Genomic DNA, 111,309 nt, shown 5'->3' with positions numbered 1-111,309 from the left:
GGGTGAGTCGGGTGACTGAAAACGAGGTGAAAATGGAAGAGGTGCTAGCGGATTACATGGCTCGGTTCGGGATTTCCGAAAAGGCGAGGAGATTGCTCCTGTACCCCAAGTGCCAGGAGCAATCTTATGACAAAGCCAGACCTCACGACCCCGACAACAATCGCTGACTTGCCGGCGCGTCAGGCGCCCTATTGGATTGTTCTTGAGTACTCCAGGCACCTGGGCGTCCATAGAAAAGCCAATGGCCATGCATTCTGGGTCGCGCGCGTCAGGACGACTTATGGGGGCTACCGACAGCGACGCTTGGCGCCGTGTGCTCCATCTCGAGACGGAGTGGGCTATGCGGAAGCTGTTGCCTTGGCCGATGCGTGGTTTGCAGATCCTGCCATTCAACGCATCGCATCCAAACCGACGCCAGTCGGCGTGAACCGAACTCTCAGGTACAAGAAGTGCGTTGAAGCCTTCACGATAGGCGACGCGATGAAGGACTATGTTGAGTGGAAGCGAATTGCGGCGACGCGGTCGCACTTCGAAACCAACCTGTCATTGATCAATTTCCATATCATTCCCCGCCTGGGCCATGTGCCGCTCAACGGGTTCACGGGCCGCCAATTCGCTGAGTTTTGCCGAGACATCCTCGAGACACCCCCGAAGCGCGGGAACCAGCCAGTCGGCCCTCGGATCAGCTTGGAGGACTTGGATGCAGAGGCGCTAAGAAAGCGCAAAAAGACGTTGAACACCCTGATTGGAATCCTTCGACTGGCTTTCCGAATGGCTTGGGAAAATGGTGATACGGACTCAGAACGAGCGTGGCGATGCCTGCGCCGCATCCCGAGCGCGGATGTGCCACGTCAGGTCTTCCTGACGCGCGACCAGTGCCGCAGTCTCATCTCGAACTGTCGAGGGGACCTGAGGGATCTCGTTCGAGGCGCGCTCTATTCAGGTTGCCGGGTGTCCGAACTACAGCGAATGCGCGTCCAGGATGTCGGCTCTCATGTATTCGGTATCTACATCCGCCCATCGAAAAATGGCCGGGGCAGGTACGTCATCCTGCCCGAAGAAGGTATGGATTTCTATCTCAGTCTGATCGCTGGGAAATCGGAGGATGAGTTCGTTTTCAGAATGGAAAACGGCGCGGCTTGGCGTGGCGGACACAAACACCTATTCCGTGAGGCCTGCAAGAAAGCGGATTTGCCATCGGGGCTGGTGTTTCATGGCCTCAGGCACACCTACGCAAGCCAGCTCGTGCAGGCGGGCACGCCGCTGGCAATCGTGGCCAAACAGCTGGGCCATGCGAATACGGACACCGTTAGCAGAACCTACGGGCATCTCTCCTCTAGAAGCATCGAAACGGAAATTCACAAAAGATTCGCTCCGATCGAACGCGAAGCTTCTCAGGGCAGGATTGGAGTAGACCGCCTGCAGCGATCTCTGCAAGGATCTCCGTCGCCCGTCGAAGAGACGCTGCATTGGCCGATTAGCAACTTCTCTATGTCTCGGGTCAGCCGCTATCAGGGCGTCTGATTTCCGAAGGCTCAAAAGGTAGCACGACGGGGGGCTGCTTCCTCCATGCAATTCAATAATTGGGGTCGCGCTGTGGGTTGCATAAAGACTCCGTGGTGCAGCTCAGACGTCTCCGAGGCTGATGGGCTTATGCTTCGTTCCTTGTTGGAATGGATGAGATTGGTCGAAGCGGGGTGCTCGGTGGCGCGCAGGCCCGCCAGTCTGATTGCCCGAGCGTCACGGCGGCGTTGTGGATGCGGTAACTGGTCCCGTTTCGGTCCGGTTATTGGTGGCGAGGACAACAAAAAACCAGCCTAAATCGGGAATATTTCGCGAATATACGGCGAACATTTCGCGCAGAGCAGCCTTCGGGAGGCAGGGGTCGTAGGTTCGAATCCTGCCACTCCGACCAATTAGATCAAGGGCCCCTTGCGGGCCCTTCGTCGTTTTCGGGTAAGCCTGTAATTTCGTGCCGATCGGACCGTGTGTCAGAAGGCCAAGTTCGGCGCCTCCACGCCGGTTGCGCATGGGCGAAGACCGCGACGTAGGCCGATTTGGCGGCCGCCTTGCTCGTCCAGCCCGGCCTTCACATTGACGTTGTGATGATATGACATAACATGCGCCGGGAATTCGAGAAGGGAATCGACATGAAAACCACCAGCCTGGCTCTTATGGCCTCTGTCGCCGCGACGCCGCTTATGGCGCAGGAACACCGCGAGCTTAGCGCGCATGTACACGGCGTAAGCACGCTGGAGATCGCGATCGAGGGCGGCACGGTCGAGATGCGGCTGGAGGCTCCGGGTATGGATATCGTCGGCTTCGAATATGCGCCGTCTAACGAGACAGACTCGATGGCGGTGGACACATCGGTGATGCGTCTGTCGGACCCGGCGACGGTCGTGACTTTGCCCGAAGCCGCGGGATGCGAGGTGGTCGAAGCGGAAGCCGAATACGAACTCGAGGAACATGACCACGACCACGAAGAGCACGCCGACGGAGAGGACCACGACCACGAGCATGAAGAGCACGCCGAGGGCGAGGATCACGACCACGAGCATGAAGAGCATGCCGAGGGCGAGGATCACGACCACGAGCATGAAGAGCATGCCGAGGGCGAGGACCACGACCACGAGCACGAGGAACACGCCGAGGGCGAGGACCACGACCATGAGGAAGGCGCAACCCACAGCGCGTTCCACGCGCATTACACTTTCGAATGCGCCAACCCCGAAGCACTGACCACGATCGAATTCCCGTTCTTCGCGCAATTCGAGAATGCGCAGGAGATCGAAGCGCAGTATGTCACTGATGCGGGGGCCGGTTCTGCCGAGGTCTCGCGCGACGCACCAGAGATGACGCTTAACTGATCATGCCCGACCCAGCGCTTGCTCTGACCGACGTCAGCTTTGGCTGGCCCGGCCGGGGCGGGTTCCGACTGTCCTGCCCGGCCTTTTCGCTTGCGCCAAGAGAAAGCGTGCTGCTTCTCGGCGCCAGCGGGTCGGGCAAATCCACGCTGTTGTCGCTTGTTTGCGGCATCGTCACTGCGGACAGCGGTGTCGTTTCAGTCGGGGGGACTGACCTGAAGTCGCTTAGCGCCGGGCGCCGTGACAGGTTCAGGGCCGAACAAATCGGGGTGATCTTCCAGCAGTTCAACCTGCTGCCCTACGCGCGCGTTTCCGACAACATCATGCTGCCTTTGCGGTTCGCTCCGAACCGCCGTCGGCGTGCCGGTGGCGTTGCAGAGGCAGAGCGTCTGTGCGCGGCGCTTGGGCTGCCGGATGGTGCGGCGCACCTGCCCGCCGGACGGTTGAGCGTCGGACAGCAGCAGCGGGTCGCTGTGGCGCGTGCGCTGATCGGTGCGCCGCCGCTGATCGTCGCGGATGAACCCACCTCGGCCTTGGACGCGGCGACGCAGGACACGTTCCTGCGGCTGCTGTTCGACCGTACGGCAGAGGCCGGATCGTCGCTGCTGATGGTCAGCCATGACGAACGGCTGGGCGACCGGTTCGACAGGGTGATCCGGCTAGAGGATATCGTGACCACGCAAAGGGCCGCCGCATGATCCTGCGCCTTGCCATCGGTTCGCTACTGGCGCGGGCGCTGACCGTCGGGATGACGGTGCTGGCCATCGCGCTTTCGGTGGCGCTGTTTCTTGGCGTCGAAAAGGTGCGCACCGGCGCGCGGGCAAGCTTCGCCGATACGATTTCGGGCACCGACCTGATCGTTGGCGCGCGGTCCGGGTCGGTGCAACTGCTGCTGTACTCGGTGTTCCGGATCGGCAATGCGACCAACAACGTGACGTGGCAAAGCTATCAGGACATCGCGGCCCGGCCCGAGGTCGACTGGATCGTGCCGATCTCGCTGGGCGACAGTCACCGTCAGTTCCGCGTGATGGGGACGACGGACGAGTTCTTCACCCGCTACCGGTTTCGCGGCGGGCGGTCTCTGGAATTCTCCGACGGGCAGGGGCTGGGGGATCTCTACGACGCCGTGATCGGTGCGGATGTCGCGGCGACGCTTGGGTATTCGGTGGGGGATCCGATTGTCGTGGCGCACGGGCTGGCTTCGTTCACGGAACACGACGACCAACCGTTCCGCGTGGCGGGCATCATCGGCAAGACCGGCACGCCTGTGGACCGCACGGTGATCGTCAGCATGGAGGCAATCGAGGCGATCCATGTCGACTGGCAGAGCGGCGCGCAGATCCCGGGCCAGACCACGCCGGTCGAGGTCATCCGCCAGATGAACCTGACCCCGACCGCGATCACAGCGGCCTTGGTGGGAGTCGAGTCGCGGTTGCAGATCTTCGGGCTTCAGCGCTGGATCAACGAATATCCGGAAGAACCATTGCTGGCGATCCTGCCCGGCGTCGCGTTGCAGGAACTTTGGCAGATCGTGGGGATCGCCGAGACGGCCTTGATCGGGGTGTCCGGCATGGTCGTCGTGACCGCGCTTCTGGGCATGATGGCGATGATCTTCTCAAGCCTCAACGAGCGGCGGCGCGAGATGGCGATCTGGCGCGCGATGGGAGCGCGTCCAGCCACGATCCTTGGCCTTCTGGTGCTGGAAGCGGTGCTGATGGCGCTGGTGGGCGCCGTGCTTGGAATTGTGTTGCTGTACGGCGGTCTGGTCCTGCTGCGTCCGTGGGTCGATGCGGCTTTCGGCCTTTGGCTGCCGATTGAGACGCCGTCGCTGCGGGAAGCCGTGGTGCTGGCTTGCGTCGTCGCGGCGGCGGGACTGGCAAGCCTTTTGCCGGCGCTGCGGGCCTATCGGCTTTCGCTGGCGGATGGCATGATGGTGAGAACCTGAGCGGATGCGGGATCGCCGCGCCGCTTTGACTTGAAAGGACTTCAGGGATGCAAACGACTGACCTGCGCCGGCCGGGCGTCTCGCGACGGGCGATGCTTGCCGGCCTTGCCGCGCTGGGCTTTGTGCCTGGACAGCTTCGGGCGGAAGACGTGGTCGAACTGGAATGGAAGGACCTGCTGCCCGAAGGGGACGCCACGCTTACAAGCGAACTCAGCGGGGTCGTCCAGCATGATTCCGCGGATCTTGCCGCCCAGCAGCCTCCGGCTACGGGCGTGCGGACCGACTGGAACGGCATGACCGTCAGGTTGTCAGGCTTCATCGTGCCGCTGGACTACGACGGCACAGGCGTGACCGTGTTCATGCTGGTGCCCTATGTCGGGGCCTGCATCCACGTGCCGCCGCCCCCCGCGAACCAGCTTGTTCTCGTGACCACGACCGACCGGCCATATGACTCCGACGGACTGTTCGAGCCGGTGACGGTGACGGGCATGTTCGGCGCCGCAGCGACCTCGACCCAGCTGGCAGAAGTTGGCTATGCGATCTCGGCCGACAGGGTCGAGCCCTACGCCGGATAAGAAAGGGCGGCCCCGAAGGACCGCCCGATCTCCGCAAGTGTTCGTGTGCCGGTGTTATTTCGGCTTGTAGCTCGCGTAGGCGTGCTTGTCGTGCGACGCGGCGTAGACAATCGCCCCCACAGTGACGGCCAGCGCGCCGATCAGCGCAATCGCCATCATCGTCGGGCTGTCGGCCCAGGTGAAGATCGCCTCGGCCCCGTCCCAGCTGGTGATCGGAGAGGTGTTCATGCGTTTGCTCCTTTACTCTGCCGGCGCTGCGCCGGGGTCGATGGTGGTGACGGGGCCGGGAATGTAGCCCTCGGGGTAAGCTTCGACCGGCACCTTGACCACGTCGAGACCGATTTCCTGGATGTGATCCGGCACGCGCAGCAGGCCGAACATCTTCAGGATCAACGACGCGACATAACCCGGGATGAAGCCCAGAAGCGCCATCGTGACCGCGCCGACGATCTGACCGATCAGCGTGACCGGCGGATAGCCTTCGCCCACGTTCGGGTAACCTGCCGCGAAGATGCCGCAGGCGACCACACCGATCAGGCCGCCGATGCCGTGCACCGGGAAGGCGCCGACAGCGTCGTCGATCCCCATCTTCTCAAGACGGACAGCGACCATCGGCACGACGAAGCCGCCGAAGGTGCCCAGCAGGAACGCGACCGGCGGGTAGTAGACGTCGAGGCCAGAGGCCGCGGCGAAGATACCGATCAGCGCGCCCGACATCATCCAGAACGGATCGCGGGTTTTCATCCACGCGCCGATGATGCCGCCAGCCATGCCCATCAGGGTGTTGAAGGCGAAGGCCGAAAGGGTGGTCGGCTGACCGTAGATGTTCTGCCACTGCTCGCCGGGGATGTAGATGATACAGCCGCCGAGGAAGCCGAAGAAGCCCACGATGATCAGCATCAGGCCGGTGATGGTGAACGGAATGTTGTGCGCCTTGATCACGTTGGCCGAGCCGTCGGCGTTGAACTTGCCGACACGCGGTCCGAGGTTGATCAGCACGCCAAGCGCGAAGAAGCCCGCGACCATGTGTACGACGCCTGCGGCGCCCACGTCATGATAGCCCCACTTCACCGTCAGCCAGCCCGTCGGGTGCCAGCCCCATGCACCGCCAAGGATCCAGACCACCGAACCCAGAAGGATCGCGAGGATCAGGAAGCCGGCGGTCTGGATGCGCTCGATCACCGCGCCCGAGAAGATCGAGGCGGTCGTAGCGGCGAACAGCGTGAAGGCTGCCCAGAAGATGCCGGTGGCGTTGTCGGCAAGGTTCGGACCCATCGACAGGTCCCACGGCAGGCCAGCGGCGCCGTCGGCGGCCGGGATGAACCCGTTGTAGAACGCAAGATAGATGTACCAGCCGAAGAAGTAGAAGGTCGGCACCATGAACGCGAAGGCGAGGATGTTCTTGATCCCCGATGCCAGCACGTTCTTCACGCGGCTTGCCCCCATTTCGTAGGCAAGAAAACCCGCGTGGATGGTGATCATCAGCGCGGTACACCACCAATAGAAGATTTCCGAGTTGACCGTACCGGCCCAACCGGCGCCGCCCTCAAGGGCGGTCACCCGTTCGACCAGCTGGGCGAGTTCCTGTTCCATGTCTCTGACTCCCTGTCAGCACCTTGTTTGTGAAAGGGGCAGGCGCCCCTCTGGCCCTGAGAGTGAAGAAAGTTTCCTGTCAGCCAAAATGCGCAATCACGGAATCGTGGGTTTTCGCGGGTTTTGCCCGGTTTCAGGCGAAGCAAGGGAAGCCCAGCCCGGTTTTTGAGCGAAGTGCGAAACGCGGCGTGCAATTTGTCGCCCTATTCTCGTGCAGAGAATAAATGTTTCCTGTGGGTGTTAGTTTTTCGTGGACAAGGCCGATTCCCTTGGCTCTGTCTTGAGCAACGAACATCACAACAGGGACCACGGCCAGATGGATATCGAAAGCTTCGTCGAGGAAGAGGGACGCGCGGAAAAGATCAAGGCGGTGCGCGAGAAGATCGACGCGCTGGGGATCGAGTATCTCTATCTTCAGTTCGTGTCGGTTACCGGCAAGATCATGGGTAAGGGCATTCCGGCGGACCATTGGGAGAGCGTTGCGAAGAAGGGCTTCCAGCTTGTTTACGGCTCGACCGTCAACCTGTTCACCAACCGCGCCGGCGATTACCTTGGCTACGGTCCCGAAGCGGCGGAACTGGTCGGTATCCCCGAACCCGAGACCTTCATGCAGCTTCCGTGGGCGCCCGAGATTGGCCGGATGTTCTGCACCCTGTTCCGCAACCGCGAGGAAAAGGTCGATCCCGGCGCGTTCCTGACCGCCGACTGTCGCGGTAACCTGCGGCGGATGCATAAAGAGTTCACCGAGAAACACGGGCTTCAGCTGCGCATGGGCACCGAGCCCGAGATGATGTGGCTGAAGTACGACGAGAACGGCAAGCCGTCGGAAGGCTATTCCAAGCCCTACTGCTATCACATCCACCAATTCGAGGCGCTGCGCCCGGTGTCGATGCAGGTGATCCGCTACGCGCGGAAGATGGGCCTCGACATGATCCAGGGCGACCACGAGGACGCACCGGGCCAGCTGGAGCTGAACTGGACCTTCGACGACGTGCTGCGCAATGCCGACCGTCTGACGACCTACCGGCAGCTGTGCGCGCAGGTGGCGCGCGAGAACGATATTTTCGCCTGTTTCATGACGAAGCCGTTCATGGGCGTGTCGGCCTCTGGCTGCCACCACAACATGTCGCTGTGGACGGCGGGCGAGGATGTGTTCCGCAAGACCGGCAACGACCCGGACAACCTGCCGGGCATGGCCGAGAACTACATGTACGTCTCGGGCGGCGACAACACGTTCATGCCCGACACCGACGACCCGCAAATGCCGGGCAAGACCGGCCTGAAGGCGATCGGCGGCGTCGTGGCGCACCTTCAGGCGCTGACCGCAATCGGCGCGTCGACCGTGAACAGCTATCGCCGTCTTTGGGACACGGGCTTCTGGGCGCCGGTGTTCAGCGACTGGGGCTTCCAGAACCGCACCACCGGCCTTCGCGTTTCGGCTCCGGGCCGGTTCGAATACCGCTCGGTCGACTCGATGGTGAACCCGTACCTGATGGGCTCGGCCCTGCTGGCCGCGATGGACGACGGTCTGGACAACGATCTCGACCCCGGCAAGCCCGAGGAACGGAACATCTACGAGGCGATGGCGCAGGGCAAGAAGGTCAAGAAACTGCCGATGTCGCTGGGCGAGGCGCTGGTGCATCTCGACAACGACGAGGTGGTTCAGAAAGGCCTGCCGGGCGAGATGTATCGCCTGTACCATGAGTACAAGTCGGACGAGTGGGCGCGGTTTATGTCCACAGTCACCGATTGGGACAAGGACACCTACATGGAGTGCCTGCCGTGACACTTGCGCTGGAAGACGCCCCCTTCCTCGACGTGGCAAACCCCGCCTTTTCGCTCCGGTCCGAACCGGTGCGGAAGGCGCGGGATGCCTCGTGGTACGCCAAGACGCCCTATGGGCTTGCCGTGCTGCGCCACAAGGAGATGGGCGAACTGCTGACCCACAAGTCGCTGATCCAGGGCAGCCACAACTGGCCGGCGCTGAACGGCGTGCCCAGCGGGTACTTCGCGGACTGGTGGAACAGCTCGATCCTCGTGACCGAGGGCGACGATCACTGGCGGCTGCGGCGGCTGGTGAATCCGGCGTTCTCTCCCAAGGTCGTGAAGACGATGATGCCCGAGTTCGAGCGCATCGCCACCGACCTGACCGACGCGTTCATCGACAAGGGCCGTTGCGATTTCATGGCCGAGTTCGCCGACCCTTATGCGGCGCGGGTGCTGTGCCTGATCCTTGGCCTGCCCGAAACCGAGGCCGCGTTCATCCTGCGCACCTCGGCGACGATGGGTCTGGCGCTGGGGGTGAACTACAAGGCCGAGATCGACGCGATCGAGGCGGCGACGAAGGAACTTGGCGACTACATGAACGCGGTGCTGGCCGAGCGTCAGGCCAATCCCGGCGACGACATCCTGTCGGCCATGGTACAGGCGACCGCGGACGGCGACCGGCTGTCGGATGCCGAACTGAAGAACCTCGCGCTTATGCTGGCCTTCGCGGGTGTCGACACCACGCGCAACCAGCTTGGGCTTGGCATGTCGATGTTCATGGACCACCCGGCGCAGTGGGACGCATTGGCCGCCGATCCGTCGCTGGACATGGCCGCGGCGACCGAGGTGATGCGGATGCGCCCGACGATCACGTGGGTGACGCGGGAAGCCATCGAAGACTTCGACTATGGCGGGATCACAGTCGCCAAGGGGACAGTGCTGCATCTTTATTCCGAAAGCGCGGGGACCGATCCCGCCGCGATGGAAGACGCATCCTTCGACATCACGGCGAAACGCGCGCGCAACTACGGCTTCGGCGGCGGCATCCATCACTGCCTTGGCAACATCGTGGCGCGCAACGATATGGCGGTGGCCTATCGCCTGCTGTCGCAACGCCTGAAGACGCCGGTTGCGGACGGTCCGGCCACGTGGCTGGCCGACAGCGGCAACACCGGCCCGGTGACCTTGCCAATCGCGTTCGACTTGCGCTGATCCGGGGGCGGGGACGGGAACATGCGGCTTCGGCCACCGGCCGCCGCAACCCGGCCTTGCGCACGCGGCATCTTGACCGCGGACCATGAACGGGCGACCCCACAGCTATGCGGCCGGATCGTTCCGGCCGTTCCCTTTTCCCGTGACCGAGTCCCCCGATGCAGCCCGATTTGTCCTCTGCCCCGTCCACCGGCGCCGCTTCGGCCCCGGAACACGCGGCGCGCAACCGGCTGGTGATCACGCTTCTGCTGGTCTCTGCCTTCACCGTGATCCTGAACGAGACGATCATGTCGGTCGCGCTGCCGCGTCTGATGGTCGACCTCGACGTGACCGCCAACGCCGCACAGTGGCTGACCACCGCGTTTCTCCTGACGATGGCGGTGGTGATCCCGATCACCGGCTTCCTGCTGCAACGGTTCCACACGCGGTTCGTGTTCACCCTCGCGATGAGCCTGTTCAGCGCGGGCACGCTGGTCTGCGCCGTGGCGCCCGGACTTGGCCTGCTGATCCTTGGCCGCGTGGTTCAGGCGATGGGCACCGCGATCATGATGCCGCTTCTGATGACCACGGTCATGAACCTTGTGCCGCCGGAAAGCCGGGGCCGCACGATGGGCAACATCTCTATCGTGATCTCGGTCGCCCCGGCCATCGGGCCGACGATCTCGGGCATCATTCTGCACTACCTGCACTGGCGCTGGATGTTCATCCTCGTGCTGCCAATCGGACTGGGCGCGCTGGCGCTGGGCTGGGCGCGGCTGGTCAACGTGACCGAGCCGAAGAAGGCGCCGCTCGACGCGATCTCGGTGCCGCTGTCGGCCCTCGGGTTCGGCGGGCTGGTCTATGGCCTGTCCACCATCGGCGAAAGCCACGGCGGCGGCGGACCGGTTCCGGTCTGGCTGCCGCTGCTCGTCGGCGGGGCGGTGCTGGTCGTGTTCATCTTGCGGCAGTTGAAGCTGCGGGACCGGGCGCTGCTGAACCTGCACACCTTCGCGGTGAAGGTCTTCACCGTTTCGGTGATCATGATGGGCTTCGCGATGATGGCGCTGTTCGGGATGATCATCCTGCTGCCGATCTACATGCAGAACGTATTGGGGATGGAGCCTTTGACGGCGGGCCTTCTTTTGCTGCCGGGCGGCCTGATCATGGGACTTCTGGCGCCGGGTGTCGGCCGCGCCTTCGACCGGGTCGGTGCGCGCAAGCTGGTGATTCCGGGCGCGACGCTGGTCAGCGCGGGCCTTTGGATCATGGCAAGCTTTGGCGTCGACACGGCAATGGTCTGGGTCCTTGCCGCGCATGTGGTGCTAAGCGTCGGGCTGGCGCTGCTGTTCACGCCGCTGTTCACCTCGTCGCTGGGCTCGCTTCCGCAGGACCTTTACTCGCACGGCAGCGCGGTGATCGGCACCGTGCAGCAGGTTGCGGGCGCGGCGGGCATCGCGCTGTTCGTGTCGATCATGTCGGTACGGATCGGAACAGAAATGGCTGCCGGAGCCGAGACGGTCGCCGCCACCGCAGCCGGCCTGCGCGCGGGCTTCGTGACCGGCGCGGCGATCTCGCTTCTGATGATCGTGGCTGCGTTCTTCGTGCGCCGCCCACCGGACCAGATGCCGGACTGACCGCTTCGGGTCAGACCGCAGACAGCCGGATCTCGGTGCCCCAGTCGTCGCTGAACACCGCAGCCTCGACCGGGGCGCGGCTTTGCAGGTCGACATAGGCGAGGCCGGTGAAACCCTCGGGCCGCATCGGTGCGCCCGCACTTTGCCATTGGTTCACCGCGATGTGGTGGTGGTAGCCGCCGGTGGACAGGAACACGGCGCCTTGCCGCGCACGCACCGCATCGAAGCCCATCTGCGTCTGCCACCAGTCCCCGGCCAGCGTGGCGTCGCCGACTTTCAGGTGGACGTGGCCAACCACGGTGCCGGCGGGTGCGGTCTCCCACGGGATCGGCGCGGGGCCTGCTTCGGCCAGAAGCGAGTCGAAGTCGATCGCCTTGCTTGCCATCTCGACGCTGCCGTCGGTCCAGACCCAATCCGAGGCGGGACGGTCGGCGTAGATCTCGACGCCATTGCCTTCGGGGTCGGTCAGATAGATCGCCTCGCTGACGAGGTGATCGGCGACGCCATCGACGGGAAACTGCTCGCGCATCGCGAACAGCACCCAACGGGCGAGGTCGCGGCGGGACGGCAGAAGGAACGCGGTGTGATAGAGACCGGCCTGCGTCGGGGGCGCGATGGTCAGTGCGGAGTCTTCCGTGATGTCCAGCAGGACGTCGCGGCCGTTGCCCATCGCGATCACGTTGCCCTCGCCGCCCATGCGCTGAAGGCCCACGCGCGCGGCGTACCAGTCGGCCATCGTCTCGGCGTCCTTTGCCCAAAGCCCGACCTTGCGGACACTGACCGGAGCGGACAGCGGCAGCATGTCTTCGGCGGCGGAAAGGCTGCCGGGCAGGGCGGTGGCGGTGGCGGCGGCAGAGGCGAGAAGGGTACGGCGGGTCATCGGCATCGGTACTTCTTTCCGGGGTCCAGTCTGCCCGCAGGATTGCCCGTCTTGCCCGCCAACGCCACACGCACCGGCGCACATCCGGGTTCCGGCGTGCGCACCAATGGTTGCTGGATCAGCCGGCCCCCAGCGCGGTGGCGATCTTCTCTCCCCCCATCGCGCCGATCAGGACCGAAGGCGCATTGGTGTTGCCGCTGACGATCCGCGGCATGACCGAAGCGTCGGCGACCGACAGGCCCTCGACCCCGTGCACGGCCATCGTGGCCGGGTTCACCACCGCCATTCCATCGGTGCCCATCTTGGCGGTGCCGACGGGATGATAGATCGAATCCGCCGTGGCGCGCACCACCGCGTCCAGATCGGCGTCCGACGTCTTGGCCGGTCCGGGCCGCAGTTCCTCGCCCGCGATGGTGGCCAGCGCAGGCTGCTGGCAAAGCTCGCGCAGAAATCGAAGCCCCTCGCGCAGCGCGTTCACATCCGCCTCGGCGGCAAGATAGTTCGGGTCGATCAGCGGTTTCGCCGCCGGATCCGCCGAAGCAAGCCGCAGCCGCCCCCGGCTTTCGGGCTGAAGCTGGGTCAAGTCGATCGCGAAGCCGTGCCCCCGGTCGTCGGCGGTGGCGCCGTCGAAGGCCAGCGCGTTGATGAAATGCAACTGCGTATCGGGCGGGCCGTCCGTTCCGTCCAGCCGCAGAAACGCACCGGCCTCCAGCCCTTGCTGCCGCCCGACGCCCTGTTTCGTCAGCAGCCATTGCGCGCCGACCATCAGGTTGTTCGGGAACTTCGCGTGGTCCCACAGCGACAGAGGGCGGGTCATACGGTGTTTGACCTTCACCTCGAGGTGATCGTGAAGGTTCTCGCCCACGCCGGGCAGGTCGGCCCGGACCGCGATGCCCAGCTCGGCAAGATGGTGGGCGGGACCGATCCCGGACAGCATCAGGATCTGCGGCGTACCGATCGCGCCCGCGGCCAGCACGACGTGTCCGGCCTGAAGCGTTTCCTCATCGCGACCGTTTGCAACGCGGACGCCGCGCACCCGGCCGACGCCCGCGAGGCCAAGCACCAGCGCGCCGGTCCGTATGGTCAGGTTAGCGCGGCCCTTGGCCAGCGCCAGATAAGCCGCCGCAGCGCTGCGCCGTTTGCCGTCTTTCACGTTCAGGCGGAACATGCCGAAGCCCGACTGGCGGCCCTCGACGTCGTCGAAAATGGGGAACCCCATCTCTCCGCCCGCCGCGACGAAGGCCGCATAGGCTTCGGACCCGCTGTCGGGCATCGACGGGTCCAGCGTTGCCTTCACCTGCGCCAGCGCCGGTTCGACCGCGTTCCATCCCCAGCCGGTACAGCCTGCGGCCTCCCATGCGTCGTAGTCCGAGGGGTGCCCCTCGACATAGACCATCGCGTTGATGCCGGACGAGCCGCCCAGCACCTTGCCACGCGGGACATACAGGCGGCGGCCGTCCATGTGGTGTTGCGGGACCGTCTCGTAGTGCCAGTTGAACCGGGGGTGGGCGATGGCCTTTGCGACGCCCGCGGGCATTTGCAGGAACGGGTGGCGGTCCGTCGGGCCCGCTTCGAGCAGCAGAACCTTGCAGGCGGGGTTGCGCGACAGCCGCTCGGCCAGCGCGCACCCGGCGCTGCCTGCACCGATGACGATGATGTCGTGGGTCACGCCAGAAGCTCTTTCAGCGCGGCGTTGACAAAGGCCGTATCCTCGGCTGCGCGCCCGCCGCCTGCATAGTGGCCCCAAACCGACTCGATCACGCGCAGTTCCGCGTTGGGCATCTGCGCGACCTCGGCGGCGTTGTCTTCGGGCGGGAAGTAGAAGTCGGTGCGCCCCGGCATGATGATCGCTTTCGCGGTGATCGACCCCAGCGCGGCGGCGCGGTCGCCTTCATAGATCGGGTTGTCCGAGATATCGCAGGCCTGCCACGTCGCGATCAGCGACAGCATGTCGTTGGCGTCTCGGGGGAAGTAGGCTCCGTCCCACGCGCGTTTCAGATAGTCCTCCAGCGACGAGAACCCCAACTCGCGCCACATCTCCCGGCGATACCATTCCTGCGACAGCGCCCAGCCTGCCCAGACCCGGCCCTGCGCCGTGAACCCGCGCCACGGCTGTTCCCTGTAATAGCCGTTCATCCACGCGGGGTCGGTGATCAGCGCGTATTTCACGCCTTCAAGGAAGACGTGGGTGTGCGGCGCGGTGATCGCCTGACCGCAGAAGCACGACATGGCGCGCACCCGGTCCGGGAAGATCGCCGCCCAGTGATAGGACTGCTGGCCGCCCATCGACCAGCCGCAGACCAGACGGATTTCCTCGATCCCCCACAGGTCCTTCAACATGCGTTCCTGCAGGATGACATTGTCGTAGTGCGTCACCAGCGGAAAGTCCGGGCCGCCCAGCGGGGCGGGGGTGTTCGAGGGCGAAGACGACGCGCCGTTGCCCAGCGTGTTCGGCACGATGATGAAGTACTTGGTCGGGTCCAGCGCCTTGCCCTCGCCGATCAGCGGCGGCTGTTCGTTATGGGTCCCGGCATAGCGGGTGGGGTAGACGATGACGTTGTCCTTCGCGGCGTTCAGTTCGCCATAGGTGACATAGGCGATTTTCGCGTCGGGCAGGGTCAGGCCGGATTGCAGGACGAAGGCGCCCGCGTCGTAGATCTTCGCTTCGGTCATGCGGGCACCTCGCTGGCGATGCCGACCTGCCGGCACCAGTTGTCGAACAGGGTTCTGGCGTTGCGTTCCAACTCGGGCATCCGGTCGGCGACATCGGCTGTCAGGCGCTCGGCTCCGCCCGGTCCCAGTTTCTCGGCCAGCACGATGGCGGCGGCGGGGATCGCGGCCCAGTCGGCGACGACGTCGGGGCCGACCTCGGGATGGCTTTGCATCGAGAACGCGCGGGGGCCGTATTGGATGGCGTGCACGGCGCAATCATCGGACTTCGCCACGCAGGTCGCGCCGGGCGGCAGGGACGTTACCTCGACCCCGTGCCAGATCAGGACCGGAAACGCGGGCGGCAGGTCAGTGAGGAACGGCGAGGGCGCGGTGACCTTCACGTCCAGCACGCCGATCTCGGCGCCGCCAAGCGCACAGCTTCCACCAAGTGCTTCTGCCATCAGTTGATGGCCAAGACAGATCCCGAAGGCGGGCAACGCGCGGTCCCGAACAGCCTCGCGGATGAAGCGTTTCTCGTCGATCAGCCACGGATGGATGTCTTCCTGAAACACGTCCATCGCGCCGCCGAGGATCCACAGGGCATCGACGTCGTCCAGCGGCGGCAGTTCGTCCTGGCCCAGCATCACCACCGTCATCCGGTGCCCGGCATCGGCGATCATTGGCGCGAACAGCGCCAGATGCGCGGTCGGCTCGTGTTGAAGGATAACGAAATGTGCCAAGCTGCCCCTCGACTGTGCGGCTGCCCGCCAAATGGGCAGCAATCCCGTGTTGGGCTTGAAAGTCCCACTCAAAACTGGCCGCCGCAAGAATTTTTGTTGCCTGAGAGTGAAAATTTTCGACCATGAGGAAAACGTGGGCCAACAGGGATATTTTGCCATGCGGATATGCGTGATCGGAGCGGGGCCGTCCGGGCTTGCACAGCTAAGAGCCTTCCAGTCGGCGAAGATGAAGGGCGAGGAGATCCCCGAGATCGTCTGCTATGAAAAGCAGGCAGATTGGGGCGGTCTGTGGCGGTACGACTGGCGCACCGGCGTCGACGAGTACGGCAATCCCTGCCACGGCTCGATGTACCGCTATCTGTGGTCGAACGGTCCGAAAGAGGGTCTGGAATTCGCCGACTATTCCTTCGACGAGCATTTCGGCAAGCCGATCGCCAGCTATCCGCCGCGCGCCGTGCTGTTCGACTATATCGAGGGGCGGGTGAAGGCCGCCGGGGTCCGCGACTGGATCAAGTTCTCGACCGTCGTGCGCGACGTGACCTTTGACGAGACGACCGGCCTGTTTACGGTCGTTGCGCGGGACGGCGAAACCGACACCGAGACCCGTGAGACCTTCGACCACGTGATCGTCGCGACCGGCCACTTCTCGGTTCCGAACGTGCCGTATTATCCGGGCTTCGAGACTTTCAACGGTCGTGTCCTGCACGCCCACGACTTTCGCGACGCGCGCGAGTTCGCCGGTAAGGACATCCTGATCCTCGGCACCTCCTACTCGGCCGAGGACATCGGGTCCCAGTGCTGGAAATACGGCGCGAACTCGATCACCGTCGCGCACCGGACGGCGCCGATGGGATACGACTGGCCGGAGAACTGGCAAGAGGTCCCGGCGCTGGTGAAGGTCGAAGGCAGGACCGCGTATTTCAAGGACGGCACCAGCAAGGACGTCGACGCGATCATCCTGTGTACCGGGTACAAGCACCACTTCCCGTTCCTGCCCGACTCGCTGCGTCTGAAGACGGCGAACCGGCTGGCGGCAAGCGATCTTTACAAGGGCGTCGTCTGGGTCAAGAATCCCAAGCTGTTCTACCTCGGCATGCAGGACCAGTGGTTCACCTTCAACATGTTCGACGCGCAGGCATGGTGGGTGCGGGACTGCGTCATGGGCAAGATCGCCCTGCCTGACGCCGCCGCGATGGAAGCGGATTGGAAGAAACGGCAGGATGACGAGGACGCGGTGCCCGACGACTACGGTGCGATCGTCTATCAGGGCGACTACGTGAAGGAACTGATCGCCGAGACCGATTACCCCTCGTTCAACGTGGACGGCGCGAACGAGGCGTTCTTCCAGTGGAAGAAGCACAAGAAGAAGGGGATCATGAACTTCCGCAACTACGGCTACGTCTCGCCGCTGACCGGCACGATGGCGCCGCCGCATCACACGCCGTGGAAGGACGCGCTCGACGACTCGCTGGAAAGCTATCTGGCCGAGCCGGAAACGGTCCCGGGCGAGTAGCATGGGGCTGGAAGCGCCTTTCGCGCGGTCGGGCGTCGTCGCGCCCGGCCTGCCGGTTCTTCCGCCGGGGGTCGAGCGGCTTCCGGTACCGGGTGGCGGCAGCCGCGCGGTCGAGATCCGGGCAGGCGACGAGATCACGTTGGTCGACCGCGAGGGCGGGCAACGGGCTGAGGTCGTGGCCTTTCGCCCTGACGGTCGCTGCGATGCCGGGCTGATCGGCAAGGCGGCGGACTGGGTGCCGGACGGGCTGCGCCTGTCGCTGGACAGCCAGTCGGGTCGCTTGGTGCGTCGTGCGCTGGAGCGGGCGGGTTTCGATCTGGGCGCGGCGCTGGGCGTGGCGGCGTTCGGGCCGGAAAGCCGGCCGAACGACAGCGTGACATGGATCGCGGCGGGCGATGGTCTGCTGATCGTCGCCGCGCCGGGCGGTCCGATGTCGCCAGCAGAAAATGACACGCCGACCGATATCCTGCTGTACCTGCGCCGCGCCGATGCGGGCGAGGCGCGGACCCGCCACGCGCCCCCCGATCCGCTGGCGGACCCGGTGCTGGACGTCAACATCCAGCCCGGCGATGCCTATGTCTACGAGGTGCCGGCGGGGACGTGGATCCAGATCCTCGACGTGCAGGGGCGCGAGTGCTCGGACTTTCAGGCGTTCTCGAAACGTGCGCTGGACGCCGGCATCGACCGCGAGATCGACCCGACCGCGACCCGGACGATGACCGGCACGGCCTATCCCATGCCGGGACTGCACTCGAAATTCTGGAACGTCGATTTCGAGCCTCTGGTCGAGGTCGTGCAGGACACCGTCGGTCGGCACGATACCTTCGGTCTGGCCTGCACCTCGCGCTACTACGAGGACATGGGCTATTTCGGGCACCGCAACTGCACCGACAACATCAATACGGGCCTTGCATCCTACGGTGTCCGGCCCCGCGCGGGATGGCCTGCGATCAACTTCTTCTTCAACACGATGATCGACGCGGATCACGGGATTGTCGGCGACGAACCGTGGTCGCGGCCCGGCGACTACGTGATGGTGCGGGCGCTGACTGACCTCGTCTGCGTGTCAACCGCCTGTCCCGACGACATAGATCCGGCCAACGGCTGGAACCCGACCGATATCCAGCTGCGCACCTACCGGCCCGAAGAGAATTTCCAGCGGGCCATCGGGTGGCGCAAGCGACCGGAGGACGATGTGGAAATGACCAAGGAAACCGGGTTCCACGACTGTTTCGCCCAGCACACCCGGGATATTGGCGAGTACCAAGGCTATTGGCTGGCGAATACCACGCGCGCGGGCTGGCAGGAGGAATACTGGGCCTGCCGCGAGAAAGCGGCGATCATGGATCTTTCGCCCCTGCGCAAGTACGAAGTGACGGGCCCCGATGCAGAAGCCCTGCTTCAGGCCTGCGTGACGCGGAACATAGCCAAGCTTGCGGTGGGGCAGGTGGTCTATACCGCCGTCTGTGCGCAGCATGGCGGGATGATCGACGACGGCACGGTGTTCCGCATGTCCGACCACGCCTTCCGCTGGATTGGCGGCACCGACGACAGCGGTCTGTTCCTGCGCGAACAGGCCGAGGCGCTGGGACTGAATGCGCATGTCCGGAACTCCACCGACCAGCTGTGCAACGTCGCGGTGCAGGGACGGCTCAGCCGCGAGATTCTGGCCGAGGTGTTCTGGACGCCGCCGGACCGGCCGACGGTCGAGGAACTGGGCTGGTTCCGCTTCACCATCGCCCGGATCGGCGGATTTGACGGGGTGCCGGTGATGATCAGCCGGACGGGCTATACCGGCGAGCTGGGCTATGAGGTCTTTTGCCACCCGAAGGACGCGCCCGCCGTGTGGGATGCGATCTGGGCTGCGGGCGCTCCGAAGGGAATGGTGCCGCTGGGCCTGACGGCGCTGGACGTTTTGCGCGTCGAGGCGGGGCTGGCCTTTGCGGGCCACGAGTTCGACGACCAGACCGATCCGTTCGAGGCCGGCATCGGCTTCACCGTGCCGCTCAAGTCCAAGGAGGACGACTTCGTCGGTCGCGCCGCGCTGGAGGCGCGCAAGTCCAGCCCGCAACGGCGGCTGGTCGGGCTGGAACTGGAGGGGCGCGAGGTTCCGTCGCACGGCGATTGCGTGCGGGTGGGCCGGGTTCAGGTCGGGGTGGTCACCTCGGCAGTGTGGTCTCCGATCCTGAAGAAGGTCATTGCGCTGGCGCGGGTGAACACGCCGCACGGCACAGAGGGAGAGGTGCTGGAGATCGGCCGGCTCGACGGGCATCAGAAGCGTCTGCCCGCAAGGGTTGTCCCGTTCCCGCATTTCGACCCGAGCAAGAGCCGGGCGAAGGGTGAGTACTGATATCGGCTCGGGCGGTCTAAAGCGACCACATTGCCTGCGCCGAGCGAGGGGTTACTGTATGACGTGCGGCAACCTACGGGCGGTCATCGAGACGCCCGGTGCGATGTGGGCGGAGACAAAGGCCTGTCCTGCGGATCTTACCAGATCGCCAGGTACCACTGGATCATCACCGCGTTCGCGAGGTCGACGAGGAAGGCCGACACCAGCGGCAGCAGGATGAAGGCCAGTGGCGCGGGGCCATAGCGCTGGGTGACGGCGGTCATGTTCGCGATGGCGGTCGGCGTCGCGCCAAGCGCGAAACCGGTAAAGCCCGACGACAGCACCGCTGCGACATAGTCCCTGCCCATCAGGCGGAACACGACAAGCGCCACGAAGACCGTCGTGGTCACCGCCTGAAGCGCCATAGTGACCGTCAGCACGCCCGCGCTGGTGGCGAGGGTCCAAAGCTGCATGCTCATCAGCGACATCGACAGGAACACGGACAGGCTGAATTCCGAGATCAGGTCGGTCGCGGGGCCGCGCAGGCGGATGTTCCGGTCTGGCATCAGAAGCGGAAGAAGGTTCGACAGAAGGATCCCGCTTAGCAGACAGGGCACGAACAGGGGCAGTTTCAGCGAGGTCGCCTCGAGTGCTTCGTGAAGGACGTAACCAAGGGCGATTGCGCCGTGAATCCACAGAAGGCTGCGCATGATCGAGACATGGGTGATCCCTGTCTCGGCTCCCGGCTCTGGTGTCGCGGCGGTGGCCGTGTGTTCCTCGGGATGCAGGGGGGCGACAAGCTGGTTGCGCGAGATCAGCATTTTCGCGATCGGGCCGCCAAGCAGGCTGGCCATGATCAGGCCAAGCGTCGCTGCGGCGATGCCAAGCTCGGCCGCGCCGTCGATCCCGTATTCCGTCTGCAGCGTCGGCCCCCATGCGATCGCGGTACCATGTCCACCGATGAGCGAGGCAGTGCCCAGCAGCACCCCCGCCTGCGGTGGCAAACCGAACGCCAGCGCCCCGACTGCGCCGACGAGGTTTTGCAACACCATCGCCAGAACGGTCAGTCCGACGAGGATGCCCAGCAGGCGACCCCCGCTGATCAGTTGCGAGAAGCGTGCGTTCAGGCCGACGGTCGTGAAGAAATAGACCAGCAGCAGGTCGCGGGCTTCGAGGTCGAACTCGATCTCGCGTCCGGTCGTGATGGCAATGGCCAGTGTCGCCAGCGCAAAGAGCAACCCGCCGCTGACCGGCTCGGGGATGCTGTAGCGTTGCAGGACGGGAAATCGAAGCGTCAGGCGCGCGCCGATGAAATACACGATGATGCCAAGCGTGAAGGCCGCGAAGCTTTCGACCAGGATCGGCTGCGAACCCGTTTCCATGCCTGTTCCCGCGTCGGTGTTGCGTCTGCCGGTATCTTTGCGAGGTCAGGCACGGATGTACAGGGATCGAAGCCGCGACATGATCGCAGCGGCGTCAGCCCCACGGGGCGCGCGGCAGCCGCCAGCCGTAGCGAACGCTTGCCAGCCGCAGAAGCACCGCCAGCAGGACGGCACCGGCCGCAGCGATAATGCCGGGGACGCCGAGATGCACCGCGACGGCATAGGCGAGGGCGCCGGCCAGCGCGGCGGCGGCATAGACCTCTTCGTGCAGGACGCGCGGGACTTCGGCCGCCATCATGTCGCGCAGCATGCCGCCGCCGATGGCGGTCATGACGCCCAGCAAGGCGGCGCCGGGGATGGTCAGGCCAAACTCCAACGCCTTGTGGCATCCGGCGACGCAGAAGACGCCTAGCCCGATCGCGTCCAGCACCATCACGGGCCGGGTCAGGCGGTTGATCCACGGGCCGAAGAAGAACACGCACAGCCCCGCCGCACCCGCGATACCAAGTGGCGTCAGTGTCCGCAGCGCGGCAGGGGGCGTATCGCCCAGAAGCACGTCGCGGATCATCCCGCCCGCCACCCCGGTCGCGACCGCCAGAACGAGGATGCCGAACAGGTCCAGTTTCCGGCGAACGGCAACCATTGCGCCGCTTAGCCCGAAGGCGAACGTGCCCAGCATATCGAGCATGGCGATCAGCGTTGTGGCGGTCATTGGCGGCTCCGGTGTGGTGCCGGTCAGCCTAGCAAGCCGTGCAGTTGGACAACAGCCACCCCGGACAAGGGCGGGCGCCTGTGACAATCTCCCCCTTTCGCTTCGCCTGTGCTCTGCTGTAGAGATTGCGGCATGTCGAGACGCCGTCTTTTCCCCCTGTTCGGGCTTCTGCTTGCCGTCGCGCTTGTCGTGTCGGGCGCGCTGTCCGCACGGCAGATGGGCCCGGACCGCGAGACGATGATGGCCGAGGCGGCGCTGCTCTCGATGGGCGCGACGCTTGCGGATCTCTGCGAGGGCGGCGGCGACGACGGCCATGCGCACGGTCACGACTGTCCGTTCTGCCACAAGCTGCCCGAGGCGCAGGCGGCCGGCTTCGCTGCCGCCGAGACGCGTGTCGTGCATGACAGCTTCGTCTTTCGCGCCCGGGATCTTGTCCACGGTCCGCAGACGTTCGGTGCAGACCGCACCGCACGCGCTCCACCGCACTTCGCCTGACTTTCCTCAGCGAGGCCCGCGCTTTGGCGGGCGGTGATTTTCGGCGGCGTGGCAGATGCGCGACCGCTATCCATGGAGCGAAGAATGACCAAGTTTCACTTTTTTTCCGGCCGTACCGCACAAGCGGCGGCTATCGCGGTTTCGGTAGCCATGGGGCTGTCGACGGCGGCCACGGGGCAATCGCACGGCGATATGGAAGCCGTTCTTGCCGGTGATCTAATGCTGTCGGGCGGTTTCTCGCGCGCGACGCTTCCCAACGCGCCGGTCGGCGGCGGATTTCTGACCATCGCCAATCAGGGCGGTGACGACCGGCTGGTCTCGGCCAGCGCCGACGTCTCGGAGCGGGTCGAGATTCACGAGATGGCGATGGAAGGCGATGTGATGAAGATGCGGGAACTGCCCGACGGTCTGCCGATTCCGGCGGGCGAGACGGTGGAACTGAAGCCCGGCAGCTATCATCTGATGTTCATGGGTCTGAAGGACGCTTTGGTCGAGGGCGAGACCGTCGAGGTGACGCTGGAATTCGAACAGGCCGGAGAGGTCATTGTGCCGCTGCTGGTCGGCGCGCCGAATGCGAAGGGTGCGGGCCACGGGCACATGGACCACGGCAAGATGAACCATGGTGACATGCAGAAGGACTCCAACTGATGAGCCGAAACCGGATTTTCATCGGTGTGCTCTGGGGGCTGGCAGCGATCGCGCTGCTGGCCTTCCTCTACTTTCGCGTTGTGGCGCCGCAGATTACCGCAACCGTCAGCGACGGGCTGGGGATTGGCGACTACGAACTGGTCACGACCGAAGGCGAGCCGTTTACCGAAGACAGCCTGAAGGGCGGGCCGACCGCCGTGTTCTTCGGCTTCACCCATTGCCCCGAGGTCTGCCCGACGACGCTGGGCGAGGTGGCCGGCTGGCAGGACGAACTGGCTGCGGACGGCGAGGAACTTCGGGTGTTCTTCGTGACCGTAGACCCGGAGCGCGATACCGCCGAGGTTCTGGGCGACTATGTCGGCTGGGTGCCGGGAACGGTTGGCGTGACCGGATCACCGGAAGAGGTGAAGAAGGCCGAGAAAGCGTTCCGGATCTATTCCGCGAAAGTACCGCTTGAAGGCGGCGATTATACGATGGACCACTCGGCCATGGTGCTGCTGTTCGACGAGAACGGGCGCTTTTTCGAGCCGGTGGGCTATGGCGAGGACTTCGACCGCGCGGTCGCGAAGATCCGGCGGATGATCGGGGCTTGATCTTCCGCGTCTGACTTTCGCCTGCGGCCTGTAATCCACCCTCCTGCAATCCCCCCACTTCCTGCGATCCCCCCTCCTTGCCTCCCCCCTGAAGGGGGGAGGAATGGGGAGTCGGCTGGGGTTGGGTGTCGTGTTTCGTCAGATTTCCTCGATCGCTTCCAGCGACTCCGGAAGGATCTGGCCGCCGTCGACCACGATGGTCTGGCCCGTGATGTAGCCCGCTTCCTTCGACGCGAAGAACAGCGCGGCGTTGCCGATGTCTTCGGGGTCGCCCAGCCGTTTCAGCGGGATCGAGGCGGCCATGGTATCAAGATAGTCCTGCCCCAGATCCGCCAGCCCCTCGGTCGCGATGTTGCCGGGCAGCACCGCGTTGATCGTCACGTTGTAGCGCGACAGTTCCATCGCCGCCGTCTTCAGGAACCCAAGCTGGCCCGACTTCGACGCGCCATAGTGGGTCCAGCCGGGAAAACCGGTGAAGGGTCCCGTGATCGACGAGGTCAGGATGATCCGGCCGCCGCCCTTGGCCTCGAACGCCGGGATGCAGGCCTTGGTGCACAGGAAGGACGACCGCAGGTTGGTCGCCATCACCGAATCCCACTCGTCGACCTCCATGTCGATCATCTTCGACTGCGGAAAGGCGCCCGCGTTGGCGCACAGGATATCGACGCCGCCGAACGCCTCGGTCGCGGCCGCGACCATGCCCTGAACCGCCGCCCAGTCCGATACGTCCGCCGAGTGCGCCAGCGCGGTGCCGCCGGCCTCGGTCATCTCGGCGGCGGCGTCCTCGGCGGCGGACAGGTCGCGCCCAACGATAAGGACCTTTGCGCCCGCTCTGGCGAAAACCCGTGCAATCCCGCGCCCGATGCCTTTCGAGCCGCCTGTGACGATTGCGGTCTGTCCCGTGATCGGTGTCAGCATTTTCCTGTCCCTCGTTATGATCTGCCCGGATGCTTGCGTCCGGCGCTCCGGCGGGGAAGAGAGAGGTAGGAACGGTCCCAGCTATTGATGCAAGGGGCCGGGGGAACTGCACGGAAGTTGGGCGAATGGGCGGAGTTTACAGCGAAACGGTGCTGGCGGAGTTGGCGGCTGGGGTCGAGGGTCTGCTGCCCGAATGGGGGCTTTCGGGCGATCTGCGGCTGCTGACGATCTCGGAAAACGCGACCTATCTGCTGGAGGGACTGGCGGGAAGGACGATTTTCCGGGTCCACCGTCCGGGGTATCACACCGAGGACGAGATCCGATCCGAACTGTCGTGGATCGAGGCGCTGCGAACCGCCGGTGTGGTCGAGACGCCCGCCATCCTGCCCACGCGCGACGGCGCGCGGGTGCTGGCGTTCGACCACGGTGACGAGGTGCGAAACGTTGTTGCATTCGCCTTCGCGGACGGGATCGAGCCCCGGCCCGAGGATGACCTTGTCCCCGGTTTCCGCACGCTGGGCGGTATCAGCGCGCGTCTGCACGGGCATGTGAAAGGCTGGGAAAAGCCTGCCGGGTTCGTGCGCAAGACGTGGACCTTCGATACGGTCGCAGGGGATCGGCCGCACTGGGGGCCGTGGCAGGCGGCACTGGGGCTGACGACCGAGGGGCGTGCGGTTCTGGACCGTCTGGCCGCTGCGCTGGACGCGCGGCTGACGGACTGGGGCACCGGGCCCGAACGGTTCGGCCTGATCCACGCCGACCTGCGGCTTGCGAACCTGCTGGTCCGCGACGGCGGGCTGACGGTCATCGACTTCGACGACTGTGGCTTCGGCTGGTTCGGCTTCGATTTCGCCGCCGCCGTCAGCTTCATGGAAGATGCGCCGGCGATCCCGGACCTGATGGCCGCGTGGGCGGAGGGCTATCGCGAAGTGGCGCCGCTGGGCGCGGCGGACGAGGCCATGCTGCCGACCTTCGTCATGCTGCGCCGCCTGCAACTGACCGCGTGGATCGCAAGCCACGCCGAGACGCCGACGGCGCAGGAGTTCGGCGACGGGTTCACTGACGGGACGGTCATGCTGGCAGAGCGATACCTTTCGGCATGAGCATCAAGGCGCGCGACATCCTTGACATGAACGCCTTCCACGGCGCGGTGGAAGACCCGCTGGTGGCGCGGCGCATGGCAAACATGGGAGCCGCGTCGACGCTGTTTTTCGAACGGCCCATCGAGATGGTCAGCGCGCAAGGCGCCGAGATGACGGCGGCGGACGGGACCGTGTATCTCGACCTCTACAACAATGTGCCTTCGGTCGGACATTCGCACCCTCACGTGGTCGCCGCCGTGCAGGAACAGGTGGCGAAACTGAACACCAACTCGCGTTACCTCAGCGAAGTGACCGAGGCTTATTCCGAGCGGTTGCTGGCGACAGTGCCGGTGGCGGATGCGCGGATCGCCTACACCTGCTCGGGCAGCGAGGCGAACGATCTGGCGCTGCGGATCGCGCGGCTTGAGACGGGCAAGCGCGGTGTCGTGGTGACCGAGGCCGCCTATCACGGCAACACCGCCGCCGTGACCGAGGTGTCGCCGGTATCCTACCGGCGCGGCACGGTGCCGGAGTTCGTAAAGCTGATCCCGCCGCCGGGGCCCGCCTATGGCGAGGACATCGCGGGCGGTTTCGCGGCAGCTTTGCGTGCGGCCATCGACGCGCTGGAGGCCGAGGGTCACGGGTTCGCGGCCTTCCTGTGCGACTCGATCTTCTCGTCCGACGGTGTCTTCGCTTACGACTGGTCCGCGTTGGCGGCGGCGGAAGAGGTCACGCACTCGGCGGGCGGGCTGTACATCGCGGACGAGGTGCAGCCGGGGTTCGGGCGGACCGGGCGGGGCTTGTGGGCCGTGGGCGCGGCGCGGGTCGCGCCTGATATCCTGACCATGGGCAAGCCGATGGGGAACGGGTTCCCGATGGCAGCGATGGTGGCGCAGGCGGACCTGCTTCGGCGGTTTGCCGATGCCTTCGGCTATTTCAACACCTTCGCCGGAAACCCGGTGGCCGCTGCTGCCGGGTCCGCGGTTCTGGACGTGATCGAGGACGAAGACCTGATCACTCATGCAGCCGGGATCGGTGGGCTTTTGATCGAGGGGCTGTCCAAGATGGAGAGCCCTGTCATCGGCGCGGTGCGGGGTTGTGGTCTGTATCTTGGCGTCGATATCGTCGCCGGTGACACACCGGACCCGGAGCGCGCGGCGCAGCTGATCAACGACCTTCGCGACCGGGGCATCATGGTGGGTGCGGCGGGCAAGTATGGCCACACGCTGAAGATCCGTCCTCCCTTGTGCCTGAGCGCCGAACAGGCGGGCCGGTTCCTTGACGTCTTCGGCGGGCTGGTATCCGGACCTGCCTGAATTATCGGCAGAAAACTCTGGCTCAATGTGATCCAGCCGAAAACTATTTGCATCCCACGCAAGTCGCCCTGACAGTCGCAGGAAAGGAAGACCGGCTGTGCAGGGAGGCCCATGACCGCTACTGACCCGATGCCCGAAGCGCTTGAGGCACGCATCCGCGCGCTGTCCTTCTGGTCCGATCCCGGAGAGATCGCGGCGCTGGGCGGGGGCATCACCAACGTGAACGCGGTGGTCGAGGACGCGGGGCGGAAATACGTCGTGCGGCTGGGCGAAGACATCCCCGAGCACCTTGTGATGCGGTGGAACGAACGGCACATCGCCGAGGCCGCCGCCGCCGCCGGTGTGTCGCCTCCGCTGCGGCATTTCGAGCCCGGCGTGATGGTGTTCGACCACGTGGAGTCGGTGGCTCTGGAAGAAGCCGACCTGCACGATGCGCAGACGCTGGCCGAGGCGGTGGCGCTGGTCGGACGGGTTCACCGCGAGGTCACGAAACAGATCACCGGGCCGGTCCTGACCTTCTGGGTGTTCCACGTCATCCGCACCTACGCGGCCTTCCTGAAAGCGAATGGATCGACCCATGCGCCGAGGCTGGACGCCCTGCTGGCGCAGGCCGAGATGCTGGAAGACGGCGTCGGGCCGGTCCAACTGGTGCTGGGTCACAACGACCTGCTGCCCGCAAATATCCTGCGCGGGGCGGACCGGTTGTGGCTGGTGGATTGGGAATACGGCGGCTTCAACTCGCCATTGTTCGACCTTGGCGGGCTGGCCAGCAACGCGGGGCTGCCGGAAGAGGCCGAGGTTGGGATGCTGGCCGCCTATTTCGGTGCGCCGCCGGACGCCGCGCTGATGCGCAGTTACCGCGCGATGAAATGCGCCTCGCTTCTGCGGGAAGCGACGTGGAGCATGGTGTCCGAAATCTCGTCCGACATTGAATTCGACTATGCCGCCTACACGGAGGAAAACATGACCCGTTACGAGGCCGCGCTGGCCGACTGGAGCCGCGGATGAGCCTTCCCGACAGTGCCGAGGTCGTCATTGTCGGCGGCGGGATCATCGGGTGCTCTACCGCCTACCACCTTGCGAAGATGGGGGTGGAGGTCGTGCTGCTGGAACGGGCCAAGCTGACCAGCGGGTCGACCTTTCACGCAGCGGGATTGGTGGGGCAGTTGCGGTCCTCGGCCAACATCACGCAGCTTCTGGGGTACTCGGTCGAATTGTACGACCGGCTGGAGGAAGAGACGGGTCTTGCTACCGGCTGGAAGCGGAACGGCGGGCTGCGGCTGGCGTGCAACGCCGAACGCTGGACCGAGGTAAAGCGGCAGGCGACCACGGCGCATTCCTTCGGGTTGGAGATGGAACTGCTGACCGCGAAAGAGGCGCAGGACCTGTGGCCGCTGATGGATGTCTCGGACGTGGTCGGTGCGGCCTTCCTTCCGACCGACGGACAGGCCAACCCGTCCGACATCACCGCTGCGCTTGCCAAGGGCGCGCGCATGGCGGGCGCGCTGATCGTCGAGGATTGCGCGGTGCAGTCGGTCGAGATCGAGAACGGCGTCGTGACCGGCGTCGTCAGCGAAAAGGGCCGCATCGCTTGCCCCAAAGTCGTCGCCTGCTGCGGTCAGTGGACCCGCGCCTTCGCGGCGACGGTGGGCGTGAACGTGCCTTTGGTCTCGATGGAGCACCAGTACATGGTGACCGAGCGGATCGAGGGCGTCACCCCGAACCTGCCGACGCTCCGCGATCCCGACCGGCTGACCTACTGGAAGGAAGAGGTCGGCGGGCTGGTGATGGGAGGCTACGAGCCGAACCCGAAGCCTTGGGCGGTGAACGGCATTCCCGAGGGGTTCCACTTCAGCCTGCTCGATTCCGATTTCGATCACTTCGAGCAGATCATGGAACTGGCGCTGGGGCGCGTTCCCGCGATGGAGACGGCGGGGATCAAGACCCTGACCAACGGGCCCGAGAGTTTCACGCCCGACGGCAACTTCATCCTGGGCGAAGCGCCGGAGCAGCCGGGGTTCTTCGTGGGCGCCGGGTTCAACGCTTTCGGCATCGCCTCGGGCGGCGGGGCCGGCATGGCACTGGCGGAATGGGTGGCGAAGGGCGAGGCGCCGTTCGATCTTTGGCCCGTCGACATCCGCCGCTTCGGCCGGCCGCATTTCGACACAGACTGGATCCGCACCCGCACGGTCGAGGCCTACGGCAAGCACTACACGATGGCGTGGCCGTCCGAGGAACACGATAGCGGCCGCCCCTGCCGCCGCTCGCCCCTGTATGCAACGCTCAAGTCGCGGGGCGCGGTATTCGGAGAGAAGCTGGGGTGGGAGCGCCCCAACTGGTACGGCCCCGAGGGCGCCAAGGACGAGTACACCTATGGCCGCCCCAACTGGTTTGCTACGGTTGGGGCCGAGCACAAGGCCTGCCGCGAGAGCGTGGTGCTGATCGACCAGTCGTCCTTCGCGAAATACGTGCTGAAGGGGCCGGACGCAGAGGTGGCGCTGGGCTGGATTGCGGCCAACGACGTCAGCGGCCCGCCGGGCGGTCTGACCTATACCCAGATGCTGAACGACAAGGGCGGGATCGAGGCAGACCTGACCTGCGCCCGGATGGCTTTGGACGAATACTACATCGTCACCGGCACCGGCTTTGCCACGCGGGATTTCGACTGGATCTCGAAAGGCATCCCTCGGGGAATGAACGCCCAGCTGGTCGACGTGACCTCTGCCTACGCGGTGCTGTCGCTGATGGGACCCAGGGCGCGCGACGTGCTGCAAGCGGTGACGCGGGCGGATGTTTCGAAAGACGCCTTCCCCTTTGGTACCGTGCAGACCATCGGCATCGCGGGCGCCCCGGTCCGGGCGCTGCGGGTCTCTTACGTCGGCGAACTGGGGTGGGAGCTGCACATCCCGACCGAATACGCGCTGTCGGTCTATGACGCTCTGCATGCCGCGGGCGAAGTCACCGACGCCGGCTATCGCGCAATCGAGACCTTGCGGCTGGAGAAGGGCTATCGTGCGTGGGGGTCGGATATCGGGCCGGATCACACGCCGCTGGAGGCCGGGCTGGGCTGGGCCGCGCGTAAGTCCACCGAGTATCGCGGAAAGGCGGCGGTCGAGGCGCAGCGGGCGGGCGGCGTGAAGAAGATGCTCGCCACCTTCACCGCCGATCCGGAGGTGATCCTGCTGGGCCGCGAAACGATCTATCGCGACGGCGAGCGCGTCGGCTATCTGTCCTCAGGCGGATTCGGGCACACCGTGGGGAAAGCCATCGGGATGGGCTATGTCCGGCATCCCGACGGCGTTACCCGCGACTGGGTGCTGGGCGGAACCTACGAACTGGAAGTGGCGACCAAGCGTGTGCCCTGCGCGGTCACCCTGTCGCCATTGTACGATCCGCAGAACATCAGAGTAAAATCCTGAGGGGTAAATTTTCGTGAGAGGAAAATCGACTGCTTGAGGGGACGGGGTGAACACCATACAACTCGGTCAGTTTGCCGAGTGCGAGTCAGGGAGAGCACGGCCAGATGAACAAGCCGACCAAGAGATCCGAGACGAAGCTGACGCAGGATCCGCATGCCACGCGGGAAGTGCGGGAGAAGAACCTCGAGGTCGCGATCGGGCGGCAGGTGCGCGAGCTTCGGAAACGCCAGCGGATGACCGGCTCGGACCTTGCGGCGGCGTCCGGACTGTCTGTCGGCACCTTGTCGAAGATCGAGAACGGCCACATCTCTCCGTCGCTGAACACGCTTCAGGTGCTGGCCAATGCCCTGCGCGTCCCCTTCGTGCAGCTGTTCTCTGGCTTCGACGAGGTGCGCGGCGCGATGCACGTGAAAGCGGGGCAGGGCGTCGAGATCGAGAGGGCCGGCACGCGGGCCGGGCACCAGTACAATCTGTTGGGCCACATCGGATCGAACAACTCGGGCGTGGTGGTCGAGCCCTACCTGATCACGCTGGACAGCGAAGCCGACCGGTTTCCGGCGTTCCAGCACGAAGGCATCGAATTTCTCTACATGCTGGAAGGCAAGATCGACTATCGCCACGGCGACCAACTGTATCTGCTGGAGCCCGGCGACGCGCTGCTGTTCGATTCGGACGCGCCGCACGGCCCGGAGGTTCTGCTGGAGCTTCCGTCTCGGTACCTGTCGATCATCACCTACCCGCAGGCAACCTGAAGCGACGTCCGGAAAACGCCCAAAAACTTGGCTTGGCTCACCGGCGGCGCGGCTTTTGCGCTGTCGGCAAAGGCGCTTTTCATCTCGGTGTCGATCTTTCTAAGAGAGAAAGAAAGTTTCTTGCAAAGAAATTCTCCGGTGGCTAGAAGAAAATCCGAAGGGCGCATTGCCCGCGTAACGAAGTGGAGAGGACCATGTGTGGCATCGTTGGCCTTTTTCTGAAGTCCGAGGCGCTGCGTCCCAAGCTGGGCGAGATGCTGACCGACATGCTGATCACCATGACCGACCGTGGTCCGGATTCCGCCGGCATCGCGATTTACGGTGACCCCGGTGACGGGCTGAAGGTGACGGTTCAGTCCGACACGCCGGCCGAGGCGTTCGACGGGCTTGAAATCGCCTTGGGCGAACTCCTCGGCACGGCTGTCCCGGTGAAGGTGTCCGACACCCATGCGGTTCTGACGATCCCTGCCGGGTCCGAGGACAAGGCTGTCGCCTTTCTTGAAGAGCGCGGGCTGCGCGTGATGGGCGTCGGCGAGGCGATGGAGATCTACAAGGAGATCGGCCTGCCCAAGGACGTCGCGGCGCGGTTCGACCTGCGCGCGATGGGTGGCAGCCACGGCATCGGCCACACCCGGATGGCGACCGAAAGCGCGGTGACGACGCTGGGCGCGCACCCGTTCTCGACCGCGGCGGACGAATGCCTTGTGCACAACGGCTCGTTGTCGAACCACAACCGCCTGCGCCGCGAGCTGGCGCGCGCGGGCTTCGTGACCAAGACCGAAAACGATACCGAGGTCGGCGCAGCCTACATCTCTTCCCGCATCGCGGGCGGCGCCAGCCTTGGCGAGGCGCTGGAAGGCACGCTGCAGGATCTCGACGGGTTCTTTACCTTCGTGATGGGCACCAAGAACGGCTTCGGCGTTGTCCGTGACCCGATCGCCTGCAAACCTGCGGTGATGGCCGAGACCGACGATTACGTGGCCTTCGGGTCCGAATACCGCGCCTTCGCGGACCTGCCGGGCATCGAGACCGCGCGCGTCTGGGAACCCGAACCCGCAACCGTCTATTTCTGGGAGCGTTGATCATGGAGGCTGCTGCAATGGCGAAACCCGCAACCGACGCACTGGTGCTGGACATGGCCGAGATGGAACTGCGCGAGGTCAACTCTGCGCTGCAGGGCGCATCCGGCAACGAGACGGCCTTCCAACTGGTCAACCCGCGTGGCAGCCACGCCGTCGCGGTCGGGCTGGACGCGCCGATCGAGGTCACCGTCAAAGGCTCGACCGGCTATTACTGCGCCGGGATGAACAAGCAGGCGACTGTTCATGTCGAGGGCTCGGTGGGCCCCGGCGTGGCCGAGAACATGATGTCGGGCACGGTGGTCATTGACGGCGACGCCTCGCAATATGCCGGCGCCACGGGGCACGGCGGGCTTCTGGTGGTGAAGGGCAACGCGTCCTCGCGCTGCGGCATCTCGATGAAGGGCATCGACATCGTGGTGCACGGCAACATCGGCCACATGTCCGCCTTCATGGCGCAGAAGGGCAACCTTGTCGTGCTGGGCAACGCGGGCGACGCGTTGGGCGACAGCCTGTACGAGGCGCGGCTGTTCGTGCGCGGCGAGGTCAAAAGCCTTGGCGCGGACTGCATCGAGAAAGAGATGCGCCCCGAACATCTGGAAATCCTCGCCGACCTGCTGGACCGCGCGGGCGCCGACGCGAAGCCCGAAGAGTTCAAACGCTACGGCTCGGCCCGCAAGCTGTATAACTTCAACATCGACCACGCAGACGAATACTGAGGACGGCCCGATGAAAGACATTCCGCAGACCGAACCGCGCCAGTCCTGGACCTTCTCGAACGAGACCAACTCCGAGATCCGCCGCGCCGCGCAAACCGGCATCTACGACATTCGCGGTGGTGGCGCGAAACGGCGGGTTCCGCATTTCGACGACCTTCTGTTTCTTGGCGCGTCGATGTCGCGCTATCCGCTCGAAGGCTACCGCGAGAAATGCGAGACCGGCGTGACGCTGGGCACCCGCTTCGCGAAGAAGCCCATCGAACTGAAGATCCCGATCACCATCGCGGGCATGTCCTTCGGTTCGCTGTCCGGCCCCGCCAAGGAAGCGCTGGGCCGTGGCGCGACGATGGCGGGCACCTCGACCACCACCGGCGACGGCGGCATGACCGAGGAAGAGCGCGGGCATTCCGAAAAGCTCGTCTACCAGTATCTCCCCAGCCGCTACGGTATGAACCCCGACGATCTGCGCCGCGCCGACGCCATCGAAGTCGTGGTCGGTCAGGGCGCCAAGCCCGGCGGCGGCGGCATGCTGCTGGGCCAGAAGATCACCGAACGCGTCGCGGGCATGCGCGACCTGCCGGTGGGCATCGACCAGCGGTCCGCCTGCCGTCACCCGGACTGGACCGGGCCGGACGATCTGGAGATCAAGATCCTCGAACTGCGCGAGATCACGGGCTGGGAAAAGCCGATCTACATCAAGGTCGGCGGTGCGCGGCCCTACTACGACGTGGCGCTGTCGGTGAAGGCCGGGGCCGACGTCATCGTACTGGACGGCATGCAGGGCGGCACCGCCGCGACGCAGGACGTGTTCATCGAACACGTGGGCCAGCCGACGCTCGCATGCATCCGCCCGGCTGTGAAGGCGCTGCAGGACCTTGGCATGCACCGCAAGGTGCAGCTTGTCGTGTCGGGCGGTATCCGTACCGGGGCCGACGTGGCCAAGGCGCTGGCGCTGGGCGCCGACGCCGTCTCGATCGGAACGGCAGCGCTTGTGGCGCTGGGCGACAACGACCCGAAGTGGGAAGACGAGTATCGCAAGCTCGGCACCACCACTGGCGCATACGACGACTGGCACGAGGGCCGCGATCCGGCGGGGATCACGACGCAGGACCCCGAACTGATGGCGCGGCTTAACCCGGTCGAGGCTGGCCGCCGCCTGCGCAACTATCTCAACGTGCTGACGCTGGAGTGCCAGACGCTCGCCCGCGCCTGTGGCAAAAGCCATGTCCACAACCTTGAACCCGAGGATCTTTGCGCCCTGACGATGGAAGCCGCCGCCATGGCGCAGGTGCCGCTCGCGGGGACTGACTGGTATCCGGGCAAGCCCGGGTTCTGACCGCAGCCAGATATCACCGGGAACCGGCCCCTTCTTTGGTCCGAAAATATCCCGGGGGTCCGGGGGCAGCGCCCCCGGCCGGCCGGGCCGGGAACCACGGCCCGATGCAAAAGAAAGAAAACGAACAGGGACCGACCACGATGACCGACCTCGCCGCCTTCGCAAAGAAGAACAACGTCAAGTACTTCATGATCTCCTACACCGACCTGTTCGGTGGCCAGCGCGCCAAGCTGGTGCCGGCGGCGGCGATCTCGGACATGCAGGCGGACGGCGCGGGGTTCGCGGGCTTCGCGACGTGGCTCGACATGACCCCGGCCTATCCGGACATGCTGGCGGTGCCGGACCCCGACACCGTGATCCAGCTGCCGTGGAAGCCCGAGGTCGCGTGGGTCGCCGCCAACTGCGTGATGGAAGGGCAGGAGGTCGCGCAGGCACCGCGCAACGTTTTGCGCCGGCTGGTGGCCGAGGCCGCCGAGATGGGTCTGCGCGTGAAGACCGGGGTCGAGGCAGAGTTCTTCCTGCTGACGCCCGAGGGCGACAAGATCTGCGATCCCGCCGACACCGCCGCGAAGCCCTGTTACGATCAGCAGGCGGTGATGCGGCGCTATGACGTCATCTCCGAGATCTGCGACTACATGCTGGATCTCGGCTGGGGCCCCTATCAGAACGACCACGAAGACGCGAACGGCCAGTTCGAGATGAACTGGGAGTTCGACGACGCGCTGGTCACGGCCGACCGGCATTCCTTCTTCAAGTTCATGGTCAAATCGGTGGCCGAGAAGCACGGGCTGCGCGCCACCTTCATGCCGAAGCCGATCGAGGGGCTGACGGGCAACGGCTGTCACGCCCACATCTCGGTCTGGTCGACCGACGGCAAGACCAATGCGTTCGCCGGCGATGCGGGCGGGCAGGTCGGCGAGGTGGGGCTGTCGGCGGAGGGCGGCAATTTCCTCGGCGGGATCATGGCCCATGCCACCGGGATGGCGGCGATCACCAATCCGACCGTGAACAGCTACAAGCGCCTGAACGCGCCCGTGACCCTGTCGGGCGCGACCTGGGCTCCGAACACGGTGACCTGGACCGGCAACAACCGCACCCACATGGTGCGCGTGCCGGGGCCGGGCCGGTTCGAGCTTCGCCTGCCGGACGGCGCGGCGAACCCGTATCTGCTGCAGGCCGCGATCATCGCCGCCGGTCTGTCTGGCCTGAAGACGAAGGCCGATCCGGGCAAGCGGTACGACATCGACATGTACGCCGAGGGCCATACGGTGAAAGACGCGGTGAAGCTGCCGCTGAACCTGCTGGACGCGATCCGCGCCTTTGAGGCGGATGAGGGCTTTACCTCGGCGATGGGGTCCGAGTTCTCGGCGGCCTATGCCAAGATGAAGCACAAGGAATGGGACAGCTTCGTGTCGCATTTCTCGGCCTGGGAACGGGAGCACACGCTGGACATCTGACGGTACATCATCGCCTGCGGCCGGGAATGTCCTGAACGTGACTTCCCATCGCGGGGCGGTCTGTCAGGGTCGGCGCGAGATCAGCGGAGAGTCGGATGCGGTATTCGGGATTGCGTTTGTTCGCCGAGGCTCTGCGGGGCCACCGTGGCTGGAAGCCGCTGTGGCGCGACCCGGAGCCTCAGAAAGAGTATGACTTCGTCATCGTCGGCGGCGGGCATGGGATGGCCACGGCGTATTACCTTGCCAAGACCTTCGGCAAGGCGCGGATCGCGGTACTGGACAAGGGCTGGATCGGCGGCGGCAACATCGGGCGGAATACGACGATCATCCGGTCGAACTATCTGCTGCCCGGCAACGAGCCGTTCTACGAGCTTTCGATGAAGCTGTGGGAAGGGCTTGAGCAAGAGTTCAACTTCAACGCCATGGTCAGCCAGCGGGGGATCATCAACCTGATCCATACGGACGGCCAGCGCGACACGTACCGCCGCCGTGGCAACGCGATGTTGCTGGCGGGCGCGGACGCGCAGTTGCTGACGGCGGACGAGGTCCGCGAACGCGCGCCATTCCTGAACTTCGACAACCCCCGTTTTCCGATCAAGGGCGGTCTGATGCAGGAACGCGCAGGCACCGCTCGGCACGACGCGGTGGTCTGGGGCTACGCGCGCGGGGCCGACATGGCCGGCGTCGACATCATCCAGAACTGCGAGGTTACGGGGTTCGAAATCGAGAACGGCCGCGTTACCGGCGTCGAGACCACGCGCGGCCGCATCGGCGCGAAGACGGTCGGCGTCGCGGTGGCGGGCAACTCGGGCCGGGTGATGGCGATGGCCGGGATGCGGCTGCCGATCGAAAGCCACGTGCTGCAGGCCTTCGTGTCCGAGGGTCTGAAGCCGACGATCCCGGGGGTCATCACCTTCGGTGCCGGGCACTTTTATATCAGTCAGTCGGACAAGGGCAGTCTGGTCTTTGGTGGCGACATCGACGGCTACAACTCGTACGCGCAGCGCGGCAACCTGCCGACGGTCGAGGACGTGGCCGAGGGCGGCATGGCCCTGATGCCGATGATCGGGCGCGCACGGCTTCTGCGGTCGTGGGGCGGGATCATGGATATGTCGATGGACGGCTCGCCGATCATCGACGCCACCGGGATCGAGGGGCTCTATCTGAACGCGGGCTGGTGTTACGGCGGCTTCAAGGCGACGCCCGCGTCCGGGTACTGTTTTGCTCATCTGCTGGCCACCGGTCGCCCGCACGAGACGGCGAAAGCGATGCGGCTGGACCGCTTCGCGCGCGGCTACGTGATCGACGAGCGCGGCGCCGGCGCGCAGCCGAACCTGCATTGAGGAAGGTGTTGAGGATGCAGAATTTTCCAGAAAATTCTGAAACGCACGATCTTCCAGAAGATCGTACCGCGTCGCGTGTGCGGGAGGCGTCGGAATGCTGATCCCCCATCCGCTGCTGGGCCTGCGAGACGCGCAGGAGTTCACCTATCTCGGCGACGCTTCTCTGCTGAACCGCCCCGACCCCGCCGAGGGCGAGGCGGCGTTCTGTGACTACGTCTTCCTGCGGGACAACCCCGCCGGCGTTCACCGCGAGCTTTGGTATCACGAGCAGGGCGACCGCTCGTGGCTGGTCGTCACGCGCGACACCGTCACCCACGAAATCCTCGGCGCCGAGCTGGCGCGCGACGTGAAGGGAGCCGGCGCATGAGCCGTCTCGACGGAGGTCTGGTCGACCGCGACCGCGTGCTGAGTTTCTCGTTCGACGGGCGGCGCTATGTCGGGCATCCGGGCGATACGCTTGCCTCGGCGCTGCTGGCGAATGGCGTGAAACTGATGGGACGCAGTTTCAAGTACCACCGGCCGCGCGGTGTCTTGTCCGCCGGGTCGGAAGAGCCGAACGCGTTGGTCGAGTTGCGCACCGGACCGCGGCAGGAACCGAACACGCGGGCGACCGTGGCCGAGCTGTTTGACGGGCTTGAGGCGCGCAGCCAGAACCGGTTCCCGTCGCTGGGCTTCGACCTTCTGGGCGTCAACGACCTGTTCGCGCCGTTCCTGACCGCGGGGTTCTACTACAAGACCTTCATGTGGCCGAAAGCCTTCTGGGAGAAGCTCTACGAACCCGCGATCCGTCGGGCTGCGGGGCTGGGGCGGCTGTCGATGGAGCCCGACCCGGATGCCTATGACAAGGGCTTCCTTCACTGTGACCTCTTGGTGATCGGCGGTGGTGCGGCGGGCCTTTCGGCGGCGCTGACGGCGGGCCACGCCGGTGCGCGGGTGGTGCTTGCGGACGAGGATTTCAGGCTGGGTGGGCGGCTGCTGGCCGAAAGCCATCTGCTGGACGACGCGCCCGCACCGGACTGGGTGCGCATGGTCGAGGCGGAACTGGCCAGCCTGCCCAACGTGCGGGTGCTGACGCGGACGACCGTGTTCGGTGCTTACGATCATGGAATCTACGGCGCGGTGGAACGGGTGTCGGATCACCTTGCCGATCCCGCTGGCCGGGTGCGGCAGACGCTGTGGCGGATCACGGCGAAGCGTACCGTGCTGGCCGGCGGCGCGACCGAGCGGCACGTCCCGTTCCGCAACAACGACCGGCCCGGCATCATGCTGGCTGGCGCGATGCGGGCCTATGCGAACCGCTGGGCGGTCAGCCCGGTCGCGCGCGGCGAGCGGGTCGCGATCTTCACTAACAACGACGACGGGCACCGGACGGCGGTGGACCTGCTTGCAAAGGGCGTTCCGGTTCTGGCCGTCATAGACCCGCGCGAGGATGCGCCGCGGCTGGGCGGCTATCAGGTGATGGCAGGTGCAACAGTGACCGGCGCACGCGGACGGCTTGGTCTGCGGTCCATCGAAGTGACCCGCAATGGCCAGCCGGAGTGGCTGGAATGCTCGGCGTTGGGCGTCTCGGGCGGGTGGAACCCGAACGTGAACCTCGCCTCGCATCATCGCGGTCGCCCGGTCTGGTCGGAGGATCATCTTGCCTTCCTGCCCGGTGGCGATCTGCCTTCGGGCATGACGGTCGCGGGGGCCGCTGCCGGTCAAGGATCGACGCATGCGGCCCTTCACGATGGCGTGGCGCAGGCGCGTGCGGCGCTGGATGCGCTGGGCATCGCCGCGTCCGAAACCGCTGTGCCGGTTGCCGAGGACGCGCCCCTGAGGCAGACGGCCTTCTGGCACGTTCCGGGCCGGGGGCGCGCCTGGGTGGATTTCCAGAACGACGTCACGGTCAAGGACATCGCGCTGGCCCACAAGGAAAACATGCGCCCGGTCGAGCACCTGAAGCGGTGGACGACGCTGGGCATGGCGACGGATCAGGGCAAGACGGCGAACGTCACGGCGCTGGCCGTGATGGCGGAACTGACCGGCAAGGGCATCCCGCAGACGGGCACGACGATCTTCCGTCCGCCCTATACGCCGGTCGCGCTTTCGGTGCTGGGGGGTGGCAACACCGGGCCGGGTTTCCGACCGACGCGGCTGACCCCGACCCACGAATGGGCCAAGGCCGAAGGCGCCACGTTCGTAGAGGTCGGCCAGTGGATGCGGGCGCAGTATTTCCCGAAGGACGGAGAGTCGCACTGGCGCCAGTCGGTCGACCGCGAGGCGCGGGCGGTGCGGTCCGGCGTCGGGCTGTGCGACGTCACCACGCTGGGCAAGATCGACGTGCAGGGCGCGGACGCGGGCGAGTTCCTGAACCGGGTCTATTCCAACATGATGGGCACGCTGAAGGTGGGGCGCGTGCGCTATGGCCTGATGCTGCGGGAAGACGGTTTCGTCTATGACGACGGCACCTGCGCTCGGCTGGCCGAGGATCATTTCGTCGTCACCACCACGACCGCCAACGCGGGGCTTGTGTTCCGCAACATGGAATTCGCCCGGCAATGCCTATGGGCGGAACTGGACGTGCAGGTCATCTCGACCACCGATGCGTGGGCGCAGATCGCGGTGGCGGGGCCGCACGCGCGGACATTGCTGTCGCGGCTGGTGGACGACTTCGATCTGTCGAACGAGGCGTTTCCCTTCATGGCCTGCGGTGACCTAACCGTTTGCGGCGGGCTGCGCGCGCGGCTGTTCCGGATCTCGTTCTCGGGCGAGTTGGCCTATGAGATCGCGGTGCCTGCGCGCTATGGCAACGCGCTGATGGCCCGGCTGATGGAGCGCGGGCAGGATCTTGGCGCGACGCCCTACGGGACAGAGGCGCTGGCCGTGCTGCGGATTGAGAAAGGGCACGCGGTGGCGGCCGAGATCAACGGGCAGACCACCGCAGCGATGCTGGGACTGGGGCGGATGGTGTCCGAGAAGAAGGACTCGATCGGCGCGGTCATGTCGCGGCGCGAAGGAATGGTTGCCGACCGACGGCGGCTTGTGGGGCTGATGCCCGTCGATCCCAGTCAGCAGGTCGTAGCGGGCGCGCACCTGTTCGATCCGGGCGCCGAGCAAGGCACCGCGACCGATCAGGGCTGGGTCACGTCCAGCTGTTTCTCGCCGCACCTTGGCAGCTACATCTCGCTTGGCTTGCTGGAAGACGGCGACGCGCGGGTGGGCGATGTGGTCATTGCGGCGAACCCGCTGGCCGGGGTGAATATCGAGACGAAGGTGGTCAGCCCGCATTTCGTCGATCCGGACGGGGAGCGGCTGCGTGACTGACCTTCAACCCATCACAGCCTTGGGCGGGACGACCGCGAAACAGGCCAGCTTCGGCGCGTTGACCCTGACCGAGAACGACCGGCTGGCGCTGGCGTCGCTGGCGCTGCGGCGTGGAGCGGACCGGCCAGAGCCGATGGGACTGGTGCTGCCGGGGCCCGGCGAGTGGGTCGAGGGCGTCGGCGTCGCAGCCTTCTGGACCGGGCCGGACCAGTGGATGATCGAGGGGCCGATCCCCGAAGACCTGGGCGAGGATTTCGCAGCCGAAGTCCTGCGAAACGCGCCGGGATGTTCGGTAACCGAGCAGACGGACGGCTGGGTTGCGGTCGAGATCGCCTCGGACACCGGCGACGCACCGATCCTCGCGTTGCTGGAACGGCTCGTGAATCTGGACCCGGTGACGCTTCGGCCCGGCAAGGCGTCGCGAACCGTGCTTGAACATCTGGGCGTTTTCGTTATCCGACGGGGCGAGGACCGGCTTGCGGTCATCGGCATGCGCTCGGCGGCGGGATCGCTTTGGCACGCGCTGGCCACCGCAGCCCAGAGACTGGAGGGTGCGGCGTGACCGCGACGATCATCGACGGCAAGGCCTTTGCGGCCACGGTACGGGAAAAGGTGGCGGCGGGAGTCGCCGCGCTGAAGGCGGACCACGGCATTACGCCGGGTCTGGCGGTCGTACTGGTGGGCGAAGACCCGGCGAGCCAGGTTTACGTGCGGAACAAGGGCAAGCAGACCATCGAGGTCGGCATGAACTCGTTCGAGCACAAGCTGCCCGCCGACGTGTCCGAGGCCGAGCTGTACGCGCTGATCGACAAGCTGAACGCCGACCCGGCGGTTCAGGGTATTCTTGTGCAGTTCCCGGTGCCGGATCACCTGAGCGAAACCGATATCGTGGCGCGCATCGACCCGGCGAAGGACGTGGACGGGCTGCATGTGGTCAACGCCGGACTGCTGGCGAGCGGTCAGAAGGCGATGGTGTCCTGCACGCCGCTGGGCTGTCTGATGCTGCTGCGCGACCAGCTTGGCAGCCTGTCGGGACTGAACGCCGTCGTGGTTGGCCGCTCGAACCTTGTGGGCAAGCCGCTGGCGCAGCTTCTGCTGCGCGACAGCTGCACCGTGACCATCGCGCATTCGCGGACCAAAAACCTTCCCGAGGTCTGCCGCGGGGCGGACATCCTTGTGGCCGCCGTGGGGCGTCCGCAGATGGTGAAGGGCGACTGGATCAAGCCGGGCGCCGCCGTCATCGACGTGGGCATCAACCGGATCGACGCGCCGGAACGCGGCGAGGGCAAGACCCGGCTGGTGGGCGACGTGGATTTCGCAAGCGCCGTGGACGTCGCGGGCGCGATCACGCCGGTGCCCGGCGGTGTCGGTCCGATGACCATCGCCTGCCTTCTGGCCAACACGCTGACCGCCTGCTGCCGTGCGAACGGTCTGCCGGAGCCCGACGGCCTGACGGCCTGAGACCCCATCCAAATACAAGAATGGCCCGCGAGGCCCGACCCGACAGGAGAGCCGGAATGTCGAAATTCACTCTGACCGTCACCTGCCCGACGACCCGTGGCATCGTCGCGGCGATCTCTGCCTATCTGTCCGAGAAGGGCTGCAACATCACCGACAGCTCGCAGTTCGACGATTTCGAGACGGGCAACTTCTTCATGCGCGTCAGCATGGTGTCCGAAACCGGTACCGAACTGGAAGACCTGGAAGCGGGCTTCGCCGAGACCGCCAAGGCATTCGACATGGACTTCGCGTTCCATGACGAGGGCGCGAAGATGAAGGTCGTCATCATGGTTTCGCGCTTCGGGCATTGCCTGAACGACCTGCTGTACCGCTGGCGGATCGGTGCGTTGCCGATCGAGATCGTGGCGGTGATCTCGAACCACATGGACTATCAGAAACTGGTGGTGAACCACGACATCCCGTTCCACTGCATCAAGGTCACGAAAGAGAACAAGCCCGAGGCCGAAAAGCGGATCATGGACGTGGTCGAGGACACCGGCGCCGAGCTGGTCGTGCTGGCGCGTTACATGCAGATCCTGTCGGACGAAATGTGCCAGAAGATGTCGGGCCGGATCATCAACATCCACCACTCGTTCCTGCCGTCGTTCAAGGGCGCCAACCCCTACAAGCAGGCGTTCGAGCGGGGCGTCAAGCTGATCGGGGCAACGTCGCACTATGTGACCGCCGATCTCGACGAGGGGCCGATCATCGAGCAGGACACGGTACGCGTGACCCACGCGCAGTCGCCGTCGGACTATGTCTCGCTGGGCCGCGACGTGGAAAGCCAGGTGCTGGCCCGCGCGATCCACGCGCATATCCATCGCCGGGTGTTCCTGAACGGAAACAAGACGGTGGTCTTCCCGGCTTCCCCGGGCTCTTACGCGTCGGAGCGGATGGGCTGAGGGCCGATGGTCTGACGCCCGCGCGGACCGCCGGCATCACCTTTCGGAAATAGCGTCGCCGGGGGCTCTGCCCCCGTCGCGTGCCGCGACTCCCCCGAGGTATTTCGAAAGAGAAGAAGCCGGGTTCGGTGTCAGAGCTGCATGTGCCGGGCGCGGGCGCCGCGTTCTATGGCGGCGGCGTGCAGGCGGTCGATGCGCAGTTCGTAGCGGATCTCGGCGAGGAAGCGGAGTTCGGACTCGCCCAGAAGGCCGTCCGAGGCCGCGACGTCGCAGGCCAGCGCATAGGCGGTTTCCCACAGCTTCTCGGGCAGGTTCTCGCGGATTAGGCCGAACAGCGCGTCGAGCCCGTCCTCTTCGCTGAACAGGTCGAACACGGTGGTCGAGACGCGTTTCAGCCGGTCCTTGTCGTAATCCGCGAAGACCGGCATGTGGTCGAGGATCGACTCGATCGAGACGAGTTCCGCGGTGCGGATGTTCTGGTCGGATGCGGAGATCGCGATCATCACCGCGACGAGGCTGTCTTGCGGCGACAGGGTGGGCTGATTGTCGGGCACCGGGCAATCCTTCGATAACGGACTTCAACCGCGTAAATATTGACGCGGAACGGTCCGGGCAATAGGGAGTGGCGTCCCTGGGGCAGGATGCCCCGCATCATCGAATCGAGAGAAAGACATGTCCGATCTGCGCGAAGCCGCGATGACGTCCAAGGCCTGGCCCTTCGAAGAAGCGCGCCGGGTGCTGAAACGTTACGAGAAGGCACCGCCGGAGAAGGGCTATGTGCTGTTCGAAACTGGCTATGGTCCGTCGGGCCTGCCGCATATCGGGACCTTCGGCGAGGTGCTGCGCACCACGATGATCCGGCGGGCGTTCGAGCTGATCTCGGACATCCCGACGCGGCTGATCTGTTTTTCGGACGACATGGACGGGATGCGGAAGGTGCCGGGCAACGTCCCGAACCAGGACCGGCTGCGGGAAGACCTGCAGCGGCCGCTGACCAGCGTCTATGATCCGTTCGAAGAATTCGAAAGCTTCGGGCACCACAACAACGCGATGCTGCGCCGGTTCCTCGATACCTTCGGGTTCGAGTACGAATTCTATTCGGCGACCGAGTTCTACAAGTCGGGCCAGTTCGACGAGACGCTGCTGCGGGCCTGCGAGAAGTACGACGACATCATGAAAGTGATGCTGAAGTCGCTTCGCGAAGAGCGGCAGCAGACCTATTCGATCTTCCTGCCGATCCACCCCGAGACCGGCCGCGTCATGTACGTGCCGCTGAAGAACGTGGATGCGAAAGAGGGCACGATCACCTTCGACGACGACACGGGCCGCGAATGGACGCTGCCGGTGACCGGCGGTCAGGTGAAGTTGCAGTGGAAGCCGGACTTCGGCGCGCGCTGGGCCGCGCTGGGCGTCGATTTCGAGATGTACGGCAAGGACCACTCGACCAACACGCCGATCTATGACTCGATCTGCCGCATCCTTGGCGCGCCGGCGCCGGAGCACTTCACGTACGAGCTGTTCCTGGACGACAAGGGTCAGAAGATCTCGAAGTCGTCGGGCAACGGTATCTCGATCGACGAATGGCTGACCTATGCTTCGACCGAGAGCCTGTCGTACTTCATGTACCAGAAGCCGAAGACGGCGAAGCGGCTGTTCTTCGACGTGATCCCGCGCGCCGTGGACGAATATCACCAGCAACTGCGGGCCTATCCGGAACAGGATGCGACGCAGAAACTGGCGAACCCGGTCTACCACATCCACAACGGCGTTGTGCCGGAGTCGAAGATGGTGGTGCCGTTCGGGATGCTGCTGAACCTTGCCAGCGTGAGCCACGCCGAGGACAAGGACCAGATGTGGGGCTTCATCCGCCGCTACGCGCCGGACGCGTCGCCCCAGACGCATCCGGACCTCGACGCGGCGGCGGGGCATGCGGTGCGGTACTACAACGACTTCGTGAAACCGACGAAGGTGTTCCGCGCTCCGACCGACCAGGAGCGGGCCGCGCTGGAGGATCTGCGCGACCGGCTGAAGGCATGGGATGGCGGGCTGGACCCGGAAGAGCTTCAGTCGATGGTCTTCGCCGTCGGCAAGGCGCATGACTTCGAGCCGCTGCGCGACTGGTTCAAGGCGCTGTACGAGGTTCTTCTGGGCGCCAGCCAGGGGCCGCGCTTCGGCGGCTTCATCGCGCTGTACGGCGTCGAAGAGAGCATCGCGCTGATCGATGCCGGGCTGAACGGCGAGCTACAGGCGGGTTAAGCGCCAACCACAGGCGCCGGGCGTTGCATTGACGCCCGGTGCGCTGCGAATTTCTGCATTATTCGCGCTGCTTTCATGAGCGAGGGCCTTCAGGCCTTTCGCCAGAGCGCCCACCACGCCTGCCAGCGCTTGGACAGCGCCTTCGGCTTTTCCGCCAAGAGCAACGCGCCGAGGTCGAGGGCTTCCTTCTCCAGCCGTTGCATCTCGTCCCGTGCGGGCGGGTAGAGCGCGTGGCGTGCCGCGCCGGGCATGTCGGGGTCCTGAAGAAGGATGTGGAAGTTCGACAGGTCGTGGTGCTGGCCAAGCAGGTCGCCAAGGTCCTTCGCGGCCTCGATGTGCGCCTCGAACTTCCTTGGCCAGACGTTGTGCAGCAGGGTCGCGTGGTACCAGTGGTATTTCACGAACTTGCGCCAGATGTGAAAGTCCTCGACCGTCCGGGTCTTTCGCGCGGTTCTCATCGCTTTTCGGGCCCGTTTGACGTTGTCCGTCAGGCCGTCGTCGAAGGCGGCAAAGCCGTCCTTGCCCAGTTTCCACTTTTCGGCCCGGTCTCGGATGTCAGACAGCGCCTTGCGGAAGGCCTTCAGCTTGTCCTGAACCGTTTCGTCTTCTTCCTCGGCCGCGCGACGGGCTTCCAACTCTTCACGCAGCGCGGTCGCAACGTCTCGATCGTGGTCGTGGTGCGGGCTTGCGTCGAGCCTGTCGTAGGTCTCGATCATCGCGGTACTGTCCCGGAAACCCGACACCAGCCGGGCGGCGTCGCGCAGGGCGGCGTTTTCCTTCGCGTATTCGGGGAAGACGGGGCGGACCAGCCGGATCAGGCCGCGCAGTTTCTTGCAGACCTTGCGTGCGTCGTGGATCGCAAGGTGCAGGTCATCGGCATGGTCGAGACCGTTCAGGGCGCTGGTCAGCTGGGTTCGGGCGATCCGGCGCAAACCTTGCTGGACCGTGTCGTCGAAGGAGGTGAAGGCATAGGGCATGGCGAATGAACGTAGAGAATGCGGACAGGGTTCCGGCCCGAGATGAAACCGAACGGCTAACAGGTTCGTATCTTCAGATATGAAGGAGGTTCGACCATGAAATACATAGTTGCGGCCATTTTTCTTGCATTTGCCGCCACGGCACACGCACAGGACGCCGAGATACGGGGCGTCATCGACCAGCAGTTCGAGGCGTTCAAGGCGGATGATGTGGACGAGGCGTTCAGCTTCGCGTCGCCCAACATTCAACGCATCTTCCGCACACCCGAGATGTTCGGGATGATGGTGCAGCAGGGCTATCCGATGGTCTGGCGGCCCGGCGACGTGCGCTACCTTCCGCTGGAAGACCGCGACGGGCAACTGGTGCAGCGCGTCCTGATCACCGACGCGCAAGGCGCGGTCCACGCTTTGGAATACCACATGATCGAGGGCGCCGAGGGGTGGCTTATCGACGGTGTGTTCCTGCTGCCCGCCCCGGACGTGGCGGCCTAGGGCCACGTCCCATCCGCTCGGATGCTTAACACGCCCTTCAGCAGGCGCGTGATACCTCCCCTTCCGCTTCGGGCGCATCGGCCCGGATCTTCCCGACAGAGCGATATGTCGCGGGCCCTGCGGCCCGTTCGCGGTTTGGCGTGCGCGTCGGGGTGCGAGCCGGATGGACTTGGAAAGGGGTACTTGATGAACAAGGTGATTACCGACGGTCTGGTGCTGATGCCCACACCCTTCATCGACGGGCTGGATGTCTGGTCGAGCGGGAATGGCACGGCCGGGTCGGCGACTTATGACGGAGCGGCCAATGCCGCCTTCGTTCCGGCTGACGCGGATTTTGGCGGCTGCCTTGAACTGGTGAAGACCGAGACGACACAAAAGCTGCGCTTCATGGGCCAGACGCCGATCCTGCCCGGCTGTTACCTGCGGATCTCCGCGCGGGTGAAGGCGGTCAGCGGCAACCTGCCTTCGGTACGGATCGCGGGCTGGGCCGGTGACGGAAGCGACACGCATGTCGGCGGACTGGACGAGACCGGCGCGTCGGTGGCGCTGACCGGTTATGGCGACGTGGTCGAGGTTTCTGCCATCGTGGGCACCGGTAGCCGGGGCGGCGTCGACATGGCGTGGGGTGTGCAGCCGGTCTACGGGCATTTCGGGCTGGACCTGACGGGCGCCAATGGCGGCGTGGTGCGGATCGACGACATCGTCATCGAGGACGTCACGGGCGCCTTCCTGCGCGCAATGATCGGCGTAGTCGATGTGCGCGACTTCGGGGCGGTGGGCGATGGCGTGGCCGACGACAGCGCGGCCTTCGCGGCGGCCGACGACGCGGCGGCCGGGCGCACGGTGCTGGTGCCCAAGGGAACCTACCGCTTGGCGTCGAATGTGACCTTCGACCACTTCGTGAAATTCGAAGGCACGGTGACCTGCGCGACGGAGGTGATGCTGATCCTCCGTCGCGGTTTCGACTATGACGCCTATCTGTCGGCCTTCGGGGACGAAGTGCTGGCGTTCAAGAAGGCATGGCAGGCGCTGCTGAACGCGGGCCATCACGAGTCGCTGGACCTGTGCGGGCGCCGCATCGAACTGGACGCGCCCATCGACATGCATGCGGCCGTTCCGAACCGCGACACGTGGGAAAGCCGCCGCGTGATCCGCAATGGGCAGTTCGACTGCCTGTCCTCCTCAGACTGGGACGCGGATGTCGTGACCTCTTCGGCGACCTATTCCACCGCGAACCCAACCCGGCTGACCGCGGTCGCGAATATTGCCGGCATCGAGGTCGGGTCGCTGGTGCAGGGCAACGGCGTCGGGCGCGAGGTCTACGTGCGGTCCACGGATGTGGGCGCGCAGCAGATCGAGCTTAGCCAGCCGCTGTACAACGCAGCGGGAAGCCAGACCTTCACCTTTACCCGGTTCCGGTACGTGCTGGATTTCTCGGGTTTCACCAAGCTGTCGCGGCTGACACTGACCGATGTCGAGTTCCAGTGCGGCGGCCACGCCAGTGCGGTGATGATCGCCCCCTTGGGCGAGGTGATGCACTTCAAGGACGTGCATTTCACGCGGCCTAAACACCGTGGCATCACGTCGATCGGGTCGGGCTGTCAGGACCTTCAGATCGACCGGTGCTCGTTCTATTCGGACGAGCAGTCGCTGGCCGCGACGGCGCGCGTGTCCATCGGGTTCAACGTGAACGCCAACGACGCCAAGATCCGCGACAACCGCTTTCAGCGTCTGCGCAGTATGGCGGTCCTGCATGGCACCGGGCACCTGATCGTCGGCAACCACACCTTCGGCGGTGACGGCTTGCCGGAAGCGCCGCGCACGGCGGCCATCGTCTTTACCTATCCGAACGTGAACTCGGTCATCACCGGGAACTACATCGACAACTCGTGGATCGAGATGACGAACGAGCACGACGCCAACCCGGATTTCGCGTCAGAGTTCTCGTTCGGTGGCCTGACCGTGACCGGCAATATCTTCGTGGCCAGCGACTGTTCATTCGACACGTCCTTCCTGCTGATCCGCCCGCATGGCGCGGACCATTTCGTGCAAGGGCTGTCGATGATCGGAAACACGTTCCGCGTCTTCAATGGCGAGATCGAGCGTGTCGACCGCGTCGACAACTCGATTGCGGATCTCGACTATTTCCGGACCCGGAACGTGATTTTCGAAGGCAACACCTTTAACGCGGTGGACAAGCAGACGCTGAATCCGGTGACGCTGGAATTCGATCAAGCGTCGAACGCGGCGACGTGGACGCTGAACGTCGGTGACTTCCTGCCGTTCGAGGGGAACTCGCGCACGGTGTCGTCGGTGATCCTGAAGGGAGACATCCTGAACGGGTCCGACACGAAGATCTATGCGATGCCTACCGTCGACATCAACGCGGGGGCGGACAACAACCTGATCAACCTGAAATGGCCAGAGCCGTGCCGCGGGTCGGTCTTTGTCACCGTGCGGGCGGATCGGCCGATCTAGATCCGCCCCCTTCGGGCAGGTGCGCATGCCTTGGGCGCGATAGCGCAACTGGGCGATCTCTGGGGCCTGTGCATCGCCTTCATCACCGACCAGCATCCGCAGCGATCGCCTTTCAAAGGCTCGGGCTTTCCGATGCCTTTGAAGGGCATCCGGCGGATGTCATCCTAGGGCAAGGTCCTCTGCCGTCAGCCGGAACGCCTTTCCGAAGCCGCCGTTCAGAAAGCCCTCCTGCACAACCAGCCGAACCAAGGTGAAGTCCCCGAAGTCGATATACAGCTTCGCCTTCGGGATCTGTTCAAGATACAGCGCGCGGAGGCGGTCGTGGGCCGCTCCGGGACGGGGGAGGAAATCGGCGGTGCATTGCAGCGTCAAGCGCGGGTGGGTCAGGGGATCGCCGCGCTCGCCCGGTTCGCCGACAAGAAGCGAGCACGCAGGCGACGCCCGAAGCGCTGCGGTGTGTTGCGACAGCGACGAGATCAGCGTCATCGGGCCGCCTTGTTCGTCGCGGGCTAGCGCGATGCGGGTCACCATCGGGGTGCCAGTGTCCGGCAGCGACACGGCGAGGGCTGCGAAACGTGCGTCGTCAAGAAGGCGGCGGGCAAGGGCGCGGGCTTCGTCGTCGGTGGGGCGGATGGGATCGGTCATGTCCCGGAGTTTGCGTCTGTCGCTGCGGCGGGCGCAAGCGGCGAAGTGGCTGACATGGATCAAGGTTCCCGGGCCGGCGCGGCAGTATTCTTGACCCCGGACCTGATCGGAGGAGTTCCATGTACAAGCACATCCTGATCCCCGTGGCGCTGGACCACGAACACACGCCCGACGAGGCGCTTGCGGTCGCCGCGGCGCTGATGGACGACGGCGGCAAGATCACCGCGCTTCACGTCAACGAACCGCTGCCGGGTTTCGCCGCACAGTACCTGCCGGAAGACCACGTGCAGACACGGGCCGAGAACCTTGTGACCCGGATGAAGGCTGAACTGAAGGAAGACGCCCGCGTCTCGACCGAGGTGATCGAAGGGCATGCCGGTCGCAGCATCGTCGACTTCGCCGACAGTCACGGCGTCGATCTCATCGTGATCGCGTCGCACCGTCCCGGCCTGCAGGACTTCTTCCTTGGCTCGACCGCCGCGCGTGTCGTGCGCCATGCGCAGTGCTGCGTTCATGTGCTAAGGTGATCCCGTAGCTAGGTAAAACGGGAGGAACCGAGCCATGGTGAAGATCGCCAAAAGCCAGGCACTGCAGACCGTCATCACCACGTTCGAAGTCAATCCCGGCAGTTGCCAGGACCTGTTGGAAGCACTCACCGAGGCCTATGACAGCTTCATCTCGAAACAGCCCGGCTTCATCGCCGCCGGGCTGCACGTGAACGACGCACAGACCCGGATTGCGAACTACAGCCAGTGGAGCCGGCGCGAGGATTTTCAGGCGATGCTGCGCAGCGAAGAGATGCGCGAACGCAACCGCCGGTTCGGATCCCTGTCCAAGAGTTTCGAGCCGGTGATGTACGAGGTGGCGGCCGATTTCGGCTGAGCCTTCAGAACGACAGCCACGCCCCAAGCTTCAGTCCGACACCATCGTCGCCGACAAGGCCCAGTGGCGTGCCGATCTCGAGATCGCGCCCCTCGCCTATGTTGTAGGCCATTGACGGGACAACGCGCAGGTAGGCGTCCGCGTCGGGGTATTGGCCCGCCTGAAGCTGGATGAAGACCTTCGCCTTGTCTGTCGGAGAGACCCCGACGGTCACGTCCGCCTTCACGATCACGTCGCCGGACTGTGTGCGGTAGTACAGCATCGGGTCCGCCGCGGCCCAGCCGTTGCCCCAGCGTGTCTCGATCCCGCGGCCCCATGACGCCCCAAGATACGCCAGCGCCTCGGACATGCCGTCATGGCGCGAGGCGCCGCCGCCCGCGTGCAGGGCAAACCGGTTGGGTCCGTCATCCGGCCCCACGGTGCGCGAGACATAAGCGATGGCCGTGGCGTCGCCGCTGTCGTCAATCCCGGCATCAAGGCCGAACGTCAGGCGCGGACCAAGCCCGCGTTCCACCAGAAGCGACGTGTAGCCGGATGTCTCGAAATCGGGCGTGCCCAGCGTTTCCGGATCGCCTTCGAGTTTGTAGCTCAGGGCCACGAAGGTCTGACCTTCGCCGCGCGCCCAAGCGCCTGCCTCGGCGCATTGGGGGGTCAGCACCAGCAATACCGGTGCAAATCGCAGGATACCCATCCCACCTCCGATCTGTCCCCCGCGCGCATGGTCCGTTCAAATTGGTTAACAAAAGGTTAACGACCGCGGTGCGCCGGGGAGGTTGATCTTGGGTGAGGCATCAGGGAGACAGGGGGCAGCCAGGGAGCCTGTCGATGTCGGAACTTGATCTGAATACCCGCGCTGGGCTTCCCGAGGCTTTGCGCGTGCTGCTGGAAGCCTATCCGCGCGAGGTGTGGGAGGGGCACGAGAACTTCGGCCAGCTTGTCCGCTTCTGGCTGGACCGGCACATGATGTTCCGTGAAATGACCCGCCGCATGACCGCCGATACCGAGGGTTTCATCGACGGGAAGGCCGAGTTCGACCAATACGCGCGCCGGCTGTCCCGGCTGGGCGGCAGTTTCCTGAACCAGCTGCACGGTCATCACCAGATCGAGGACATGCACTATTTTCCGCAGCTTGTCGGTATCGACGCGCGGATCGAGCGCGGGTTCGATATGCTGGAGACGGACCACCAGTTGATCGACCCGATGCTGAACCGCTTCGCCGACAAGGCGAACGCCCTGCTGACGGCCGAGACGGGCGACGCGCGGCGCGATGCGGCGGGTGCGTTCCATACCGAACTGGGCGGTTTCGCACAGCTGCTGGAGCGGCATCTGACGGACGAGGAAGACATCATCGTGCCGGTGATCCTCAAGTCCGGGTTCGACGGGTAGGAGGCGGACATGGGCGATCTTCCGGTGGTCGGGGCGCAGCTGACGGCGCTGTTGCTGGACAGTCATCGCGAATGGCTGATCGAAAAGGACCGCGATCTGGAACTGCCGGAATACGCGATGACCGACATCCTGCGCGCGCCGGATACGCTGATTGCCAAGACCAAGGCCAAGCTGGACGGCTGGAATGGCCGGCTGGGGGTGCATGGACCGTTCAAGGGGTTCGAGATCGATGTCTCGGACAAGGAATTTCGGCCCGTGGTGCAGGCGCGGCTGCTGGCCTGTCTCGACGCCTGCGAGAAACTTGGGGCGGGGCAGATGGTGATCCATTCTCCCTACGACCCGTGGGACCACGCCAATCTCGGCCACAAACCGAAGGACCGCGAGCGGCGGGTGGACGCGATCCTTGCTACGCTTGCGCCGGCGCTAGAGCGGGCCGAAGGGATCGGCGTGACGATGGTGCTGGAAAACATCAAAGACGTCGACCCGGCGGAACGCGCGGCGGTGATCGCGGTGGCGGACAGCCCGGCGCTGCGGCTGTCGGTCGATACCGGCCATGCCAACTGGGCGCACCACGCCTGCGACGCGCCGGACCCCGCCGGGTTCATTGACGCCGCGGGCGAGCGGCTTGCCCACGTGCACCTGCAGGACACGGACGGCAGCCGCGACTGCCACTGGGCGCTGGGCGAGGGGACCATCGACTTCGCCGCCGTCTTCGCGGCGCTGGGCCGGCTGGACGCGCGGCCGCATCTTATCGTCGAGATCAACGATTTCTCGAAGGTAAAGGCCAGCGTCGCGCATCTTCAAGCGCTGGGCCTCGCGCAGTAGCGCCATCGATGGCCGTCGCGGGGCGGCGGTTTCTGTGTTATGTTGCGTTCAGATGGCCCGCCGATGCAAGGATGCTCCGGCGGGGGGCATGACCCGACGGGCAATCGAACCTTTCAGGGGAGGATAGCCTATGTTCGTCAGCGAGATCATCGACCGCAAGGAAAGCCACATCCGCACTGTCGGCCCCGACGAGCCGCTGGAATTCTGCGCCGCACACATGAAGCTGCAGGGCGTCGGCGCGCTTGTCGTATGCGAGCATGGCCGGCACCTGTGCGGGCTTCTGTCCGAGCGGCACATCCTGGGCGCTGTGGTGGATCACGGGCCGCGTGCGCTGCAGATGACGGCGGGCGAGGTGATGGACCCGCTGCCGGTCACCTGCGCGCGGGACGACACCGTCGCCGCGGTCGCCCGGCGGATGACGCAGGCGCGCGTGCGCCATGTGCCGGTGATCGAAGAGGGCGCCATCGTCGGCATCGTGTCGATCGGCGACATCGTGAAAGAGCGCTTCGAGGAGATGGAACTGGAACGCGGCGTGCTGCGCGACATGGCGGGGGCGCATATCTCGGCGATGTAGGGGGCTCTGCCCCCGCGCCTTCGGCGCTCCCCCGAGGTATTTCGGAAAAGAAGAAGCCGGGGTCAGAAGAGGCCGCGGATCGCGGCGGGAAGGTCTGCGGGCGCGTGGCAGAGGGTGTCGGCATCGTCGAGTTCGTTCGCCGCGCCGTATCCCCAAGTGACACCGATCGCGGGCATCGCGTTGGCCCTTGCCGCGGCGATGTCCTGTCTGCGGTCGCCGATCATGACAGCGTCGGACGGGGAGATGTTCTGCCGGGCCAGCGCGTGCGCCAGAAGATCCGCCTTGTCGTTCATCGTGCCGTCGAGTTCGGGGCCGTATTGCGCCTCGAGGTAGGTGTCGAGGCCGAAGTGGGCGGTGATCCGGCGGGCGTAGACATGCGGTTTCGCGGTGGCGAGGAACAGGCGGTGGCCCTCGGCGCGCATGGCGTCGAGCGCATCGGGAATGCCGTCGTAGACCGTGTTCTCGAACAGGCCCCGATCCGAGAAGTACCCGCGGTAAAGCGCCAGTGCCTGTGCCGGGTCGGGCACGCCCATTCTTGCGAAGCTGTCGATAAGCGGCGGGCCGATGACCCATGTCAGTTCGTCCGCCGGGGGTGCCGGGCGGTCGAGCAGAGTCAGGGCGTGGATCACGGCGGCGGTGATGCCGGGCTTGGGGTCGGTAAGCGTTCCGTCCAGGTCGAGGAAGACCGCGGTCACGCGTCGTCCCCGAAGAACGGTGTCATCTGCGCGACGATCACGGAGTTCTCGGCCAGCGCGCGCGCCATCAACTCGCGTTCCTCGTCCGAGATGTCGTGGCCGTCCTCGAGCCGTTCTTCAAGCGTGCCGTAGCCGGTCACGTCGAGCGGGTTCAGGTCGGCCTGTTTCAGGATCGCCACCGTCTCGCGCACCGCTTCGGCTTCGTCGACGCCGGAGGCATAGCACATCAGAGCCGCGCCCGTCGCGCCGTCGGGCAGGCCGTCTTCGGCCTTGCGGCCGACCTCGACAAGCAGCGTGTAGACCTGCTGGGGTTTCTTTTCTTTTGCCATGGCCGCGGTCGTAGCACCGGGTGAAGATCGCCGCCAGTGCCGCCGTGCGGGCCAATGCAAAACGGCCCGCCGCGATATGCGGGCGGGCCGTGCGAACTCGTTACTCTACGGGAAGCTTCGGGGGGAAGCTACTGGGGTCAGGCGGTCCGGCGGACCATCCGTGCCACCCAGATCAGCAGGCAGGCGCCGATGAAGCCGACGACGAGCTGGCCGATCCAGCCGCCAAACGTGCCGCCCATCACAGCCATCAGGATCGCGTTCAGCACGACGGCGCCGACGATCCCGAGGATGATGTTCATCAGGATGCCCATATTGGATTTCATGAATTGTTCCGCGAGCCATCCCGCGATGCCGCCGATGATGATGGCAGCAAGCCAGCCGATGCCGGTCATGGTCGTCTCCCTTGTTTGAAAGGCCCGCCGCGGCGGGCTGTTGCAAGGGCAACGACGCCCGGCCGGGATTTGTTCCCGGCCAGGTGAAAGATATTCAGTTTCAGTCGCGCAGAAGTTCGTTGATGCCGACTTTGGACCGCGTTTTTTCGTCCACCCGCTTCACAATGACGGCGCAGTACAGGTTGACGCCGTTCTTCGATGGCATCGAACCGGCGACGACGACCGAGTAGGGCGGCACTTCGCCGTACATCACTTCGCCAGTTTCGCGGTCGACGATCTTGGTCGACTGGCCAAGGAACACGCCCATGCCCAGCACCGCGCCCTCGCGGACGCGCACGCCCTCGACCACCTCGGAGCGGGCGCCGATGAAGCAGTTGTCCTCGATGATCACCGGGTCGGCCTGCAGCGGCTCCAGCACGCCGCCGATGCCGACGCCGCCGGACAGGTGGACGCCCTTGCCGATCTGGGCGCAGCTGCCGACCGTGGCCCAGGTGTCGACCATGGTGCCGCTGTCGACATAGGCGCCGAGGTTCACGAAAGAGGGCATCAGCACAACACCCGGCGCGATGTAGGCGGACTTGCGGACCACGCAGTTCGGCACGGCGCGGAAGCCCGCGGCCTTCCACTGGTTGTCGCCCCAGCCTTTGAACTTGCTGTCGACCTTGTCCCACCAGCCGCCGGACTGCGGACCGCCGTCCTGCATTTCCATGTCCTTGATGCGGAAGCCCAGCAGTACCGCCTTCTTGGCCCACTGGTTCACGACCCAGTCGCCGCCCTCGGCCTTCTCGGCCACGCGCAGCGTGCCGGAGTCGAGCGCGTTCAGCGTATCCTCGATCGCTTCGCGGGTTTCGCCGGTGGTGGCGGGAGTAATCGTGTCGCGCGCCTCCCAGGCGGCTTCGATGGCGGTTTCAAGCTGGGCGTTGGACATCGGGCGCTCCGTTGAGGGGTCTCGTGTTTGGTCTATGTCGCGCAGAGGCTATAGAGGCAGGACGAAGGCGGTGCAATGACACGAGGAAACATGGCCGAGATGCTGGATCAGAAGAAACGCAGATTCCCCGACGCGCACGAGGACATCGTCCGGTCGCGAAATACACCGGACACCCCGCAGACCCGTTCGCCCGCGTACCAGCTGGCCTTTACCGACGACGACTTCATGTGCCGCGACGAGTTGCGGCCGGTGCGGTTGCAGCTGGAGCTTCTGAAGCCCGAATTGATGCTGACCGAGTACGGGGTGGAATCGACCATCGTGCTGTTCGGCGGTGCCCGCGTGCCCGAGCCGTCGAAGAAAGATCAGGCCGCGACCGAGACGCTGGCCGGGCTGTCGAAATACTACGAAGAGGCGCGGCGGTTCGCGCATATCGTCACCGAACGCGGGCAGCGCGACGGCAACCACTTGCAGAACGTGATCGTCACCGGGGGCGGCCCCGGCGTGATGGAGGCCGGCAGTCGCGGCGCGGCCGAGGCGGGCGGCGTGTCCATCGGGCTGAACATCGTGCTGCCGCACGAGCAGGCGCCGAACGAATACGTCACGCCCGAGCTGTGCTTCAACTTCCACTATTTCGCGATCCGCAAGATGCATTTCCTGCTGCGCGCCCGCGCGGTCTGCATCTTCCCCGGCGGGTTCGGCACGCTCGACGAGTTGTTCGAGACGCTGTGCCTGATCCAGACCCAGCGGATGGATCCGGTGCCGATCCTGCTGTTCGGCCGCGAGTTCTGGGAGAAGATCGTGAACTGGGACGCCCTGGCCGACGCCGGGACGATTTCGCCCGAGGATCTGAAGCTGTTCCGCTATGTGGAAAGCGCCGAGGACGCGGTCGAGGCGATGGACACCTGGGAGGCCTAAAGCGGCGCGCCCAGAACCATCGCCCAGTACAGCCGCCTGCCGCCCGCGGCGACGCCAAGGCCAAGGTCGCGCGCCTGCTGGGCCAGCATGTTGTCGCGGTGGCCGGGCGACGTTCGCCAGCCTTCGAAGACCGCGTGGGCGTCCGGATAGCCCTCGGCCACGTTCTCGGCGATGAAACGCCAGCGATAGCCTGCGGCGGTGGCGCGGTCGCCGACGCCCGAGCCGCCGGTGCCGGTGTGCGACATGCGGCCCGTCGCGGCCATGTGGCAGGCTTGGTTCTGTGCGGCTTCGAACAGGTGTGACGACAGTTCGAGAGACGGCAGGCCGCGCTGGCTGCGGAAGGCGTTTGTCAGGTTGGTGACATCGGCCAGCGCCTGCTCGCCGCCAGTGGGAAGCGCGCAGGTCGCGGACAGCGCCGACCGTGGGACCAGAAGAAAGCCGCCCACCAGCGACAGGGCGTGGCGGCGATCCATCCGGGTCAGCCCGCGCGGGTTTCGGCCTCGATCTGCGCCCGGCTTTTGCGCGCGCGCTCGGTCGCCGACTTCAGCTGGCCGCAGGCGGCCATGATGTCTTCGCCGCGCGGGGTCCGGATCGGGCTGGCGTAACCGGCCTTGTAAATGATGTCGGCGAAAGCCTTGATCCGCTTCCAGTCCGAGCGCTGGTAGGGCGAGCCGGGCCATTCGTTGAACGGGATCAGGTTGATCTTCGCGGGGATGCCGCGGATCAGCTTGACCAGCCGCCGGGCGTCTTCATCCGTGTCGTTCACGTCCTTCAGCATCACGTATTCAAAGGTGATGCGTTCAGAGTTCGACAGTTTCGGATAGGCCTTCAGCGCCTCTAGAAGTTCGGCGATGTTCCAGCGCTTGTTGATCGGAACCAGACGGTCGCGGACCTCGTCGGTGGTGGCGTGGAAGCTGACCGCCAGCATGCAGCCGATCTCTTCGGCGGTGCGGGCGATCTCGGGGACGACGCCGCTGGTCGACAGGGTGATGCGGCGGCGCGACAACGAGATGCCTTCGCCGTCCATCGCGATCTTCATCGCGTCGCGGACCGCTTCGAAATTGTACAGCGGCTCGCCCATGCCCATCAGCACGATGTTCGACAGCAGGCGCGTTTCGTCCTTCGGCGCGCGGCCGATTTCGGGCCATTCGCCAAGGTCGTCGCGTGCGATCATGATCTGACCGACGATTTCGGCCGGAGTCAGGTTGCGCACCAGCTTCTGCGTCCCGGTGTGGCAGAACGAGCAGGTCAGCGTACAGCCGACCTGACTGGAAATGCACAGAGTGCCGCGGCCGTCCTCGGGGATATACACCGTCTCGACCTCGTGGCCGCCGGCGATGCGAACAAGGTACTTGCGGGTGCCGTCTTCGGAGACATGGCGCTGCACGACCTCGGGCACGGCGATGACGAAGTGTTCCTCCAGCTGGGCGCGGTACGCCTTCGCGAGGTTGGTCATCGCGTCGAAGTCGCGGACGCCCTTCTGGTAGATCCACTGCCAGATCTGGCCGACGCGCATTTTCGCCTGCTTCTCGGGCGTGCCGGTCTCGATCAGCACGTCGCGCAACTGGTCGCGCGTCAGGCCGACAAGGTTCCGCTTGCCGTCACCCTCGGGGGTGCGGCGCGGAATCGTGAGGACATCCTGCGTAATCGGGGCAGAAGGCGCGGTCATGGATCGTCTCCGGAAAAGGTTCCGGACTGATATAGGATTGGCGCTGCAAAATAAAGGAGTGCAACCGGTTCAAACATGCCGCAGACGGGGCGTGACCGGCGAATTCGGTTCAAAAACCGCGTTACCAAGGCAGGGCAGAGGGGCCGATTGCGGTTTGCCGGACTTAGGCGATTCGCATGGGGCGGGGCGGTTCGGGGGCAGAAATGCCTACGTGCGTGTGCGCTATCAGGCGCCGGCCGAGGCGCGTTTGGCGGGCGCTTTGCGACCAACGGCGCGCGGTTGCAGCGACTGCCCCGGCGGGTCGCTGAAGCCCGCCATCGTGCCGCCGCCGGGCAGGGGTTCGAACCGGCAGACCAGTGGCCGCCCGTCCGCCAGCCGCACCTCGGCGTGCCATGTCGACCGCCCCGACATTTCGGCCGCGAAGTCCCGTGCGTCGCCCCAGACCGGACTGGGCGCGCATTGCTGCTGCCATTGCCGCGAAGCTTCCAGGAACGGGACGCCGCGCCGCGCCGCGGTCTCGCCCGCCCACAAACGGCGGTAGGCCCTGTTCGCAAAGCCTAGCCGACCGTCCGCCGAGAAGACGGCGATCGCTTCGTCCAGCGTGTCGATCACGGCGTGGCCGGTCTCAAGCTCGGTCCGGTATTCGCGGCTCAGGCGGATTTCCGAGCTGATATCCTCGAACAGGAAGGCCACGGCGCCGTCCGGGTGCGGGCGCCCGGTGATCCGCAGCGTGCGCCCGTCCGGCAGGGTCCAGGTCTCTGACTTGCCGCTGTCTGTGGCAGCGCTTTCCAGATCGGTCATGCGCTGCCGCCAGCTTTTGTAATCCTTCGGTTCAGGCATCATGTTGCGTTCGCGCAGGTGGTCGAGGAACCGCATCAGGGGCGGACGGGCGACGAGAAATTCGACCTCCAGCCCCAAAAGGTCGCCAAGTGCGGGGTTGAACAGCGTCAGTTCGCGCCGCCGGTCGAAGATGGCCAGCCCGACGCTGAGATGCGCGAAGGTCTGGGTCAGTGTCTGAATGAATTCTCTCAGGTTGCGTTCCGCCCCGACAACGGCGTCGGCGGGGATCGCGGTCAGCAGGCGTTCGCGCCCGACCAGCGCGACCGAAGCGTCGAAATACAGCGGATCCACGCAATCGGGCACGACCAGTTGCAGCCGGTGGGTGGCGCCCGCGGGCAGCGTCACCTCTGACACGCCGGGAAACAGCACCGGAAAGCCGCCGGGGGCAACCGCGTCGGACAGCCCCGCGCGTTCGGCCAGCGCCCAGTAGGCACCGTTCGCCCATGTCACATGCCCGCCGGCGTCAAGGCGCCAGATCGGGATCGGCGTATTCTCGGACACGGCGCGATGTGCATCGAGTTCGGCGGACAGAACCGCCTGGCTGTGCCGGTCCATCGTTTCGGACTGGTCGTCCTGCACGTCTTCCAACACGATTCGCAGGCGGCCCGATCGGGATTCCAGCCGCAGCCGCGCACGGTTGTCCGAGGACAAAAGCAGCATCCGGTCGTTTTCACCGCACGACTGAACGCGGGCGTGAAGGTCGGGAAACCGCGGCGCGAGAAAGGCGACCAGCCGCGCCATGTCCGTTCCGCGCGACGTCGCATATTGAAGCAGCCGTCGCCCGGCAGCCGTGGCATCGACCAACGCCCCGCCGTCGAACAGGAACGCGACCTCTGCCACGGCGCGCCGGTCACGACCGGACTTGCGGGAAAATAAGCTTCCTGATGCAAGCAACGCCGCCAAGGCCGTCACGAACGCTATGAATACCAGTACACCAGCCTGAGCAAGACTCGCCATTTCCATTGGCGCATTCCAGAAGTTACCCGTCCCGCTGTCCGGATTACCCAGCCATTGGTTAATATGACGTTAAGCGCGATAAGCCCTCGTGGATGCAAAGGGCGCTAATCCGCGTCAGGCCTGAATAGGCTGGTTCTCTCCCAGCCCGCGTTCGTCGCGCTCGGGCGCGATCCGCGCCCGGGGCCACGTGACCTCGACAATCGCGCCCGACCGCGTTCCCGGATCGCCGGGCGGCGTCAGGGGATCGCGACCGTTCGAGAAATTCAGCTCGGCGCCAGAACGTTCCAGAAGCGTCTTCGCGATGAACAGCCCCAACCCCATGCCTTCGTAACCCGGGCGCTCGTCGCTTTCTTCCGCCGCCCTGCGCTTACGGACGAAAGGGTCGCCGATCCGGCCCAGAAGGTGCGGCGGGAACCCGCGGCCGTCGTCGATGATGCGCAATTCGACCATCCGGTCGGTCCACACAGCGTCGATCCAGACGGTCGACGCGGCAAAGTCCACCGCGTTCTGGATCAGGTTCCGCAGGCCGTGGATCACCTCGGGCCGCCGCGCGACCTGTGGCTGCGCCAGATCGCCGCCTTCGCCGGGCGCCAGGTCGATCACAAGCGTCTTGCCCCGCTCGCGGTGCGGCTCGGCAGCCTCGCGGATCACCTCGCCCAGCGGTGCGTGGCGCATGTGCAGATCGTCCTTCCCGGCCCGCCCCATCGAGCGCAGGATGTCGCGGCACCGGTCCGCCTGACTGCCGATCAGCTCTGCATCCTCGCGCAGTTCCGGATGCTCTTCCAGCTCTTCCATCAGTTCGCGGCTCACCAGCTTGATCGTCGCCAGAGGCGTGCCGAGTTCATGCGCGGCCGCCGCCACGACGCCACCCAGATCGGTCAGCTTCTGCTCGCGCGCCAGCGCCATCTGGGTCGCAAGCAGAGCCTCGGACATCGAATGGATCTCGCTGGTCACCCGGCGCGCGTAGACGGCCATGAAGACGATGCCGATGGTGACCGCGATCCACGTGCCGAACTGCAGGGTCTGCGGCATCTGGATCAAGTCACCCGCCGCGGTGCGCAGCGGGATATGCACCAGACCCACCAGCGTCACGATGACGATGGCCACCGCCCCCAGCGCGGTTGTCGCGCCCAGCGACAACGCGGTCGCCGAGATCGTCACCGGCGCAAGAACCAGCAGCGAGAACGGGTTGTTCAGACCACCGGTCAGAAACAGCAGGAACGCCAATTGGCCCAGATCGAACAGCAGCATCGCCAGCACTTCGCGTTCGGTCAGGCGCTTGTTTTCGGGATAGGCGAAATTCATCACCAGGTTGGCGATCACCGACGCGCCGATGGCGACGAAACACCAGCCTATCTCAAGGTGCAGGTCGAAGAAGGCCAGACCGACGGTCAGCGCCGTAAACTGGCCGGCGATGGCGAACCAACGCAGCATGACCAGCGTCCGCAGGCGGACCCAGCGGTTGCGGATTTCATTCGCCAACAGGCCGCGGTGTGTTTCGGGCATGGCTGCCTCTGGATGACGGTTGCGATCCTTGTTAAGCCCGCCGCGAGCGCAGATCAACGCAGCCGGGAGCGCGACGGATGGCATCGACCGGGACATATGCCCTCGTGGCTGCGACGGCGGCGGCGGCGCTGACCGGCGGCACGCTTTATGCCACATGGGGCGGGGCGGACGACATCTTCGCGGATTGCCGCACCGGGTCCGGGCCGGGGCTGGCCGATGCGCTGGGTGGGCCCTTCACCCTTGTCGACGGCACCGGCGCGACGGTGACGGATGCCGATCTCATCGACCGGCCCAGCCTGTTGTACTTTGGCTTTACCAACTGCCCCGACGTATGCCCCACCGACAACGCCCGAAATGCGGATGTGACGGACATCGTGCAGGCCGAAGGGCACGCGTTCCAGCCGGTGTTCATCACCGTGGACCCCGGACGCGATACGCCAGAGGTCATGCAGCAATACGCAGAGTGGATGCATCCCGACATGATCGGCCTGTCCGGATCGACCGCGCAGGTGAAGGCGGCGGCCGACGCGTTTCGCGTCTATTTCCGGCTTCACGACACCGAAGACGAGTTCTACCTCGTCGATCATTCCGCGTTCAGTTATCTCGTGCTGCCCGGTCATGGAACCGTCGCATACTTCCGCCACGAGGCGACATCGGACGAGATCGCCGAGCAGAGCATCTGCTTCATTGAAACATCAGCGACAAATTGACCATTTCGACAGAGTTAATTAAATTCGTCTGACGGAATTCGAGGGAAGGGAGCCGACATGCCAGACCGGGACGCGACAGAGCTTGGGGAAGACCGTTCGCTCCTTCTGGTTGACGACGACGAACCGTTTCTGCGCCGCCTTGCCCGCGCGATGGAAAAACGCGGCTTCGAGGTCGAGATGGCCGGTTCCGTCGCGGCGGGACGCGCCATCGCCACGGCCCGTCCCCCGGCCTACGCGGTGGTGGATCTGCGGCTGGAGGATGGCAACGGGCTGGATGTGGTCGAGGTGCTGCGCGAACGCCGCCCTGACAGCCGCATCGTGGTCCTGACCGGGTACGGCGCCATCGCCACGGCCGTTGCCGCGGTCAAGATCGGTGCGACAGACTACCTGTCCAAGCCTGCCGACGCGAACGACATCACCAACGCGCTTCTGGCGCGCGGAGACGAGCTTCCGCCGCCGCCGGAAAACCCGATGAGCGCCGACCGTGTGCGCTGGGAGCATATCCAGCGGGTCTACGAGCTGTGCGACCGCAACGTCTCGGAAACCGCGCGTCGGCTGAACATGCACCGCCGGACCTTGCAGCGCATCCTTGCGAAGCGGAGCCCAAAGTAGATGATCCGCGCCCTTGCCGCCGCCGCGCTCCTTGTGCTGGCTGCCTGCGGTGGGGCCGAGGTCACGACACGCGGCGGCACCGCTCAGCTTCGGCCCGATGCGAACGGGCTGGCCATCGCGGACAATCCCCTGCGAATAGATTTCGGCCGGGCGCAGGAGGGCGTGCTGACCGCCGTGACCCGCGTGCTGGGCGCGCCGCCTGCAAACAGCGTGACCAATTCTGAATGCGGCGCGGGCCCATTGCAGATCGTGCAGTACGCCGAGATCACGTTGCTGTTTCAGAACGGCAATTTCGTTGGCTGGACCACCGACGATCCGCGCATCTCCTTGGCGAACGGTCTTTCGGCAGGCGTAACGCGGGCGCAGTTGGAAAACGGCGGATACGGTCCGTTCCGCCCCACCACTCTGGGCGTAGAGTTCGAGGCGGACGGCATCTTCGGCCTGTTGCCCGACAACGACGCAGCCACGCCGATCGACACGCTTTGGGCCGGGACGACCTGCTTCTTCCGCTAGGCGGGTCGCGTCAGTAGGAAAACTCGCCGTAGATCTTCGACAGGTCGCCGCCCCAGTCGCCTTCGTATCTTTCCAGCAGTTCGTCCGCAGGCACCTTGCCGTTCTCGATGCTGTCTTCCAGCGCATGCAGGAAGTGGCGTTCGTCCTGCACCATGCCGCCCAGACCGGGGCGCGCACGGGACTTCAGGCCGCTGCGGGCGATGTCCACCACCTCGCGGGCAAGGTCCTGCATCTTCCGGCCGCCCACGACGGCGTCGAGCCCATGATCGGCAGCGCCGACGCGCCACGCTTCCCGGGTTTCGGCATCCCAGCCTTTGACAAGATCCCACGCCGCATCCAGCGCCGACTGGTCATAGGTCAGGCCGACCCACAGGGCGGGCAGGGCGCACAGGCGACGCCACGGGCCGCCGTCGGCGCCGCGCATCTCGATGAATTTCTTCACTCGCGCTTCGGGGAACAGGGTCGTCAGGTGGTCGGCCCAGTCCGACAGCGTGGGCTTCTCGCCCGGCAGCGCCGGCAGTTCGCCCTTCAGGAAATCGCGGAACGACATGCCCAGCGCGTCGATGTATTTCCCGTCGCGGTAGACGAAGTACATCGGCACATCCAACGCGTATTGCACCCAGCGTTCGAAGCCGAAGCCGTCCTCGAACACAAAGGGCACCATGCCGGTGCGCGCGGCGTCCATGTTGCGCCAGACCCAGCTGCGATAGGATTTCATGCCGTTCGGCTTGCCCTCGAAGAAGGGCGAGTTCGCGAACAGGGCGGTGGCAACGGGCTGCAAGGCGATGGCCACGCGCATCTTCTGGACCATGTCCGCCTCGGACCCGAAGTCGAGGTTCACCTGCACCGTGCAGGTCCGCCGCATCATCGTCGTGCCGGTGGTGCCCACGGTGCTTTGGTAGGCGTCCATCAGCTTGTACCGCCCCTTGGGCATCAGCGGCATCTCGTCGTGCATCCACTCGGGCGCCGCACCCAGACCGATGAAGCCCACGCCGATTTCGTCGGCGATGGATTTCACCTCGCGCAGGTGTTCGTTCACCTCGTCGCAGGTCTGGTGGATCGTCTCGAGCGGCGCGCCCGACAATTCCAGCGCCCCGCCGGGTTCAAGGCTGACGTTCGCGCCTTCCTTGGTCAGGCCGATCAGGTTGCCGCCCTCGTTGACCTCGGCCCAGCCGTAGCGGTCGCGCAAGCCTTCGAGGATCGCCCGGATCGAGCGCTCACCCTCGTAGGGCAGGGGCTTGTGGGTGTCCTTGCAATAGCCGAACTTCTCGTGCTCGGTCCCGATGCGCCAGTCGTCCTTGGGTTTGCACCCGTCGGCGAGGTACTCGGCCATTTGCTCGTGACGTTCGATGGGGCCGCCGCCCGACTGGGGAATGGACATGGGCGCGCGCCTTTGTCTTGCCTTCGATACGCAGGCAGACCTGCGGCGTTTTCAACGCGAAGTCAATGCAGCCGCCGACGTCCCGCGTCCCATATGCGAACCCGCTCGGTCGGGTTGCTGCGCAGTTGCGACAGCATGTTCTCTGTCCGGATGCCCTCTAGCGACGAGAACACGTCGAACAGCATCTCGGCATTCCGTGCCTGTGTCGGGATGGCGATCGTCAGTCCGGTGGCATCGGTCAGGACCCAGACAGCATGGGGTTTCGCCGCCGGGTCAAGCTCGACCCGCACCAGCGAGTCGATGGACACCGAGCCGCCGTCGTATGGGCCGTAGTAAGTTACCTGCCGCTCGTCGACGGTGACGACGCCGGGCCCGTCGCTGCCCACGCGGAAACGTGTGCGCTGAAATCCCGCGAAAGTGATCAACGCCCCGACGATGGCAAGCGAGGTCCCGATGGCGGCCAGAACGCCGCTTTCGGTCACCGCCCAAAGCGTGCCGCAGCAGGCGATGAAGACGCCGACGAGCACTTCGCGCCAGCGCCAGAATTTCTGCTTCAGTTCGGGCCGGATGAACGACATGTTCACCTTCAAGCTACCAACGGGTGCGGCAAAGCATATCCTGCAATCCCGGCGCGAATTTGGCGGAAAACGCGTGCAAAGTCCATTCCGGCCTTATTTCGCACGCTCTGCGCCGCTTGTTCACCAGTCACCCAGCACCTGCTGCCAGACCGTGATCGCCGCGACCGCGGCGGTATCGGCGCGCAGGATGCGGGGGCCAAGGCTGATGGTGTGAACGAACGGCAGCGCCTTCAGCCGGTCGCGCTCGCGTTCCGAGAACCCGCCTTCCGGACCGATCAGGATCGCCCATTTCCCGGCGCCGCCGGACAGCGCTTCGCGCAGACCCACGGTGGCCTCGTCGCAGAACACCAGCTGCCGGTCTTCGGGCCATCCGTCCAGCACGGCGTCGAGCTTTTGCAGGTCGGTGACCTCGGGCACGTAGGTGCCGCCGCACTGTTCGGCCGCCTCGACCGCGTGGGCCTGCAGACGGTCCTGCCGGATGCGCTCGGAATTGGTGTGGTCGGTCTGCACCGGCATGATCCGGGCGGCGCCCATCTCGGCGGCCTTCTCGACGATGAAATCGGTGCGCTGTTTCTTGATCGGCGCGAACAGCAGCCACAGGTCCGGCGGCATCTGCAACGGGCGGGTCTGTTCGACGGCTGTCAGGATTCCTTCCTTCTTGTGAACGGCAGACACCGTGCAGCGGAACTCGCCGTCGTGGCCGTTGAACACGAGAAGATCGTCACCCTCCTTCATCCGCATCACCCCGAACAGGTAGTGCGACTGGTCACGAGACAGAGGGACCGGTTGTCCCGGGTTAAGCGGGTGATCTACATAGAGCCTGACCATGACCGCACAGATAGGCGAGCGATGAGCGAAGCACCAGACACCACGACCGGCACCGTCGCGGACGCGGTGAAGGGAAACTGGGTCGACCGGCACGCCCCGGCGTGGACGCGGCCCTACCTGCGGCTGTCGCGGGCGGACCGGCCCATCGGGACATGGCTGCTGCTGCTGCCCTGCTGGTGGTCGGCGCTGCTGGCCACGCTGTGGCAGGGCGGATTCTCGTGGCACGCGGCATGGGTAATGGCGGGCTGCGGCATCGGGGCGGTGCTGATGCGCGGAGCGGGCTGCACGTGGAACGACATCACCGACCGGAACTTCGACGGCAAGGTCGCGCGCACCGCCTCGCGCCCGATCCCATCCGGGCAGGTCACCGTCAAGCAGGCCGTCGCGTGGATGGCGATCCAGTCGCTGATCGCCTTCGCCATTCTTCTGACCTTCCCGGTCGAGGCGGTCGTGATGGGCGTCGCGTCTTTGGCGCTGGTCTGCATCTACCCCTTCGCAAAGCGCTTCACATGGTGGCCGCAGGTTTTCCTTGGCCTTGCGTTCAACTGGGGTGCGCTTCTGGCGTGGACGGCGGTAACCGGCGGTTTCCACTGGGCGCAGGTCCCGCTGTACCTTGGCGGCATCGCGTGGACGCTGTTTTACGACACGATCTATGCCCATCAGGACAAGGAGGACGACGCCCTGATCGGTGTGAAATCCACCGCGCGCCTGTTCGGCACCCGAACCTCTGCGTACCTTCAGGTCTTCCTTGTCCTGACCGTCGCGCTGTTCGCGGTCGCCGTTATCCTTGCGCTGGTGCCCGATGCCAACCTGCTGGCGGTGGTGATCGCGCTGGGCGGGCCATGGGCGATGGGCTGGCACATGGTCCGGCAGCTTCGGAAGCTGGACATCGACGACGGCGACACCTGCCTGATGCTGTTCCGCTCTAACCGCGACGCAGGGCTGATCCCTGCGCTGTTTCTCGCCGCCGCCCTGCTGGCATGATTGCAGCTTTTCGCCTATCTGCCTATTAGACCCGGCAGACCAACGGAACGGACACCCGAACAGTCCATGCGCCAGTCATCACTGATCGCCACCATTGCAGCCTTCGCCCTCGCCGGAGCCGCTGCCGTAAGCGCCGCCGCCCTGATGGTGGGCCGCATCGAACGAACCTCTCAGCGCGAGATCGACACCCTCTTCCTTGAGGGCGGGCTCGACTGGGCGTCCGTTTCGGTCGACGGCCTGCAGGTCATGCTGTCCGGCACCGCGCCGGACGAGGCGACGCGGTTTCAGGCGCTGTCGCTGGCCGGAAACGTGGTCGACGCGACGCGCGTGATCGACGGCATGGAAGTGACCTCGCCGGAACCGATCCGACCGCCCGAGTTTTCGATCGAGATCCTGCGAAACGACGAGGGCGTGTCGCTGATCGGTCTGGTGCCTGACGGAATGGACCGCGAGGCCGTATCGGACCTGCTGCAGGAAATCGCGGGCCGCGGAGAGGTGACGGACCTGCTGGAAAGCGCCGACTATCCGGTGCCGGATGGCTGGGGGCCCGCGCTGACCTATTCGCTGGATGCGCTGGCGCGTCTGCCGCGCTCGAAGATCTCGGTGTCGCCCGGTTCGGTCGAGATTACCGCGATCTCCGACAGCGCCGAGCAGAAGCGCGCGCTGCAGGATGCGCTGAACGCGGATCTTCCGGCGGGCGTGACGCTGGCGCTGGACATCAGCGCGCCGCGCCCGGTCATCACACCCTTTACCCTTCGGTTCCTGATGGACGAAGAAGGCGGCCGTTTCGATGCGTGCTCGGCCCATACCGAGGACGGTCGCGCCCGTATCCTTGCCGCCGCGGCGGCGGCGGGTCTGCAGGGCAAGGCCACCTGTACGCTGGGACTTGGTGTGCCGTCGCCCCGGTGGCCCGACGCCGTGACCGCCGGCATCGACGCCGTTGCGCGGCTTGGTGGCGGAACGCTGTCGTTCTCGGATGCGGATGTCAGCCTGACCGCCCCTGTAGGCACCGACCAGACAACCTTCGACACCGTCGTCGGCGAACTTGAAGCGGCGCTGCCCGAGGTGTTCAGCCTGAACGCCGTGCTGCCCGCCCCGCTGCAAATCGACGGCGCGGGGGCGGACGCGGGCGAGCTTGCCCCCGAATTCGTCGCGACGCTGTCGCCCGAGGGTCTGCTGCAATTGCGTGGCCGCGTGAATGATGCCCGCCTGCGCGAAGCGGTCGAAAGCTTCGCTCGCGCCCGGTTCTCGACCGCCGAGGTCCGGGGCACCATGCGCACGGCCGAGGATCTGCCGGTGGGCTGGTCCGGTCGCGTGTTCTCGGGGCTCGAGGCGCTCTCGAACCTGACGAATGGCGCGCTGGTCGTGCAGCCCGAGAATATCACCATCCGTGGCGACACCGACGATCCCGATGCCCGTGCCGAAATCGCCCGCATCCTTGGCGATCAGCTTGGCGCGGCAGCGAACATCACGATCAACGTGACCTATCACGAGGTCGAGGAACCCGAGGTCACGCTGCCCACGCCCGAGGAATGCGTCGACGCGATCAACGCCATTCTCGCCGCACGCAAGATCACCTTCGCCCCCGGCTCTGCCGAGATCGACAGTTCCGCCCGCGTCTCTGTCGACCGCATCGCCGAGGTGATGGAGGACTGCACCGCCGTTCCGATGGAAATCGGCGGCCACACGGACAGTCAGGGCCGCGAGGCGATGAACCTTGGCCTGTCCCAACGCCGCGCAGAGGCGGTGCTGGAAGCGCTGATGGCCCGCCGAGTGCTGACCGCGAACTTGACCGCACGCGGTTATGGCGAGGAACAGCCAATCGCCGACAACGACTCGGAAGAAGGCCGCGAAGAAAACCGCCGTATCGAATTCACGCTGCGCCTGCGCGAGGACGAAGTTGCCGAGGCGACGGCGGAGGAAGATCCCGAAGCCGAGGCTGCGGATGCGGAGACGGAAGAGACGCCGGACGCCGAGACAGCAGAAGCCGAAACGCCGGACGAAGAGACGCCGGCAGACGAGGCCGCCGTGGACGAGACCGAAACCGACGAAGCGGTGGCGGATGACGTCGAAGGCGACGACGCCGCGTCCGACGAGACCGCGTCTGACGCGGACACCACGACAGAAGAACCCGAGTCCGACGTGGACGCCGAGGCTACGACCGACGAGCCTGCGACCGACGAGCCTGCGGAAGAGGCGGCTGCCGAAGAAACGGACGCCGAAGCGGACGCCGAAGCCGCGTCGGATGACGCAGAGATCGAAATCGTGCCCTCTCCCGTGGACCCCGACATGCCTACGACCCCGCCCGTGCGGCGGCCCGAGGACATCTCCGAATAGGAAGACACTGAATGAACCGCACCGAATTCATCGCTCTTACGGCCGTCATCCTGTTCGTGGCCTTCGTGCTGGGCTGGTTCGCGCACTGGCTGATCCACCGCTTCGTGCGGGTGAAGGGCTCGGAGATGGGTGAACTCGACAAGCTTGCCCAGCAGCTTCACGAGGCCGAGGAACAGCGGGATCAGGCGGTGGCCTACTACCAGCAGCGCGAGCAGGAGCTCACGAACACGCTGCACCAGACCGAGGCGGAACTGTCTGCCGCGATGGACGGCCTGCGCGACGCCCGCACCGAGGCCGAGGAACTGCGGTCGCAGATCGAGAAATCGGGCCAGACAAGCTGATCGCCCGGCGCGATTGGGGCCGGACGATCAGGAAGCGGGTCGCGTCAGCCGCGCCCGATGAAGGGCATTTCGCGCGCCATGACGGTCATGAACTGCACGTTGGCCTCTAGGTCGCGCGTTGCCATGAACCACAGCGCCTCGGTCACGTTGGACACATCCATCGACGCATCGGGCTTGGTCCCCGCCGCCCGGGCGCGTTCGTGCTGTGCCGCCACCATCGGGGTCCGCGCGTTGCCGATGTCGATCTGCCCGCAACCAATGTCGAGGTCACGACCGTCGAGGCTAAGCGCCTTGGTCATGCCGGTGATCGCGTGCTTGGTGGTGGTGTAGCAGACCGAGTTCGGGCGCGGCACATGGGCCGAGATCGAGCCGTTGTTGATGATCCGTCCGCCGCGCGGGTCCTGCTTGCGCATCTGGCCGAACGCGGCGCGGGCGCACAGGAACATGCCGTGAAGGTTCACGTTCACCACGTTGTTCCAGACATCCAGCGGCACGTCGTCGATCAGTTCCGCGACCCCGAACATGCCCGCGTTGTTGAACAGCACATCCAGCCGCCCGGCCTTGTCGACGAAGGTGGCGAACGCCTTTTCGACCGCCTCCGGGTCGCCGACGTCAGCGGGCAGCGGCACGATCAGATCGTTCTTCGCCGCCATTTCCTCTAGCGGTTCGGCGCGGCGCGCCAGCGCGCCGACGGTCCAGCCCTTGTCGGCGAAGAATTCCGCCGTTGCCTGTCCGATGCCGGAACTCGCGCCGGTGATCAGGATCGTTCCCGTCATGTCTCTTCCTCCCTTTCCAGTTCAAGCGCCGCCGCGGGCGCCCTGAGATCCTCGGTCGACAGCGGCTCGGTCGGCCGTGCCAGCCGATAGCGTGTGACCCAGTACAACCGTTCTTGCGCGCGGGTGATCGCGACATAGGCCAGCCGCTTCCACAGCGGGATGCCGGCCTCGATCCGCCCCGCCTGCGCTGCGGCCCAGAGATCGGGTGCAAAGACCTGCACCTCGGGCCACTGGCTGCCCTGCGCCTTGTGGATCGTCACCGCCGCCCCGTGCAGGAACGCCGCGCCCATTCGTGCGGCCGAAGGGATGAACGGCTCTTCCTCGTCCGGCATTTCGATCTTGATGATCGAGGCGGCAGAGATCTGCGGATCCTCCGCGCCCATGACGTGCAGTCGGGAAAAGCCCGGCTTGCGCCCCGGCCCAAGGAACACAACCTGCGCGCCCTTGATCAGGCCGCGCGCTTCGAGGTCGATGCGTTTCTTGCGGTGCTTCAGCGGCAGTTCGATCCCGTCGCAGATCAGCGGCTCGCCCGGCAGCAGGGCATCGCCCGGCGCGTCGTAGGCTGCGCGAAACGCGGTGATCAGCCGGACGCGTGTCTTGTTGCGCCAGACCAGCACCGGCGAGCGCGCCATAAGGCTGGATTCGACGCGCGGCGTGACCACGACGCGGTCGTCCTTCCGCGCGGCGTCTTCGACCATCCGCTCGAAATCCTGAAAGCCAAGGCTGTCGTCCGCAAGCGCATGGGCAAGGTCGAGGATCGGGTTGCCCTCGGCCTGCCGGTGGATGCGGCTGAGTTCCAGCCGGCGTTTGCCCTCGAAGCGGTCGAACACCATCTCGCCCGACTGACCCACCGGAGCAAGCTGCGCCGGGTCGCCGAACAGCAGAAGCGTCGGGAAGATCTCTTTCAGGTCGTCATACAGCCGGTCGTCCAACATCGAGGCTTCGTCGACGAAGCCCACGTCCAGCGGATCGTCGCGCCGCTTCCAGCCACGGATGAAGTCCGAGCCGCGCAGCCCCGCCGCCGCCAGTGCGCCGGGGATCGACTTGTTGGTCTCGAAAAACGCCCGCGCCCGGTCCAGCGCGATGTCGGTCAGCCCCTCGATCACCGGCCGGTCGCCGGACCCTGCCAGCCACTCGGCGATCTTCTCGTACTCGGGGTCGTAGACCGGGGTGTAAAGGATGCGGTGGATCGTCGTCGCCGGAACGCCGCGATTGCGCAGAACGCTTGCCGCCTTGTTCGTCGGCGCAAGGATCGCCAGCGTCCGCCGGTCCTTGCGGCGCTTGCCTTCCCAGTCGCCGGAAACGATCTCGACGCCCGCTTCCTGCAAGGCGTCGGTCAGTTGCGCCAGCAACATGGTCTTGCCGGAGCCGGCCTTGCCGATCACCGCCGCGATGCTTTCGCGACCTTCGGCCATCGGCGTGAGTGTTCCCTCCACGAGATCCACACCCGCGCCCCGAAGCATTTCGGTGACGCTGTCGAAGGCCTCGGCCTGATCGTCGGAGAACTGAACTGCGGGCAGCGCCATGCGCAGACCCTATGCCAACCCGCGGGGGGAGGGAATCGGATTTCGCTGCCTCGGCGGGAAAGAGTTTTCCGCCTCCGGCGGGGATATTTCCGGACCAAAGAAGCGGGCGCCGCGATGATCCGGATGCCGTGTCGAGGAGGGGTCGGTTCAGCCGGTCGCCGCCAGTGGAGCCGTCTTCAAACCGAACGACTGATCGAACCAGGCCTGGCTGAACGCGGCGGAAATTCCGGCCTTTTCCAGCAGAACCTGCCGCACGTCGCGGGTGCAGGCCCAAAGCCCGACGCTGATCGCGCCGCGCCCGGCGCCTTCGGACCCGAGGACGGTGGGTTCCCAGCCAAGCCGCCGGTAGACCCGGATCATGCGCGCGTCGAACACGCCGACAAGATCGGTCAGGTGAAAGTTCAGCCCCACCTCCAGCGCCGCCAGCATCAGAGCGGACGAGATGCGCGGCTCGGCGTCGGGCGCAAGGCAGAAGCGGGTGCATTCCCAGATCAGCGGCGTCCGTATCTCGGCGCCGGACAGGTGGCGGAAGTGGTCGTTGACCATCGTTTCGGCCACCGTCGGAAGAAACCGCATCGACCCGCCATGGCTGCCGTCTGGCCGCTCCCAGATCGCGTAGATCGGGTTCATCGCGTCGTACCCGTCGCGCTCCTGCCCGTCGGAACCGACCTCGACCGACCAGCCCAGCCGGTCGCGGAATTGCGTCGCGCGATCCTTGAACATGCTGTCGCGCAGCAGGGGGAAACGGGACAGGTCCTCGCCATAGATGTAACGGAGCATGGATTGCCTCTGAGCAGGAAAACTGCCCGTCAGGCTGCTTTTGCGCCGTTAACCCCTCGCTAACCGAGGGTGCGCATGTCGGAGGATCAGATCACCAGCAGTCCCATCGACAGCGCCTTGGCGACCGCGTGGATCGTGTTCGACGCGCCCAGCTTGAAGCGGGCGCTTTCGACGTAGACCCGCAGCGTGTGTTCGCTGATCCCCAGCTGTTCGGCGGCCTGCGCGCGGCTTTGACCCATGGCCAGAAGGGTGCAGACGTCGATCTCGCGCGGGCTGAGGTTTTGCACCTTCGTCTCGTCCGAGCCGCGTTCCAGCTCCAGCGCTTTCTGGTTCACGTAATGCGCCGCAAGGATCAGGTCGCGGGTGTGTTCGGCGGTATAGCGTTCCCACTCTGCATCCCGGCGCGCGTCGGAAATGGTAAACAGGGCGAACTGCCCAGAGGGCCCTCGAATCGGGACGGAAAAGCCGTGGGTCCCCACCCCGGCGGCCCGCGCTTCGCCCATGAAGTCGCGCGCGGGTTTGCCGGACCAGTCCAGTTGCCGCCAGTCGACCGGATGGAAGCGGCGGAAGCAGCCCTGCACGACAGGATCGATACGGGCGTAGTCCTCGCCGAAATACTGATGCGACCAGTCGGTCGAATAGGTGGTGGAGGCGTATTGGTGGCCGGTGCTGTTTACCGAATGATATGTGACGTGTTCGATGTCGAAGGTGTCACGCAATCCCTTCAGGTGCCGCTGCAACTCGTCGAAGTCGCGGGTGCCCTGCAGGCGATCAATAAACGAGTCCAGCCGTCCTTTCATGATGCGCCGGCTTCTCCGGCTGCCTCCCCTGCGACGACGCAAGCTCTACGGCGGCAACGAGCGTTGCATCGCTCAGCTGTTCGGCCGTTTTCGAGAGCCCGTTCTTGTCGGCAAAGGCCCTCAGGTCCGCGAGTACGTCGAGTATCCAGTCATTTGCCACAGCAAACTCTCCACAGGAAAGGTTAACGGAAGCTTAAGAAGAAGCCTGAGACTGAGCATACATGGCTTAGCATAGGTCCATCCATTCGCGTTTTGGTACTCCCCGAAAATGGGGAGGAGGCGGGCCGCAAGTCCTTGAACCGCCGCGATGCGGGAACCGAAAAGACAAACGCCGGCGGAACTCGGGGTTCCGCCGGCGCTTTGGTCAGAGTGGCGCGGGACCTAGCTCGGGGTGCCGGCGTCCAGCACATCCTCCAGCGTCCGCAGACCCGTCGTCGGGGCCTGCACCAGAACCGCCATATTGCCGGGCAGGTGCTGGTTGCGCCGCATCTTGGTGTGGGCGGCCGGGATCTCCGCCCACGGGAAGACTTCGGACATGCACGGGTCGATGCGCCGCTCGACCATCAGCTTGTTCGCCGCCGCGGCCTGCTTGAGATGCGCGAAGTGCGAACCCTGAATGCGCTTCTGGTGCATCCAGATGTAACGGGCGTCCATCGTCAGGTTATAGCCGGTGGTGCCGGCGCAGATGACGACCATGCCGCCTTTCTTCACGACGAAGGTCGAGACGGGGAAGGTCGCCTGTCCGGGATGTTCGAACACCATGTCGACGTTCACACCCTTGCCGGTGATGTCCCAGATCGCCTTGCCGAACTTGCGGACTTCGCCGAACCAGCGCTTGTACTCTTCGGTGTTCACCTCGGGCAGTTGGCCCCAGCAGTCGAAATCGTTGCGGTTGATGACCCCTTTGGCCCCCAGCCCCATGACGAACTCGCGCTTGTCCTCGTCCGAGATGACGCCGATCGCGTTCGCGCCGGCCGTGTTGATCAGCTGGATCGCGAAGCTGCCAAGACCGCCCGACGCGCCCCAGACCAGAACGTTCTGGCCCGGCTTAAGCTCGTGCGGGTGGTGGCCGAACAGCATCCGGTAGGCCGTGGCCAGCGTCAGCGTATAGCAGGCGCTTTCCTCCCAGGTCAGGTGCTTCGGACGCGGCATCAGCTGCTGCGCCTGAACCCGGGTGAACTGGGCAAAGCTGCCGTCCGGCGTCTCGTAGCCCCAGATCCGCTGCGACGCAGAGAACATCGGATCGCCGCCGTTGCACTCTTCATCGTCGCCGTCGTCCTGGTTGCAGTGGATGACGACCTCGTCCCCGACCTTCCAGCGCTTCACCTTGTCGCCGACGGCCCAGACGATGCCCGAGGCATCCGAGCCCGCGATATGATACTCGGCGCCGTGAACGTCGAAGGGCGAAATCGGAATGCCCAGCCCGGCCCAGACGCCGTTGTAGTTGACGCCGGCGGCCATCACCAGAACCAGCACCTCGTGGCTGTCGAGCGTGGGTGTATCCACCACCTCGACCTGCATCGACTGTTCGGGTTCGCCATGCCGCTCGCGGCGGATTGCCCACGCATACATCTGCTTGGGCACGTGGCCCATCGGGGGCATCTCGCCGACCTCGTAGAGGTCTTTCTGCGGCGCGTCGTATCCGGCTGGGGCCGGGGTGCTGTCCAGGGCCATCGTCGGGTCTCCTTGCCGATCCATGCGGCAGCGCAGAATCGCGCTGCCTCCCTATCGGATAGAGGCGAGAAAGTAACTTTGCAATCCCTGAATGCTATATTTTGTAATTTTATGTCTCAGAGGATTCCGCGTGGGAGGAGGCCAAAACATCGCTCCGGTCGAAAACGCAGGCCACCGAATTGGCGTAATAGTCTAGAAGTGCTGTGTTTTCCGCGACAGAAAGCACGAATTCCCCGGACTCTCGCAGGATGCGGCGCGAACAAAGGCCGGCAAGGCCGGTCGAAACCACCGCATCGGCGTCGCGGTCCATCAACGGGTTCGGAAGCTGCGCCAGCAGCATGGCCGTCTGCGACGTCAGATCCTTCCGGCTGATCGTGCCGCCCGCGCGGGACACGACATAGGCGACAAGCGGGACGCACAGCACCGGAAGCACCGCGCGCACGCGGGCGCGCAGCTCGCGGCCCACCGCGTCCACGCGCGCGCCGGGGTGCGCCTGCATGTAGCGCCGCATCGACATCGGCGCGCCGAACCGGACGCCGACCTGCCCGAACCGCACAGCGCGCCCGCGCCAGCGACGCCACGCATAGCGGATGGGGAACCACAAAGACTGCGCGATAGAGGCCCGGAACCGCCGCTGTCCCAGCGCCGCCGCCTCGGTCAGCACGCGGTCCTCGATCACGCGGTCATAGTTCAGCGCCACCGGCACGAAGACCACGTCGCGCCCCTGTTCCGGGTCGAAATCCGCCAGCACGTAACTCAAGAGGCCCAGCTTCGGCGGCCCGATCCGGCCATCCAACGACAGCCCGCCCTCGGGAAAGAACGCCTGCGTCACGCCTGCCTCGGTCGCCATCTGGACGTAGCGCGCCAGCACCCGCCGATACAGCGCGTTGCGCGACTTGCGACGGATGAAGTAGGCGCCCATCGACTTGATCAGCCACGATAGCGGCCAGACCCGTGCCCATTCGCCCACCGCATAGGACAGGGCAGAGTTCTCGGCGACGAGGTAGGTGATCAGCACATAGTCCATGTTGGACCGGTGATTCATCACGAAGATCACCGTCGCGTCCGGATCGACCCGCTCCAGTGCGGCGCGGCTGCGTTTGTCGACGCGCACATCGTACAGCTTGCGGCTCAGCCAACGGGCGGCGCGGGTGGCGAAGCGATAGTAAACAGCCGCCGAGAAGGACGGCACGATCTCGCGCGCATAGCGCCGCGCCCGCTCCATCGCGACGTTCTCGGGAATGCCTTCCTCGGCCGCGTGTTCGGTGACGGCGGCCAGCACCTCGCGGTCGTAGATCAGCCGCTGGATGGTGTCGTGCCGCCGCGCCAGCTTGAACGGCTGGATCGGCCGCTCGAGCCGTTTGTTCAGTTCCGCCACAGCCCGCTCCATCCGCCGCCGGAAGAACCAGCGGACCGAGGGGAACAGGAAGTGGCTGAGAAACGTCACCGCCGCGAACAGCAGGATCAGGATCAGCAGCCACAGCGGGATTTCGACGGATCGGAACATCCCGCCCCTCTACATCGATTCGCGCCCTGCGACATCCTTTCCCGACGACCGCCGGAACGATGGACGGACGCGCGCGTTGTCAGACCGAGTGGAATACAAGAGCAAGAGGGGAACCCCGACATGAAAGGCCAGAAAGTATCGCTGAAGCACCTCCAGCGCGCGCTGACGATGGAGCTTACGACGGTCAACACCTACATCTACCAGGAACGTGCGCTTGACGACTGGGGCATCGACCGCCTCGCCAAGCGGATGCGCGAGGAAATCGACGAAGAGCGTGGCCATGCCAACGCCTTCCTCACGCGGATCCTGTTTCTCGAGGGCAAGGCCGACGTCCATACGCTCGACAAGATCGAACAGCCGAAGAACGTGCGCCACATCTTCGAGACGCAGCAGAAGATGGAACTGGAAGCGCGCGAGTACTACGACAAGGCCGCCCGCGAATGCCAGGAGGCCGGCGACCTCGGCAGCTTCGAACTGTTCATGCGGATCCTGAAGGACGAGGAAGAGCACATCGACTTCGTCGAGGAACAGTTCGACCTGATGGAGCTGATGGGCGACCAGTTGTATATCGCGCGGCAGGTCTCTTCGGTGAGCGAAGAGGAAGAAGAAAGCGTGCCATAGGCGCCTGGCGCCGACGCGCAATCCATGTACAGCGCCCGTTCCGCATCGCCGGGGCGGGCGTTTCTATTCGGCTACGGTGTGCCGAAAGCTGCCCGAGGGATGTGCGCGGTCGGCGTGATTGCCCGGAATTGCCGCATTGCAGCGGATTGACAAGGTGTGATTGTTCCACATATCAACTCTGGAAAGCAATTTTATTGCGTCGTAGATTCGAGTGAGGCCGTGATGACCGAACCGCAGAAAGACCGCCCCTGGCTGTTCCGCACCTATGCGGGGCATTCCACGGCTGTCGCGTCGAACGCGCTGTACCGCGCGAACCTCGAACGCGGGCAGACCGGGCTTTCGGTGGCCTTCGACCTGCCGACGCAGACGGGTTACGACAGTGACCACGTGCTTGCCCGCGGCGAAGTCGGCAAGGTCGGCGTGCCGGTCTCGCATCTGGGAGACATGCGCGCGCTGTTCGACCAGATCCCGCTGGAACGCATGAACACCTCGATGACGATCAACGCCACCGCTCCGTGGCTGCTGGCGCTGCATATCGCCGTGGCGGAGGAGCAGGGCGCGGATATCTCTGCGCTGCAGGGGACGGTGCAGAACGATCTCGTCAAGGAATACCTGAGCCGCGGTACCTATATCTGCCCGCCGAAGCCGAGCCTGCGGATGATCACCGACGTCGCCGCGTGGACACGCGAGCATCTGCCCAAGTGGAACCCGATGAACGTCTGTTCCTATCACCTGCAAGAGGCCGGCGCGACGCCGGAACAGGAACTGGCCTTCGCGCTGGCCACCGCCATCGCGGTTCTCGACGACCTGCAGGGCAAGGTCGCACCCGAGGACTTCCCCGAGATGGTCGGACGTATCTCGTTCTTCGTGAACGCCGGCATCCGCTTCGTGACCGAGATGTGCAAGATGCGCGCCTTCGTCGAGTTGTGGGACGAGATCACCGCCGACCGCTACGGCGTCGAGGACCCGAAATACCGACGCTTCCGTTATGGCGTGCAGGTCAACTCGCTAGGCCTGACCGAGCAGCAGCCGGAGAACAACGTTTACCGCATCCTGCTGGAAATGCTTGCGGTGACCCTGTCGAAGAACGCCCGCGCCCGCGCCGTGCAGCTTCCGGCGTGGAACGAGGCGCTGGGTTTGCCGCGCCCGTGGGACCAGCAGTGGTCGCTGCGGATGCAGCAGATCCTTGCCTTTGAAACGGACCTTCTGGAATACGGCGACCTGTTCGACGGCAACCCCGCCGTGACCGCCAAGGTCGAAGCGCTGAAGGACGGCGCCCGCGCCGAGCTTGCGCAGATCGACGGCATGGGCGGCGCGATGGAAGCCATCGACCACATGAAACGCCAGTTGGTCGAAGCGAACGCCGCCCGCATCGCGCGGATCGAAAGCGGTGAAACCGCCGTGATCGGCGTGAACCGCTACACGACCGCCGAACCCTCGCCGCTGACGGCGGGCGAAGCGATCCTGACCGCCGACCCCAAGGCCGAGGCCGACCAGATCGCCCGTCTCGCCGACTGGCGCGACGCCCGCGACGAGGACGCCGTCCAAGCCGCCCTCGCCGATCTGCGCCGCGCCGCCGCCGAAGGCGCCAACATCATGCCGCCGTCCATCGCCGCCGCAAAGGCGGGCGCGACAACCGGCGAATGGGGAGAGGTCATCCGTCACGCCTTTGGCCATTATCGCGGCCCCACCGGCGTGTCCGCCGCGCCCTCGAACCGGACCGAGGGACTGGACGACATTCGCGCCGCCGTCGACGCCGTCTCGACCCGCCTCGGGCGCCGCCTGAAACTGCTGGTCGCCAAGCCGGGTCTCGACGGCCACTCGAACGGCGCCGAGCAGATCGCCGCCCGCGCCCGCGACTGTGGCATGGAGTTCCGCTACGAAGGCATCCGCCTTACGCCTGCCGAGATCGTCGATGCCGTCGCGGACGAGACGCCGCACGTTCTGGGCCTGTCGATCCTGTCGGGCAGCCACCTGCCGCTGATCGAAGACGTCACCGACCGCCTGCGCGCCGCCGGTCTCGGCCATGTGCCCGTCGTCGTCGGGGGCATCATTCCCGAGGACGACGCCGAGCGCTTGCGCGCAATGGGTGTGGCCCGCGTCTACACGCCGAAGGACTTCGAACTCACCCGCATCATGTTCGACATCGTCGAGCTTGCCGAACCCCGCGAGGTCGCTGCGGAGTAGTCCCGTCGGGGCTTCTTCTCTTCCGAAATACCTCGGGGGAGCGCCGCAGGCGCGGGGGCAGCGCCCCCATCGTCCGGGCCGTCAGGCGCAGAGGTTCGACACCAGCACCATCGCCTCGTAGGGCTTCAGCAACGGGCCGGCGATTTCGGGATGCACCGGCAGGCGATCCGGCGCGACGCCGGCCAGCACCGAACTCGCCAGCCGTGCGGGGCGGCGGGCAAGGCGGCCGATATACAGGCTCTCGGACCATGCGCCGCCGGTGTACAGGCAATCGTGCATGTCCAACACCAGCTGGTGATACCGCACCACCGGCGCGCGGGCGGTCTCGTGCGCGGCGGCAGCCATCGGTTGCAGGTGGCGCGCCTCGACCAGCACGACATCCGTGCCGAACAGGTACTCGGCGTCCGAGCCGTCGATCATCACCCGGTGATGCGGCGCAACGCAAAGGTCGGTGCGCAGCCCAAGGAACGGCGCGCGCAGGCGGACGGGGCGGTACTGTCCCAGTGCCGGGACCTCGCGCGAGACGATGTGGCGAACCGGTTGCAGCCCCCGGCCTGCGGTCACGACAAGATCGCCGGGCCGGATCGTCTCGATCGGGCGGGTGCCTGCGGCGGTCTCGACGAAAGTACCGGCGGCGAAGCCGGGCATGGGGCCGATGGGTTCGACCCGGTTCGAGGCGGCAAGCATCGACACGCGCGGGTCAAGGCGGCGGTCGGCGCCGGTCTCGGCCAACAGGCGAAGGTCGCTCGTGGGCATCGGGTTGGGGCGCGCGACCCGGGTCTGCTGCGCGGCGGCGCTGTCGACGTTCTCGGCGGTCAGCGTGCCGGTCCGGTCCGGGGCGTCCCAGCTGTAGATCAGCCGCAACGTGTCGTTCGCCATCAGGCGCGGCGCGTGAACGCTGGCGGATATCGCGGTCTGTCCCTGCCTGTGCTCAAGCGTGACCTTGCCCTCGGACGACAGCGACACGCGCAGCCTCCTGTGCCAGCCGTCGCTGCGCTCCATCTTCAGCAGGTTCACCGGGTCGTCGCGGTCGCCATGGGTCTGCGCCTCTAGCACCAGCGTCCCTTTCGCCACCAGTTCCGGCGCGGCGTTCGAGGGGCGGCGCAGGCACGAGCGGCCGTCGCTGATCGCCAGCCAGCTCATCGGCGGGGCATCCTGAACAGAGGCGCAGATGTCATGCGGCAAGCTTGCCCGAGGCCAACACGCCTCTGGCCAGCACACGGCCCTCGTATTCCTTCAGGGTCCGCCGCGCCGCCGGGCCATAGCCGTCGCCGGTGCGGGGGTCGAGTTCGGGGAACAGCGTGCAGATCTCGTCAAGGATCTCGGCCTCGAACAGCGCTGTCGTCTGCGGGCCGGGCAGGAAGCTTTCGGTCGGCAGCCCCTCGGAGAAAACCACTTCGTGCGCGTCGAACAGCAGGTGGACGTATTCCACCGTGCCGCCTACGACCTGCCGGACCGAGCGGCCGTTCACAAGGTGCTTGGCGGCGACCAGCACTTCGGGCTCTCCGAACAGGAGTTCCGACAGCACGTCCCGGATCAGGACGCGGTGCTGCGGCGACACCCGCAGCGGTCGGTGATCGCCGAAGGTGTTGGCGTCAATGTGGATCGGGGCGAAATCGCCCGCGGCCTCTGTCACGCGACGGCCGATCCAGCGCAGCGGTTGCGGGCCGTTGTCCTGTGTCTCGACCAGATCGCCGACGCGCAGACGTTCGACCGGGACCTCGCCATTTGGAGTGCGGATCATGGTGCCGGTGACAAAGCAGGGCACCGTCGACACGGTGACGAAACCGGTGTCGGTGTGGCCCAGCCCGTCCTCGACGGAGTAGGTGAAGTTCGCGACCTCTTCGTCCGAATCCACGGAGATGGTGAAGGTCCCGTCCGCGTTCAGCGTCACTTCCTGCCCATTCGGCAGCGTCACCGTATCGCCGGCCGAGACCGCGACGTTGTTGATGTGGGTGACCGTGATCACCCCGCCGGTCGAGGAATAGTCGTTGCTCAGCACGTCCAGCGTTTTCGCCTCGCCGGGATCGATGCGGACCGAGTCCTCGTTGGCGATCAGCACCGTCTGCACGCTGTCGCCCGCGATCAGGATGTTCGAGTCGTAGCTCGAGTCCATCACGTCCGCGATGCCGATGCGGATCGTGTTCACCTCTCCCGGCACCACCTGCATCGTCAGGGTCATGGTGACGGTGAAGCCGTCCATCTCGGTGTTGAAGTCGTCCGAGGTGTTGTTGTTGTAGAGGTTGATGTTGTTGGTGTGGTTGACGTTGCCGACGCTGGTGTTGCCGTTGCCGACTTCAAGCGAGGCCGGTGCGCCGTTGATCCAGACCCCCACCGCGTCGTTGTAGATCGAGCCGGTGTATTCCGGATATTCCTCGGACGAGAAGACGAACTGCATCGTCAGCGTATCGCCGGTCGGGATGAAATCGACGGTCAGGAACGAAGCGTCGTAGGTGTTCGAGCCCACGAGGTCATTGAAGTCGCTGTCGTTGTTGATGCCGCTGGTGTTGGTCGACTGGTTCGTGTCCTGGTTCGCCTGGCCGTTCCGGTTGGTGAACTGGTCGGCCCGGCCGGTGGACAGGATCACCCCGGTGTCGCCCGGCGTCACGTCGCCGGCAACGCTGTCGCCGTTGGAGTAGATGCCCGACGACCGGCTGTCGCCGCTGTAAGACGCATCGACGACGGTCACCCCGTCGCCGAAGATGGCATCGGCCATTTCATTCGCGGACGCACCCGTGTCCACTGGCAAACGCGTTGCGTTGACCATGGTGTCTCGTCTCCTGCCTCGTGAGGTCAGGCGACGAAACGGCCAATCCGGAACGCTATACCCCTCGGAAAGCGCGCCGTTTGCGATTGTGTGTTCGTCTGCTCGCGGCCGTCTTTGTGCGGCCTGCCTGCCTCTTGTTTGAGGGTAGTGTGCTGGATAAGGGGGCGTATTGCCTAGATAATTCGATGCAGAGCAGTTTTCTGAAGCATGATTGTTTCGGAATCGCCACAAGTTACGCAACTATCGCGTGTGATTGCAGAGCGCGCAGAGCGGGGCTAGCAAGGCGGTGCAACAAGGAGCCTGCCGATGTCCCAGTCCGTCGATCCCGTCGACCTGACCGCCCGCCTGATCCGCTGTCCCTCGGTGACGCCCGAGGAGGGCGGCGCGCTGGTTTTGCTGGAGGAATTGCTGTCCGGGGCCGGGTTCACCTGCACCCGTGTCGACCGGGGCGGCGTCTCGAACCTGTTTGCCCGCTGGGGCGCCAAGGGCAACGTGAAGACCTTCGGTTTCAACGGTCATACCGACGTTGTTCCGGTGGGCGATGCCGGTGCGTGGACGCGCGATCCGTTCGGCGGCGCAATCGAGGACGGAATCCTGTGGGGGCGGGGCGCCACGGACATGAAATCCGGCGTCGCCGCTTTTGCGGCGGCAGCGGTGGATTTCGTACGTGAGACGCCACCGGAGAACGGCGCTGTCGTGCTGGCGATCACCGGCGACGAGGAAGGCGACGCCGTCGACGGCACCACCGCGCTGCTGGACTGGATGGCAGAGCAGGGCGAACGCATGTCGGCCTGCCTTGTCGGAGAGCCGACCTGTCCCGAGACGATGGGCGAGATGATGAAGATCGGGCGGCGCGGGTCAATGAATGCGCGGTTCGTGGCGCAGGGGGTGCAGGGGCATTCGGCCTATCCGCACCGCGCCAAGAACCCGGTTCACGCGATGGCGCGCCTCTGCGACCGCCTGGCCAGCCATGTGCTGGACGAAGGCACCGACCACTTCGATGCCTCGACGCTGGCGGTGACCTCGATCGACACGGGCAACCCGGCCTCTAACGTGATCCCGTCCAGTTGCAGCGCGATGGTCAACATCCGGTTCAACGACACCCACAGCGGCGCGGGTCTGACCGACTGGCTGAGCGCGATGGCGGATCAGGTCGCGACCGAGACCGGCGTGTCCTTCGAGATGTCGGTGAAGATCTCGGGCGAAAGCTTCCTGACCCCGCCGGGCGAATTGTCGGACCTGATCGGCAAGGTCGTCGAGGCGGAAACCGGCGTAGCGCCGGAACTGTCGACTTCGGGCGGCACTTCGGATGCGCGGTTCGTGAAGAACCACTGCCCGGTGGTGGAATTCGGGCTGGTCGGCAAGACGATGCACAAGGTGGATGAACAAGTGCCGGTCGAGCAGATCGAGCAGCTGAAACGGATTTACCGGAAGATCCTCGAGGGCTACTTCGCTTGACGCCTGTCCCGCCGCGGTCGGGGCCCACGCTGGTCGTCATGCTGAAGGACCCAAGGCCGGGCCGCGTGAAGACACGGCTGGGCCGCGAGATCGGCATGGTGCCCGCCGCGTGGTGGGTGCGCCACCAATCCGCCCGGCTGCTGCGAGGGCTGGACGATCCGCGCTGGCGGCTGGTCCTCGCCGTTGCGCCGGATACGGCGCTGACAAGCCGCGCGTGGCCCCCGCACCTGCGGCGCGTTGCGCAGGGCCACGGCGATCTCGGGGTCCGGATGGGGCGCCTTCTGCGCACCGCGCGGGCCGGGCCGGTTCTGCTTGTCGGAGGCGACATTCCCGACCTTACCGAAAAGCACATCGCGCGCGCATTCACGGCGCTTGGCGGCCATGACGCGGTGTTCGGCCCGGCGACCGACGGCGGGTTCTGGCTGGTCGGGCTGAAACACCCCGGCGCGGCCCCGGCGACTTTGTTCAAAGGCGTCCGCTGGTCCACGCGCCACGCCCTTGCCGACAGCCTTGCAACGCTGCCGGACCGGCGGATCGCGCTGGCCGATACCTTGTCCGACGTGGACACGGCGGCGGACCTCCGGCGCTAGCCTTTCCGAATGACGTTGCCCTGCGTCCGTGCTACCGCTGACGCCATGAGCAGCCTTCCTACAAAGCAGCAGATCCTCGACTGGATCTCGGAGAACCCGACCCAGACCGCGAAGCGCGACATCGCCCGCGCCTTCGGGATCAAGGGCCAGTCCCGCATCGACCTGAAGCGGATGCTGAAAGAGCTGGAGGCCGAAGGGCATCTTGAAAAGCGGCGCAAGACCTACCGCGACCCGGACAAGCTGCCGCCCGTCTCGGTGCTGGAGGTGCTGCCGCCCGACGCCGATGGCGACCTCTTCGCGAAGCCGCTGGAATGGCAGGGCGAGGGACCACAGCCGAAGGTGTTGGTCATCCCCCGGTCCTCCGATCCGGCAATGGGCGGCGGCGACCGGATCCTTGGCCGACTGACCGAGGTGAACGAGGACAGCCACGCCTATGAAGCGCGGCTGATCCGCAAGATCGGCACCAATCCGCGACGCATTCTCGGGATCTTCCGCAAGGGGGCCGAGGGTGGCCGCATCATCCCGATCGACAAGGGTGTCGACAAGGAATGGCGTGTCGGCCCCGGCGCGACCCATGGCGCGAAAGACGGCGAACTGGTCGAGGCCGAAGGCGCCGGTCCGAAGGCCCGCATGGGACTGCCGCAGGCGCGCATCGTCTCGCGTCTGGGGGACCCGACCGAACCGCGCGCGGTGTCGCTGATCGCGATCCACCAACACGGCATCCCCGACGATTTCCCCGACGAGGTGATGGCCGAGGCCGACCGGGTGAAACCCGCGGGTCTGGGCAAGCGCGAGGACCTGCGCGAGCTGCCGCTGGTCACCATCGACCCCGCCGACGCCCGCGATCACGACGACGCCTGCTATGCCCGCCCCGACGACGATCCGAAGAACCCCGGCGGGTTCCGCGTCTGGGTCGCCATCGCCGACGTCGCGGCCTACGTCACGCCGGGGTCGGCGCTGGACCGCGAGGCGCGCAAGCGCGGCAACTCGACCTATTTCCCGGACCGGGTCGTGCCGATGCTGCCCGACCGGCTGTCCGGCGACCTGTGTTCGCTGCACGAGGGCGTGCCCCGCGCCTGTATCGCCGTCGAGATGACGCTGAACGCGGAAGGCGACAAGATCCGTCACCGCTTTACCCGTGGCCTGATGAAATCCGTCGCCTCGCTGAACTATCGCGAGGTGCAGGAAGCGCAGGACGGCAGCCCGAACGACAAATGCGCGCCGCTGATGGACGACATCATCCATCCGCTGTTTGCCGCTTACAACTGCGCCCGGCAGGCCCGCGCGCGGCGCCAGCCGCTGGACCTTGACCTGCCGGAACGCCGGATCGAGCTGTCCGAGGATGGCAAGGTCGCCTCGGTCGCGTTCAAGGATCGGCTGGATGCGCACAAGCTGATCGAAGAATTCATGATCCTCGCCAACGTGGCGGCGGCGGAAGAGCTGTTCGCCCGCAAGCGGCCGCTTCTGTACCGGGTACACGAGGAACCGGACCCGACGCGGCTGGACGCCCTGCGCGAGGTGGCGCAGGCCTCGGGCTTCAATCTTGCCAAGGGGCAGGTGCTGCACACGCGCCACCTGAACTCGCTGCTGGGGCAGGCCGAAGGCACCGAGTTCGACGAGTTGATCAACATGTCGACGCTGCGGTCGATGCAGCAGGCCTATTACTTCCCCGAGAACTTCGGCCACTTCGGGCTGGCGCTGAAATCCTACGCCCACTTCACCTCGCCGATCCGCCGCTATGCCGACCTGCTGGTGCACCGGGCCCTGATCTCTGGTCACGGCTGGGGAAAGGACGGTCTCAGCGAGCAGGATATCGAGACGCTGGAAGCGACCGCCCAGCATATCAGCGACACCGAGCGCCGATCGATGGCCGCCGAACGCGACACCAACGACCGCTATCTTGCCGCCTACCTTGCCGACCGCGTCGGCAACGAGTTCGCCGGCCGGATCTCGGGCATCCAGCGGTTCGGCGCCTTCGTGCGGCTGGACGAGACCGGCGCCGACGGTCTGATCCCGGTGCGCACCATGGGGCGCGAGTTCTTCCACTATGACGGCCAGTCGCAGACGCTGATGGGCTCGGACACCGGGCTGGTGATCAGCGTCGGCGACGAGGTGACCGTTCGCCTGACCGAGGCCGAGCCGGTGACCGGCGGGCTGATGCTGGAACTGCTGGAACTGCGCGGCAAGGCGATGCCCAAGGGGCCGTCGCGAGGCGGCAAATCCGCAGGGCCGCGCCGGTCCAAGGCAGTGAAATCGGGGTTCAGAAAAGAAAAGGCCGCGCGCAAGGTAAAGCGGACAAGGCGCTAGCGGCCTCCCGCTCATGGTGTGGCGCTTGGTTCCGTTTCATCAACCCTTTGGGTAGTATTCGCGCGGGAGAGGACCGAAAGGACGTGGAATGCAATTTCGCCGCTTTGCCGCCCTTCTGGCCGGGCTGGCCTGGGCGCCCCTCGCGCTGGCCGAGCCCGCCGTGGACAGTTCTCCCGTGCCCGAACTCAGGCCCGAACTCGGGCCCGGGAGCGACGTTGTGACGGCCACCAACAGCCCGGACCCCGACCTGGCCTTCCCGACATGGATCCAGCAGTTCCGCGCCCGCGCGCTGGCCGAAGGCATCCGCGCCGATGTCTACGATGCGGCGATGAACGGGATCTCGTTCCAGTCGAAAGTGGTGATGCGCGACCGCACGCAGGCCGAGTTTACAAAGCAGATCTGGGAATACCTCGACACCGCCGTGTCGGATCTTCGGGTCAAGAACGGCCGCGCGGCGCTGGACAGCAACCGTGATCTGCTGGCCGAGATCGAAGCGCGCTATGGCGTCGAAGCCGAAGTCGTCGCGGCGATCTGGGGGCTGGAGACGGCGTTCGGCACCTTCAAGGGCGATACGCCCATCGTCGCGGCGATGGCATCCTTGGCCTATGACGGGCGACGCGCGGCGTTCTTCGAGGAACAACTGATCGCGGCGCTGAAGATCATCCAGTCCGGCGACACCGATGCGGGTCACATGGTCGGCAGCTGGGCCGGCGCGATGGGACACACCCAGTTCATGCCGGGCTCGTATCTTGCGCACGCGGTGGATTTCACCGGCGACGGCAAACGCGACATCTGGGGCGACGATCCTGCGGACGCGCTGGCCTCGACCGCGGCCTACCTGCGCCATCACGGCTGGACCAAGGGCCAGCCCTGGGGGATCGAGGTCGTGCTGCCCGAGGACTTCGACTATGCCGAAACCAGCGAACGTGTGAAGAAGCCCGCGGCCTACTGGAACGGGCTGGGCGTGCGGGACACGGCCGGCAACGAACTGCCGGATAACGGACCGACCTCGGTGCTGCTGCCGGCGGGTCATCGCGGCGCGGCCTTCGTGATCTACGACAACTTCCACGTGATCGAGAAATACAACACCGCCGACGCCTACGTGATCGGCGTGGGCCACCTGTCCGACCGTATTGCCGGGGCGGGCGCCCTGCGCGCTGGCTGGCCGCGCGAGGATCGTGCGCTGTCCTTCGACGAAAAGCAGGAAATGCAGCGCCGGCTGCTGTCCGCGGGCTTCGACCCGGACGGTGTCGACGGCATCATCGGCCCGAACACCATCGCCGCGGTCAAGGCGTTCCAGTCCTCGGTCGGGATGGTGCCGGACGGCTACGCCTCGCTTGAGATCCTGAAGCGCCTGCGCTGACGTCCGGCGCCGCGCGGGCTGTGAGTGCGGGAGCCTCCGGCGGGGATATTTGAAGACCAAAGAAGCTGAAGGTCAGCGCCCCGTCCCTTGGGCAGGACAGGGCGCCTTCTTCGGTCACGGCCATCGGCGTCCCCGCCTGTACCGCGAGTTCAGAATGGGCCAGCGAGGTTAATGAAACCTTTCTTCTTTGGTCCTAAAATATCCCCGCCGGAGGCAAGAAGGTTCCTGCTCCGCGCACGCGTCACGCGAAGTGGCGGACGTTTCGCGGGTGGCTTCGCATGTTCGCCGCGGCGGTTTGCGGGGTCGGCTGCGGCGGGGGCGGCGGGGCGTCTTTCGGGGTCAGCCGTTCGCGCAGCAGCGACAGGGGGTGCGCGCGCAGGGTCAGACGGAACGAGACGTAGTCCTCGACCACCTCTTCGCCCAGCGTCATCGCGGGGAGCGCCACCGCGGGTTCACGGATGCCCTCGCCGTCGAGATCGCCCTTGAACAGGGGCAGTTCGCCGCTGTCGGGCAGGGCGCGGGCGGCCCAGAGCGCCTGACGGCGGGGGATTTTCAGACCGGCGAAGGCGTCCGCCTCTGCCAGTGTCCGCAGGTGTTTCGAGGCAAGGCCGGCGCGGCGCCAGACATCCTCGACCGCGCGATAGCCGTTGCGGCGGGTGGCGATCAGCCACTGGGCGTCTTCTTCGGGCAGCGCCCGGATCTGCCGGAAGCCCAGCCGCAGCGCCAGATCGCCTTCGTCGGTGCGTTCCAGCGCGTTGTCCCAGAAGCTGCGGTTGATATCGACGGGGCGGACTTCGACCCCGTGTTCGCGGGCGTCGCGGATGATCTGGGCGGGGGCGTAGAAGCCCATCGGCTGGGCGTTCAGCAGGGCGCAGGCGAAGACCGCCGGGTGGTGATGCTTGAGCCAGGCCGAGGCGTAGACCAGCAGCGCGAAGCTGGCGGCGTGGCTTTCAGGGAACCCGTACGAGCCGAACCCCTCGATCTGCGAGAAGCAGCGCTCGGCGAAGTCGCTCTCGTACCCGTTGTCACGCATGCCGTTCAGAAAGCGGGCGCGGAATTCGCTGACGTTGCCGTGCTTCTTGAAGGTGGCAAGCGAGCGGCGCAGGCGGTCGGCCTCGTCCGGGGTGAAACCGGCGCCGGTGATCGCGATCTGCATCGCCTGTTCCTGGAACAGCGGCACCCCCAGCGTCTTGCCCAGCACCTTGCCCAGTTCGTCCGACGGGAAGGTGACCTGTTCCTCGCCATTCCGCCGCCGCAGGTAAGGATGCACCATGTCGCCCTGGATCGGGCCGGGGCGGATGATCGCCACCTCGATCACCAGGTCGTAGAAGCAGCGTGGCCGCATCCGGGGCAGAAAGTTCATCTGCGCGCGGCTTTCCACCTGGAACACGCCCAGACTGTCGGCCTTGCACAGCATGTCATAGACCCCGGGATCTTCGGGCGGCAGGCTGGCGAGGTCGTAGTCGATGCCGTGGTGTTCGCGGATCAGGTCGAAGGCCTTGCGGATGCAGGTCAGCATTCCCAGCGCCAGGACGTCGACCTTGAGGATTCCCAGGGCGTCGATGTCGTCCTTGTCCCACGGGATCACCGTGCGGTCCTCCATCGTCGCGTTCTCGACCGGGCAAAGCTCGTCCAGCCGTCCCTCGGTCATGATGAAGCCGCCGACGTGCTGGGACAGGTGGCGGGGAAAGCCGATCACCTCGTGGATCAGCGCCATGGTTTGCTGCAGGTGGCGGTCGGCGGGGTCGAGGCCGATCTCGCGGAACCGTTTCTCTTCGACCGCGTCGGCCGAGAAGAAACCCCAAAGTTGCGAGCTGAGCGCGCCGATGGTGTCCTCGGTCAGGCCCATGGCGCGGCCGACCTCGCGGATGGCGCGCTTGCCGCGATAGTGGATCACCGTGGCGCAGAGCCCGGCGCGGTGGCGGCCGTAGCGGTCGTAGATGTGCTGGATCACCTCTTCGCGGCGCTCGTGTTCGAAATCGACGTCGATGTCGGGCGGCTCGTCGCGGGCTTCGGACACGAAACGCTCGAAGACCATCGTCCCGATCTCGGGCGAGACCGAGGTCACGCCGAGACAGTAGCAGACCACCGAGTTCGCCGCCGAGCCGCGGCCCTGACAGAGGATGTCGCGTGACCGGGCGAAGGCCACGACGTCGTGAACCGTCAGGAAGTAGGGTTCGTATTTCAGTTTGGCGATCAGGGCGAGTTCATGGGCCAGAAGGTCGCGCACCTTCTGCGGCGCACCTGCGGGATAGCGGCGCTCCAGCCCGGCGTGGGCGAGGCGGGACAGGCGGTCGGAGGGGGTCTCGTTCCCGGCGATCTCGGACGGGTATTCATAGCGTAACTGGTCGAGATCGAAGGCACAGCGCGCGGCGATCTCGGAAGTGCGGGAGACGGCGTCTTCGTGGCCCTCGAACAGGCGCAGCATCTCGGGTTCGCTGCGCAGCCGCTGTTCGGAATTGGCCAGCGCGGCGCGGCCCAGCTGGTCGACGCGCACCCCCTCGCGGATCGCGGTCAGAACGTCGGTCAGCTTGCGCCGCGCGCCGTGGTGCATCACGGGCGCGGCAGAGGCGGCGGCGGGCAGGCCGAGATCCGTCGCCAGGGCGGCGAGGCGGGCGAAGCGGGCGCTGTCCTGTCCGTCGTAATGGAGGGCCATCAGCAGGGTGACCTGACCGGGGAAGCGGTTCGACAGCCGTTCGGCGCGGGCGCGCCAGTCGCCCGGCGCGTGCCCGGCGGGGTGCAGCAACATCTCCTGCCCCTCTCCCCATTCAAGCAGGTCCTCGAACCGCAGGTCGCATTCCCCCTTCGGCGCGCGCAGGCGGCCCGCCGAGATCATCCGGCTGAGCCGGGCCCATGCGGCGCGGTCGCGCGGCAGGCAGGTGACGGTGAAGCCGTCGGTCAGGACGATGCGGGCCGCCGGGACCAGCCGGGGGACATGAAAGATCGGCGCCGAGGGCGGATCGGGCAGGTGCGCGGGCTTCGGCGGGCCGATTGGGTCGACGGCCTGCCGCAGCCGGACCTCGCGCGCGATCTCTTTCGTCTGGGTATGGGCGCGGACGATTCCCGCCACCGAGTTGACGTCGGCGATGGCCACCGCCTCGATCCCCAGAATGGCGGCGCGCGCCATGTATTCCTCGGGGTGCGAGCCGCCGGTGAGGAAGGTGAAGTTGGAGGTGGCGTCGAGTTCGGCGAAGGACATGGCGTGAAGTATATTCACGTTTTGTTCTCATGGCGAGTCCATGTTCCGGGCAGTTTCAGGAGTCGGAAAGGCAGTCGTCGGGGACCCATCCCGCCGCGCCGTCCGGGGTGCGGCAGAAGGACCAGCCAAGGCGGCGGGCGGTGATCGTCAGGGTGTCGCCCGCGGCCACGGTCAGCTCGGTTGTATCGAAATCGTCGATGGCGCGGCCCTTGCCGCCCTCGGTACCGATGACCACCGCGTCGACCACGGCAACGGGCAGCCAGCCGCCCAAGCCATTCGCATCGGTGCACCAGCGCCAGCCGGGATACTCGTCATCCAGCGGGCCGAGGGTGAGGGGATCGCCGGCCCTGACGTGCAGGGCCGGATCGTAGCTTTTGGTCCAGGCCTTGACGACCCGGGCCACGTCAGACGTGGATCGGGCCGTCGCCGCAGGCGAGCGCCGCCTCGCGCACGGCTTCCGAGTAGGTCGGGTGCGCGTGGCAGGTGCGGGCGACATCCTCTGCGGCGGCGCCGAATTCCATCGCAACGCAGATCTCGTGGATCAGGTCGCCGGCGCCGGGGCCGATGATGTGGCAGCCAAGAACGCGGTCGGTGTCCTTGTCGGCAAGGATCTTCACGAAACCGTCCGCCGCGAAGTTGGCCTTGGCGCGGCCGTTGCCCATGAAGGGGAACTTGCCGACCTTGTAGGCACGGCCCTCCTGCTTGAGAGCTTCTTCGGTGGCGCCCACGGCGGCGACTTCGGGCCAGGTGTAGACGACCGAGGGGATCACGTCATAGTTCACGTGGCCCGCCTGACCGGCGATGATCTCGGCGGCGGCGAAGCCCTCGTCCTCGGCCTTGTGGGCCAGCATCGGGCCAACGATGCAGTCACCGATGGCGTAGACGCCCTTCACGCTGGTGGCGAAGTGGCCGTCGGTCTTGATCTGGCCGCGCTCGGTCATCTCGACGCCAAGCGCTTCGAGCCCCAGACCGTCGACATAGGGACGGCGGCCGGTGGCGACCAGCACGGTGTCGGCCTCGACCGTCGCCTCGCTGTCGTCCTTCTTCAGCTTGTAGGTCACCTTGGCCTTGGTCTTGGTGGCCTCGACCTTCTGCACGGCGGCGCCCATGACGAATTCCAGCCCCTGCTTTTTCAGGGTGCGCTGGAAGGTCTTGGACACCTCGGCGTCCATGCCGGGGGTGATGTTGTCGAGGAATTCGATCACCGTCACCTCGGCGCCGAGGCGCTTGTAGACCGAGCCCAGTTCAAGGCCGATGACGCCGGCGCCGATCACCACGAGTTTCTTCGGGATCTTGCCCAGTTCAAGCGCACCGGTGGAGGTCACGACAACCTTTTCGTCGACCTCGACGCCCGGCAGCGAGCTGGCCTCGGATCCCGAGGCGATGATGATGTTCTTCGCTTCGTGGACCTCGTCGCCGACCTTGACCTTGCCGGCCTCGGGGATCGAACCCCAGCCCTTGAGCCAGTCGATCTTGTTCTTCTTGAACAGGAATTCAATGCCCTTGGTGTTCTGGCCGATCACGTCGTCCTTGTAGGACAGCATCTGTTTCCAATCGACCGAGGGGGATTTGCCCTTCAGGCCCATCTTGGCGAAGTTCTCTTCCGCTTCGTGCAGCTGGTGGCTGGCGTGCAGCAGCGCCTTAGAGGGGATACAGCCGACGTTCAGACAGGTGCCGCCAAGGGTTTCGCGGCCCTCGACGCAGGCGGTCTTGAGACCCAGCTGGGCGCAGCGGATGGCGGCGACGTAGCCGCCGGGGCCCGCGCCGATGACGATGACGTCGTATTGTGCCATGTTCGTTTTCCTTTCCTAGGCCGGGGAGGGGGCTCTGCCCCCGCCGCGCGTGCCGCGCGGCCCCCCGGGATATTTTCAGACAGAAGAAGGTGCGAGAAGCGCAGCCAGCAACAGAAGGCCGGTGGCAACCCACCCGAGGCCGAAGATGACAGAGCGCCACGGCACCCAGCCAAGCGCGTAGGCGGGGACATAGGCGATGCGGGCGGCGAGGTAGATCCACGCCAGAGTGGCGGTATAGCCCGAGGACGCGCCGGCCAGTGTGATCGCGATGGTCGCGATGGCGAACAGCAGCAGCGCCTCGTTATGGTTGTTGTAGGCGCGGGCAAGGCGGCCGGTGGGCACGCTGACCTGTTCCATCAGCGGCTTCTTCAGCCGGTGCGGATCGCGCGGCGACAGCGTCTTGCCGGTGCCCAGTTCCAGATTGGCGGGCACGGCGTAGAACACCAGCTGCAGCATGTGCCAGATGGCGGCGAGAAGAAGGACCTTGAGTTCAATCGTCATGGATCAGAGGGTGTCCAGCATGTGGGTTTCGCTGGTGGTGACGCCTGCGCGTCCCTCCATCAGGTCGGTGCGCAGACCGTCGGCATAGGCGCGGGCCTTTTTCGGGTCATTCACACCGAACAAAACCCAGGCGGTATCCGTGGTGCCCGTTTCGCGCCAGATCTGCAGCACCGTCAGCCCCGCCTGACCGCGGCGTTCGGCGTCGTCGTCGAAGGCCGATTTCCAGCGGTCGAAGTCCTCGAAGGCGATGCGGCAGAGCATCTGCATGGCGCGGTTCCTCGTGCTGGCTGCGGTGGCGGGAACGGCCCGCCCCCGAAAACAGGGGCAGGCCGATGCGTGCGGTGCTTACAGGTCCATCAGCAGGCGGCGCGGATCCTCGAGCGCTTCCTTGACGCGCACAAGGAAGGTCACCGCGCCTTTGCCGTCGACGATCCGGTGGTCGTAGGACAGCGCAAGATACATCATCGGGCGGGCGACGATCTGGCCATCCACCACCATCGGGCGCTGCTGGATCTTGTGCATCCCGAGGATACCCGACTGCGGCGGGTTCAGGATCGGCGAGGACATCAGCGAGCCATAGACGCCGCCGTTCGACAGGGTGAAGGTGCCGCCCTGCATGTCGGCCATCGACAGCTTGCCGTCGCGGGCCTTCACGCCAAGCTCGGCGATCTTCTTCTCGATCTCGGCGAAGGACATCTGGTCGGCGTCGCGCACAACCGGCACCACGAGGCCGGTCGGCGTGCCCACGGCGACGCCCATGTGAACGAAGTTCTTGTACACGATGTCGGTGCCGTCGATCTCGGCGTTGACGTCCGGAACCTCTTTCAGGGCGTGGATGCAGGCCTTGGTGAAGAAGGACATGAAGCCAAGCTTCACACCGTGCTTCTTCTCGAACAGGTCCTTGTATTCCGACCGCAGGTCCATGACCGCGCCCATGTCGACCTCGTTATAGGTGGTCAGCATGGCGGCGGTGTTCTGGGCGTCCTTCAGGCGGCGCGCGATGGTCTGGCGCAGGCGGGTCATCTTGACCCGCTCTTCGCGGTCGGCATCGGCGGCGGTCGACGGAGCGCGCGGCGCGGGCTTCGCGGCCGGGGCGGGCGCGGCCTTGGGCGCCGAGGCGGCCTTCAGCACGTCTTCCTTCATGATGCGGCCGTCCTTGCCGGTGCCGGTCACCTGGTCGGGCGACAGACCCTTTTCGGCCATCAGCTTTTTCGCGGACGGCGCATCTTCGACATCCTTGCCACTTGATGCGGCAGGGGCGGCGGCGGGTGCGTCGGCCTTGGCGGCGGCGGCCGGCGCGGCGGCGCCGGAACCCGACGAGAGCACGGCCAGCTGGCCGCCGGCCTCGACGGTGTCACCTTCGTTCTTCAGGATCTCGGTCAGCGTACCAGAGGCGGGCGCGGGAACCTCGACCGACACCTTGTCGGTTTCCAGCTCGCACAGCATCTCGTCCTGGCTGACGCTGTCGCCGACCTTCTTGAACCACGTCGCGACGGTGGCCTCGGTCACGCTTTCGCCCAGCGTGGGGACCATGACGTCGACGCTTTCGCCGCCGGATGCGGCGGGGGCGGCGGCGGACTTGACCTCTTCGACATACTCGGCGTCCTGCTCGACCTTGGCGGCAGAGCCGCCCGACGCGGACGCGCCTTCCGAGATGGTGGCCAGCAGGGCGTCGACACCCACCGTCTCACCCTCGGCTGCGACGATCTCGCCAAGGGTGCCGGCGGCGGGCGAGGGAACCTCGACCGTCACCTTGTCGGTTTCCAGCTCGCACAGCATTTCGTCGACCGCCACGCTGTCGCCCGGTTTCTTGAACCAGGTCGCGACGGTGGCTTCGGTGACGCTTTCGCCCAGGGTGGGCACGCGGACTTCGGTGCTCATGGTGTCTACTCTTATCCTTCGATTCCAAGCGCGGCGTTGATCAGCGCCTGCTGTTCAGCCTTGTGTTGCGATGCGAGACCGGTGGCAGGCGACGCCGAGGCGTGCCGGCCGGCATAGATCGGGCGGTGGTTGGTCGCGCCGATACGCGACAGCACCCACTCGATGTTGGGTTCGATGAAGGTCCAGGCGCCCTGGTTCTTCGGCTCTTCCTGGCACCAGATCATCTCGGCGTTCTTGAACCGCTCCAGTTCCTTCACCAGCGACAGCGCCGGGAAGGGATAGAACTGTTCGATCCGCATCAGGTAGACGTCGTCCAAACCTTCGGCGTCGCGCTTTTCAAGCAGGTCGTAGTAGACCTTGCCCGAACACATCACGACCCGCTTGATCTTGTCGTCCGCGGCCAGCTTCAGGTCCGAGTTGCCGCGCTCCGCATCGTCCCAAAGGACGCGGTGGAAGCTGCCTTCGGTGAAGTCGGCGGTCGCCGAGATCGCCATCTTGTGGCGCAGCAGCGACTTCGGCGTCATCAGCACCAGCGGCTTGCGGTAGGACCGGTGCAGCTGGCGGCGCAGGATGTGGAAATAGTTCGCCGGGGTCGAGCAGTTGGCGACGATCCAGTTGTCCTCGGCGCACATCTGCAGGAAGCGTTCGAGACGGGCAGACGAGTGTTCGGGGCCCTGACCCTCGAAGCCGTGCGGCAGCAGCATGACCAGACCGGACATCCGCAGCCACTTGCGCTCGCCCGACGAGATGAACTGGTCGAACATGATCTGGGCGCCGTTGGCGAAGTCGCCGAACTGGGCTTCCCACATCACCAGCGCGTTGGGTTCGGCCAGCGAGTAGCCGTACTCGAAGCCCAGCACCGCGTATTCCGACAGCATCGAGTCGATAACCTCGTACTGTGCCTGACCTTCGCGGATGTGGTTCAGCGGGTAGTAACGGTCTTCGCTGTCCTGGCTGACGATGGCCGAATGGCGCTGCGAGAAGGTGCCGCGCGCCGAGTCCTGGCCGGCAAGCCGGACCGGGTAGCCTTCGGTCAGAAGCGAGCCGAAGGCCAGCGCCTCGGCCGTGGCCCAGTCAAAGCCCTTGCCGGTCGCGAACATTTCCTGCTTCGATTCCAGCAGGCGCGAGACGGTCTTGTGCAGCGGATAGCCGTCCGGAACCGAGGTCAGCGCCTCGCCGATCTGCTTCATCGTCTCGGGATTGATCGCGGTTTCGCCACGCTGGTATTTCTCGCCCTCGCGGTCGAGGTGCGACCAGCGGCCGTCCAGCCAGTCGGCCTTGTTCGGGCGGTATTCCTTGCCGGCCTCGAACTCTTCGTTGAGGTGAGCCTGGAATGCGGCCTTCATGTCCTCGATCTCGCCCTCGGGGATCAGGCCGTCCTTCACCAGACGGTCGGTATACAGCGACAGGGTCGTCTTGTGACCCTTGATCTTCTTGTACATCACCGGGTTGGTGAACATGGGCTCGTCGCCCTCGTTGTGACCGAAGCGGCGGTAGCAGAAGATGTCGATGACGACATCCTTGTGGAACTTCTGCCGGAATTCGGTCGCCACCTTGGCGGCGTGGACCACGGCCTCGGGGTCGTCACCGTTCACGTGGAAGATCGGCGCCTCGACCATCAGGGCGATGTCCGTCGGATAGGGGGACGAGCGCGAGAAGTGCGGCGCGGTGGTAAAGCCGATCTGGTTGTTCACGACGATGTGGATGGTGCCGCCGGTGCGGTGGCCGCGCAGGCCCGACAGGCCGAAACATTCCGCCACGACGCCCTGACCCGCAAAGGCCGCGTCGCCGTGCAGCAGGATCGGCAGAACCGCGGTACGGTCGCTGTCGTTCAACTGGTCCTGCTTGGCGCGGGCCTTGCCGATCACGACCGGGTTCACCGCCTCGAGGTGCGAGGGGTTGGCGGTCAGCGACAGGTGAACCTTGTTGCCGTCGAACTCGCGGTCCGACGAGGCGCCAAGGTGGTATTTCACGTCGCCCGAACCGTCGACATCCTCGGGCTTGAAGCTGCCGCCCTGGAATTCGTTGAAGATCGCCTTGTAGGGCTTCTGCATGACGTTCGCGAGAACCGACAGGCGGCCACGGTGGGGCATGCCGACGACGATCTCTTTGACGCCAAGGTTGCCGCCCCGCTTGATGATCTGTTCCATCGCTGGGATCAGGGCTTCGCCGCCGTCGAGGCCGAAGCGCTTGGTGCCCATGTACTTCACGTGCAGGAATTTCTCGAAGCCCTCGGCCTCGACCAGCTTGTTCAGGATGGCGCGGCGGCCTTCGCGGGTGAACTGGATTTCCTTGCCCAGCCCTTCGATCCGCTCTTTCAGCCACGCGGCTTCCTGCGGGTTCGAGATGTGCATGTACTGCAGCGCGAAGGTGCCGCAGTAAGTGCGTTTCACGATATCGAGGATCTCGCGCAGCGAACCGAATTCGAGACCTAGCACGTTGTCGAGGAAAATCGGGCGGTCATAGTCGGCTTCGGTGAAACCGTAGGACTTCGGATCGAGTTCCGGGTGCGGCGTTTGCTCGCGCATGCCCAGCGGGTCGAGGTCGGCGACAAGGTGGCCGCGGATCCGGTAGGCGCGGATCAGCATCAGGGCGCGGAGGCTGTCCAGAACGGCGCGCTTGACCTGATCGTCCGAAACCTTGACGCCCTTCTCTTCGGCCTTGGCGGCAATCTTCTTGCCGGCGTCCTTCATCTCTTCTTTTGCCCACTGGCCATCCAGCGCAGAGGTCAGTTCGTCGTTCGGCACCGGCGGCCAGTCGGCGCGCAGCCAGCTGGGGCCCGCGGCCTCTTCTTTGACGTCCTGCCGGTCGTCGCCCATCTGGCGGAAGAACTCGGCCCAGGACTCGTCCACCGAAGCCGGGTTGTCGGCGTAGCGGGCATAGAGCTGCTCGATGTAATCCGCGTTATGCCCCTGCAGGAAGCTGGAGGCGTGGAACTGGTCGTTGGGGCTTTGTTCGGTCATCGGGACTCACCCAGGGGTTCAGGAGTTTCTAGCGTTGCATGTAGGTCGTTAACGTAACGGCGGTTAAGGAAACCGCACCGGCTGTCGTGGCGGACGTGCCGGAATTGTGAGGCGGCGAAGGTCATCGCGCCCCCTTCGGGGGCACCGGGCCCCACTCGTTTTCATGCGGCTGGGTCGGGCGGGTCAGCCACCACAGCACCAGCAGCGGAGAAATGATCAGGACGAAGATCGCGAAAAGCAGCACCAGCCCGATGCCATTGCCCAGCAGCACGCCGATGTTGCCGCTCAGGACCGGGCCGAAGCCATAGACGAACCCGAGGAAGGTGGTGATGCCGACCATCACGATCAACGGATACAGCAGGTACAGCCCGGATCGGCCCGTGTCGTGCATCCGGCGCCAACCGACGGCCAGCGCAGGGATCAGGGTTGCCAGCGAGAAGATCCGGCCCAGAACCGACCGCACCTCGACATCGTAGACGCCCGGGGCGCGTTCGACTTCAACCGTGCCGAACAGCGCGCCGTCGATGAAGCCAAGGACGACGCTGCCAATGAACAGGAACAGCGCGAACCACCAGTATTCGGGCCGGCGGGCGCGGCCCGAGAACGTCGCGTATTTGCGAAAGCAGGTCTTGATGGCGTCGATGAAGCTCATGGTGCCTCCTCGTACCGGACGAACAGCTGCACCGAGGCGCCGCCAAGCGGCGTCGTGTCGGTCAGGGTCGGGTAGAACATGCGCACGCCGATCACCGCGACCTCGGCCACCCCGGCCGGGCGGATCGCGGACTTGTTGCGCGCGAACCCATAAGCCATTCGGCTGGGCCCGACTTCGACCGGTTCGGCGGGAAGCGCGTCTTCGAAATCCGGCAGGGCCGTCGCGACCAGACTGCACTGAACCACATTCGGGCCGTCGGGGCCGCTTGCCGAGATCAGCAGGTTGCGGTCGCCGTTCACCAGCGCAGTCGTTCCGCGCAGTCGTTCTGCGAGGACGTGGGCTTCGTCCAGGTACGCCTGCACCTCTGCCTCGTCCGAGAATTCAGAGGCGAACATATTGAGGGCCAGCGTAACCTCGGCCGTCGCGTTCAGCGCACGGTCGTAATCCTCGCCCTCGGTCACAACGGTCCAGCCCTGCGCCTCGAAGCCCGTCACGGCGGTTTCGATCCCGTCACGGGCCATCAGGCAGGGCGACAACGCCTCGACCGGGGAAGCGGCATTTGCCGCGAAAGGAAGTCCCAGCGCAAGCGCCGCGCAGAATGCCGTAACGCGGCGGCCCCTGAGGACCGCCGCGCTGGCAACGCGATATGGCGCATGGCCGGGCATCGGCGTCAGCCGATCGCCTTCAGCACGGCTTCGCCGAGCTGCGCGGGGCTGTCGGCAACGACGATCCCGGCGGATTTCATCGCCTCGATCTTCGATTCCGCGTCGCCCTGACCGCCCGAAACGATGGCGCCGGCATGGCCCATGCGGCGGCCCGGAGGTGCGGTGCGGCCAGCGATGAAGCCAGCGGTCGGCTTCCAGCGGCCCTTCTTCTTTTCGTCGGCAAGGAACTGCGCGGCTTCCTCTTCGGCGGTGCCGCCGATCTCGCCGATCATGATGATCGACTCGGTCTCGTCATCGGCAAGGAACCATTCCAGCACGTCGATATGCTCGGTCCCCTTGATCGGGTCGCCGCCGATGCCGACGCAGGTGGACTGGCCAAGGCCGACGTCCGAGGTCTGCTTCACGGCTTCGTAGGTCAGGGTGCCCGAGCGGGACACGACGCCGACGGAACCGCGGCGGTGGATGTGACCCGGCATGATGCCGATCTTGCAGGCGTCCGGCGTGATGACACCGGGACAGTTCGGGCCGATCAGGGTCGAGCTGGAGTTCACCAGCGCGCGCTTCACCTTCATCATGTCCAGCACCGGGATGCCTTCGGTGATGCAGACGATCAGCGGGATCTCGGCGTCGATCGCTTCAAGGATCGAGTCGGCCGCGAAGGGGGGCGGAACGTAGATCACGGTCGCGTTCGCGCCGGTCTGATGCACCGCCTCGTGGCAGGAATTGAACACCGGCAGGTCAAGGTGCGTCTGGCCGCCCTTTCCGGGGGTCACGCCGCCGACCATCTTGGTGCCGTAGGCGATCGCCTGTTCCGAGTGGAAGGTCCCCTGCGAGCCGGTGAAGCCCTGACAGATGACCTTGGTGTTTTCGTCTACGAGGACTGCCATGTCTGTCCCTTTTTCCTTTACACGCGGTAAGAACTGTAGAAACGGCTGGTGCCGTTTGCGACGCAGCCGGCCGAGCCGTCGAGCGTGCCTACGCCCACGACATGACCGATCGGATTGGTTGGGTCTTCGTACCGGACGCATTCGGCCGGCTGACCGGTGGCCGGATCGACCGGACCGGTGGTGACGAAGCGGACGTAGCCGGGGTACCGTGCCGGCACGACTTCATCGAGGATCGCGTTCGCACCCGCCACACCCATGTGGGTGGTCGAGGGCGAACAGTAATCCGGCATCTCGCCATAGTAGAGTTCGATGCTCGCCGTCTCGGCGGGCGCGGTGAACGTGTGGGTCGTATCGCTGTTCTCGGAACTGCGTTCGACCTGCTCGGCGTACCCGGCGTCGCGGAACGCCTGCGCCCAGGCTTCGAAGTTCGGCGCGTCCAGCAGGCACAGCCGAAGACCGAGGCGCATGTTGTCCTTGACCGCCTGCTCGAAGCTTTGCGGAACGGCGGGGCCGGCAAGCGCCAGCGATGTGATCAGTGCGGAAACGGCAAGACGCATCATCGAAAATCCCTACATGCTCAGAAGAATTGCGCTGGTGCCGTCCACATTGCATTCGCCGGAGTTTCCGGCGGCAGAGTAGTGGACCCAGATCAGCGATTGTGGTGCAAAAATCGAAAGGCCGTCACAGGGAGACGCCAGCCCGCGTTCGGGGTGGCCTTCCTGAACCATGCCGGGAAATAGGGTGTCGGCGAGGCTGCGGCCCATGGCCATCGTGTCGTCCAGCGACACGTCCTGCGCCTGGAAAGAACAGTAATTCTCGTTCGGAGCGACCCAGCCGAAAATGCGGGGGCCAGTCAATTCGCTGACGCCTTCGTCCATGCCGGGAACCAGCGTGAACCCAGCCTCTTCAAGAGCGGCCGGGATTTCTGACGACGAGCGATAATTGCGCAGGCAGATCTCGCTTGCCATGCGCATCAGTTCCGCCGACGTGGGTTCGGCGGCGGGCGTTGCGCCGGATTGGCCGGACTTGCCCTGCGCGGCGGCGCCGGTTGCGGCCACCGCCAGCAGCGCGACGCCTAGCGATGCGGCCCGGACAGTTCGTCCAGCAGACGCGTAACCATCAGCGCGGTGCCCGCGATCACCATCGACCGCCCCACCGAAACGCCAAGATTGTCCGGCGCGACAAGGCTTACCCCGTCCCGCGATTTCCGGACCGCCCGTTGCAGCGCGTTCGACTGCTTCGAGTCGTCCATCGGCATCGGGTCCGGGATATTCAGCGCCTGCGGCTTGGTGCGCCACAGAAAGGCCCCCGCGGCCAGCAGCCCCGCGCCGATTGCCAGCGGCAACAGGCGCTTCGTTGCGGGCTCGGAAACCGAGATTGTCTTGGGCAGGGTCGGCATCTTCAATGTCATGGCAGTGCACTCCGTTTGACGAAGAACACGCCAGGGCCGCCGCGGGTTCCGCGGCGACGCCATGAAGCTTATGAAAGCCGACCCCGATCACGGTCAGCCCTTGACCGCCTTCACGATCTTCTCGGCGCCGTCCTTCAGGTCGTCCGCCGCGATCACGTTCAGGCCGGAGTTCGCGATGATCTCCTTGCCCTTCTCGACGTTGGTGCCTTCGAGACGCACCACCAGCGGAACCTGCAGGCCGACTTCCTTCACCGCGGCGATCACGCCCTCGGCGATGACGTCGCAGCGCATGATGCCGCCGAAGATGTTCACGAGGATGCCCTTCACGTTCTCATCCGAGGTGATGATTTTGAACGCTTCGGTCACTTTCTCTTTCGTGGCGCCGCCGCCGACGTCGAGGAAGTTCGCGGGCTCTGCGCCGTACAGCTTGATGATGTCCATGGTGGCCATCGCCAGACCGGCGCCGTTCACCATGCAGCCGATCTCGCCGTCGAGCGCGATGTAGTTCAGGTCGTACTTCGAGGCCGCCAGTTCCTTGGGGTCCTCTTCGGTCTCGTCGCGCAGGTTGGCGACGTCGCCCTGCCGGTACATGGCGTTGCCGTCGAAACCCAGCTTGGCGTCGAGCACCTTCAGGTTGCCGCCCGGCATCAGGATCAGCGGGTTGATTTCCAGCATCTCCATGTCCTTCTCGACGAAGGCCTTGTAGAGCTGACCCATCAGCTTGACGCACTGCTTCATCGCAGCGCCTTCCAGACCCAGCGAGAACGCGACGCGGCGGCCGTGGAACGGCTGGTAGCCGGTGGCCGGGTCGACGCTGAACGACAGGATTTTCTCGGGGGTCGAGGCGGCGACCTCTTCGATGTCCATCCCGCCCTCGGTCGAGCAGACGAACGAGATGCGGCTGGTCTGGCGGTCAACCAGCAGCGCGAGGTACAGTTCGCGCTCGATGTCCGAGCCGTCTTCGATGTAGATGCGGTTGACCTGCTTGCCGGCCGGGCCGGTCTGGTGCGTGACCAGCGTCTTGCCCAGCATCTTCTTGGCTTCGTCAGCCGCTTCTTCGACCGACTTCGCAAGGCGGACGCCGCCCTTTTCGCCGGCCTCGGCCTCTTTGAAAGAGCCCTTGCCGCGGCCGCCGGCGTGGATCTGCGCCTTGACCACCCAGAGCGGACCGTCCAGTTCGCCCGCAGCGGTCTTGGCGTCGGCGGCGTTCAGGACGACGCGGCCGTCCGAAACGGGGCAGCCGTATTCGCGCAGCAGCGCCTTCGCCTGGTATTCGTGGATGTTCATGAAGCTTTTCCTCGCTCGTGAAGTCGGGGATCGTGAAGTCGCACCTTCAATGGCACGATATACATGCCGGCTTAAACAGGTTTTAAACCTGATTGCGCGAACGTCCGCCATTTTTCCGTTTTTGTGATCACACGCGGAAAACGTGTGATCACAAACCCGCATATCCTTACGGCGTTGGGAGAATCAATCGCGCTCCGTTAGCGTGATCAGTTCAGAAACACGACGAACATCACGGTGTCGCCGCGTGCCAGCCGCGAGAAATCCAGCCAGTTGTCACGGCTCAGGCGGGGGCCTTCCTCGGCATAGCGCATCAGCCCCACACCGTGAACCCATTCGGCGATATCGACCGGTACCGGATCCTCGAACATGGTCTTCAGGTTCAGACCGGCGCCCTGACGAAGCCGCCAGTAGGGGATAAGCAACTCGCCGTTCAGCATCTTCTCGGCATCGTCCAGCACAGCCAGCCAGCGGGCTCCGGTGCCGGCGGGAACCTCCAGCCCGAGACCCTGCTGCTGCAGATCGTTCGGAACCCACTCGCCATTGTTGTCGGTCTCGGCGGCGACGCGGGTCCAGAACACGCGGTTCTGGGCGATCATTCCCAGCAAGTGCTCGCGCGCGGCGCGGGTGTGCGCAGCGTCCGGTTGCTGGCGAAGCGACAGGTAGACCGAGGCGATGCGATCGACCTGCTGGCCGAACTGCATATCCATCGCGTTGACATAGGGGGTGTCCGCCGCCAGCGCATCCATCTGCGCCGACGCCTCGCCGATCCGCCTGATCTGTTCTGTCGGATCGAAGGCCATGACCAGTTCTGAGAACGCGGCCAGCAGATGCGTATAGGCGGCCAGCCACGCGGCGTCGGAAGTATCGAACACCAGCGGTGGGATGCGATCTTCGTCCATGCCACGACCGGTCAGCGCGCGTCCGGCGACGTTGACCAGACCCTCGCCCTCGTCGCGGGTGCCGTTCATGTTGATGTCGAACCACAACTCGCCCAGCCGGATCGGCAGCGAGACCTCATCGTCGTCTCCGATGGTCAGAAGCGGTGCGCGGGCCGCCTCCATGTCCAGGGCCACCTGCGCGAACAGTGCGCGGACGGCTTCCGGCTCGAACGGTTCGGGCGAGGGGTTGGGCGGAACCGGAAGACGCAGAACGGGCAGCTCGGTGCGCGCGGCGTTGAACCCCATGCGCCAGCGGGTCTGCAACGTCACCTCGATCGCGCGCAGGAACCGCACCGAGCCAAGCGCGAAGCGTTCGGTGGCGTCAGGGTCGGGCAGTGCGGCAAGATAGCTTTCGGTGGGCGCAAATCCCTCGTCGCGCAGCCGGTCGGTGATCTCGGTCACCTGCGCGGCGGCGGGCAGGGCGGAAATCGCGAGGAATGCCAGGATGATGCGAAACATGGGGCTGTCCAATCCGTTGTCCGTCTCTAGAAACGCGTCCAGCATAGCACACCGAAGGCGATTGCGCGCCGTGCGTTGACCGGGCCGGGCTGCGCGTTCTATCCCGTGACGTGCACAGTCAGCCACACGGGAAGCAGGCCGGCATGTTCAAGTGGATCTTCGCGGCGGTCCTTCTGGTCGGCGGCGCTGTCGGCGCCTTCTACATGTTCGTGCACCCGCCGGTCCGGCTGATGACGCCGCCTTTGGTCTACGAGTACGAAGGCGAGACGATCCTTGCCACCTTGCCCGAGCAGGCTCTGGATGGCCGCATCGACATCTTCTACGCGACCAACCGCTTTCCGATCGGCCTGGGGGAGGCCCAGACCTACACGATCGCGCCGGACCGGACCCTGCGGGCCGGGTCCGCAACCCTGCGGATCGGAGACGAGACCACGACGCTTGAGCAGATCCGCGCATGGACGACGCAAGCGGAAGGGGACGCGCGGCCCTACCTGCATCTTGAGGCTTTGAACGAAAAAGCGGTGCTGCCCGATAGCGGTGATCCGGATGCGGCAGCGCGAGAATGGTTCGCAGCCATCGATGCCGCGATGCAGGTGCGGCAGACGAAGAACATCCTGATCTTCGTTCACGGCGCGAATACCACGCTGGAACGCGCGGCCGGCCATGCCTCGCAGCTACAGCACTATTCCGGCGATGCCGCGGTGGTGGTGCTGTTCACATGGCCCACCGCCGAGAACTTCCTGTTCTATCTTCGCGACATCAAACGCGCGTCTGCCAGCGCCCCTCATCTGGCTCGGCTGATCTCGCTGCTTGCGGACAATACAGTGGCCGAGAAAATCGACCTGTTCTCGTACAGCTCCGGCGGGACGGTGGCCAGCAGCGGCCTTGCGCTTCTGGCCGAGGAAGACCCGGAGGGCGCGGACCGGTTGGGCGAGGTCGTACATATCGCGCCCGACGCCTCTTTGCGGCTGTTCGTCGAAGAGCTTCGCCTTTATGCGCCGCTGGCCGACAGGGTCACGACATTCCTGAACCTCGCCGACAGCGCGCTGCGGCTGGCGAACATCATGACGGGCGAGTCCCGTGCGGGGCGGCCCGACGTGCGCAAGCTAAGCGAAGAAGACACGCAGTTCGCGCTGGAGGCTGCCCTGTCCCACGAACTGCAGGTGGTGCAGATCACCCCGCGTAGCATGCCGGATGTCGCGCGGACCTCGCACACCTACTGGTACGACAATCAGTGGGTCAGCAATGACCTGATCCTGACGCTTGCCTTGGATCTGTCGCCCGAGGCGCGGGGGCTGGACCCTCATGTGGCCGAAGCCGGTGCGCCGTTCTGGACCTTTCCCGAGGACTACGCCGACCGCATTCGCCGCGGGCTTGAGGCGCTGAGGCGGGACTAGCGATCTTCGTCCTGAACGTGCCGGGCGATGCGCCGCATCAGCTCGGGCCACGTCAGGTCGTGGTCGAACGCGCCGGTCCGAATGAAGATGATCGCCTGCGCGATGACCAGCGGATTGTTCATCATGAAGGTGTGGGTCGTCGGCAGCACGATGTGATCGGCCATGCCTTCGACCTTGGTGCTTTCGACCGAGACGGTGCCATCGTCCGGCCCCGGGATCATCGGCGAGAACACCGGGTTGACCGAGACGTTGCCGGCGATCACGCCGAGATCGAAGTCGACGGGCGGCAGAAGATTGACGATGCCTTCGGTGCCCAGCTGGCTTCCGGCAGGGCCGGTCAGATACTCGAACAGTTTCTGTCCAAGCATCTTGTCGACCACTTCCGAGCCTTGGTTGGGGGGCGCCAGCATGACGGCGCGGTGGAAGGCCGGCAGGTCTTTGATCGCAAGATACGCCCGCAGGATGATGCCGCCCATCGAGTGCGTGATGAAGTTGATCGGCCGGTCGCCGCAGTCTTCGATGGCGCGTTCGACATAGTCCAGAAGATCCCGGATGTCGCCGTCGCGCGAGGGATAGCCGCGGTTCACGACGTAGAAATCCGCGGCCTCCAGCATTTCTTCCGTTACCGTCAGGGACACGTCAGAGCGACCTAGACCGTGCAGCAGGATCAGACATTCGCCGTCGCCCTGCGCGGCGGCGGGCGATGCCAGTGCTGCAACGCAAAACGCCGCCATGCGCAGGCTGCGCTTGGCGGCGTTTGCAAGGGATCGGCTGGAAGACATCTTCCGGATCCTTCGTTGGGTATCCGGGTGCCGCCGGTCAGCGGCGCCCGGACACCTCCTGTTCTCAGGACAGGCTGTCGTCGATGCCTTTGCAGGCCTCGACCAGACCTTTGACGGCGTCGACCGATTTGTCGAACATCGTCTGCTCTTCCTTGTTGAGCTTGATGTCCACGACCTTCTCGACACCGCCGGCGCCGATGATCGTGGGCACGCCCACGTACATGCCCTTCACGCCCAGTTCGCCGTCGCAGTAGGCGGCGCAGGGCAGCAGGCGCTTCTGGTCCTTCAGGTAGGCCTCGGCCATTTCGATGGCGCTGGTGGCCGGGGCGTAGAAGGCCGAACCCGTCTTCAGAAGGCCGACGATCTCGGCGCCGCCGTCACGGGTGCGCTGCAGGATCGCGTCCAGTTTGTCTTGGGTGGTCCAGCCCATTTCCACGAGGTCGGGAAGGGGGATGCCGCCGACGGTCGAATAGCGGACCGAGGGAACCATGGTGTCGCCGTGGCCGCCGAGAACGAAGGCGGTGACGTCTTTCATCGACACGCCGAATTCCAGCGACAGGAAGTGGCGGAAGCGGGCCGAGTCCAGCACGCCGGCCATGCCGCAGACCTTGTTCGCGGGCAGGCCCGAGAACTGCTGCAGCGCCCAGACCATCGCGTCGAGCGGGTTGGTGATGCAAATCACGAACGCATCCGGAGCGTGCGTCTTGATGCCTTCACCGACCGACTTCATGACCTTGAGGTTGATGCCCAGCAGGTCGTCGCGGCTCATGCCCGGCTTGCGCGGCACACCGGCGGTCACGATGCAGACGTCGGCGCCGGCGATGTCGGCGTAGTCCTGCGTGCCCTTCAGCGCGGCGTCGAAGCCTTCCGAGGGGCCGGATTCCGCGATGTCCAGCGCCTTGCCTTCCGGGACGCCCTCGGCGATGTCGAACAGGACGACGTCGCCCAGTTCCTTCATTGCCGCCAGATGAGCGAGCGTACCACCGATCTGTCCCGCCCCGATCAGGGCAATTTTCGGTCTGGCCATTTGATCCTGTCTCCGGTCCAGTTGATTTTCCACGCGATGCCTAGTCCTTCCCTTGCTGCGGCGCAAGGCGCGCAGGGCGGGCGTGCGAATCGTGACGCACGGTATGCGATGGGGTACAAACTGCGTCGAACCGTTACAAGTGTCCGCTGCGTAAGAAGAATTGGGCCGAGGGAAGAAAATGGAACTGGATCCTGTGTTCTTCGCCGTCGCGGTGCCCGCAGTGCTGTTCGCAGGGGTTTCCAAGGGCGGGTTCGGGTCGGGTGCGGCCTTCGCCGCGACGCCGCTTCTGGCGCTGATTCTGGAGCCGGGGCAGGCTCTGGGCCTGATGCTTCCGCTGCTGATGCTGATGGACATCGGCGCGCTACGCCCGTTCTGGCGCCAATGGCACTGGCCCTCGGCGCGGGCATTGCTGATCGGGTCGGTGCCGGGTGTCGCGCTTGGCGTCGCATTGTGGAGCGTTGCCGATGCCGATGTGATCCGCCTGCTGATCGGGGCGGTGTCGCTGGGCTTCGTGGCGTTCCGAGGCGCCGGCGCGCTGGGTCTGCTGCGGACGGTGCGGCCGCTGTCTGACCGGGCGGGCATCGTCGCCGGGATTGTCGCGGGTTTCACCAGTTTCGTCAGTCACGCGGGCGGGCCGCCGGCGGCGGTCTACCTGCTGTCGCGCCCGCTCAGCAAAACAGAGTTTCAGGCCACGACCGTCCTTGTGTTCTGGCTGGTGAACCTTTTGAAGTTCCCGCCCTACGCGGGCCTCGGGATCTTCACGCGCCAAACCTTGCTGGCGGACCTGCTGCTGGCGCCGCTGGCCTTCGCCGGGGTCTGGCTGGGCGTGTGGATGCACCGGCGAGTGTCGGGGCGACTGTTCTTCGCCCTGACCTATGTTTTCCTGACCTGCGCGGGGCTAAAGCTGATCTGGGACGCGCTGAGCTGATCCCGCGCCCCGCCCGAGGCTCACAGCCGGATGCCGGCCGGTGTCAGTTCTTCGTCCAGCCGTTCGAAGGACTGGCCAGAGGCGACAAGGCAGGTCAGGCCGTTCGGCATGGTGACCGTGATGGTCCAGGTGCCGGTTTCGGTGGATGCGAAAACCTCGACCACCGAGTTGTTGGCGCCCATGCCCATCGACTGCCGGCTTTCGCCATAGCCTTCGGCAAGGCGGTCGACGACGGTTTCGCGATCCGCGCAATTGCGGCCCTGGCCGAACGCCTGACCCGCAACAAGGACACAGGCACCGACACCAAGAGAGAGGGCGAGAAACGAGTGTTTCATTTGTCTTTCCCTTTTTCTGTCAGGCGCATCCGTCCTTGCCTGCCAAGCGGCGGGCGGTCGCACCTTCGAACCAAAACATGCCAGCCGTCGCTTCCGCGTTCTGCCGGAGACCGTCTGCACGGCCCTTCCCCTGACGAGTGGCGTGACCTCAAGGTGCTGCGAACTGGCCAAAAAATGGTTAACGGCTCGGCCGTCAAACGCGTCAAAATCGCAAGTTTTTGAAAACTATCGCTATTCTGCGCTGCGGCAAAACAAACCTTGCCACACGCTGCGGGTCGTGATCGTTTTCCGGGCGTAGCTAGAGGAGAGCGAGAATCATGACGGAAACCACGAAACCCTATCGTTCCGTCCTGTATATTCCCGGCTCGAAGGACCGTGCGCTGGACAAGGCGCGCACGCTTGCCGCCGACGCGATCATCTTCGATCTCGAAGACGCCGTTGCCGCCGATGAGAAGGCGAACGCCCGCGAGACCCTCGCCGCCGCGCTTGCCGCCGGAGGTTATGGCGCGCGGGCCAAAATCGTGCGGGTCAACGGGCTGGATACCGATTGGGGCGCCGATGACGTCGCGATGGCCGCGAAGGCGAAGCCGGATGCGATCCTTCTGCCCAAGGTCGGCTCTGCCGCCGATCTGGACGCGGTGGCAGAACTTGCGCCCGGCATCGACCTTTGGGCGATGATCGAGACGCCCGCGGGCATTCTGCACGCCGAGGAAATCGCCGCCCATCCGCGCCTGAAAGGCATGGTGATGGGCACCAACGACCTTGCCAAGGAACTGAACTGCCGGTTCCGCGCCGACCGTCTGCCGCTGATCACCAGCCTGCTAATCGCCCTGCTTGCCGCGCGGGCGCATGGCGTGACCTGCGTCGACGGCGTCTACAATGCCTTCAAGGACGAAGACGGCCTGCGCGCGGAATGCGAACAGGGCCGCGACATGGGCTTTGACGGCAAGACGCTGATCCACCCGGCGCAGCTTGCCATCGCGAACGCCGCCTTCGCGCCGTCCGAGGATGAAGTCGACCTTGCCCGCCGGCAGATCGAAGCCTTCGAGACCGCAGAGGCGGACGGGCAGGGCGTCGCCGTGCTGGATGGCCGGATCGTCGAGAACCTGCACGTCGCCACGGCCCGCGCCACGCTGGCCCGCGCGGCGGCGATCGCCGCACTGGAGTTGGCGCAATGATCCTTCTGCTTCTGGGTATCTTCCTGTGGTGGGCCGCCCACCTGTTCAAGCGCATGGCCCCGGCGCAGCGCACGGCAATGGCCGAACAGATGGGCGATGCGTCGAAAGGCGTGATCGCGCTGGCGCTGCTGGTCTCGCTGGTCCTCATGGTGTTGGGCTTCCGCTGGAGCGAGTGGGTTCCGGTCTATGAACCGCCCTCGTGGGGGCGGCACCTGAACAACCTGCTGATGCTGATCGCCGTGGCGCTGTTCGGCGTGGGCAATTCCAAAAGCCGCCTGCGGTCGAAGCTGCGCCACCCGATGCTGATGGGCATGCTGACATGGTCCGTCGCGCACCTGCTGGTCAACGGCGACCTGTCGTCGGTTCTGCTGTTCGGGCTGCTGGGCATATGGGCCATCGTCGAGATGGTCGTGATCAACCGGGCAGAGCCGATCTGGACCCCCTGGCAGGGCGGCAGCATGTCTGGCGACGTGCGTCTGGGGGTCATCACCCTCGTGGTTTTCGCGGTGATCGCGGCGATCCACACGTGGCTCGGCTATCCTCCGTTCCCTATGTGAGAGTGACATGAAAGCCTATCGACTGCTGACCGAGGAAGACACCTCGGCCTTTTGCCACAAGGTGACGCTGGCCCTGTCCAAAGGATGGGAACTGCACGGCTCGCCCGCTTATGCGTTCGATGCCGAGACCGGCAAGATGCGTTGCGCGCAAGCGGTCACCAAGGACGTGGATGGCGTCGACTACGACCCCGACATGAAGCTTGGGCAATTGTGATGTCGAAGACAGCGGCAGGCCGATTCTTCGAGGATTACCAACCCGGACAAGTGATCCGTCACGCCGTGCCGCGCACGGTGACCTTGGGCGAGCGCGCCTTGTATCATGCGCTCTACCCGGCGCGGCACGCGCTGGCGTCGTCCGACGCTTTTGCCCGCGCCTGCGGGCTGCCGGCCTCGCCGCTGGACGACCTTGCCGCCTTCCACGTGGTGTTCGGCAAGACG

General features: G+C 65.5%; 106 protein-coding genes (1 of these 106 cut by a window edge). 55 read left to right on the top strand and 51 right to left on the bottom strand.

Annotation, left to right across the window (positions count from 1 at the left end; genetic code table 11):
- The first annotated feature begins 333 nt into the window (after positions 1-333).
- From ACP156_RS19635 to ACP156_RS19615, 5 genes are all read left to right on the top strand, one after another.
- Complete coding sequence (locus ACP156_RS19635; RefSeq protein ID WP_425053072.1) at positions 334-1,524, top strand: tyrosine-type recombinase/integrase; 1,191 nt, start codon at positions 334-336, stop codon at positions 1,522-1,524.
- A gap of 626 nt (positions 1,525-2,150) precedes the next feature.
- Positions 2,151-2,870, top strand: a complete 720-nt coding sequence (zrgA, locus tag ACP156_RS19630; RefSeq protein ID WP_425053071.1) for a zinc uptake protein ZrgA — start codon at positions 2,151-2,153, stop codon at positions 2,868-2,870.
- 2 nt (positions 2,871-2,872) lie between these two features.
- Positions 2,873-3,565 (top strand): ABC transporter ATP-binding protein, encoded by a 693-nt coding sequence (locus ACP156_RS19625; protein WP_425053070.1) that lies wholly within the window; start codon positions 2,873-2,875, stop codon positions 3,563-3,565.
- Complete coding sequence (locus tag ACP156_RS19620; RefSeq protein WP_425053069.1) at positions 3,562-4,812, top strand: ABC transporter permease; 1,251 nt, start codon at positions 3,562-3,564, stop codon at positions 4,810-4,812. Before ACP156_RS19625 ends, ACP156_RS19620 begins: the two co-directional genes overlap by 4 nt.
- 47 nt (positions 4,813-4,859) lie before the next feature.
- Positions 4,860-5,387 (top strand): DUF3299 domain-containing protein, encoded by a 528-nt coding sequence (locus ACP156_RS19615; protein WP_425053068.1) that lies wholly within the window; start codon positions 4,860-4,862, stop codon positions 5,385-5,387.
- A gap of 54 nt (positions 5,388-5,441) precedes the next feature.
- Here the strand turns inward: ACP156_RS19615 and ACP156_RS19610 are convergent, their stop codons facing one another.
- Entirely contained in the window at positions 5,442-5,615 is a 174-nt protein-coding gene (locus tag ACP156_RS19610) for a hypothetical protein (protein WP_425053067.1), read from the bottom strand.
- Positions 5,616-5,627: 12 nt separating this feature from the next.
- Positions 5,628-6,980, bottom strand: coding sequence for an ammonium transporter (locus ACP156_RS19605; protein WP_425053066.1), 1,353 nt, complete (start codon positions 6,978-6,980; stop codon positions 5,628-5,630).
- 280 nt (positions 6,981-7,260) lie between these two features.
- On the opposite strand from ACP156_RS19605, the gene ACP156_RS19600 reads away from it, so the two are divergent.
- The 3 genes from ACP156_RS19600 to ACP156_RS19590 all read left to right on the top strand — a co-directional run bounded on the left by ACP156_RS19600 (position 7,261) and on the right by ACP156_RS19590 (position 11,572).
- Positions 7,261-8,766, top strand: coding sequence for a glutamine synthetase family protein (locus ACP156_RS19600; RefSeq protein WP_425053065.1), 1,506 nt, complete (start codon positions 7,261-7,263; stop codon positions 8,764-8,766).
- Positions 8,763-9,959: a cytochrome P450 gene (locus ACP156_RS19595; RefSeq protein WP_425053064.1), complete on the top strand. Its 1,197-nt coding sequence runs from the start codon at positions 8,763-8,765 to the stop codon at positions 9,957-9,959. The genes ACP156_RS19600 and ACP156_RS19595 overlap by 4 nt, the downstream gene beginning before the upstream one ends.
- A gap of 158 nt (positions 9,960-10,117) precedes the next feature.
- Entirely contained in the window at positions 10,118-11,572 is a 1,455-nt protein-coding gene (locus ACP156_RS19590) for an MDR family MFS transporter (RefSeq protein ID WP_425053063.1), read from the top strand.
- Between the two features lie 10 nt (positions 11,573-11,582).
- Here ACP156_RS19590 and ACP156_RS19585 read toward each other — a convergent pair whose 3' ends face one another.
- The 4 genes from ACP156_RS19585 to ACP156_RS19570 form a co-directional block, all read right to left on the bottom strand.
- Complete coding sequence (locus tag ACP156_RS19585) at positions 11,583-12,452, bottom strand: VOC family protein (RefSeq protein ID WP_425053062.1); 870 nt, start codon at positions 12,450-12,452, stop codon at positions 11,583-11,585.
- Between the two features lie 118 nt (positions 12,453-12,570).
- Positions 12,571-14,121 (bottom strand): GMC family oxidoreductase, encoded by a 1,551-nt coding sequence (locus ACP156_RS19580; protein WP_425053061.1) that lies wholly within the window; start codon positions 14,119-14,121, stop codon positions 12,571-12,573.
- Positions 14,118-15,125: an alpha/beta fold hydrolase gene (locus ACP156_RS19575; protein ID WP_425053060.1), complete on the bottom strand. Its 1,008-nt coding sequence runs from the start codon at positions 15,123-15,125 to the stop codon at positions 14,118-14,120. The genes ACP156_RS19580 and ACP156_RS19575 overlap by 4 nt, the downstream gene beginning before the upstream one ends.
- Complete coding sequence (locus ACP156_RS19570; protein WP_425053059.1) at positions 15,122-15,844, bottom strand: type 1 glutamine amidotransferase; 723 nt, start codon at positions 15,842-15,844, stop codon at positions 15,122-15,124. Before ACP156_RS19570 ends, ACP156_RS19575 begins: the two co-directional genes overlap by 4 nt.
- Before the next feature lie 157 nt (positions 15,845-16,001).
- On the opposite strand from ACP156_RS19570, the gene ACP156_RS19565 reads away from it, so the two are divergent.
- On the top strand, positions 16,002-17,357 hold the full coding sequence (locus ACP156_RS19565) for a flavin-containing monooxygenase (RefSeq protein WP_425053058.1): 1,356 nt from the start codon (positions 16,002-16,004) through the stop codon (positions 17,355-17,357).
- Between the two features lies 1 nt (position 17,358).
- On the top strand, positions 17,359-19,707 hold the full coding sequence (locus ACP156_RS19560; protein ID WP_425053057.1) for a DUF1989 domain-containing protein: 2,349 nt from the start codon (positions 17,359-17,361) through the stop codon (positions 19,705-19,707).
- Between the two features lie 137 nt (positions 19,708-19,844).
- Here ACP156_RS19560 and gltS read toward each other — a convergent pair whose 3' ends face one another.
- Both gltS and ACP156_RS19550 read right to left on the bottom strand, forming a co-directional pair.
- The gene (gene gltS, locus ACP156_RS19555; RefSeq protein WP_425053056.1) at positions 19,845-21,068 is read right to left on the bottom strand and encodes a sodium/glutamate symporter; all 1,224 of its coding nucleotides are present in this window, start codon (positions 21,066-21,068) and stop codon (positions 19,845-19,847) included.
- 94 nt (positions 21,069-21,162) lie between these two features.
- Positions 21,163-21,780: a trimeric intracellular cation channel family protein gene (locus ACP156_RS19550; RefSeq protein ID WP_425053055.1), complete on the bottom strand. Its 618-nt coding sequence runs from the start codon at positions 21,778-21,780 to the stop codon at positions 21,163-21,165.
- Between the two features lie 132 nt (positions 21,781-21,912).
- On the opposite strand from ACP156_RS19550, the gene ACP156_RS19545 reads away from it, so the two are divergent.
- From ACP156_RS19545 to ACP156_RS19535, 3 genes are all read left to right on the top strand, one after another.
- Positions 21,913-22,275 (top strand): DUF2946 family protein, encoded by a 363-nt coding sequence (locus ACP156_RS19545; protein WP_425053054.1) that lies wholly within the window; start codon positions 21,913-21,915, stop codon positions 22,273-22,275.
- Between the two features lie 84 nt (positions 22,276-22,359).
- Positions 22,360-22,923: a copper chaperone PCu(A)C gene (locus ACP156_RS19540; RefSeq protein WP_425053053.1), complete on the top strand. Its 564-nt coding sequence runs from the start codon at positions 22,360-22,362 to the stop codon at positions 22,921-22,923.
- Positions 22,923-23,516, top strand: coding sequence for an SCO family protein (locus tag ACP156_RS19535; RefSeq protein ID WP_425053052.1), 594 nt, complete (start codon positions 22,923-22,925; stop codon positions 23,514-23,516). Before ACP156_RS19540 ends, ACP156_RS19535 begins: the two co-directional genes overlap by 1 nt.
- 138 nt (positions 23,517-23,654) lie before the next feature.
- Here ACP156_RS19535 and fabG read toward each other — a convergent pair whose 3' ends face one another.
- Positions 23,655-24,434, bottom strand: a complete 780-nt coding sequence (fabG, locus tag ACP156_RS19530) for a 3-oxoacyl-ACP reductase FabG (protein WP_425053051.1) — start codon at positions 24,432-24,434, stop codon at positions 23,655-23,657.
- Between the two features lie 125 nt (positions 24,435-24,559).
- On the opposite strand from fabG, the gene ACP156_RS19525 reads away from it, so the two are divergent.
- The 15 genes from ACP156_RS19525 to purU all read left to right on the top strand — a co-directional run bounded on the left by ACP156_RS19525 (position 24,560) and on the right by purU (position 42,645).
- On the top strand, positions 24,560-25,537 hold the full coding sequence (locus ACP156_RS19525; RefSeq protein ID WP_425053050.1) for a phosphotransferase enzyme family protein: 978 nt from the start codon (positions 24,560-24,562) through the stop codon (positions 25,535-25,537).
- Complete coding sequence (locus ACP156_RS19520; RefSeq protein WP_425053049.1) at positions 25,534-26,832, top strand: aspartate aminotransferase family protein; 1,299 nt, start codon at positions 25,534-25,536, stop codon at positions 26,830-26,832. Before ACP156_RS19525 ends, ACP156_RS19520 begins: the two co-directional genes overlap by 4 nt.
- 111 nt (positions 26,833-26,943) lie before the next feature.
- Complete coding sequence (locus tag ACP156_RS19515; RefSeq protein WP_425053048.1) at positions 26,944-27,840, top strand: phosphotransferase; 897 nt, start codon at positions 26,944-26,946, stop codon at positions 27,838-27,840.
- Positions 27,837-30,251 carry a GcvT family protein gene (locus ACP156_RS19510; protein WP_425053047.1) on the top strand — a complete coding sequence of 805 codons (2,415 nt, stop codon included), beginning with the start codon at positions 27,837-27,839 and terminating at the stop codon, positions 30,249-30,251. Before ACP156_RS19515 ends, ACP156_RS19510 begins: the two co-directional genes overlap by 4 nt.
- Positions 30,252-30,355: 104 nt before the next feature.
- Entirely contained in the window at positions 30,356-31,003 is a 648-nt protein-coding gene (locus tag ACP156_RS19505) for a helix-turn-helix domain-containing protein (RefSeq protein ID WP_425053046.1), read from the top strand.
- A 194-nt stretch (positions 31,004-31,197) separates the two neighbouring features.
- Complete coding sequence (locus tag ACP156_RS19500; protein WP_425053045.1) at positions 31,198-32,085, top strand: class II glutamine amidotransferase; 888 nt, start codon at positions 31,198-31,200, stop codon at positions 32,083-32,085.
- 17 nt (positions 32,086-32,102) lie between these two features.
- On the top strand, positions 32,103-32,801 hold the full coding sequence (locus tag ACP156_RS19495) for a protein GlxC (protein WP_425053044.1): 699 nt from the start codon (positions 32,103-32,105) through the stop codon (positions 32,799-32,801).
- 10 nt (positions 32,802-32,811) lie between these two features.
- On the top strand, positions 32,812-34,137 hold the full coding sequence (locus ACP156_RS19490; RefSeq protein ID WP_425053043.1) for an FMN-binding glutamate synthase family protein: 1,326 nt from the start codon (positions 32,812-32,814) through the stop codon (positions 34,135-34,137).
- 140 nt (positions 34,138-34,277) lie between these two features.
- The gene (gene glnT / locus ACP156_RS19485; protein ID WP_425053275.1) at positions 34,278-35,594 is read left to right on the top strand and encodes a type III glutamate--ammonia ligase; all 1,317 of its coding nucleotides are present in this window, start codon (positions 34,278-34,280) and stop codon (positions 35,592-35,594) included.
- 95 nt (positions 35,595-35,689) lie between these two features.
- Positions 35,690-36,937, top strand: coding sequence for a sarcosine oxidase subunit beta family protein (locus ACP156_RS19480; RefSeq protein WP_425053042.1), 1,248 nt, complete (start codon positions 35,690-35,692; stop codon positions 36,935-36,937).
- A 94-nt stretch (positions 36,938-37,031) separates the two neighbouring features.
- The gene (locus ACP156_RS19475) at positions 37,032-37,304 is read left to right on the top strand and encodes a sarcosine oxidase subunit delta (protein ID WP_425053041.1); all 273 of its coding nucleotides are present in this window, start codon (positions 37,032-37,034) and stop codon (positions 37,302-37,304) included.
- Positions 37,301-40,243 carry a sarcosine oxidase subunit alpha family protein gene (locus tag ACP156_RS19470; protein WP_425053040.1) on the top strand — a complete coding sequence of 981 codons (2,943 nt, stop codon included), beginning with the start codon at positions 37,301-37,303 and terminating at the stop codon, positions 40,241-40,243. The genes ACP156_RS19475 and ACP156_RS19470 overlap by 4 nt, the downstream gene beginning before the upstream one ends.
- Positions 40,236-40,805: a sarcosine oxidase subunit gamma gene (locus tag ACP156_RS19465; RefSeq protein WP_425053039.1), complete on the top strand. Its 570-nt coding sequence runs from the start codon at positions 40,236-40,238 to the stop codon at positions 40,803-40,805. The genes ACP156_RS19470 and ACP156_RS19465 overlap by 8 nt, the downstream gene beginning before the upstream one ends.
- Positions 40,802-41,704 (top strand): bifunctional methylenetetrahydrofolate dehydrogenase/methenyltetrahydrofolate cyclohydrolase FolD, encoded by a 903-nt coding sequence (gene folD / locus ACP156_RS19460; RefSeq protein WP_425053038.1) that lies wholly within the window; start codon positions 40,802-40,804, stop codon positions 41,702-41,704. The genes ACP156_RS19465 and folD overlap by 4 nt, the downstream gene beginning before the upstream one ends.
- Positions 41,705-41,760: 56 nt before the next feature.
- Positions 41,761-42,645 carry a formyltetrahydrofolate deformylase gene (gene purU / locus ACP156_RS19455; protein ID WP_425053037.1) on the top strand — a complete coding sequence of 295 codons (885 nt, stop codon included), beginning with the start codon at positions 41,761-41,763 and terminating at the stop codon, positions 42,643-42,645.
- 131 nt (positions 42,646-42,776) lie between these two features.
- Here the strand turns inward: purU and ACP156_RS19450 are convergent, their stop codons facing one another.
- Positions 42,777-43,148: a tellurite resistance TerB family protein gene (locus tag ACP156_RS19450; RefSeq protein WP_425053274.1), complete on the bottom strand. Its 372-nt coding sequence runs from the start codon at positions 43,146-43,148 to the stop codon at positions 42,777-42,779.
- A 169-nt stretch (positions 43,149-43,317) separates the two neighbouring features.
- Here ACP156_RS19450 and ACP156_RS19445 point away from each other — a divergent pair, with 169 nt between their 5' ends.
- Positions 43,318-44,901 (top strand): lysine--tRNA ligase, encoded by a 1,584-nt coding sequence (locus ACP156_RS19445; protein WP_425053036.1) that lies wholly within the window; start codon positions 43,318-43,320, stop codon positions 44,899-44,901.
- Between the two features lie 89 nt (positions 44,902-44,990).
- Here ACP156_RS19445 and ACP156_RS19440 read toward each other — a convergent pair whose 3' ends face one another.
- Entirely contained in the window at positions 44,991-45,878 is an 888-nt protein-coding gene (locus ACP156_RS19440) for a CHAD domain-containing protein (protein ID WP_425053035.1), read from the bottom strand.
- A 96-nt stretch (positions 45,879-45,974) separates the two neighbouring features.
- Between ACP156_RS19440 and ACP156_RS19435 the strand changes: the two genes are divergently transcribed.
- Together ACP156_RS19435 and ACP156_RS19430 are read left to right on the top strand one after the other, a co-directional pair.
- On the top strand, positions 45,975-46,370 hold the full coding sequence (locus ACP156_RS19435) for a DUF4864 domain-containing protein (RefSeq protein ID WP_425053034.1): 396 nt from the start codon (positions 45,975-45,977) through the stop codon (positions 46,368-46,370).
- A gap of 186 nt (positions 46,371-46,556) precedes the next feature.
- Positions 46,557-48,848 carry a glycosyl hydrolase family 28-related protein gene (locus ACP156_RS19430; RefSeq protein ID WP_425053033.1) on the top strand — a complete coding sequence of 764 codons (2,292 nt, stop codon included), beginning with the start codon at positions 46,557-46,559 and terminating at the stop codon, positions 48,846-48,848.
- On the opposite strand, the gene ACP156_RS19425 is transcribed toward ACP156_RS19430, so the two are convergent.
- Together ACP156_RS19425 and ACP156_RS19420 are read right to left on the bottom strand one after the other, a co-directional pair.
- Entirely contained in the window at positions 48,845-49,006 is a 162-nt protein-coding gene (locus tag ACP156_RS19425) for a type II toxin-antitoxin system YoeB family toxin (RefSeq protein WP_425053273.1), read from the bottom strand. The two genes, ACP156_RS19430 and ACP156_RS19425, sit on opposite strands and share 4 nt — an antisense overlap.
- 1 nt (position 49,007) lies before the next feature.
- Positions 49,008-49,493, bottom strand: coding sequence for a HugZ family protein (locus ACP156_RS19420; RefSeq protein WP_425053032.1), 486 nt, complete (start codon positions 49,491-49,493; stop codon positions 49,008-49,010).
- Positions 49,494-49,612: 119 nt separating this feature from the next.
- On the opposite strand from ACP156_RS19420, the gene ACP156_RS19415 reads away from it, so the two are divergent.
- Together ACP156_RS19415 and ACP156_RS19410 are read left to right on the top strand one after the other, a co-directional pair.
- Positions 49,613-50,020 carry a universal stress protein gene (locus ACP156_RS19415; RefSeq protein ID WP_425053031.1) on the top strand — a complete coding sequence of 136 codons (408 nt, stop codon included), beginning with the start codon at positions 49,613-49,615 and terminating at the stop codon, positions 50,018-50,020.
- A 34-nt stretch (positions 50,021-50,054) separates the two neighbouring features.
- Positions 50,055-50,375, top strand: a complete 321-nt coding sequence (locus ACP156_RS19410; RefSeq protein ID WP_425053030.1) for an antibiotic biosynthesis monooxygenase family protein — start codon at positions 50,055-50,057, stop codon at positions 50,373-50,375.
- A gap of 4 nt (positions 50,376-50,379) precedes the next feature.
- Here the strand turns inward: ACP156_RS19410 and ACP156_RS19405 are convergent, their stop codons facing one another.
- Positions 50,380-51,066, bottom strand: a complete 687-nt coding sequence (locus ACP156_RS19405) for a hypothetical protein (RefSeq protein WP_425053029.1) — start codon at positions 51,064-51,066, stop codon at positions 50,380-50,382.
- A 134-nt stretch (positions 51,067-51,200) separates the two neighbouring features.
- On the opposite strand from ACP156_RS19405, the gene ACP156_RS19400 reads away from it, so the two are divergent.
- From ACP156_RS19400 to ACP156_RS19390, 3 genes are all read left to right on the top strand, one after another.
- Positions 51,201-51,761 (top strand): hemerythrin domain-containing protein, encoded by a 561-nt coding sequence (locus ACP156_RS19400; RefSeq protein WP_425053028.1) that lies wholly within the window; start codon positions 51,201-51,203, stop codon positions 51,759-51,761.
- 9 nt (positions 51,762-51,770) lie between these two features.
- Positions 51,771-52,586, top strand: a complete 816-nt coding sequence (locus ACP156_RS19395; protein WP_425053027.1) for a sugar phosphate isomerase/epimerase family protein — start codon at positions 51,771-51,773, stop codon at positions 52,584-52,586.
- A gap of 130 nt (positions 52,587-52,716) precedes the next feature.
- Positions 52,717-53,160 (top strand): CBS domain-containing protein, encoded by a 444-nt coding sequence (locus tag ACP156_RS19390; protein ID WP_425053026.1) that lies wholly within the window; start codon positions 52,717-52,719, stop codon positions 53,158-53,160.
- A gap of 62 nt (positions 53,161-53,222) precedes the next feature.
- On the opposite strand, the gene ACP156_RS19385 is transcribed toward ACP156_RS19390, so the two are convergent.
- The 4 genes from ACP156_RS19385 to dapD all read right to left on the bottom strand — a co-directional run bounded on the left by ACP156_RS19385 (position 53,223) and on the right by dapD (position 55,504).
- Positions 53,223-53,855 (bottom strand): HAD hydrolase-like protein, encoded by a 633-nt coding sequence (locus ACP156_RS19385; RefSeq protein WP_425053025.1) that lies wholly within the window; start codon positions 53,853-53,855, stop codon positions 53,223-53,225.
- Positions 53,852-54,184 carry a hypothetical protein gene (locus ACP156_RS19380; protein WP_425053024.1) on the bottom strand — a complete coding sequence of 111 codons (333 nt, stop codon included), beginning with the start codon at positions 54,182-54,184 and terminating at the stop codon, positions 53,852-53,854. The genes ACP156_RS19385 and ACP156_RS19380 overlap by 4 nt, the downstream gene beginning before the upstream one ends.
- A gap of 137 nt (positions 54,185-54,321) precedes the next feature.
- Positions 54,322-54,576 (bottom strand): GlsB/YeaQ/YmgE family stress response membrane protein, encoded by a 255-nt coding sequence (locus ACP156_RS19375; RefSeq protein WP_425053023.1) that lies wholly within the window; start codon positions 54,574-54,576, stop codon positions 54,322-54,324.
- Positions 54,577-54,676: 100 nt separating this feature from the next.
- A complete protein-coding gene (gene dapD, locus ACP156_RS19370; RefSeq protein WP_425053022.1) occupies positions 54,677-55,504 on the bottom strand; it encodes a 2,3,4,5-tetrahydropyridine-2,6-dicarboxylate N-succinyltransferase in 828 nt (275 codons plus the stop codon).
- 99 nt (positions 55,505-55,603) lie between these two features.
- Between dapD and ACP156_RS19365 the strand changes: the two genes are divergently transcribed.
- The gene (locus ACP156_RS19365; protein WP_425053272.1) at positions 55,604-56,419 is read left to right on the top strand and encodes a TIGR00730 family Rossman fold protein; all 816 of its coding nucleotides are present in this window, start codon (positions 55,604-55,606) and stop codon (positions 56,417-56,419) included.
- Here the strand turns inward: ACP156_RS19365 and ACP156_RS19360 are convergent.
- The 4 genes from ACP156_RS19360 to regB form a co-directional block, all read right to left on the bottom strand.
- Positions 56,416-56,892, bottom strand: a complete 477-nt coding sequence (locus tag ACP156_RS19360; protein WP_425053021.1) for a CAP domain-containing protein — start codon at positions 56,890-56,892, stop codon at positions 56,416-56,418. The two genes, ACP156_RS19365 and ACP156_RS19360, sit on opposite strands and share 4 nt — an antisense overlap.
- 5 nt (positions 56,893-56,897) lie before the next feature.
- Positions 56,898-58,088: a 23S rRNA (adenine(2503)-C(2))-methyltransferase RlmN gene (gene rlmN, locus ACP156_RS19355; protein ID WP_425053020.1), complete on the bottom strand. Its 1,191-nt coding sequence runs from the start codon at positions 58,086-58,088 to the stop codon at positions 56,898-56,900.
- 225 nt (positions 58,089-58,313) lie between these two features.
- A complete protein-coding gene (locus ACP156_RS19350; protein WP_425053019.1) occupies positions 58,314-59,768 on the bottom strand; it encodes a PAS-domain containing protein in 1,455 nt (484 codons plus the stop codon).
- 231 nt (positions 59,769-59,999) lie between these two features.
- The gene (gene regB, locus ACP156_RS19345; RefSeq protein ID WP_425053018.1) at positions 60,000-61,391 is read right to left on the bottom strand and encodes a sensor histidine kinase RegB; all 1,392 of its coding nucleotides are present in this window, start codon (positions 61,389-61,391) and stop codon (positions 60,000-60,002) included.
- A gap of 77 nt (positions 61,392-61,468) precedes the next feature.
- On the opposite strand from regB, the gene ACP156_RS19340 reads away from it, so the two are divergent.
- Genes ACP156_RS19340 through ACP156_RS19330 form a run of 3 tightly spaced genes read left to right on the top strand, consistent with a single transcriptional unit; the run spans position 61,469 to position 63,226 of the window.
- Complete coding sequence (locus ACP156_RS19340; protein ID WP_425053017.1) at positions 61,469-62,101, top strand: SCO family protein; 633 nt, start codon at positions 61,469-61,471, stop codon at positions 62,099-62,101.
- Positions 62,102-62,158: 57 nt separating this feature from the next.
- Positions 62,159-62,713, top strand: coding sequence for an ActR/PrrA/RegA family redox response regulator transcription factor (locus ACP156_RS19335; protein WP_425053016.1), 555 nt, complete (start codon positions 62,159-62,161; stop codon positions 62,711-62,713).
- Positions 62,714-63,226 carry a hypothetical protein gene (locus tag ACP156_RS19330; protein WP_425053015.1) on the top strand — a complete coding sequence of 171 codons (513 nt, stop codon included), beginning with the start codon at positions 62,714-62,716 and terminating at the stop codon, positions 63,224-63,226.
- Positions 63,227-63,236: 10 nt separating this feature from the next.
- Here the strand turns inward: ACP156_RS19330 and ACP156_RS19325 are convergent, their stop codons facing one another.
- The 3 genes from ACP156_RS19325 to ACP156_RS19315 form a co-directional block, all read right to left on the bottom strand.
- Positions 63,237-64,607 (bottom strand): glutamate--cysteine ligase, encoded by a 1,371-nt coding sequence (locus ACP156_RS19325; protein WP_425053014.1) that lies wholly within the window; start codon positions 64,605-64,607, stop codon positions 63,237-63,239.
- A gap of 62 nt (positions 64,608-64,669) precedes the next feature.
- On the bottom strand, positions 64,670-65,185 hold the full coding sequence (locus ACP156_RS19320; protein ID WP_425053013.1) for a hypothetical protein: 516 nt from the start codon (positions 65,183-65,185) through the stop codon (positions 64,670-64,672).
- A gap of 120 nt (positions 65,186-65,305) precedes the next feature.
- Positions 65,306-66,013: a 16S rRNA (uracil(1498)-N(3))-methyltransferase gene (locus tag ACP156_RS19315; protein WP_425053012.1), complete on the bottom strand. Its 708-nt coding sequence runs from the start codon at positions 66,011-66,013 to the stop codon at positions 65,306-65,308.
- Between the two features lie 21 nt (positions 66,014-66,034).
- Between ACP156_RS19315 and ubiA the strand changes: the two genes are divergently transcribed.
- The 3 genes from ubiA to ACP156_RS19300 all read left to right on the top strand — a co-directional run bounded on the left by ubiA (position 66,035) and on the right by ACP156_RS19300 (position 69,675).
- A complete protein-coding gene (gene ubiA, locus ACP156_RS19310) occupies positions 66,035-66,997 on the top strand; it encodes a 4-hydroxybenzoate octaprenyltransferase (protein WP_425053011.1) in 963 nt (320 codons plus the stop codon).
- Between the two features lie 66 nt (positions 66,998-67,063).
- Entirely contained in the window at positions 67,064-69,334 is a 2,271-nt protein-coding gene (locus ACP156_RS19305) for an OmpA family protein (protein ID WP_425053010.1), read from the top strand.
- Positions 69,335-69,345: 11 nt separating this feature from the next.
- Positions 69,346-69,675 carry a hypothetical protein gene (locus ACP156_RS19300; RefSeq protein ID WP_425053009.1) on the top strand — a complete coding sequence of 110 codons (330 nt, stop codon included), beginning with the start codon at positions 69,346-69,348 and terminating at the stop codon, positions 69,673-69,675.
- 44 nt (positions 69,676-69,719) lie between these two features.
- On the opposite strand, the gene ACP156_RS19295 is transcribed toward ACP156_RS19300, so the two are convergent.
- From ACP156_RS19295 to ACP156_RS19270, 6 genes are all read right to left on the bottom strand, one after another.
- Positions 69,720-70,451 carry an SDR family oxidoreductase gene (locus tag ACP156_RS19295; protein ID WP_425053008.1) on the bottom strand — a complete coding sequence of 244 codons (732 nt, stop codon included), beginning with the start codon at positions 70,449-70,451 and terminating at the stop codon, positions 69,720-69,722.
- Positions 70,448-71,977, bottom strand: coding sequence for an ATP-dependent DNA helicase (locus tag ACP156_RS19290; protein WP_425053007.1), 1,530 nt, complete (start codon positions 71,975-71,977; stop codon positions 70,448-70,450). The genes ACP156_RS19295 and ACP156_RS19290 overlap by 4 nt, the downstream gene beginning before the upstream one ends.
- A 147-nt stretch (positions 71,978-72,124) precedes the next feature.
- Positions 72,125-72,757, bottom strand: a complete 633-nt coding sequence (locus tag ACP156_RS19285; protein WP_425053006.1) for an acyl-homoserine-lactone synthase — start codon at positions 72,755-72,757, stop codon at positions 72,125-72,127.
- Between the two features lie 86 nt (positions 72,758-72,843).
- Positions 72,844-73,557, bottom strand: a complete 714-nt coding sequence (locus ACP156_RS19280) for a helix-turn-helix transcriptional regulator (RefSeq protein ID WP_425053005.1) — start codon at positions 73,555-73,557, stop codon at positions 72,844-72,846.
- A gap of 381 nt (positions 73,558-73,938) precedes the next feature.
- Entirely contained in the window at positions 73,939-75,231 is a 1,293-nt protein-coding gene (ccrA, locus tag ACP156_RS19275; protein ID WP_425053004.1) for a crotonyl-CoA carboxylase/reductase, read from the bottom strand.
- Positions 75,232-75,340: 109 nt separating this feature from the next.
- Entirely contained in the window at positions 75,341-76,738 is a 1,398-nt protein-coding gene (locus tag ACP156_RS19270) for a 1-acyl-sn-glycerol-3-phosphate acyltransferase (protein ID WP_425053003.1), read from the bottom strand.
- Positions 76,739-76,858: 120 nt separating this feature from the next.
- Here ACP156_RS19270 and ACP156_RS19265 point away from each other — a divergent pair, with 120 nt between their 5' ends.
- Together ACP156_RS19265 and ACP156_RS19260 are read left to right on the top strand one after the other, a co-directional pair.
- Positions 76,859-77,359 (top strand): bacterioferritin, encoded by a 501-nt coding sequence (locus tag ACP156_RS19265; RefSeq protein WP_425053002.1) that lies wholly within the window; start codon positions 76,859-76,861, stop codon positions 77,357-77,359.
- 222 nt (positions 77,360-77,581) lie between these two features.
- On the top strand, positions 77,582-79,546 hold the full coding sequence (locus ACP156_RS19260) for a methylmalonyl-CoA mutase family protein (protein ID WP_425053001.1): 1,965 nt from the start codon (positions 77,582-77,584) through the stop codon (positions 79,544-79,546).
- An 81-nt stretch (positions 79,547-79,627) separates the two neighbouring features.
- On the opposite strand, the gene ACP156_RS19255 is transcribed toward ACP156_RS19260, so the two are convergent.
- Both ACP156_RS19255 and ACP156_RS19250 read right to left on the bottom strand, forming a co-directional pair.
- On the bottom strand, positions 79,628-80,689 hold the full coding sequence (locus tag ACP156_RS19255; RefSeq protein WP_425053000.1) for a Hint domain-containing protein: 1,062 nt from the start codon (positions 80,687-80,689) through the stop codon (positions 79,628-79,630).
- A gap of 31 nt (positions 80,690-80,720) precedes the next feature.
- Positions 80,721-82,313: a Hint domain-containing protein gene (locus tag ACP156_RS19250; RefSeq protein WP_425052999.1), complete on the bottom strand. Its 1,593-nt coding sequence runs from the start codon at positions 82,311-82,313 to the stop codon at positions 80,721-80,723.
- 306 nt (positions 82,314-82,619) lie between these two features.
- Here ACP156_RS19250 and dapE point away from each other — a divergent pair, with 306 nt between their 5' ends.
- The 4 genes from dapE (at position 82,620) to ACP156_RS19230 (ending at position 88,031) form a co-directional block, all read left to right on the top strand.
- Positions 82,620-83,771 (top strand): succinyl-diaminopimelate desuccinylase, encoded by a 1,152-nt coding sequence (gene dapE / locus ACP156_RS19245; RefSeq protein ID WP_425052998.1) that lies wholly within the window; start codon positions 82,620-82,622, stop codon positions 83,769-83,771.
- A 38-nt stretch (positions 83,772-83,809) separates the two neighbouring features.
- Positions 83,810-84,361, top strand: a complete 552-nt coding sequence (locus ACP156_RS19240; protein WP_425053271.1) for a TIGR04282 family arsenosugar biosynthesis glycosyltransferase — start codon at positions 83,810-83,812, stop codon at positions 84,359-84,361.
- A 45-nt stretch (positions 84,362-84,406) separates the two neighbouring features.
- Entirely contained in the window at positions 84,407-86,668 is a 2,262-nt protein-coding gene (gene rnr, locus ACP156_RS19235; protein WP_425052997.1) for a ribonuclease R, read from the top strand.
- An 88-nt stretch (positions 86,669-86,756) separates the two neighbouring features.
- Positions 86,757-88,031, top strand: a complete 1,275-nt coding sequence (locus ACP156_RS19230) for a lytic murein transglycosylase (RefSeq protein ID WP_425052996.1) — start codon at positions 86,757-86,759, stop codon at positions 88,029-88,031.
- Positions 88,032-88,272: 241 nt separating this feature from the next.
- On the opposite strand, the gene ACP156_RS19225 is transcribed toward ACP156_RS19230, so the two are convergent.
- From ACP156_RS19225 to ACP156_RS19155, 15 genes are all read right to left on the bottom strand, one after another.
- Complete coding sequence (locus ACP156_RS19225) at positions 88,273-91,230, bottom strand: error-prone DNA polymerase (protein ID WP_425053270.1); 2,958 nt, start codon at positions 91,228-91,230, stop codon at positions 88,273-88,275.
- Between the two features lie 55 nt (positions 91,231-91,285).
- Positions 91,286-91,633: an SH3 domain-containing protein gene (locus ACP156_RS19220; RefSeq protein WP_425052995.1), complete on the bottom strand. Its 348-nt coding sequence runs from the start codon at positions 91,631-91,633 to the stop codon at positions 91,286-91,288.
- A 1-nt stretch (position 91,634) separates the two neighbouring features.
- On the bottom strand, positions 91,635-93,023 hold the full coding sequence (gene lpdA / locus ACP156_RS19215; protein ID WP_425052994.1) for a dihydrolipoyl dehydrogenase: 1,389 nt from the start codon (positions 93,021-93,023) through the stop codon (positions 91,635-91,637).
- Between the two features lie 75 nt (positions 93,024-93,098).
- Positions 93,099-93,524, bottom strand: coding sequence for an MAPEG family protein (locus tag ACP156_RS19210; protein WP_425052993.1), 426 nt, complete (start codon positions 93,522-93,524; stop codon positions 93,099-93,101).
- Between the two features lie 3 nt (positions 93,525-93,527).
- A complete protein-coding gene (locus ACP156_RS19205) occupies positions 93,528-93,791 on the bottom strand; it encodes a hypothetical protein (RefSeq protein ID WP_425052992.1) in 264 nt (87 codons plus the stop codon).
- A 78-nt stretch (positions 93,792-93,869) separates the two neighbouring features.
- Positions 93,870-95,405, bottom strand: coding sequence for a 2-oxoglutarate dehydrogenase complex dihydrolipoyllysine-residue succinyltransferase (gene odhB, locus ACP156_RS19200; RefSeq protein WP_425052991.1), 1,536 nt, complete (start codon positions 95,403-95,405; stop codon positions 93,870-93,872).
- An 11-nt stretch (positions 95,406-95,416) separates the two neighbouring features.
- Positions 95,417-98,368 carry a 2-oxoglutarate dehydrogenase E1 component gene (locus ACP156_RS19195; RefSeq protein ID WP_425052990.1) on the bottom strand — a complete coding sequence of 984 codons (2,952 nt, stop codon included), beginning with the start codon at positions 98,366-98,368 and terminating at the stop codon, positions 95,417-95,419.
- 121 nt (positions 98,369-98,489) lie between these two features.
- On the bottom strand, positions 98,490-99,020 hold the full coding sequence (locus ACP156_RS19190) for a DUF805 domain-containing protein (RefSeq protein ID WP_425052989.1): 531 nt from the start codon (positions 99,018-99,020) through the stop codon (positions 98,490-98,492).
- A complete protein-coding gene (locus tag ACP156_RS19185; RefSeq protein ID WP_425052988.1) occupies positions 99,017-99,685 on the bottom strand; it encodes a hypothetical protein in 669 nt (222 codons plus the stop codon). The genes ACP156_RS19190 and ACP156_RS19185 overlap by 4 nt, the downstream gene beginning before the upstream one ends.
- Positions 99,686-99,690: 5 nt before the next feature.
- The gene (gene sucD / locus ACP156_RS19180) at positions 99,691-100,572 is read right to left on the bottom strand and encodes a succinate--CoA ligase subunit alpha (protein WP_425052987.1); all 882 of its coding nucleotides are present in this window, start codon (positions 100,570-100,572) and stop codon (positions 99,691-99,693) included.
- Positions 100,573-100,589: 17 nt separating this feature from the next.
- On the bottom strand, positions 100,590-101,132 hold the full coding sequence (locus tag ACP156_RS19175) for a hypothetical protein (protein WP_425052986.1): 543 nt from the start codon (positions 101,130-101,132) through the stop codon (positions 100,590-100,592).
- Between the two features lie 9 nt (positions 101,133-101,141).
- Positions 101,142-101,630, bottom strand: coding sequence for a hypothetical protein (locus ACP156_RS19170; protein WP_425052985.1), 489 nt, complete (start codon positions 101,628-101,630; stop codon positions 101,142-101,144).
- Between the two features lie 17 nt (positions 101,631-101,647).
- A complete protein-coding gene (locus ACP156_RS19165) occupies positions 101,648-101,983 on the bottom strand; it encodes a hypothetical protein (RefSeq protein WP_425052984.1) in 336 nt (111 codons plus the stop codon).
- A 93-nt stretch (positions 101,984-102,076) separates the two neighbouring features.
- A complete protein-coding gene (gene sucC, locus ACP156_RS19160) occupies positions 102,077-103,270 on the bottom strand; it encodes an ADP-forming succinate--CoA ligase subunit beta (RefSeq protein ID WP_425052983.1) in 1,194 nt (397 codons plus the stop codon).
- Positions 103,271-103,476: 206 nt separating this feature from the next.
- Positions 103,477-104,667: a hypothetical protein gene (locus ACP156_RS19155; protein ID WP_425052982.1), complete on the bottom strand. Its 1,191-nt coding sequence runs from the start codon at positions 104,665-104,667 to the stop codon at positions 103,477-103,479.
- A gap of 143 nt (positions 104,668-104,810) precedes the next feature.
- Here ACP156_RS19155 and ACP156_RS19150 point away from each other — a divergent pair, with 143 nt between their 5' ends.
- On the top strand, positions 104,811-106,064 hold the full coding sequence (locus tag ACP156_RS19150; RefSeq protein ID WP_425052981.1) for an alpha/beta hydrolase: 1,254 nt from the start codon (positions 104,811-104,813) through the stop codon (positions 106,062-106,064).
- On the opposite strand, the gene ACP156_RS19145 is transcribed toward ACP156_RS19150, so the two are convergent.
- Both ACP156_RS19145 and mdh read right to left on the bottom strand, forming a co-directional pair.
- Positions 106,061-106,846, bottom strand: coding sequence for an esterase/lipase family protein (locus tag ACP156_RS19145; protein ID WP_425052980.1), 786 nt, complete (start codon positions 106,844-106,846; stop codon positions 106,061-106,063). The two genes, ACP156_RS19150 and ACP156_RS19145, sit on opposite strands and share 4 nt — an antisense overlap.
- Before the next feature lie 64 nt (positions 106,847-106,910).
- Positions 106,911-107,873 carry a malate dehydrogenase gene (gene mdh, locus ACP156_RS19140; RefSeq protein ID WP_425052979.1) on the bottom strand — a complete coding sequence of 321 codons (963 nt, stop codon included), beginning with the start codon at positions 107,871-107,873 and terminating at the stop codon, positions 106,911-106,913.
- 178 nt (positions 107,874-108,051) lie between these two features.
- Between mdh and ACP156_RS19135 the strand changes: the two genes are divergently transcribed.
- Positions 108,052-108,801 (top strand): sulfite exporter TauE/SafE family protein, encoded by a 750-nt coding sequence (locus tag ACP156_RS19135; RefSeq protein ID WP_425052978.1) that lies wholly within the window; start codon positions 108,052-108,054, stop codon positions 108,799-108,801.
- A gap of 20 nt (positions 108,802-108,821) precedes the next feature.
- Here the strand turns inward: ACP156_RS19135 and ACP156_RS19130 are convergent, their stop codons facing one another.
- Positions 108,822-109,136 (bottom strand): hypothetical protein, encoded by a 315-nt coding sequence (locus ACP156_RS19130; RefSeq protein ID WP_425052977.1) that lies wholly within the window; start codon positions 109,134-109,136, stop codon positions 108,822-108,824.
- Positions 109,137-109,453: 317 nt separating this feature from the next.
- Here ACP156_RS19130 and ACP156_RS19125 point away from each other — a divergent pair, with 317 nt between their 5' ends.
- The 4 genes in view from ACP156_RS19125 to ACP156_RS19110 are tightly spaced (at most 7 nt apart) and all read left to right on the top strand, a layout consistent with a single transcriptional unit that may run on beyond the window.
- Positions 109,454-110,314, top strand: coding sequence for an HpcH/HpaI aldolase/citrate lyase family protein (locus ACP156_RS19125; protein WP_425052976.1), 861 nt, complete (start codon positions 109,454-109,456; stop codon positions 110,312-110,314).
- Positions 110,311-110,871, top strand: a complete 561-nt coding sequence (locus ACP156_RS19120) for an NnrU family protein (RefSeq protein ID WP_425052975.1) — start codon at positions 110,311-110,313, stop codon at positions 110,869-110,871. The genes ACP156_RS19125 and ACP156_RS19120 overlap by 4 nt, the downstream gene beginning before the upstream one ends.
- A gap of 7 nt (positions 110,872-110,878) precedes the next feature.
- Positions 110,879-111,085 (top strand): DUF1737 domain-containing protein, encoded by a 207-nt coding sequence (locus ACP156_RS19115; protein WP_425052974.1) that lies wholly within the window; start codon positions 110,879-110,881, stop codon positions 111,083-111,085.
- A protein-coding gene (locus ACP156_RS19110) for a MaoC family dehydratase (protein ID WP_425052973.1) crosses the window boundary here: on the top strand, positions 111,085-111,309 show its 5' portion. It continues 804 nt past the right edge of the window; 225 of the gene's 1,029 nt are visible here — the first part of the coding sequence; the start codon lies at positions 111,085-111,087; its stop codon lies off the right edge, out of view. The genes ACP156_RS19115 and ACP156_RS19110 overlap by 1 nt, the downstream gene beginning before the upstream one ends.

Origin of the sequence: Psychromarinibacter sp. S121 (assembly GCF_049801035.1) — a bacterium.
GTDB lineage: Bacteria > Pseudomonadota > Alphaproteobacteria > Rhodobacterales > Rhodobacteraceae > Psychromarinibacter.
This window is presented reverse-complemented; position numbering and strand designations above follow the sequence as displayed.

Excerpts from the sequence above, each read along its gene's own strand:
- zrgA (WP_425053071.1), top strand. The coding sequence starts at position 2,151 with ATGAAAACCACCAGCCTGGCTCTTATGGCCTCTGTCGCCGCGACGCCG.
- ACP156_RS19625 (WP_425053070.1), top strand. The coding sequence starts at position 2,873 with ATGCCCGACCCAGCGCTTGCTCTGACCGACGTCAGCTTTGGCTGGCCC.
- ACP156_RS19620 (WP_425053069.1), top strand. The coding sequence starts at position 3,562 with ATGATCCTGCGCCTTGCCATCGGTTCGCTACTGGCGCGGGCGCTGACC.
- ACP156_RS19615 (WP_425053068.1), top strand. The coding sequence starts at position 4,860 with ATGCAAACGACTGACCTGCGCCGGCCGGGCGTCTCGCGACGGGCGATG.
- ACP156_RS19610 (WP_425053067.1), bottom strand. The coding sequence starts at position 5,615 with ATGAACACCTCTCCGATCACCAGCTGGGACGGGGCCGAGGCGATCTTC.
- ACP156_RS19605 (WP_425053066.1), bottom strand. The coding sequence starts at position 6,980 with ATGGAACAGGAACTCGCCCAGCTGGTCGAACGGGTGACCGCCCTTGAG.
- ACP156_RS19590 (WP_425053063.1), top strand. The coding sequence starts at position 10,118 with ATGCAGCCCGATTTGTCCTCTGCCCCGTCCACCGGCGCCGCTTCGGCC.
- ACP156_RS19585 (WP_425053062.1), bottom strand. The coding sequence starts at position 12,452 with ATGACCCGCCGTACCCTTCTCGCCTCTGCCGCCGCCACCGCCACCGCC.
- ACP156_RS19575 (WP_425053060.1), bottom strand. The coding sequence starts at position 15,125 with ATGACCGAAGCGAAGATCTACGACGCGGGCGCCTTCGTCCTGCAATCC.
- ACP156_RS19565 (WP_425053058.1), top strand. The coding sequence starts at position 16,002 with ATGCGGATATGCGTGATCGGAGCGGGGCCGTCCGGGCTTGCACAGCTA.
- ACP156_RS19560 (WP_425053057.1), top strand. The coding sequence starts at position 17,359 with ATGGGGCTGGAAGCGCCTTTCGCGCGGTCGGGCGTCGTCGCGCCCGGC.
- gltS (WP_425053056.1), bottom strand. The coding sequence starts at position 21,068 with ATGGAAACGGGTTCGCAGCCGATCCTGGTCGAAAGCTTCGCGGCCTTC.
- ACP156_RS19550 (WP_425053055.1), bottom strand. The coding sequence starts at position 21,780 with ATGACCGCCACAACGCTGATCGCCATGCTCGATATGCTGGGCACGTTC.
- ACP156_RS19545 (WP_425053054.1), top strand. The coding sequence starts at position 21,913 with ATGTCGAGACGCCGTCTTTTCCCCCTGTTCGGGCTTCTGCTTGCCGTC.
- ACP156_RS19540 (WP_425053053.1), top strand. The coding sequence starts at position 22,360 with ATGACCAAGTTTCACTTTTTTTCCGGCCGTACCGCACAAGCGGCGGCT.
- ACP156_RS19535 (WP_425053052.1), top strand. The coding sequence starts at position 22,923 with ATGAGCCGAAACCGGATTTTCATCGGTGTGCTCTGGGGGCTGGCAGCG.
- fabG (WP_425053051.1), bottom strand. The coding sequence starts at position 24,434 with ATGCTGACACCGATCACGGGACAGACCGCAATCGTCACAGGCGGCTCG.
- ACP156_RS19525 (WP_425053050.1), top strand. The coding sequence starts at position 24,560 with ATGGGCGGAGTTTACAGCGAAACGGTGCTGGCGGAGTTGGCGGCTGGG.
- ACP156_RS19520 (WP_425053049.1), top strand. The coding sequence starts at position 25,534 with ATGAGCATCAAGGCGCGCGACATCCTTGACATGAACGCCTTCCACGGC.
- ACP156_RS19515 (WP_425053048.1), top strand. The coding sequence starts at position 26,944 with ATGACCGCTACTGACCCGATGCCCGAAGCGCTTGAGGCACGCATCCGC.
- ACP156_RS19510 (WP_425053047.1), top strand. The coding sequence starts at position 27,837 with ATGAGCCTTCCCGACAGTGCCGAGGTCGTCATTGTCGGCGGCGGGATC.
- ACP156_RS19505 (WP_425053046.1), top strand. The coding sequence starts at position 30,356 with ATGAACAAGCCGACCAAGAGATCCGAGACGAAGCTGACGCAGGATCCG.
- ACP156_RS19500 (WP_425053045.1), top strand. The coding sequence starts at position 31,198 with ATGTGTGGCATCGTTGGCCTTTTTCTGAAGTCCGAGGCGCTGCGTCCC.
- ACP156_RS19495 (WP_425053044.1), top strand. The coding sequence starts at position 32,103 with ATGGCGAAACCCGCAACCGACGCACTGGTGCTGGACATGGCCGAGATG.
- ACP156_RS19490 (WP_425053043.1), top strand. The coding sequence starts at position 32,812 with ATGAAAGACATTCCGCAGACCGAACCGCGCCAGTCCTGGACCTTCTCG.
- glnT (WP_425053275.1), top strand. The coding sequence starts at position 34,278 with ATGACCGACCTCGCCGCCTTCGCAAAGAAGAACAACGTCAAGTACTTC.
- ACP156_RS19480 (WP_425053042.1), top strand. The coding sequence starts at position 35,690 with ATGCGGTATTCGGGATTGCGTTTGTTCGCCGAGGCTCTGCGGGGCCAC.
- ACP156_RS19475 (WP_425053041.1), top strand. The coding sequence starts at position 37,032 with ATGCTGATCCCCCATCCGCTGCTGGGCCTGCGAGACGCGCAGGAGTTC.
- ACP156_RS19470 (WP_425053040.1), top strand. The coding sequence starts at position 37,301 with ATGAGCCGTCTCGACGGAGGTCTGGTCGACCGCGACCGCGTGCTGAGT.
- purU (WP_425053037.1), top strand. The coding sequence starts at position 41,761 with ATGTCGAAATTCACTCTGACCGTCACCTGCCCGACGACCCGTGGCATC.
- ACP156_RS19450 (WP_425053274.1), bottom strand. The coding sequence starts at position 43,148 with ATGATCGCGATCTCCGCATCCGACCAGAACATCCGCACCGCGGAACTC.
- ACP156_RS19445 (WP_425053036.1), top strand. The coding sequence starts at position 43,318 with ATGTCCGATCTGCGCGAAGCCGCGATGACGTCCAAGGCCTGGCCCTTC.
- ACP156_RS19440 (WP_425053035.1), bottom strand. The coding sequence starts at position 45,878 with ATGCCCTATGCCTTCACCTCCTTCGACGACACGGTCCAGCAAGGTTTG.
- ACP156_RS19435 (WP_425053034.1), top strand. The coding sequence starts at position 45,975 with ATGAAATACATAGTTGCGGCCATTTTTCTTGCATTTGCCGCCACGGCA.
- ACP156_RS19430 (WP_425053033.1), top strand. The coding sequence starts at position 46,557 with ATGAACAAGGTGATTACCGACGGTCTGGTGCTGATGCCCACACCCTTC.
- ACP156_RS19420 (WP_425053032.1), bottom strand. The coding sequence starts at position 49,493 with ATGACCGATCCCATCCGCCCCACCGACGACGAAGCCCGCGCCCTTGCC.
- ACP156_RS19415 (WP_425053031.1), top strand. The coding sequence starts at position 49,613 with ATGTACAAGCACATCCTGATCCCCGTGGCGCTGGACCACGAACACACG.
- ACP156_RS19410 (WP_425053030.1), top strand. The coding sequence starts at position 50,055 with ATGGTGAAGATCGCCAAAAGCCAGGCACTGCAGACCGTCATCACCACG.
- ACP156_RS19405 (WP_425053029.1), bottom strand. The coding sequence starts at position 51,066 with ATGGGTATCCTGCGATTTGCACCGGTATTGCTGGTGCTGACCCCCCAA.
- ACP156_RS19400 (WP_425053028.1), top strand. The coding sequence starts at position 51,201 with ATGTCGGAACTTGATCTGAATACCCGCGCTGGGCTTCCCGAGGCTTTG.
- ACP156_RS19395 (WP_425053027.1), top strand. The coding sequence starts at position 51,771 with ATGGGCGATCTTCCGGTGGTCGGGGCGCAGCTGACGGCGCTGTTGCTG.
- ACP156_RS19390 (WP_425053026.1), top strand. The coding sequence starts at position 52,717 with ATGTTCGTCAGCGAGATCATCGACCGCAAGGAAAGCCACATCCGCACT.
- ACP156_RS19380 (WP_425053024.1), bottom strand. The coding sequence starts at position 54,184 with ATGGCAAAAGAAAAGAAACCCCAGCAGGTCTACACGCTGCTTGTCGAG.
- ACP156_RS19375 (WP_425053023.1), bottom strand. The coding sequence starts at position 54,576 with ATGACCGGCATCGGCTGGCTTGCTGCCATCATCATCGGCGGCATCGCG.
- dapD (WP_425053022.1), bottom strand. The coding sequence starts at position 55,504 with ATGTCCAACGCCCAGCTTGAAACCGCCATCGAAGCCGCCTGGGAGGCG.
- ACP156_RS19365 (WP_425053272.1), top strand. The coding sequence starts at position 55,604 with ATGCTGGATCAGAAGAAACGCAGATTCCCCGACGCGCACGAGGACATC.
- ACP156_RS19360 (WP_425053021.1), bottom strand. The coding sequence starts at position 56,892 with ATGGATCGCCGCCACGCCCTGTCGCTGGTGGGCGGCTTTCTTCTGGTC.
- rlmN (WP_425053020.1), bottom strand. The coding sequence starts at position 58,088 with ATGACCGCGCCTTCTGCCCCGATTACGCAGGATGTCCTCACGATTCCG.
- regB (WP_425053018.1), bottom strand. The coding sequence starts at position 61,391 with ATGCCCGAAACACACCGCGGCCTGTTGGCGAATGAAATCCGCAACCGC.
- ACP156_RS19340 (WP_425053017.1), top strand. The coding sequence starts at position 61,469 with ATGGCATCGACCGGGACATATGCCCTCGTGGCTGCGACGGCGGCGGCG.
- ACP156_RS19335 (WP_425053016.1), top strand. The coding sequence starts at position 62,159 with ATGCCAGACCGGGACGCGACAGAGCTTGGGGAAGACCGTTCGCTCCTT.
- ACP156_RS19330 (WP_425053015.1), top strand. The coding sequence starts at position 62,714 with ATGATCCGCGCCCTTGCCGCCGCCGCGCTCCTTGTGCTGGCTGCCTGC.
- ACP156_RS19325 (WP_425053014.1), bottom strand. The coding sequence starts at position 64,607 with ATGTCCATTCCCCAGTCGGGCGGCGGCCCCATCGAACGTCACGAGCAA.
- ACP156_RS19320 (WP_425053013.1), bottom strand. The coding sequence starts at position 65,185 with ATGTCGTTCATCCGGCCCGAACTGAAGCAGAAATTCTGGCGCTGGCGC.
- ACP156_RS19315 (WP_425053012.1), bottom strand. The coding sequence starts at position 66,013 with ATGGTCAGGCTCTATGTAGATCACCCGCTTAACCCGGGACAACCGGTC.
- ubiA (WP_425053011.1), top strand. The coding sequence starts at position 66,035 with ATGAGCGAAGCACCAGACACCACGACCGGCACCGTCGCGGACGCGGTG.
- ACP156_RS19305 (WP_425053010.1), top strand. The coding sequence starts at position 67,064 with ATGCGCCAGTCATCACTGATCGCCACCATTGCAGCCTTCGCCCTCGCC.
- ACP156_RS19300 (WP_425053009.1), top strand. The coding sequence starts at position 69,346 with ATGAACCGCACCGAATTCATCGCTCTTACGGCCGTCATCCTGTTCGTG.
- ACP156_RS19295 (WP_425053008.1), bottom strand. The coding sequence starts at position 70,451 with ATGACGGGAACGATCCTGATCACCGGCGCGAGTTCCGGCATCGGACAG.
- ACP156_RS19290 (WP_425053007.1), bottom strand. The coding sequence starts at position 71,977 with ATGGCGCTGCCCGCAGTTCAGTTCTCCGACGATCAGGCCGAGGCCTTC.
- ACP156_RS19285 (WP_425053006.1), bottom strand. The coding sequence starts at position 72,757 with ATGCTCCGTTACATCTATGGCGAGGACCTGTCCCGTTTCCCCCTGCTG.
- ACP156_RS19280 (WP_425053005.1), bottom strand. The coding sequence starts at position 73,557 with ATGAAAGGACGGCTGGACTCGTTTATTGATCGCCTGCAGGGCACCCGC.
- ccrA (WP_425053004.1), bottom strand. The coding sequence starts at position 75,231 with ATGGCCCTGGACAGCACCCCGGCCCCAGCCGGATACGACGCGCCGCAG.
- ACP156_RS19270 (WP_425053003.1), bottom strand. The coding sequence starts at position 76,738 with ATGTTCCGATCCGTCGAAATCCCGCTGTGGCTGCTGATCCTGATCCTG.
- ACP156_RS19265 (WP_425053002.1), top strand. The coding sequence starts at position 76,859 with ATGAAAGGCCAGAAAGTATCGCTGAAGCACCTCCAGCGCGCGCTGACG.
- ACP156_RS19260 (WP_425053001.1), top strand. The coding sequence starts at position 77,582 with ATGACCGAACCGCAGAAAGACCGCCCCTGGCTGTTCCGCACCTATGCG.
- ACP156_RS19255 (WP_425053000.1), bottom strand. The coding sequence starts at position 80,689 with ATGAGCTGGCTGGCGATCAGCGACGGCCGCTCGTGCCTGCGCCGCCCC.
- ACP156_RS19250 (WP_425052999.1), bottom strand. The coding sequence starts at position 82,313 with ATGGTCAACGCAACGCGTTTGCCAGTGGACACGGGTGCGTCCGCGAAT.
- dapE (WP_425052998.1), top strand. The coding sequence starts at position 82,620 with ATGTCCCAGTCCGTCGATCCCGTCGACCTGACCGCCCGCCTGATCCGC.
- ACP156_RS19240 (WP_425053271.1), top strand. The coding sequence starts at position 83,810 with ATGCTGAAGGACCCAAGGCCGGGCCGCGTGAAGACACGGCTGGGCCGC.
- rnr (WP_425052997.1), top strand. The coding sequence starts at position 84,407 with ATGAGCAGCCTTCCTACAAAGCAGCAGATCCTCGACTGGATCTCGGAG.
- ACP156_RS19230 (WP_425052996.1), top strand. The coding sequence starts at position 86,757 with ATGCAATTTCGCCGCTTTGCCGCCCTTCTGGCCGGGCTGGCCTGGGCG.
- ACP156_RS19225 (WP_425053270.1), bottom strand. The coding sequence starts at position 91,230 with ATGTCCTTCGCCGAACTCGACGCCACCTCCAACTTCACCTTCCTCACC.
- lpdA (WP_425052994.1), bottom strand. The coding sequence starts at position 93,023 with ATGGCACAATACGACGTCATCGTCATCGGCGCGGGCCCCGGCGGCTAC.
- ACP156_RS19210 (WP_425052993.1), bottom strand. The coding sequence starts at position 93,524 with ATGACGATTGAACTCAAGGTCCTTCTTCTCGCCGCCATCTGGCACATG.
- ACP156_RS19205 (WP_425052992.1), bottom strand. The coding sequence starts at position 93,791 with ATGCAGATGCTCTGCCGCATCGCCTTCGAGGACTTCGACCGCTGGAAA.
- odhB (WP_425052991.1), bottom strand. The coding sequence starts at position 95,405 with ATGAGCACCGAAGTCCGCGTGCCCACCCTGGGCGAAAGCGTCACCGAA.
- ACP156_RS19195 (WP_425052990.1), bottom strand. The coding sequence starts at position 98,368 with ATGACCGAACAAAGCCCCAACGACCAGTTCCACGCCTCCAGCTTCCTG.
- ACP156_RS19190 (WP_425052989.1), bottom strand. The coding sequence starts at position 99,020 with ATGAGCTTCATCGACGCCATCAAGACCTGCTTTCGCAAATACGCGACG.
- ACP156_RS19185 (WP_425052988.1), bottom strand. The coding sequence starts at position 99,685 with ATGCCCGGCCATGCGCCATATCGCGTTGCCAGCGCGGCGGTCCTCAGG.
- sucD (WP_425052987.1), bottom strand. The coding sequence starts at position 100,572 with ATGGCAGTCCTCGTAGACGAAAACACCAAGGTCATCTGTCAGGGCTTC.
- ACP156_RS19175 (WP_425052986.1), bottom strand. The coding sequence starts at position 101,132 with ATGATGCGTCTTGCCGTTTCCGCACTGATCACATCGCTGGCGCTTGCC.
- ACP156_RS19165 (WP_425052984.1), bottom strand. The coding sequence starts at position 101,983 with ATGACATTGAAGATGCCGACCCTGCCCAAGACAATCTCGGTTTCCGAG.
- sucC (WP_425052983.1), bottom strand. The coding sequence starts at position 103,270 with ATGAACATCCACGAATACCAGGCGAAGGCGCTGCTGCGCGAATACGGC.
- ACP156_RS19155 (WP_425052982.1), bottom strand. The coding sequence starts at position 104,667 with ATGTTTCGCATCATCCTGGCATTCCTCGCGATTTCCGCCCTGCCCGCC.
- ACP156_RS19150 (WP_425052981.1), top strand. The coding sequence starts at position 104,811 with ATGTTCAAGTGGATCTTCGCGGCGGTCCTTCTGGTCGGCGGCGCTGTC.
- ACP156_RS19145 (WP_425052980.1), bottom strand. The coding sequence starts at position 106,846 with ATGTCTTCCAGCCGATCCCTTGCAAACGCCGCCAAGCGCAGCCTGCGC.
- mdh (WP_425052979.1), bottom strand. The coding sequence starts at position 107,873 with ATGGCCAGACCGAAAATTGCCCTGATCGGGGCGGGACAGATCGGTGGT.
- ACP156_RS19135 (WP_425052978.1), top strand. The coding sequence starts at position 108,052 with ATGGAACTGGATCCTGTGTTCTTCGCCGTCGCGGTGCCCGCAGTGCTG.
- ACP156_RS19130 (WP_425052977.1), bottom strand. The coding sequence starts at position 109,136 with ATGAAACACTCGTTTCTCGCCCTCTCTCTTGGTGTCGGTGCCTGTGTC.
- ACP156_RS19125 (WP_425052976.1), top strand. The coding sequence starts at position 109,454 with ATGACGGAAACCACGAAACCCTATCGTTCCGTCCTGTATATTCCCGGC.
- ACP156_RS19120 (WP_425052975.1), top strand. The coding sequence starts at position 110,311 with ATGATCCTTCTGCTTCTGGGTATCTTCCTGTGGTGGGCCGCCCACCTG.
- ACP156_RS19115 (WP_425052974.1), top strand. The coding sequence starts at position 110,879 with ATGAAAGCCTATCGACTGCTGACCGAGGAAGACACCTCGGCCTTTTGC.